The 115,343-nt window shown below is 60.0% G+C and carries 99 protein-coding genes and 7 pseudogenes (2 of these 106 only partly in view); 54 read left to right on the forward strand and 52 right to left on the reverse strand.

Annotated elements, in window-relative coordinates; genetic code table 11:
* Positions 1–1,180 carry the 5' portion of a phosphate/phosphite/phosphonate ABC transporter substrate-binding protein gene (phnD, locus tag E6N53_RS11630; RefSeq protein ID WP_142859451.1) on the reverse strand. 47 nt of this gene lie to the left of the window's left edge, so 1,180 of the gene's 1,227 nt are visible here — the first part of the coding sequence; it begins with the start codon at positions 1,178–1,180; its stop codon lies beyond the left edge, outside the window.
* Between the two features lie 107 nt (positions 1,181–1,287).
* Here phnD and E6N53_RS11635 point away from each other — a divergent pair, with 107 nt between their 5' ends.
* From E6N53_RS11635 to E6N53_RS11655, 5 genes are all read left to right on the forward strand, one after another.
* Positions 1,288–1,962, forward strand: a complete 675-nt coding sequence (locus E6N53_RS11635) for an HAD hydrolase family protein (RefSeq protein ID WP_142859454.1) — start codon at positions 1,288–1,290, stop codon at positions 1,960–1,962.
* 22 nt (positions 1,963–1,984) lie between these two features.
* Positions 1,985–2,785, forward strand: a complete 801-nt coding sequence (locus E6N53_RS11640; RefSeq protein WP_142859456.1) for a DUF8054 domain-containing protein — start codon at positions 1,985–1,987, stop codon at positions 2,783–2,785.
* 349 nt (positions 2,786–3,134) lie between these two features.
* The gene (locus tag E6N53_RS11645; RefSeq protein WP_142859458.1) at positions 3,135–3,908 is read left to right on the forward strand and encodes a ring-infected erythrocyte surface antigen domain-containing protein; all 774 of its coding nucleotides are present in this window, start codon (positions 3,135–3,137) and stop codon (positions 3,906–3,908) included.
* Positions 3,905–5,083 (forward strand): inorganic phosphate transporter, encoded by a 1,179-nt coding sequence (locus E6N53_RS11650; protein WP_142859460.1) that lies wholly within the window; start codon positions 3,905–3,907, stop codon positions 5,081–5,083. The genes E6N53_RS11645 and E6N53_RS11650 overlap by 4 nt, the downstream gene beginning before the upstream one ends.
* Positions 5,084–5,166: 83 nt before the next feature.
* Positions 5,167–5,724: a diadenylate cyclase gene (locus E6N53_RS11655; RefSeq protein WP_136592027.1), complete on the forward strand. Its 558-nt coding sequence runs from the start codon at positions 5,167–5,169 to the stop codon at positions 5,722–5,724.
* 79 nt (positions 5,725–5,803) lie between these two features.
* Here E6N53_RS11655 and E6N53_RS11660 read toward each other — a convergent pair whose 3' ends face one another.
* Both E6N53_RS11660 and E6N53_RS11665 read right to left on the reverse strand, forming a co-directional pair.
* On the reverse strand, positions 5,804–6,223 hold the full coding sequence (locus E6N53_RS11660) for a universal stress protein (protein WP_136601574.1): 420 nt from the start codon (positions 6,221–6,223) through the stop codon (positions 5,804–5,806).
* Positions 6,224–6,497: 274 nt separating this feature from the next.
* Complete coding sequence (locus tag E6N53_RS11665) at positions 6,498–10,046, reverse strand: PAS domain-containing protein (protein ID WP_142859463.1); 3,549 nt, start codon at positions 10,044–10,046, stop codon at positions 6,498–6,500.
* Positions 10,047–10,261: 215 nt separating this feature from the next.
* Between E6N53_RS11665 and E6N53_RS11670 the strand changes: the two are divergent.
* Positions 10,262–11,621: pseudogene (locus tag E6N53_RS11670) on the forward strand (RNA-guided endonuclease InsQ/TnpB family protein).
* A gap of 14 nt (positions 11,622–11,635) precedes the next feature.
* On the opposite strand, the gene E6N53_RS11675 reads toward E6N53_RS11670, so the two are convergent.
* Both E6N53_RS11675 and E6N53_RS11680 read right to left on the reverse strand, forming a co-directional pair.
* Positions 11,636–13,621 carry an ABC transporter ATP-binding protein gene (locus tag E6N53_RS11675; RefSeq protein ID WP_142859465.1) on the reverse strand — a complete coding sequence of 662 codons (1,986 nt, stop codon included), beginning with the start codon at positions 13,619–13,621 and terminating at the stop codon, positions 11,636–11,638.
* Positions 13,622–13,770: 149 nt separating this feature from the next.
* On the reverse strand, positions 13,771–14,487 hold the full coding sequence (locus tag E6N53_RS11680; RefSeq protein WP_142859468.1) for a helix-turn-helix domain-containing protein: 717 nt from the start codon (positions 14,485–14,487) through the stop codon (positions 13,771–13,773).
* Between the two features lie 161 nt (positions 14,488–14,648).
* Here E6N53_RS11680 and E6N53_RS11685 point away from each other — a divergent pair, with 161 nt between their 5' ends.
* From E6N53_RS11685 to E6N53_RS11700, 4 genes are read left to right on the forward strand one after another with little or no spacing between them, the layout of a single operon-like run.
* Positions 14,649–16,052: a selenium-binding protein SBP56-related protein gene (locus E6N53_RS11685; RefSeq protein ID WP_136592022.1), complete on the forward strand. Its 1,404-nt coding sequence runs from the start codon at positions 14,649–14,651 to the stop codon at positions 16,050–16,052.
* A gap of 6 nt (positions 16,053–16,058) precedes the next feature.
* Positions 16,059–16,376: a 2Fe-2S iron-sulfur cluster-binding protein gene (locus E6N53_RS11690; protein ID WP_136592021.1), complete on the forward strand. Its 318-nt coding sequence runs from the start codon at positions 16,059–16,061 to the stop codon at positions 16,374–16,376.
* Between the two features lie 2 nt (positions 16,377–16,378).
* Entirely contained in the window at positions 16,379–17,098 is a 720-nt protein-coding gene (locus E6N53_RS11695; protein ID WP_142859471.1) for a hypothetical protein, read from the forward strand.
* Positions 17,099–17,157: 59 nt separating this feature from the next.
* Positions 17,158–17,550: an ACT domain-containing protein gene (locus E6N53_RS11700; protein ID WP_142859473.1), complete on the forward strand. Its 393-nt coding sequence runs from the start codon at positions 17,158–17,160 to the stop codon at positions 17,548–17,550.
* Positions 17,551–17,568: 18 nt separating this feature from the next.
* Here E6N53_RS11700 and E6N53_RS11705 read toward each other — a convergent pair whose 3' ends face one another.
* Positions 17,569–18,936, reverse strand: coding sequence for a hypothetical protein (locus E6N53_RS11705; RefSeq protein WP_142859475.1), 1,368 nt, complete (start codon positions 18,934–18,936; stop codon positions 17,569–17,571).
* A 507-nt stretch (positions 18,937–19,443) separates the two neighbouring features.
* On the opposite strand from E6N53_RS11705, the gene dpsA (E6N53_RS11710) reads away from it, so the two are divergent.
* Genes dpsA (E6N53_RS11710) through dpsA (E6N53_RS11720) form a run of 3 tightly spaced genes read left to right on the forward strand, consistent with a single transcriptional unit; the run spans position 19,444 to position 21,154 of the window.
* Positions 19,444–19,989: a DNA starvation/stationary phase protection protein DpsA gene (gene dpsA, locus E6N53_RS11710; RefSeq protein WP_142859477.1), complete on the forward strand. Its 546-nt coding sequence runs from the start codon at positions 19,444–19,446 to the stop codon at positions 19,987–19,989.
* Between the two features lie 13 nt (positions 19,990–20,002).
* Entirely contained in the window at positions 20,003–20,578 is a 576-nt protein-coding gene (locus E6N53_RS11715; RefSeq protein ID WP_142859479.1) for a ferritin-like domain-containing protein, read from the forward strand.
* Positions 20,579–20,584: 6 nt separating this feature from the next.
* Positions 20,585–21,154, forward strand: coding sequence for a DNA starvation/stationary phase protection protein DpsA (gene dpsA / locus E6N53_RS11720; protein WP_142859481.1), 570 nt, complete (start codon positions 20,585–20,587; stop codon positions 21,152–21,154).
* Positions 21,155–21,501: 347 nt separating this feature from the next.
* On the opposite strand, the gene E6N53_RS11725 is transcribed toward dpsA (E6N53_RS11720), so the two are convergent.
* A complete protein-coding gene (locus E6N53_RS11725; RefSeq protein WP_142859483.1) occupies positions 21,502–22,434 on the reverse strand; it encodes a hypothetical protein in 933 nt (310 codons plus the stop codon).
* 311 nt (positions 22,435–22,745) lie between these two features.
* On the opposite strand from E6N53_RS11725, the gene E6N53_RS11730 reads away from it, so the two are divergent.
* The 8 genes from E6N53_RS11730 (at position 22,746) to thsB (ending at position 32,431) form a co-directional block, all read left to right on the forward strand.
* Positions 22,746–23,648: a 5-oxoprolinase subunit B family protein gene (locus tag E6N53_RS11730; RefSeq protein ID WP_142859485.1), complete on the forward strand. Its 903-nt coding sequence runs from the start codon at positions 22,746–22,748 to the stop codon at positions 23,646–23,648.
* Positions 23,648–24,613 carry a 5-oxoprolinase subunit C family protein gene (locus E6N53_RS11735; RefSeq protein ID WP_142859487.1) on the forward strand — a complete coding sequence of 322 codons (966 nt, stop codon included), beginning with the start codon at positions 23,648–23,650 and terminating at the stop codon, positions 24,611–24,613. The genes E6N53_RS11730 and E6N53_RS11735 overlap by 1 nt, the downstream gene beginning before the upstream one ends.
* A 140-nt stretch (positions 24,614–24,753) precedes the next feature.
* Positions 24,754–25,869, forward strand: a complete 1,116-nt coding sequence (locus E6N53_RS11740; RefSeq protein WP_142859489.1) for an ABC transporter ATP-binding protein — start codon at positions 24,754–24,756, stop codon at positions 25,867–25,869.
* Positions 25,870–25,987: 118 nt separating this feature from the next.
* Positions 25,988–27,283, forward strand: coding sequence for an ABC transporter substrate-binding protein (locus E6N53_RS11745; protein WP_142859491.1), 1,296 nt, complete (start codon positions 25,988–25,990; stop codon positions 27,281–27,283).
* Positions 27,284–27,409: 126 nt separating this feature from the next.
* The gene (locus E6N53_RS11750; RefSeq protein WP_161596547.1) at positions 27,410–28,267 is read left to right on the forward strand and encodes an ABC transporter permease; all 858 of its coding nucleotides are present in this window, start codon (positions 27,410–27,412) and stop codon (positions 28,265–28,267) included.
* Between the two features lie 103 nt (positions 28,268–28,370).
* The gene (locus E6N53_RS11755; protein WP_161596548.1) at positions 28,371–29,141 is read left to right on the forward strand and encodes an ABC transporter permease; all 771 of its coding nucleotides are present in this window, start codon (positions 28,371–28,373) and stop codon (positions 29,139–29,141) included.
* Positions 29,142–29,156: 15 nt separating this feature from the next.
* Positions 29,157–30,812 (forward strand): TCP-1/cpn60 chaperonin family protein, encoded by a 1,656-nt coding sequence (locus E6N53_RS11760; RefSeq protein WP_142859498.1) that lies wholly within the window; start codon positions 29,157–29,159, stop codon positions 30,810–30,812.
* A gap of 38 nt (positions 30,813–30,850) precedes the next feature.
* Positions 30,851–32,431, forward strand: a complete 1,581-nt coding sequence (thsB, locus tag E6N53_RS11765) for a thermosome subunit beta (protein WP_142859500.1) — start codon at positions 30,851–30,853, stop codon at positions 32,429–32,431.
* A 36-nt stretch (positions 32,432–32,467) separates the two neighbouring features.
* On the opposite strand, the gene E6N53_RS11770 is transcribed toward thsB, so the two are convergent.
* Entirely contained in the window at positions 32,468–33,223 is a 756-nt protein-coding gene (locus E6N53_RS11770; RefSeq protein ID WP_142859502.1) for an SDR family NAD(P)-dependent oxidoreductase, read from the reverse strand.
* Between the two features lie 961 nt (positions 33,224–34,184).
* Between E6N53_RS11770 and E6N53_RS11775 the strand changes: the two genes are divergently transcribed.
* Positions 34,185–34,715: a DUF7537 family lipoprotein gene (locus tag E6N53_RS11775; RefSeq protein ID WP_142859504.1), complete on the forward strand. Its 531-nt coding sequence runs from the start codon at positions 34,185–34,187 to the stop codon at positions 34,713–34,715.
* A 92-nt stretch (positions 34,716–34,807) separates the two neighbouring features.
* Here E6N53_RS11775 and E6N53_RS11780 read toward each other — a convergent pair whose 3' ends face one another.
* Positions 34,808–36,481 (reverse strand): DUF7096 domain-containing protein, encoded by a 1,674-nt coding sequence (locus E6N53_RS11780; protein ID WP_142859506.1) that lies wholly within the window; start codon positions 36,479–36,481, stop codon positions 34,808–34,810.
* Between the two features lie 40 nt (positions 36,482–36,521).
* Between E6N53_RS11780 and E6N53_RS11785 the strand changes: the two genes are divergently transcribed.
* The 3 genes and pseudogenes from E6N53_RS11785 to E6N53_RS11795 form a co-directional block, all read left to right on the forward strand.
* Positions 36,522–37,268, forward strand: coding sequence for a hypothetical protein (locus E6N53_RS11785; protein WP_142859508.1), 747 nt, complete (start codon positions 36,522–36,524; stop codon positions 37,266–37,268).
* A 161-nt stretch (positions 37,269–37,429) separates the two neighbouring features.
* Complete coding sequence (locus E6N53_RS11790; RefSeq protein WP_142859510.1) at positions 37,430–38,545, forward strand: DUF7345 domain-containing protein; 1,116 nt, start codon at positions 37,430–37,432, stop codon at positions 38,543–38,545.
* Positions 38,546–39,376: 831 nt separating this feature from the next.
* Positions 39,377–40,330: pseudogene (locus E6N53_RS11795) on the forward strand (ATP-binding protein); the annotation flags it as partial.
* 825 nt (positions 40,331–41,155) lie between these two features.
* On the opposite strand, the gene E6N53_RS11800 reads toward E6N53_RS11795, so the two are convergent.
* The 3 genes from E6N53_RS11800 to E6N53_RS11810 form a co-directional block, all read right to left on the reverse strand.
* Positions 41,156–41,626 (reverse strand): PIN domain-containing protein, encoded by a 471-nt coding sequence (locus E6N53_RS11800; RefSeq protein ID WP_142859512.1) that lies wholly within the window; start codon positions 41,624–41,626, stop codon positions 41,156–41,158.
* Entirely contained in the window at positions 41,623–42,159 is a 537-nt protein-coding gene (locus E6N53_RS11805; RefSeq protein WP_142859515.1) for a DUF7437 domain-containing protein, read from the reverse strand. Before E6N53_RS11805 ends, E6N53_RS11800 begins: the two co-directional genes overlap by 4 nt.
* Positions 42,160–42,226: 67 nt before the next feature.
* Positions 42,227–43,495 carry an RNA-guided endonuclease InsQ/TnpB family protein gene (locus E6N53_RS11810; protein WP_142859664.1) on the reverse strand — a complete coding sequence of 423 codons (1,269 nt, stop codon included), beginning with the start codon at positions 43,493–43,495 and terminating at the stop codon, positions 42,227–42,229.
* A 706-nt stretch (positions 43,496–44,201) separates the two neighbouring features.
* Here E6N53_RS11810 and E6N53_RS11815 point away from each other — a divergent pair.
* The gene (locus tag E6N53_RS11815; RefSeq protein ID WP_201741129.1) at positions 44,202–45,449 is read left to right on the forward strand and encodes a hypothetical protein; all 1,248 of its coding nucleotides are present in this window, start codon (positions 44,202–44,204) and stop codon (positions 45,447–45,449) included.
* A 456-nt stretch (positions 45,450–45,905) separates the two neighbouring features.
* Positions 45,906–46,979, forward strand: a complete 1,074-nt coding sequence (locus E6N53_RS11820) for a hypothetical protein (protein WP_142859517.1) — start codon at positions 45,906–45,908, stop codon at positions 46,977–46,979.
* 262 nt (positions 46,980–47,241) lie between these two features.
* Here the strand turns inward: E6N53_RS11820 and E6N53_RS11825 are convergent, their stop codons facing one another.
* Positions 47,242–48,669 carry an ATP-binding protein gene (locus tag E6N53_RS11825; protein WP_142859519.1) on the reverse strand — a complete coding sequence of 476 codons (1,428 nt, stop codon included), beginning with the start codon at positions 48,667–48,669 and terminating at the stop codon, positions 47,242–47,244.
* A gap of 311 nt (positions 48,670–48,980) precedes the next feature.
* Between E6N53_RS11825 and E6N53_RS11830 the strand changes: the two are divergent.
* Positions 48,981–49,073: pseudogene (locus E6N53_RS11830) on the forward strand (cold-shock protein); the annotation flags it as partial.
* Between the two features lie 172 nt (positions 49,074–49,245).
* Here the strand turns inward: E6N53_RS11830 and E6N53_RS11835 are convergent.
* Together E6N53_RS11835 and E6N53_RS11840 are read right to left on the reverse strand one after the other, a co-directional pair.
* The gene (locus tag E6N53_RS11835) at positions 49,246–49,581 is read right to left on the reverse strand and encodes a hypothetical protein (protein WP_201741130.1); all 336 of its coding nucleotides are present in this window, start codon (positions 49,579–49,581) and stop codon (positions 49,246–49,248) included.
* A 117-nt stretch (positions 49,582–49,698) separates the two neighbouring features.
* Positions 49,699–50,355 (reverse strand): hypothetical protein, encoded by a 657-nt coding sequence (locus E6N53_RS11840; protein ID WP_142859521.1) that lies wholly within the window; start codon positions 50,353–50,355, stop codon positions 49,699–49,701.
* A 45-nt stretch (positions 50,356–50,400) separates the two neighbouring features.
* Between E6N53_RS11840 and E6N53_RS21555 the strand changes: the two are divergent.
* Positions 50,401–50,718 (forward strand): annotated as a pseudogene (locus E6N53_RS21555) (hypothetical protein); the annotation flags it as partial.
* Between the two features lie 127 nt (positions 50,719–50,845).
* Here E6N53_RS21555 and E6N53_RS21740 read toward each other — a convergent pair.
* The 3 genes and pseudogenes from E6N53_RS21740 to E6N53_RS21455 form a co-directional block, all read right to left on the reverse strand.
* A pseudogene (locus E6N53_RS21740) lies at positions 50,846–50,968 on the reverse strand (DUF7342 family protein); the annotation flags it as partial.
* A 64-nt stretch (positions 50,969–51,032) separates the two neighbouring features.
* Positions 51,033–52,277 carry an RNA-guided endonuclease InsQ/TnpB family protein gene (locus tag E6N53_RS11850; RefSeq protein ID WP_142859523.1) on the reverse strand — a complete coding sequence of 415 codons (1,245 nt, stop codon included), beginning with the start codon at positions 52,275–52,277 and terminating at the stop codon, positions 51,033–51,035.
* A gap of 3 nt (positions 52,278–52,280) precedes the next feature.
* On the reverse strand, positions 52,281–52,403 hold the full coding sequence (locus E6N53_RS21455; protein WP_269090097.1) for a hypothetical protein: 123 nt from the start codon (positions 52,401–52,403) through the stop codon (positions 52,281–52,283).
* 238 nt (positions 52,404–52,641) lie between these two features.
* Here E6N53_RS21455 and E6N53_RS11855 point away from each other — a divergent pair, with 238 nt between their 5' ends.
* From E6N53_RS11855 to E6N53_RS11870, 4 genes are all read left to right on the forward strand, one after another.
* Positions 52,642–53,331 carry a nucleotidyltransferase domain-containing protein gene (locus E6N53_RS11855; RefSeq protein ID WP_142859525.1) on the forward strand — a complete coding sequence of 230 codons (690 nt, stop codon included), beginning with the start codon at positions 52,642–52,644 and terminating at the stop codon, positions 53,329–53,331.
* Positions 53,324–53,809, forward strand: a complete 486-nt coding sequence (locus E6N53_RS11860) for a DUF8154 family protein (RefSeq protein ID WP_142859526.1) — start codon at positions 53,324–53,326, stop codon at positions 53,807–53,809. Before E6N53_RS11855 ends, E6N53_RS11860 begins: the two co-directional genes overlap by 8 nt.
* Before the next feature lie 804 nt (positions 53,810–54,613).
* Positions 54,614–55,903, forward strand: coding sequence for an RNA-guided endonuclease InsQ/TnpB family protein (locus tag E6N53_RS11865; protein WP_142859528.1), 1,290 nt, complete (start codon positions 54,614–54,616; stop codon positions 55,901–55,903).
* Between the two features lie 23 nt (positions 55,904–55,926).
* A complete protein-coding gene (locus E6N53_RS11870; RefSeq protein ID WP_142859530.1) occupies positions 55,927–56,292 on the forward strand; it encodes a hypothetical protein in 366 nt (121 codons plus the stop codon).
* Between the two features lie 229 nt (positions 56,293–56,521).
* Here E6N53_RS11870 and E6N53_RS11875 read toward each other — a convergent pair whose 3' ends face one another.
* The 5 genes and pseudogenes from E6N53_RS11875 to E6N53_RS11895 all read right to left on the reverse strand — a co-directional run bounded on the left by E6N53_RS11875 (position 56,522) and on the right by E6N53_RS11895 (position 59,328).
* Positions 56,522–56,890, reverse strand: coding sequence for a DUF5615 family PIN-like protein (locus tag E6N53_RS11875; RefSeq protein WP_136591962.1), 369 nt, complete (start codon positions 56,888–56,890; stop codon positions 56,522–56,524).
* On the reverse strand, positions 56,887–57,162 hold the full coding sequence (locus tag E6N53_RS11880; RefSeq protein ID WP_136591961.1) for a DUF433 domain-containing protein: 276 nt from the start codon (positions 57,160–57,162) through the stop codon (positions 56,887–56,889). The genes E6N53_RS11875 and E6N53_RS11880 overlap by 4 nt, the downstream gene beginning before the upstream one ends.
* Positions 57,163–57,219: 57 nt before the next feature.
* Complete coding sequence (locus E6N53_RS11885) at positions 57,220–58,398, reverse strand: RNA-guided endonuclease TnpB family protein (RefSeq protein ID WP_142859532.1); 1,179 nt, start codon at positions 58,396–58,398, stop codon at positions 57,220–57,222.
* A gap of 2 nt (positions 58,399–58,400) precedes the next feature.
* Positions 58,401–58,790 carry an IS200/IS605 family transposase gene (tnpA, locus tag E6N53_RS11890; protein ID WP_136601467.1) on the reverse strand — a complete coding sequence of 130 codons (390 nt, stop codon included), beginning with the start codon at positions 58,788–58,790 and terminating at the stop codon, positions 58,401–58,403.
* 268 nt (positions 58,791–59,058) lie between these two features.
* Positions 59,059–59,328, reverse strand: a pseudogene (locus E6N53_RS11895) (type II toxin-antitoxin system HicB family antitoxin).
* Positions 59,329–59,631: 303 nt separating this feature from the next.
* On the opposite strand from E6N53_RS11895, the gene E6N53_RS11900 reads away from it, so the two are divergent.
* Both E6N53_RS11900 and E6N53_RS11905 read left to right on the forward strand, forming a co-directional pair.
* The gene (locus E6N53_RS11900; protein WP_201741131.1) at positions 59,632–60,186 is read left to right on the forward strand and encodes a DUF7342 family protein; all 555 of its coding nucleotides are present in this window, start codon (positions 59,632–59,634) and stop codon (positions 60,184–60,186) included.
* A gap of 3 nt (positions 60,187–60,189) precedes the next feature.
* Positions 60,190–60,654 (forward strand): toxin-antitoxin system TumE family protein, encoded by a 465-nt coding sequence (locus E6N53_RS11905; protein WP_142859534.1) that lies wholly within the window; start codon positions 60,190–60,192, stop codon positions 60,652–60,654.
* A gap of 51 nt (positions 60,655–60,705) precedes the next feature.
* On the opposite strand, the gene E6N53_RS21630 is transcribed toward E6N53_RS11905, so the two are convergent.
* Both E6N53_RS21630 and E6N53_RS11915 read right to left on the reverse strand, forming a co-directional pair.
* Positions 60,706–60,864 carry a HepT-like ribonuclease domain-containing protein gene (locus E6N53_RS21630; RefSeq protein WP_201741132.1) on the reverse strand — a complete coding sequence of 53 codons (159 nt, stop codon included), beginning with the start codon at positions 60,862–60,864 and terminating at the stop codon, positions 60,706–60,708.
* A 273-nt stretch (positions 60,865–61,137) separates the two neighbouring features.
* Positions 61,138–61,893 (reverse strand): DUF8170 family protein, encoded by a 756-nt coding sequence (locus E6N53_RS11915; protein ID WP_161596551.1) that lies wholly within the window; start codon positions 61,891–61,893, stop codon positions 61,138–61,140.
* A 108-nt stretch (positions 61,894–62,001) separates the two neighbouring features.
* On the opposite strand from E6N53_RS11915, the gene E6N53_RS21050 reads away from it, so the two are divergent.
* The 3 genes from E6N53_RS21050 to E6N53_RS11925 all read left to right on the forward strand — a co-directional run bounded on the left by E6N53_RS21050 (position 62,002) and on the right by E6N53_RS11925 (position 64,080).
* On the forward strand, positions 62,002–62,163 hold the full coding sequence (locus E6N53_RS21050) for a hypothetical protein (protein WP_201741133.1): 162 nt from the start codon (positions 62,002–62,004) through the stop codon (positions 62,161–62,163).
* Positions 62,138–63,409 (forward strand): RNA-guided endonuclease TnpB family protein, encoded by a 1,272-nt coding sequence (locus E6N53_RS11920; protein WP_142859538.1) that lies wholly within the window; start codon positions 62,138–62,140, stop codon positions 63,407–63,409. Before E6N53_RS21050 ends, E6N53_RS11920 begins: the two co-directional genes overlap by 26 nt.
* Positions 63,410–63,576: 167 nt before the next feature.
* Positions 63,577–64,080 (forward strand): winged helix-turn-helix domain-containing protein, encoded by a 504-nt coding sequence (locus tag E6N53_RS11925; protein ID WP_142859541.1) that lies wholly within the window; start codon positions 63,577–63,579, stop codon positions 64,078–64,080.
* Positions 64,081–64,293: 213 nt separating this feature from the next.
* Here the strand turns inward: E6N53_RS11925 and E6N53_RS11930 are convergent.
* A pseudogene (locus E6N53_RS11930) lies at positions 64,294–64,644 on the reverse strand (RNA-guided endonuclease TnpB family protein); the annotation flags it as partial.
* A 763-nt stretch (positions 64,645–65,407) separates the two neighbouring features.
* On the opposite strand from E6N53_RS11930, the gene E6N53_RS11935 reads away from it, so the two are divergent.
* The 4 genes from E6N53_RS11935 to E6N53_RS11950 all read left to right on the forward strand — a co-directional run bounded on the left by E6N53_RS11935 (position 65,408) and on the right by E6N53_RS11950 (position 69,539).
* A complete protein-coding gene (locus E6N53_RS11935; RefSeq protein ID WP_142859544.1) occupies positions 65,408–66,634 on the forward strand; it encodes a Cdc6/Cdc18 family protein in 1,227 nt (408 codons plus the stop codon).
* Positions 66,635–66,840: 206 nt separating this feature from the next.
* Positions 66,841–66,972 (forward strand): hypothetical protein, encoded by a 132-nt coding sequence (locus tag E6N53_RS21460; protein ID WP_269090098.1) that lies wholly within the window; start codon positions 66,841–66,843, stop codon positions 66,970–66,972.
* Between the two features lie 220 nt (positions 66,973–67,192).
* Entirely contained in the window at positions 67,193–67,750 is a 558-nt protein-coding gene (locus E6N53_RS11945; protein ID WP_142859546.1) for a hypothetical protein, read from the forward strand.
* Between the two features lie 739 nt (positions 67,751–68,489).
* Complete coding sequence (locus E6N53_RS11950) at positions 68,490–69,539, forward strand: restriction endonuclease (RefSeq protein WP_142859548.1); 1,050 nt, start codon at positions 68,490–68,492, stop codon at positions 69,537–69,539.
* A 175-nt stretch (positions 69,540–69,714) separates the two neighbouring features.
* Here the strand turns inward: E6N53_RS11950 and E6N53_RS11955 are convergent, their stop codons facing one another.
* The 6 genes from E6N53_RS11955 to E6N53_RS11980 all read right to left on the reverse strand — a co-directional run bounded on the left by E6N53_RS11955 (position 69,715) and on the right by E6N53_RS11980 (position 75,434).
* Positions 69,715–69,999 carry a hypothetical protein gene (locus E6N53_RS11955; protein WP_142859551.1) on the reverse strand — a complete coding sequence of 95 codons (285 nt, stop codon included), beginning with the start codon at positions 69,997–69,999 and terminating at the stop codon, positions 69,715–69,717.
* Between the two features lie 65 nt (positions 70,000–70,064).
* On the reverse strand, positions 70,065–70,241 hold the full coding sequence (locus E6N53_RS21635) for a PAS domain-containing protein (protein WP_142859668.1): 177 nt from the start codon (positions 70,239–70,241) through the stop codon (positions 70,065–70,067).
* Positions 70,242–70,300: 59 nt separating this feature from the next.
* A complete protein-coding gene (locus E6N53_RS11965; RefSeq protein ID WP_142859553.1) occupies positions 70,301–71,488 on the reverse strand; it encodes a glycosyltransferase in 1,188 nt (395 codons plus the stop codon).
* A gap of 81 nt (positions 71,489–71,569) precedes the next feature.
* Positions 71,570–72,319: an acyltransferase gene (locus E6N53_RS21525; protein ID WP_303645105.1), complete on the reverse strand. Its 750-nt coding sequence runs from the start codon at positions 72,317–72,319 to the stop codon at positions 71,570–71,572.
* Positions 72,249–73,772, reverse strand: a complete 1,524-nt coding sequence (locus E6N53_RS11975; RefSeq protein ID WP_142859558.1) for a hypothetical protein — start codon at positions 73,770–73,772, stop codon at positions 72,249–72,251. Before E6N53_RS11975 ends, E6N53_RS21525 begins: the two co-directional genes overlap by 71 nt.
* A 192-nt stretch (positions 73,773–73,964) precedes the next feature.
* Positions 73,965–75,434, reverse strand: a complete 1,470-nt coding sequence (locus tag E6N53_RS11980) for a flippase (RefSeq protein ID WP_161596552.1) — start codon at positions 75,432–75,434, stop codon at positions 73,965–73,967.
* Positions 75,435–75,522: 88 nt separating this feature from the next.
* Between E6N53_RS11980 and E6N53_RS11985 the strand changes: the two genes are divergently transcribed.
* Positions 75,523–76,350 (forward strand): glycosyltransferase family 2 protein, encoded by an 828-nt coding sequence (locus E6N53_RS11985; RefSeq protein ID WP_161596553.1) that lies wholly within the window; start codon positions 75,523–75,525, stop codon positions 76,348–76,350.
* 15 nt (positions 76,351–76,365) lie between these two features.
* Here the strand turns inward: E6N53_RS11985 and E6N53_RS21580 are convergent, their stop codons facing one another.
* The 11 genes from E6N53_RS21580 to E6N53_RS12040 form a co-directional block, all read right to left on the reverse strand.
* Entirely contained in the window at positions 76,366–77,502 is a 1,137-nt protein-coding gene (locus tag E6N53_RS21580; protein ID WP_142859564.1) for a glycosyltransferase, read from the reverse strand.
* The gene (locus tag E6N53_RS11995) at positions 77,499–78,662 is read right to left on the reverse strand and encodes a glycosyltransferase (protein ID WP_142859566.1); all 1,164 of its coding nucleotides are present in this window, start codon (positions 78,660–78,662) and stop codon (positions 77,499–77,501) included. Before E6N53_RS11995 ends, E6N53_RS21580 begins: the two co-directional genes overlap by 4 nt.
* 120 nt (positions 78,663–78,782) lie before the next feature.
* Positions 78,783–80,804: a bi-domain-containing oxidoreductase gene (locus E6N53_RS12000; RefSeq protein ID WP_201741134.1), complete on the reverse strand. Its 2,022-nt coding sequence runs from the start codon at positions 80,802–80,804 to the stop codon at positions 78,783–78,785.
* A 231-nt stretch (positions 80,805–81,035) separates the two neighbouring features.
* On the reverse strand, positions 81,036–82,889 hold the full coding sequence (locus tag E6N53_RS12005; protein WP_142859571.1) for a heparinase II/III family protein: 1,854 nt from the start codon (positions 82,887–82,889) through the stop codon (positions 81,036–81,038).
* Positions 82,890–82,941: 52 nt separating this feature from the next.
* On the reverse strand, positions 82,942–84,156 hold the full coding sequence (locus E6N53_RS12010; protein ID WP_142859573.1) for a glycosyltransferase family 4 protein: 1,215 nt from the start codon (positions 84,154–84,156) through the stop codon (positions 82,942–82,944).
* 6 nt (positions 84,157–84,162) lie between these two features.
* On the reverse strand, positions 84,163–85,458 hold the full coding sequence (locus E6N53_RS12015; RefSeq protein ID WP_142859575.1) for a nucleotide sugar dehydrogenase: 1,296 nt from the start codon (positions 85,456–85,458) through the stop codon (positions 84,163–84,165).
* A complete protein-coding gene (gene wecB / locus E6N53_RS12020) occupies positions 85,455–86,573 on the reverse strand; it encodes a non-hydrolyzing UDP-N-acetylglucosamine 2-epimerase (protein ID WP_142859577.1) in 1,119 nt (372 codons plus the stop codon). Before wecB ends, E6N53_RS12015 begins: the two co-directional genes overlap by 4 nt.
* Positions 86,574–86,653: 80 nt before the next feature.
* A complete protein-coding gene (locus E6N53_RS12025) occupies positions 86,654–87,988 on the reverse strand; it encodes a glycosyltransferase family 2 protein (RefSeq protein WP_142859579.1) in 1,335 nt (444 codons plus the stop codon).
* Complete coding sequence (locus E6N53_RS12030; RefSeq protein WP_142859582.1) at positions 87,988–88,401, reverse strand: glycosyltransferase; 414 nt, start codon at positions 88,399–88,401, stop codon at positions 87,988–87,990. Before E6N53_RS12030 ends, E6N53_RS12025 begins: the two co-directional genes overlap by 1 nt.
* Positions 88,402–88,711: 310 nt before the next feature.
* Positions 88,712–91,828, reverse strand: coding sequence for an ABC transporter permease (locus E6N53_RS12035; protein ID WP_142859584.1), 3,117 nt, complete (start codon positions 91,826–91,828; stop codon positions 88,712–88,714).
* 82 nt (positions 91,829–91,910) lie between these two features.
* Positions 91,911–92,600, reverse strand: a complete 690-nt coding sequence (locus E6N53_RS12040) for an ABC transporter ATP-binding protein (protein WP_136592353.1) — start codon at positions 92,598–92,600, stop codon at positions 91,911–91,913.
* 387 nt (positions 92,601–92,987) lie between these two features.
* Here E6N53_RS12040 and E6N53_RS12045 point away from each other — a divergent pair, with 387 nt between their 5' ends.
* From E6N53_RS12045 to E6N53_RS12060, 3 genes are all read left to right on the forward strand, one after another.
* Positions 92,988–94,262 (forward strand): RNA-guided endonuclease InsQ/TnpB family protein, encoded by a 1,275-nt coding sequence (locus E6N53_RS12045; protein WP_142859587.1) that lies wholly within the window; start codon positions 92,988–92,990, stop codon positions 94,260–94,262.
* Positions 94,263–94,745: 483 nt separating this feature from the next.
* Positions 94,746–94,940, forward strand: coding sequence for a DUF1328 family protein (locus E6N53_RS12055; RefSeq protein ID WP_142859589.1), 195 nt, complete (start codon positions 94,746–94,748; stop codon positions 94,938–94,940).
* Positions 94,941–95,053: 113 nt separating this feature from the next.
* The gene (locus E6N53_RS12060; RefSeq protein WP_142859591.1) at positions 95,054–95,722 is read left to right on the forward strand and encodes a helix-turn-helix domain-containing protein; all 669 of its coding nucleotides are present in this window, start codon (positions 95,054–95,056) and stop codon (positions 95,720–95,722) included.
* Between the two features lie 106 nt (positions 95,723–95,828).
* On the opposite strand, the gene E6N53_RS12065 is transcribed toward E6N53_RS12060, so the two are convergent.
* Positions 95,829–96,473 (reverse strand): hypothetical protein, encoded by a 645-nt coding sequence (locus tag E6N53_RS12065; RefSeq protein ID WP_142859593.1) that lies wholly within the window; start codon positions 96,471–96,473, stop codon positions 95,829–95,831.
* Between the two features lie 206 nt (positions 96,474–96,679).
* Between E6N53_RS12065 and E6N53_RS12070 the strand changes: the two genes are divergently transcribed.
* Positions 96,680–96,997, forward strand: coding sequence for a MarR family transcriptional regulator (locus E6N53_RS12070; protein WP_142859594.1), 318 nt, complete (start codon positions 96,680–96,682; stop codon positions 96,995–96,997).
* On the forward strand, positions 96,994–97,329 hold the full coding sequence (locus E6N53_RS12075) for a hypothetical protein (protein WP_142859596.1): 336 nt from the start codon (positions 96,994–96,996) through the stop codon (positions 97,327–97,329). Before E6N53_RS12070 ends, E6N53_RS12075 begins: the two co-directional genes overlap by 4 nt.
* Positions 97,330–97,486: 157 nt before the next feature.
* Here the strand turns inward: E6N53_RS12075 and E6N53_RS12080 are convergent, their stop codons facing one another.
* The 5 genes from E6N53_RS12080 to E6N53_RS12100 all read right to left on the reverse strand — a co-directional run bounded on the left by E6N53_RS12080 (position 97,487) and on the right by E6N53_RS12100 (position 106,088).
* On the reverse strand, positions 97,487–99,271 hold the full coding sequence (locus E6N53_RS12080; protein ID WP_142859598.1) for a glycosyltransferase family protein: 1,785 nt from the start codon (positions 99,269–99,271) through the stop codon (positions 97,487–97,489).
* A complete protein-coding gene (locus E6N53_RS12085; RefSeq protein WP_142859600.1) occupies positions 99,264–102,281 on the reverse strand; it encodes an ABC transporter permease in 3,018 nt (1,005 codons plus the stop codon). Before E6N53_RS12085 ends, E6N53_RS12080 begins: the two co-directional genes overlap by 8 nt.
* 65 nt (positions 102,282–102,346) lie before the next feature.
* The gene (locus E6N53_RS12090) at positions 102,347–103,372 is read right to left on the reverse strand and encodes a DUF1616 domain-containing protein (protein ID WP_142859602.1); all 1,026 of its coding nucleotides are present in this window, start codon (positions 103,370–103,372) and stop codon (positions 102,347–102,349) included.
* An 88-nt stretch (positions 103,373–103,460) separates the two neighbouring features.
* Positions 103,461–105,680 carry a DUF4129 domain-containing protein gene (locus E6N53_RS12095; protein ID WP_142859604.1) on the reverse strand — a complete coding sequence of 740 codons (2,220 nt, stop codon included), beginning with the start codon at positions 105,678–105,680 and terminating at the stop codon, positions 103,461–103,463.
* Positions 105,681–105,746: 66 nt separating this feature from the next.
* Positions 105,747–106,088 carry a HalOD1 output domain-containing protein gene (locus tag E6N53_RS12100; protein WP_142859606.1) on the reverse strand — a complete coding sequence of 114 codons (342 nt, stop codon included), beginning with the start codon at positions 106,086–106,088 and terminating at the stop codon, positions 105,747–105,749.
* A gap of 126 nt (positions 106,089–106,214) precedes the next feature.
* Between E6N53_RS12100 and E6N53_RS12105 the strand changes: the two genes are divergently transcribed.
* From E6N53_RS12105 to E6N53_RS12125, 5 genes are all read left to right on the forward strand, one after another.
* Complete coding sequence (locus tag E6N53_RS12105) at positions 106,215–107,684, forward strand: DUF58 domain-containing protein (protein WP_161596554.1); 1,470 nt, start codon at positions 106,215–106,217, stop codon at positions 107,682–107,684.
* Positions 107,685–107,771: 87 nt separating this feature from the next.
* Positions 107,772–108,245 carry a DUF8163 family membrane protein gene (locus tag E6N53_RS12110; protein ID WP_142859610.1) on the forward strand — a complete coding sequence of 158 codons (474 nt, stop codon included), beginning with the start codon at positions 107,772–107,774 and terminating at the stop codon, positions 108,243–108,245.
* Positions 108,242–109,261, forward strand: a complete 1,020-nt coding sequence (locus E6N53_RS12115; protein ID WP_142859612.1) for a DUF7982 domain-containing protein — start codon at positions 108,242–108,244, stop codon at positions 109,259–109,261. Before E6N53_RS12110 ends, E6N53_RS12115 begins: the two co-directional genes overlap by 4 nt.
* A 175-nt stretch (positions 109,262–109,436) precedes the next feature.
* Positions 109,437–109,772, forward strand: coding sequence for a hypothetical protein (locus E6N53_RS12120; protein ID WP_142859614.1), 336 nt, complete (start codon positions 109,437–109,439; stop codon positions 109,770–109,772).
* Positions 109,757–109,987, forward strand: a complete 231-nt coding sequence (locus E6N53_RS12125) for a hypothetical protein (RefSeq protein ID WP_142859616.1) — start codon at positions 109,757–109,759, stop codon at positions 109,985–109,987. Before E6N53_RS12120 ends, E6N53_RS12125 begins: the two co-directional genes overlap by 16 nt.
* A 248-nt stretch (positions 109,988–110,235) precedes the next feature.
* Here E6N53_RS12125 and E6N53_RS12130 read toward each other — a convergent pair whose 3' ends face one another.
* The 3 genes from E6N53_RS12130 to E6N53_RS20745 all read right to left on the reverse strand — a co-directional run bounded on the left by E6N53_RS12130 (position 110,236) and on the right by E6N53_RS20745 (position 113,462).
* Complete coding sequence (locus E6N53_RS12130; RefSeq protein ID WP_142859618.1) at positions 110,236–111,303, reverse strand: DUF4350 domain-containing protein; 1,068 nt, start codon at positions 111,301–111,303, stop codon at positions 110,236–110,238.
* 3 nt (positions 111,304–111,306) lie between these two features.
* Positions 111,307–111,579, reverse strand: coding sequence for a DUF8044 family membrane protein (locus E6N53_RS12135; RefSeq protein ID WP_136592369.1), 273 nt, complete (start codon positions 111,577–111,579; stop codon positions 111,307–111,309).
* Between the two features lie 848 nt (positions 111,580–112,427).
* The gene (locus tag E6N53_RS20745; RefSeq protein ID WP_161596555.1) at positions 112,428–113,462 is read right to left on the reverse strand and encodes a hypothetical protein; all 1,035 of its coding nucleotides are present in this window, start codon (positions 113,460–113,462) and stop codon (positions 112,428–112,430) included.
* 216 nt (positions 113,463–113,678) lie between these two features.
* Between E6N53_RS20745 and E6N53_RS12150 the strand changes: the two genes are divergently transcribed.
* Positions 113,679–115,343, forward strand: partial view of a PGF-pre-PGF domain-containing protein gene (locus tag E6N53_RS12150; RefSeq protein ID WP_142859628.1) — the 5' portion only. The gene runs 354 nt beyond the window's last position; 1,665 of the gene's 2,019 nt are visible here — the first part of the coding sequence; the start codon lies at positions 113,679–113,681; its stop codon lies off the right edge, out of view.

The raw sequence follows: 115,343 nt of genomic DNA on the forward strand, positions 1-115,343 counted from the left end.
GGATCTGGAGGATGATGTCCCAGACCGTCGCGTAGTCGATCTCGACCCAGGTGCCGCGGCCCTCGAACTCCTCGGCGATCGAGGTGTCCTGGTAGTCGTAGTCGAGGAACGCCGCCCGGACGCCCTCCTGGATGTCGGGGTGGAGGGTGTTGACGTACGAGAACGCCGTCGTCGGGAACGGCTCGGAGGCGTACACGGCCTTGATCTGCGAGGGGTCGAGCTGGTCGTCGCGTGCGACCCGGGCGATACAGGTCGAACAGACCGGAGCGGCCTCGTAGTCGCCGTTGGCGACGCCGAGTGAGCTCTGCTGGTGGCCGCCGGAGTAGCTCACCTCGTAGTCCTCACCGGGGACGACGCCCTCGTTCGCGAACAGCGCGCGTGGCGCGAGGTTCCCGGAGTTCGACGAGGGGTCCGCGTGGGCGACGTTCTGCATCGGGTCGCCGGCGAGGTCTTCGAGCGAGCCGATGTCGGGGTTGTCGACCTGTGTGATCAAGAACAGACGGTATCCGAACGAGCCGTTCTCGCCGGAGCCGTCGATCTGCACCGAGAAGGGCACGGCGTTGCCGATGTTCACCGCGTACGGCACCGCCCCCGTCGAGAACCCGGCGAGGTGCAGCCGTTCGGACCGCATCGCCTCGACCTGTGCGGCGTACGAGTCCAAGCTGGCGTAGTTGACCTCCTTGCCGGTCTCTTCGGCGATGTTGTCGAGCAGCGGCCGGAGCGTGTCCTCGTAGACCGTCGGGTCCTCCGTCGGCGTCAGGGAGAACTCCAGTGTGTCGGGGTCGAGCCACTCGCTCTCGTCGTCCGGCGTCTCCGCGACCGGCTGGCCGTACCGCGGCTCGTCGCGGGGGTTCTCCTGGAGCCGTTCGAGGTCGCTCAGCGACCCGGTCTCGAAACCAGTCTCCAACAGCGTGCTCAGGAGCTGTGGGAACTCGGGGCTCGCCGGGTCGAACTCGGGATACGTCGAGGGGTCGGTGTGGGCGGGCATCTCCTCGCCCCCACTGCTGTCGCCCCCGCTACTGCCCCCACCGCTGCCACCGCCGCTGTCGCCGCCACTGCTCGTTCCCTCGCTCCCGCCGCCCCCACTACTGTCGCCGCCACCACCACTGCAACCGGCGATACTCGCGAGGGTCACCGCGCTCACGCCACTCACGAACTTGCGTCGGTCTATTTTGCGCATTATATATCGATTAATAGGGTATGACTTAGTATTTTTCGTACTGAGTCCTCCCACGTTATATCGATACGTATATACTAATACGCTGCCGGCGAGTGCGTGCACACCAGATGTTCTCGACGACGTCCCCGCTCGCGATCGACATCGATGGCACGATGACCAGGCCCGACGGCGGCGTCGAACCGCGGCTCTTCGAGCGCCTCCGTGAGTGGGACGCGCCGGTCGTCATCGCCACGGGGAAGTCCTTCGCCTACCCGGTGGCGCTGTGTACGTTCATCGGTATCCCCGCTCGCGTCATCGCGGAGAACGGTGGGGTCGTCTACGTCGACGACGACCTCACTATCGAGGGCGACGCGGCCGCGGCCCGGCGGGTCGCCGAGCGGCTCCGTGCGGACGGCCACCCCGGTGGGTGGCCCGACCCCGATATGCACAACCGATGGCGGGAGACGGAGCTGTCGGTGAGTCGGTCGGTTCCCGAGGCGTACCTCCGGACGGTGGCGGCCGAACACGGACAGACCGTGGTCGACTCGGGCTACTCGTACCACGTCAAATCCCCGGCGGTGAACAAGGCGACCGGGCTCCGACGCGCCGCCGACCTCCTGGACGTCGACCCCGCATCGTTCGTCGCCATCGGTGACTCCGCGAACGATGCAGAACTGTTCGACGCCGTGGGCCGGTCGTACGCCGTCGCGAACGCCGACGAGACCGCTCGCGCACGCGCGGACGTCGTGACCGAACGCGCCTTCTCCGACGGCCTCCTCGAAGCGCTCGACAGCCTCACGTGACCGTGGCTCGTTTCTCCGACCCGTGATCGAGTTCCCCCGACTTCGTCGCCCCGAGTACACCGGCGCGAATCGATGTCACGCCTGCACCGTCGTGAACGCCGCCTTCCTCCTCGTCGCCGTGGGTGTCGTGGGACGCTGGAGGCCGGTTCTCGCCATCGCCGTCGGCGTCGTGGGGACGGCAGCCATCGCCCTGCGTGGCTACGTCGTGCCGTTCACGCCGCGCTTCGCGCCCGCACTCGTCGCGCCACTCCCGGGCGAGTTCTTCGACCACACCGCGCCTGCGGTGTCCGAGGCCCTCTCCGACGTCGCAGACGACGTCACAGACCCGGAGGCCGTCCTCCGAACGCTGGCCGAGGCGGGCGTCGTGTCCGTCGACGGCGACCACCTGGGCCTTCGCCCGGGGTTCGAGGCGGCCTGGCGCGAACGGATGGACGCTCTCGCCGCGGCCCCCGATGACCGGCTCGCTGCGACGGCCCGTGACGCCATCCCGGCAATCGCGTCAGCACGGGTCGAACGGACCGGGGCGGAGCGGTTTCTGGTGGTGACCGGTGAGGCGGGGGGAGCCAGCTGGATTCGCCGCCCAGTCGCCCTCGCGGAGGTCGCCGCGGTCGAAGCACTCCGTGACACCGAGTTCCCGGCGACACACCTGGCGGCCGCCGCGAACGCGCTGTGTGCGTTTCTCGACACGTGTCCCGCCTGTGGCGACGAACTCGTCGAGGGGCGGCTCGACGACTGCTGTGGTCACGCGCTCGACGGCACCGAGCGCACGCGGCACGGCCTGGCCTGTGAGCCCTGTGGGGTCGTGTTCAGCCGCTTCGAGTGAGTGACCCACGACTGACGTCGTGGGCCTTCTCGGGGCGTCTCTGTGGGCCGGTCAGGAGACGAAGCTCTCGTCGTGCGTTCGGCTCGGGGGTGGTGGTGTCCGGTCTTCGGCTCGACTCGAGGCGAGCACACAGCACCCGCGAGAGCCGAGACGATACAGAATCGAACGCATCCGCGCGACTTCAGGCGCAGAAGGAGGTCGAGTGGCCGGTTCCGACACCCCTGTCTGGCAGCGCTCGCTTTGGCAAGCTACTTGGGCGAGCAGGGTTTATAACTGGTATGTGTTTTCCGACAACTATCGACACCCGGTTCGTTCTTCCCGGGCAGGTGTGCTTCAGTCCGGGTGAATCGTGAATCCGAGCCGTGTCGACTCCATCGTCGACCTAGCCTACGGGCTGTTGATTGCGGTCTCGGTCGGCCTCATCGTCGTTGCCGGGAACGCCGTCGGGCTCGCGTTCGGGTTCGGGGTACTGATCTCTTACGTCCTCCACGTCGTCTGGAAGATGGCGCGTTTCGACCCGAACTGGATGACGACGGCCGTCAAGGAAACCGTCGAGGAGACCGTCAACGAGACGGTGAGTGAGACGGTTGAGAAGACGGTCGACGAGACGGTCGACGAGAAGGTCGGCGAAACCGTCGAGAAGGCGGTCGGAGAGACGGTCGAGAAGACGGTCGGCGAAACCGTGGAAAAGACGGTCGGAGAGACGGTCGAGAAGACGGTCGACGAGAAAGTCGGGGAGACGGTCGAAAAGACGGTCGGAGAAACCGTCGAGAAGACGGTCGGGGAGACGGTTGAGAAGACGGTCGACGAGAAAGTCGGCGAGACGGTGGAGAAGACAGTCGGAGAAACCGTCGAGAAGACGGTCGGGGAGACGGTTGAGAAGACGGTCGACGAGAAAGTCGGCGAGACGGTGGAGAAGACAGTCGAAGAGACGGTCGAAAAGACAGTGGGGGAAACCGTCGAGAAGGCAGTCGACGAGAAGGTTGGCGAGACGGTGGAGAAGACGGTCGACGAAAAGGTCGGCGAAAGCGTCGAGAAGACTCTGGAGGAGCAGGCGGCGACTGAGGCGACAGACAGCGAGGCGGACGACGCCGCCGAGGACGACGAGCCAGAGGACCGATGAGCAGCGTACTCCTCGTCGCCGGTGTCCTCGTCTCGATGTTCGTCGCGTACAACATCGGTGGGTCGACCACGGGCCCGGCGTTCGGACCGGCCGTCGGTGCCGATGCCATCTCCAAGCCCGTCGCCGCGGGACTGATGGGCGTGTTCTTCTTCATCGGTGCGTGGACGCTCGGCCGAAACGTCGTGACGAAACTCGGCTCCGAACTGGTCGTCGACACGGGAGTCTTCACGCTCGAAGCCTCCATCGCGGTGCTGTTTTTCATCGGAATCGCCCTGCTCGTCGGCAACGTCTTCGGTGTGCCTGCCTCGACGTCTATGACTGCGGTGGGTGCCATCGCCGGCCTCGGGTTGGCCGGTGACGTGCTGGATCTGGCCGTGATGGGAGAGATCGTCATCTGGTGGGTCGTCTCCCCCATCATCGGCTTTTGGGTCTCGTTGATCATCGGCCGGTACTTCTACGCCCGACTGAACGAGAAAGTCGCGATAGAACGCAGTCCGGGACCGCTGTTCGACATCGACCGGTCCGGGTTCGTCCCCATCCCGCGAGTCCACCAGACGACCAACCGCCGAGAGCTCGTCGGGACGTTCACCGTGGTCGCGATCGGCTGTCTGATGGCCTTCTCCTCGGGGACCTCGAACATCGCTAACGCCGTTGCACCACTGGTCGGCAGTGGCGAACTGGCGATGAATCCGGCCATCATCTTCGGTGGAATCGCCGTCACTATCGGGGCGTTCACCATCGCCCGACGGACCCTGGAGACGATGGGCAGTGACATTACGGAGCTCCCCCTGACCGCGGCCATCGTCGTCGCGACAGTCTCCTCGGCGCTGGTCGTCTTCCTCTCGGCGATCGGTATCCCCGCAAGCTTCGTCATCATCGCTACGGTGTCTATCGTCGGGCTGGGATGGGGTCGGGCGACCCGGCCGATGACCGTCCCCGAAGTCGTCGCCGGCGACGAGGGACCCCCGGTCACGGTCGACGCCCTGGCGGCCGACGAGGAGGGCGAGACGCTCGCCCCCATCGGCGCGGAGGACGCCGAGGACATCCCCAGCCCGGGGGCACTGTTCAACCCCGTGACGACCGCCCGGGTCGTCATGATGCAGAACGTCGTGCCGGTCATCGCGACGGTCGGGGCCTATCTCACGTTCCGATTCGTCCCGATATTCGGGTTCTGAACGGCAGCGGCTGGCTCGCTCGCGGCATCTCGAGCCGAGACAGCGTTTAACCAACCGCACATCCTACCAGAACATGTGTCAGCATGGAAGAACTCGAACGCGTTTTGAGCAGGTACGCGACCAGCCAGGAGCTGATGGATCAGATCCGGTACACTGCCGAGTCGTTGAGCATGGAATTCGACCAGTGGGACAAACAGCACGTGAGTGGCCCGAGTCTGTACTTGCTGATCGTCGCCGAGATCAATTTCGATGCGTACACCGACCCGATGGGAGACAACAGGTGGCCAGTCGAGCGGTGTCGGGTCGTCACCGAGTCGCCCGACAAGTTCACCGAAGTCGCCCGAGACGTGACGCTACGCCGAGACGGCGCCGTCGTCGTGACCGGGGACGGAACGATACAAGAGCAGATGGTTCGGGTTCGCAGCCCCAGTCGGGAGTATCTCAACTCGGTCGGCAAACTCGAATACGCTGATTGGATGGGTGCCAAACACATGAGCGCGCTCGAAACGTCACTCCGTGAGGAAGTGCTGTGGGTCGTCACACTCAGCGAAGAGAACGGGCGCGTCACGACGTTTCTCGACGGGACGTACCAAGACTATCCCCGTGAGGCGATCGGTGGCCGGTGGCGGCCCGAAGAGTAGTCACCGGCCACGACGTGGCACGGATGACCAGTTCGGGTTCTCCGCGGTTCGCTGTCCTGCGGACGTCTTTTCACCGGTCCTATCGAACGACGATTACGGGCACGGGGGACCGGCGGAACACTTTCTGTGTGACGTTTCCGACGACCAGTCGGTCGACCAACGAGCCGCTGTGGCTCCCGATGACGACCGCGTCGAAGTCGTCGGCCCGGTCCAAGATTGCCCGCGACGGCTCCCCCAGTTGAACCTCGGTGGTGACCTCGATGCCGTGCTCGGCGGCGAGTTCGCGGGCGTCATCGAACACCTCCTTCGCGCGCTCGGTGGCGGCTTCGCCGATGTCGTCCTCGAGCGCGAGTCCCGTGGCGACTCCCCCCCACAGTGACGGTTCGCCGACGACGTTCAACACGGTAATCTCTGCGTCAGGATGGTTCTCGAGGGCGTACGCGAGCGCTCGCTGAGCCATCTCCGAGTCGTCCATCGGAACGAGAATTCGTGAAATCATGAGCTAGCTACGGACGCGGAGTGAGCGGCATCGTCCTGCGCCGGACGGCACAGGACTCTCGAATGTCGGGTCCACCGAGCGCCGTTCGGATGGCGTCTCGTTTAGCAGGGAGAGTACCTCCGAAGGCCGTTCGGCATCACTCCGTTCCGGTCTGACCCTACACCGTGGTACGATATGTCAATACTTGAAGCTACGGAATGGGGACGCCGCCCCGCCAACCAGACCGTGGCGTGTGTCGTGGCTCTCTCGTCGGAGAGGCCGAGCGGCGACGAGTTCAGCCAGCGAACGCGAACTCGAACCGGACACCGTCGGACGCGCTCTCCGTGAGGTCGACGGCCCAGCCGTGTGCGTCGGCGAGGTCCGCCACGATGGACAAGCCGAACCCCGTCCCGTCGGTGCGCGACGTGTAGCCGTACTCGAAGACCTCCTCGCGTTGCTCCGGCGGGATGCCGGGGCCGTCGTCTGCCACGTAAAAGCCCGCGCGGTCCGTCAGGGGCCCCAGCGTCACGGTCACGTCGTCACCACCGTGCTCGACCGCGTTGCGGAAGAGGTTCTCGAACAGTTCGGTGAGGAGGCTCTCGTCACCGTCGACCGTCGGCAACTCCGCGTCGACGTGCAACACCGCGCGCGCGGTCTCGACGTACTGCCACGCGTCGTGAGCGACGTCACACAGCCTGCACGCCGACGTGTCCTCGAGTTCGGTGCCGGCCTTCGACAGCGTCAGCAGGTCGTCGACGAGTACCTCCATCCGGTCGAGCGCCGATGCCGTCTTCTCGAAGTACGCCGGACTGTTCGTCTCTTCGGCGAGTTCCAAGTAGCCGCTCGCCACGCCGAGTGGGTTCCGCAGGTCGTGCGAGACGATGCTCGCGAACTTCTCGAGGCGCTCGTTCTGTGCTTCGAGCGCCCGCTCCCGGTCGCGCAGCAGCGCCGTCCGCTCCGCACGGGCCAGCGCGCCGGCGAGCGCTTCGGCGAGGAGTTCCAAGACGGTCGTGTCGATGTCGTCGAACTCGGCCGCGTCGAGTTCGGAGACGCCGAGCACGCCGTGATTCCCGAGTGGGATCATCAGCGGCGTCTCTCGCGTCGACGGCTCGACCGCCCCACCGTCCGGGGACGTCCGTTCTGGGGCTGGCCCGACGGTGGGCGCGTTGCGAGCGAACGTCGAGAGCGGCTCGGCGTCGGCGGCTCGTTCGTACGTCGTCACGTCACCCGCTGTATCGGCGGATTCGCCTCGAGAGCCGTCCGTGGGTCGTCGAGCGGAGCCCTGTCGCTGGAGGCGACAGTACTCCACCCCCACGACGTCGATCGCCGCGTCGACGCCCATTCGGGCGGCTTCGGCGGCGTCAGCCACGTCGATCAGTTGGCTCGTGTACTCCTGGAGCTGTTCGAGCTTGCGCCGGTGTTTCTCGAACGAGGTGACGTCGGCGGTGATGCCGGCGACCTGGGCGACCGCGCCGGTGTCGTCTCGAATCGGGGAGAGACGCGAGCGGAGCCACCGCGTCCCCCGCTCGGGGTGTCGGAGACGGAACTGCTGGATCTGCGGCCAGGTTGCCTCGCCCGTCGCCTGTGCCTCGACGTCCGCTTCGAGTGCCTCGACGTCGTCCGGGTGGACCCTGTTGAGCCACGCATCGGGATTCCGACGCAGTTCGTGTTCGGAGACGCCGTAGAGGTCCTCGGCAGCCGAGTTCACGAACAGCACCGCCGAGTAGTCCGGCGGGACGAGAAAGAGCCCCTGGTCGACGTTCTCGGTGAACGTCTCGAACTGCTGTCGCGCCCGTCGCAGTTCCCGTTCCTGCCGTTTCTGCGCGGTGATGTCTTGGAACACGCCGCGCAGAACGCGGGCCCCGTCGCCGTCACCCACCGGCTTGCCCCACGCGCGAACGTCTCTGCGGTCGCCGTCGGCGCGGACGATTCTGAGGTCGTGTTCGTACGACTCGCCCGTGTCGAGCGCTCGCTCGACAGCAGCGGTGATCTGCTCTCTGTCGTCGGGGTGATAGAACTCGATGCCGTCGGCCAGCGTCGGCTCGTAGCCTGGGTCGACCCCGTGGATCCGTCGGACGCCGTCGGACCAGTAGAGCTCTTCGGCCCCCGGGTCGTACTCCCAGATGCCAATCTCCGCGATGTCCTGCACGCGCTCGAAGAGGAAACTCTGCCGCTCGAGTTCGGTCCGCCGCCGCCCGCGGGCGAGTTCCGTGCTGATCAGTTCGGCGACGAGTTCCACGAGCGTGCGGCCGAACCCGTCGAACGGTTCGTCTCGGGCGCGTGGACTGGAGAAGTTGAGTGTGCCGAACCGGTCGCCCTCGACGGTGAGGGGAACGCCGATGTACGCCTCCAGTTCGAACTGCTGGTACGCCGGATGCGACTCCTTGCCGGCGTCGAACGCGTCGACGAACGAGCAGACGGCGTTCTGGTCGAGCACCTCGTGACAGTACGTCGCGGATAGGTCGAACCGGTCGCCGGGTTCGATCGGGGCCGCCGGCGCGTACGCGTGCTCGACCCGGTACGTGTCGTCGTCGACCCCCGCGACCAGGCCGATGTCGAGGTTCAGCGCCTCACACCCGATCTCGAGGAGCGACTCGATGCGCTCGTCACTCGAGCGGGACTCGTCGGCGACGACCGTCTGCACCTCTCGGAGTCGGTCGCGCTCGTGTTCGAGCTGCTGTTGGACTGCGTGTTGGTCGGTGACGTCTCGCGCGACGACCACCACCTCCTGGGCGTCGCCGCTTGCGAGCGGCGTCAACCGGACGTCGAACCACTGGCGGTCGAACGGTGTGTCGAGGCCGAGCCGGAGGTCGAAGTCGGACACGCCGGTCACGTCGCTGTCACTCTCCATCTCGCTGAACGTCTCTTCGACCGCGTGGGTGAACGCCTCGGCGTCGGCCGTGGAGACCATCCCCTCGACGAGGCCGGCCAGCGACTCGCCTTCGATGCGCCCTGCCCTGCGTCGACCGAGGGCCTGTGCGGCGGCGGCGTTCGCGAACTGCACGGTGAGCGCGTCGTCGACGACGAACACCGCGTCGTGGACGCTCTGGAGCACGGTCTCGTGTCGCTCGAGTTCACGCTGGTGCTCGCGTTCGTCGGTGACCTCCCGGGAGAAGACGGTGAGGCCGTCCGTGTCGGGAAAGACGCGGACGTGAACCCAGTAGTCGAACGGCTCGCCGACTCGTTGTTCGAACGAGACGGGGAGGCCGGTCTCCATCGCCGTCCGGTACTTCGCTTCGAGGTCCGACCCGACGACCGACGGGAACTCCTCCCAGAGCGTGTTCCCGACCACGGCGTCGGGGTCGCGACCGACACGGTCTGCCATGGTGTCGTTCATGTACTCGATTCGCCACGCCGTGTCGACCGCGTACACCGCGTCGGTCGTCCGGTCGACCGTCTGGTGAAACCGCGTCTCGAGTCGCGCGGCACGCGTTCGTGCCTGTACCGTCTCGAGATGTGTGTGGACGCGGTCGGCGAGAAGCGCGAGCCCGTCGTCGGCCGTCTCGTACGGGAGGTAGTCGGTGACACCCGCCTGGAGCGCGGCTCGTGCGACCGCGTCACACCCGCTGTCGGTGAACAGAACGACGGGGAGTGTCTCGTCCCGTTCTCTGACCGCGGTGACGAAGTCGACGCCTCGCTGAGCCGGCGGGTCCTGCGCGGTGACGACACAGTCGATGCGCCCGGCCGAGACCCGTTCCAGCGCGTCGTCGCCGCACGCAACCGAACGGACATCGACGCCGGCGTCCAGCCCGAACTGTGCTCGCAACGCCCCCGCGAGTGACGCGTCGGTCCCGACGCACAGAACCCGCGCCGGTGCGTCTCGTCTGTCCGCCGGTTCACTCATGATACTTGTAGTGAAGAGAAATCCGAATATAACGGTTTCCGGAAGGATTCAGAAGTGATACCGACCACGCGAGCAGGTCACAGAGAAGCAAGGCGGAAGCCCACGAGTGAACTCGTGGGAGGAAGCCGACGAGTACTCAGTCGGTCGATGGACCGCGTTGGCCGACTCCTCCATGTCGAGGTTTAAATACTATGCCGGCGAAAATCGACGTACGGATGGAAGACGTGATTCGCACCGTCAAAGTCAAACTTGATGTCCCCACAGCCCGGTGCGACGATCTCCACCAGACCAAAGATCGCTTTCTCCACTGCGCGAACACCACCGCAAGGTGGGCGTGGAGATACCCGAACGACTACTGTGTGACCTCGAAGAAACAAGCCGAGAGCGCTCTGTACGACCAACTCCGTGAAGAGACGGATTACATGCACGCTAACCTCGTGCAAAAAGGAATTCGGCGTGCAATCGAGGCCATCAAAAGCGGGGTCGCCAGACTCAAGAAAGGCGAGAAGACGAGTCAACCCTACTTCGATGCGTGGAGCGTCGTCTACGACAAACGAAGTGCAACGTTCCACCGCGACCATGTGTCCGTTTCGACGCCGAATGGGCGTCTTGAGTGTGACTACGTGCTTCCCGCCGACCCCGAGGGAACACCCATTGGCGAGTACTTGCTGAACGAGGACTACGAGTTCCGCATGTCCACGTTACAGTACGACCGCCAAACAGCGTCGTTCTATCTCCACGCACGGATGCGTCGAACGACAGACGAAACTGAGCAGTCCACGATTGATTCTTCCAATGCCAAGCACAGAACAGTCCTTGGGGTTGATTTGAACGTGGACGGCTCGCTCGCCGTGACCTCGACGGGTGCGTTCATCGGGAACGCCGACGAGATGAATCATCGACGTCACCAGAAGCCTCTGGCTTCTGGTTGGCTCACGAGAGCTCCGCTCTCGTGAACGCCGAGAGTACGAGAAAACGCGCGGGTCGATGCAGCGGACGGGAACGCGGTCGGCGCACCTGTCGATTCGGTCGATGAACGACCGCGAGCACTGCTGGATGCAGGACGAACTGCACCGTGCCTCGAACCGGATTCTCGACGAAGCCCGCGACCACGAGTGTACGCACATCGCGTTCGAGAATCTGACCGATATTCGCAATCGGATGGCCGGAGCAAAGCGATTCCACGCATGGACGTTTCGACGCTTGTTCGAGTACGTCGAATACAAAGCCGAGATGTATGGTATTGAGGTCGAGCAGGTGAGCCCGGCGTACACGAGTCAGCGGTGTTCGAAGTGTGGGTCTCTCCACGAGTCGAGTCGGCGGTCGAAGCATCGGTTCAAGTGTCAGAAGTGCGAATACGAGTTGAACGCGGACTACAACGCGAGCAAGAATATCGCTCGGAAGCTTCTGAAGAAACTCCACTCGGGGCAGACGTCTTCGAGTGGAGGCGCACCCTGTCAGTGTGCGCTAACGTCAGGGACGTTGAACCTGAATGGCGATTTCCACGCCTCCGTCGGTTCGACGGCAGAGGGGGAGTCCACTGACAAGCCCACGAGTTCAGTCGTGGGTTACTGACTGGTCGACCCACCTCAGTCGTCGGCCGGGCGCGGGTCGGCGTCGGCCTGGCCGTTCCAGAGGTCGGCGTACGTCCCGTCCATCGAGACCAACTCCGCGTGCTCGCCCTGTTCGACGATGCGCCCGTCGTCGAGGACCACGATTTCGTCGGCGTGCTGGATGGTGGAGAGCCGGTGGGCGATGACGAACGCCGTGCGCGCTTCGACCAGCCGCTCGAGGCTCTCCTGGATGAGGTCCTCGGTCTCGGTGTCGACGTCGGACGTCGCCTCGTCGAAGATGATGATGGCGGGGTCGTTCACCAGCGCGCGGGCGATGGCGAGCCGCTGGCGCTGGCCGCCCGAGAGCTTCACGCCGCGTTCGCCCACCTGCGTGTCGTAGCCTGCGGGGAGGTCCCGGATGAACTCGTCGGCGGCTGCGGCGGTCGCGGCCTCGACCACGCGCTCGCGGGCCGTCTGGTCGCCGTCGCCCACGTCGTCACCGTCGCCGGCCCACTCGGCCTCGAGTGTCGCCTCGTCCCCGTAGGCGATGTTCTCGGCGACCGTCCCCGAGAAGAGGTAGGGGTTCTGCTCGACGATGGCGATCTCGTCGCGGAGCGCCTGGAGTTCGTAGTCGCGGACGTCGACGCCGTCGACGCGGACGGCCCCCCCGTCGACAGCAGCGGACTCGCGCCTCGATTCTGGCTGGCCGACAGAGGCAGGGCGTCCGTCGACGTCGTGGAAGCGGGCGACGAGTTTCACGAGCGTCGACTTGCCCGCCCCGGTCGCGCCCGCCAGCCCAACGGTCGTCCCCGCGGGCACGTCGAGCGAGACGTCGTGGAGGACGGGGTCGCGGTCACCGTACGAGAACGTCACCGAGTCGAACGCGACGTGGCCGTCGACGCCGTCGGGGTGATACGGGTCGGGCGGGCTCGTGATGGTCGGCTCGCGGCCCAGGAGGCCGAAGACGCGTTCGGCGCTGGACTTCGCGAGCTGGTACTTGTTGGCCGACTTCCCGACGCGACGCATCGGCGAGTACAGTCGTCGGAGGAGGAGGAAGAAGAGGGCGAACCCACCGAGAGTGAGCGCGCCGTCCGTCCCGGGCACGCCCGTGATGATGTCCGTTCCCCCGAGATAGAGCACGAGGACGAACACGACGCCCGTGAGGAGGCGGAGGGTGGCGAAGAAGCCGCGGCGGATGCGCAGGGCGTGGACCTTCTCGTTGTGGTAGGCCTCGCTCTGGGCGGCGACGCGGTCGCGCTCGAAGTCGTAGCGGTCGAACGTCTTGATGACGGCCGCGCCGCCGAGGTTGTTCTCCAGCCGCGTGTTCAGCCGGGCGACGGTCTCGCGGATGGACTTGTATCGCGGTTCGATCCACGTGAGGAACTGCCCGCTCGCGAGGCCGATGAGCGGGACGGGCGCGAGCGCGACGAGCGCGAGTTTGGGCGAGTAGGTCCAGAGGATGACCGCGATGCCGCCGACGGTGGCGACCACGCGGATGAGCTGTCTGAACTCGGTGTTGAGGAACTGCTCGAGTCGGTTGATGTCGCTGTTGAGGATGGACATCATCCCCCCGGTCTGGTGGTCGACGAAGAAGTCCATCGAGAGGTGCTGGAGGTGGTCGTACGTGTCGTTGCGGAGGTCGCGCTGGACCTTCTGTGCCGCCGACTGGAGGAGGTATCGAGAGGCGAAGCGGGCGACAGAGCGGAGGAGGTACGCAAGCACCGCGATAGCGACGAGTCGTTCGAGGAGTGCGAGGCGGGCGGCCTGTCCGGTGACCTGTGCCGCGGGGAGGAGGCCGACGTCGGTGAGGAGGCCGGTCTCACCCGACTGTCGGATGGCGCGGTCGATGGCGGCCGCGACGACGATGGGCGGCACGAGACGGGCAAAGCGGGTGAGGAACGCCGCGAGCACGCCCAGCGAGAGCCGCATCCAGTACGTGCTCGCGTACCCGAGGAGGTTCACCATCGGGTGGCCGTCGACGTTCTCGCGGACGTGCTCGAAGCCCCCGTGGTCGTCTGGCATTACTGCTGGTATCGGATTCGGAGTAAAATATCCCCGGACTCGGCGTGCGGGTCGGTCCTCGTGGGTCGTCCCGAAAAGGCGATGCGAGAGACACCCGTTATGATTCCGACTGCCGTCGGGAAACCTCCGTCTTCAGACGGATGAGGATGTCAAACCCCGTTCAGGTACTCCGTGACGAGCTGTTCTTCGGCGCGTCGCAGTCGGTACGAGAGCGTCGACCGTGGCACGTCCAGTTTCGACGCCAGTTCGTCGAGCGTGATCTCACTCGGTGCCCGGTAGTAGCCGTGGCGGGCGGCCGCGCGTAACGCAGCCCGTTGGTCGGGGTCGAGCGAGACTGTGCCGAGCGAGTCGTGTCCCCACCGGTCGGCGTCCCGGAGGTGACCCATGTGGAACGAGAGTTCGGACCGCAGGTTCGCGCTGAGAGCGTCGTAGAGCAAGCCGACCTTCTCGTCCGACCGCATCAGGATGCGCCACTCGCATCGCCCCTGCGACCGGCGAGAACAGAGGAGCGACCCCCGCGGGAGATACCGACCGGCGAGCGTCTGGACGGATTTGCCGCCGCTGATTCGCTCGACGTACGTGTAGAACACCCGCTCCCCGTCGGACCGCTCCAAAATATCGTGGTGTTCCGTGGCGAGGTAGTCCGTCTCGGTCACTGACTCCGTTCGGACGTCCTCGTCGAGGTGGAGCCGTTCGACCGCGTCGAGCGCCGTCGTCGGCCCGCTGAAACGCTCGATGCGCCAGAAGCCATCGTCGCTGACACAGCCGTGTAACCCCCGTGCGACGAGCGACGGGTGATCGATGAACACGTCCATCATCGGGTCGGTGCCGGCCGTGTAGTCGATGCTGAACGTGAACTCGCGCATCACGCACCCTCCGGTCCGTCGCCGGGACTTGGCAACACACCGTCGAACTACGCCGGCGAGTGCAAAAACGTTCCCACCCCGGTTGTCGCTCGACAACTCTGAATTGTCATCCGACAACTAAACTATTATTTATGATTGATACAGCTATGGTAGTGGCTACCATGAGCACCGACGAACCCAGTCAGTCGACCGACAGACACGGCCACGAGCATCACGAGGTAGAGGGGCCGGGGTATCCGACGCCGGCGGCGATGCGCACCGAATCGGAACGCGAGAAGACGGCCTTCGTTATGGGGCTCCGGGTCGGGATGGACGTGGACGAACCCGACTTCGTCGGCGTCGTCGACGTCGACCCCGACTCCGACACCTACGCGGAGTTGATCGACACCGTCGAGATGCCGAACAAGGGCGACGAGCTCCACCACTTCGGCTGGAACACCTGTTCGTCGTCGTGTCACGCCGAAGGGCTGATGCGGGACCACCTCATCGTCCCCGGGCAACGCTCCTCGCGGATCCACATCCTCGACGCCTCCGACCCGCGGAACCCCGCAATCGAGAAGGTGATCGAACCCGAGGAGGTGTTCGAGCACGACCTCTCGGCCCCGCATACGGTTCACTGCGTGCCCGAGGGAAAAATCGTCATCAGCATGCTCGGCAACGCGGATGGCGAACTACCCGGTGGCTTCCTCCAGCTCGACCAGGAGGACTTCTCCATCGACGGCCACTGGGAGGCGGACCTGGGGGAGATGGAGATGAACTACGACTACTGGTACCAGCCCCGTCACGGCGTGATGCTGTCGACGGAGTGGGCGGCACCGGAGACGTACTACCCGGGGTTCGACCTGGACGACGTCGAGGCGGGCAAGTACGGCGACAGCATCCACGTCTGGGACTGGGAGACGAAAGAACACCAGCAGACGCTGACGTTCGGCGAGGAGGGGCTCATCCCGCTCGAGATCCGGATGCCTCACAACCCCGAAGAGACCGAGGGCTACGTCGGCGCGGCGCTCTCTTCGAACATCCTCCGGTTTTGGGAGGCGGAGGACGGCCACTGGGAGTGGGAGAAGGTCATCGACGTCGAGGACCGCGAGCATCCCGACTGGGACATGCCCGTGCCGGGACTGGTGACGGACATCCTCCTCTCGCTCGACGACCAGTACATGTTCTTCTCGAACTGGCTCCACGGCGACGTCCGGATGTACGACATCAGCGACACGGGGAACCCGCGGTTGGTCGACCAGTGCTGGGTCGGGGGCAACTTCGCCGAGCGCCAGTCCGTCGGCGGCCACGACGTCCGCGGCGCGCCGCAGATGCTCCAACTCTCCCGTGACGGCCGACGGCTCTACTGGACCACCTCGCTGTTCTCCTCGTGGGACAACCAGTTCTACCCCGAAATCGGCGAACAGGGGTCGCTGATGATGAAAGCGGACGTCTACCCCGACGAGGGTCGGATGGAACTGGACGAGGAGTTCGTCGTCGACTTCGGCGACGCCCCCGGCGGCCCGGCCCGCGCGCACGAGATTCGCTGGCCCGGCGGCGACTGCACCAGCGACGTCTGGCAGTAGCCGCCGATGCCCCACGCAGTCACGCTGGAGTGGCGCGACGGCCGGGAGGCGACCGTCGAGGTCCGGGAGGCCGAGACGGTCATCGACGCGACCGAGCGTGCCGGCCTCGGCGTCCCGTACGGCTGTCTGTACGGTGCGTGTGCCACCTGCACCGGACGCCTGCTGGAGGGTGACCTCGTCCACGTCGAACGCCCGCGGGGGTTGAAACCCCGACATCGACAGGACGGGTACGTCCTGCTCTGTGTGGCCGAGCCGCGCTCCGACTGCCGGGTCGAGGTGGGTGCGGAGGTACAGGCCGACCTCGTGCCGAACCCGTGGAAATGAAGATGAGTTCGATTACCCGACGCGCGGTCGCCGCCGCCGCACTCGGTGTCGCTTTCCTGTCGACGCCGACGTCCGCCCACGGCGTGAGCGCCGCGGCGACGGGTCTCGCCTTCCCGGTCGTCGTCGCCGGCGTCGTCCTCGTCAGCCTGCTCGGCGGCGGGGTCGTCCTGAGTGCGTACGGCCGACTTTCGTGGTCGCCGGGACGGGCGGCGCTTCCCGTACTCGTGGTCGCGCTCGGCGTCGCGGCGCTGGCGCTCGCCGTCACGCAGGCGGCGGCCGCGACCCTCGTCGGCCTCGCGGCCGGGGTCAGCGTCGTCTACGTCGCCCGCGACGCGGCGGTCACGGACTGCGGGACCTGTGCGGACGCGGCGCTGGGGGCCGTGACGCTCCACCGCGGCCTCGAAGGTGTCGTCCTCGCCACCATCTACGCCGCCGATGCGGCGCTCGGCCTGGTGGGCGCCCTCGTCGTCGCCGGGCACGCCGCCGCCGAGACGGCCGCCGTCGGGTCGCTGTACGCTCCCGCCGGCCGTCGGTACGCCCTCGCCGCGGTTCTCGTCGTCCAGACGGGGTTCGTCGGCGGGGTCGCGGCGGGATGGGGAATCGTCGGCGGCGTCTCGCCGACTGCCGAAGCCGGTCTGCTGGCGCTCGTCGGGGGTGTCCTCCTCGCCGTCGGCACCCGGGAGACACGGCGTCGGCACGTAGTTGGCGCTGTACCAGCGTGAGTCACAGCGATGCACGAAGGAACCCCACGGCTTTAGCCCACAGCGGAGTGAGCGCAGGTATGGACCCCGAAGCCGTTCTCGAAGAGTGCGTCGTCGAGGTCGCCGCAGCGTCGTATGCAGTGGTCACGACCGACGAGGACCACGACGTGGCCGAGACGTTCGCGACGGTCGACGACGGCCGGGAACTGACCCACGTCGTGGCGGAGACACGGCTGGCCGACCTCGAGACGGAGGCTGTCGAAGACGGGTGGCGGGTGCTCACCTTCGACGTCGTCCTCCCCTTCGAGTTGGTCGGGTTCCTCGCCGTGGTGGCGACGGCGCTCGCCGAGCGTGACGTCTCGATATTCGCGCTCTCGGCGTACTCGACGGACCACGTCCTCGTCCAGGGCGAGGACCTCGACCGGGCGCTCGCGGCACTGACTGACCTCGGGTGTGAGATTCGACGGCTGTGAGCGGGTGTGGTCGCGGCGTCACCGATGTGCGTCGAGGGCCGAAGCGTGACCCGTCGTCTCGTTCCGTGCCGGCAGCCAGTCCGGTCGGTCGACGGTCGTCTCGCCGACGTTCACGTGCCGCAGCGAGACCGTCGCGACCCGCTCACTGGCCGGGAGCCGGTAGGTCGCGTCGACCCGGACGACCAGTCCCCGTTCGGAGATGAGACTGGTGGCCCGGTAGGCTTCGAATCGACGGTCGGTGGTCCCCTCGACGGTGACGCGGTAGGCGGTCTCGTTCCGGTGCTGAACCTGGTCGACACGCGTGGAGCGCTCCCCCGACAGGTACCAGGTGACGAGCGCCTGTGAGCGGTCGACGACCTGTCCCGTCCCGGGGTCGTCGGCGTCGCCGACCCTGAGTGCCTCGTCGCCCTGTCGGAGGTACCGACTCTCCCCGTCCGCGTAGAGGTCCCGGGCGATGACCGGAACCAGGTCGGATTCGAGGTCGCCCGAACGGGTGCCACGTGAGCGATAGACCGTCCCGTTCTCGACAGTGACGACCTCCCGGGCCGTCCCGACGGTCTCGCCGTCGACGCGCTCGGTGTACCGAACGTGCATCGTGAACGAGCGGCCCTCGAGCACTGCCGCGTGACCCTGCGTGAGGACGGCCGTATCGTTGATTCCTGCCGCGGTCAGGCCGGGGAGTATCGCCTGGGACGCCGCGGTCGACACCGCCGTGTCCGTCGACGCGGTCGTCAGCGAGGCCGTGTCGTCCGCAGTGTCGGCCCCCAGCGCCGCATCGGTCCGCGCTGTGTCGGTCCAGGCCTGCGCGGCGAGCGCACCGCCGACGAGGCTCACGCCGAGGATCAAGAAGACGACGAGTATCCAGCGAGGGGTGTGGTCCGTCGAAGACTCGGTGAGGGCTGCTGTGGACCGGTTCGTGGCCCCGTCTCGTCGGTCGTCGTCAGCGGCGAGCACACCGGAACGTGGGCTCTCGGACCCGACATCCCCGGGCGTGGCTGGCCGGCCGATGGCCTCGCTCGTGACGCCGAAGTACTCGCCGAACAGGCGGTCGGTCGACGACCGGTCGAGTCCGTACCGCGCCATGTCGTAGACCGCGCTGGCGTCCCAGACGCTCACGTTGCGGTCCCGGGCCAGTTGTGTGGCCCGCTTCGCGTCGATGCTCACCACGGCGTCGACTGGCTCTCGTGGCAGGCCGCGACCGAGACGCGGAGAAAGGCCTTCGGAGGCGACAGCGACGACCTGCCGCTCGTCCCCTCGCGTCGCCCGAATCACCGGTGGGTCGACCTCGACGGTCCACCCGCGGGCGCTCAAGAGCGCGCCGACGAACGCGGTCCGCTCTCGTCTCGAGAGCCGAGTCAGGTGGTCGTCGAAGGGGTCCCGAGCCATCGTCTACACGAGGGGAGCGAGGCATAAATCGTCTCGCCTCGCCTTGTGGGCGACGTCCAGAGTCGCTCGGGGTCCTGGCAGTCATCGACGAGAGAAGACGGGGTGCTCGCGCGACACGGTCTGTCGCTCTCATGTCAGTAACCCACGAGTGAACTCGTGGGGTTCCGCCTTGCTTCTCTGTGAACTACCTCGGGGGCAAGTGGTTCGAGATGCCACAGGCGTCTCGTCATCACGAGAGAGCGTCGCTCTCTCGAACGACCCCGAGGCCCTCGTCTCGAGTTATCTGTAGTCTTCCGAGGTACGACGGTCGATAGCGTTCACGACTCGCGCGAGACGCAGATACCCTGGCCTTCCCGACCGTTGAGCAGCCGACACCGTCGGGACAGAGCGGACTATACGAACGAATACATAATACTTTCAGAGATATTCTTCTGAATCGAGTAAAAATACCGCTTTTCTTACTAATTCGAGAAGACCTATTACCGAACCGCGCCATCTAAGACGGCGATGAGTTCTCAGCAGACCATCCGTCAGGAGTTCGGAACCGTCAGAGAGAATCCCGTCCGCCTCGACGAGGAGAAGGCCAAACAGAGCATCGACGCGCTGAACTCGGATCTGGCAGCGACGTACGTCCTCTACCACCAGCTTCGCAAGCACCACTGGAACGTCGACGGGGCGGAGTATGGGCAACTCCACGATTGGTTCGGCGATGCCGCCGAGGACGCCGAGGAGGCTGCCGACGAGATGGCCGAGCGGGTGGGCGCACTCGGCGGCGTTCCCATCAGCGGTCCGGCCGCGCTCGAGGAGCACTCACCGGTCGACTTCGAGGGAGCAGACGTCTACGACGTCCGAACGTCGATGGAGAACGACCTCGAACTGTACGGCGACGTCATCGAGTACTTCCGAGAGCACGTGATGCTCGTGGAGAACCTGGGCGACTACGCGACGAGCGAGCTCTTCCGGGACCGTCTCGAAGAACTCGAGGAGGACGCGGACGACCTCCAGAGCTTCCTCGCCGACGACACGCTCGTCCTCGAGAGCGCGACTCACTGAACGGGTGCGTCGAATGGAACACAAACACGGACGGCTCGTTCGAGAGCCAGAGACGGGCGAACGCCGGCAAGAGTGGGGGACTCTCGCGGAGAACGCACTCCGTATCGATCCCACGGACGCCGAGGTGCTCGTCGACGCCCTGAGCATCGACCACGCGGGGTCGTTCAACCTGTTCTACCTGCTCCGCAAGCACTACTGGACCGCTGCGGGTGCCGAACACGAGGAGGTCGCCGACGTCCTCCTAGACGCGTACCGGCGTGTGCGTGCGGTGAACGACGACCTCGCGATTCGAATCGTCGAACTCGGTGGCATCCCCCCCAACACGCCGCCGACGATTCAAGAACGCGCCGAAGTCCACCTCGAAGCCGAGGACCTCTACGACCTGCGCGCCTCGCTGGAGGGCGACCTCGAGGGGTTCGCCACGCTAATCGAGACCATGCGTGAGCACGTCGGCCTCGCAGAGGAACGGGGTGATCCAGGGACGGCAGAACTCCTCCGGAACCGTCTCGCAGGGCTCGAAGCGGACGCCGACGATATCGAGAGCGCCCTCGCAGACGAGACGCTCGTTCGAGCAGCGGTGTGGAGGTAACGTACCATGTCGAGTACACCACACCTGCGGAGCCTCGATCCCTCACACGTCCGCCAAGAGTGGGACACGGTCGCTGACAACGCGGTCCGGCTCGACCGGGAGGCGGCCGAACAGCTGGTGACGGCCCTGAACAGCGAAGTGTCGGGGCTGTACATCCTGTTCAACCAGGTCCGCAAGCATTACTGGCTCGTCGACGGGGCCGAGTCGGACGCAGTCGGCGAGTTCCTCGAGGCCGCGGCTGACCGACTCACCGAGATGACCGACGACATCGCCATCCGCATCCACACGCTCGGGGGCGTCCCGGCCTGTGGACCGATGGGGATCCGTCAGCACGCCCCGATCTACATCGAGGCGGCCCACCGGTACGACGTCCGCTCGTCGCTCGAGCGTGACCGCGACGGGTACGCGACGCTGGCCGAGCAGTGGCGCGAACACGTCGAACTGGCAGAACGGCTCGGTGACGTGACGACGGGCAAACTCCTGCGCCGACACCTCAAGACGCTCGAGCGGGACGCGTACGTCCTCGACCGGTATCTCGGTGACGAGACGCTCGTCCTACACGACGCGACCGGGTGAGTCGCTCACGACGAGCGAGGAGCGTTCCCCGCGGCAGCCACTCCCCGGGTCCGTTCGCTGGTCTCGCTGTCGCGAGAACACGGCCGGCCCGGTGCTGTCGGCGTGAGCCCCAGACTCGCCGGATACTGGGCTCGCGGAGGGCGCGACCCTGTCCAGAACAGTCGTATATCTCCAACTCACCGGTCGTGGTCAAGCCCGGATTTCTCGTGCTCGACTCGCGCGCTGTATGCAGCACGACCTCACCGAACGACAGGGACCCTGTCAGTATCGACGTGACCGATACCGCGGAGACAATCAGCAACCGATTCTCGACTGTTTCGGCTTCGGTCCGCTGCATACGGCGACAATTACGCCGGGTGGCTCGTGCCGATAATCGTCACGAACCGGCCGTCACGAGAGACCGCCGTCTCATCCCACGTGCGCATCACATCCGACTGCGGGTCAGCGGCGAACGCCTCCGCGTCGTCTCGCGTCTCGAATGCGAGCACTCGTGTGGCATTCTCGGTTTCGGCGCTCGTGCGGGCAGTGCCGCTCGCGGCCGGGTCGCCATCAGAAGCGTCGCCCCCGACGGGCGGTGACCCGGCACGGACAGTCATCCCGGTGCCGAGCCGACGGACGACACCCGCCAGAGTCTCGTCAGTATCAGTGTACCGCCCCTCGCCGTCTCGGGCGTCGATAATCGCCTCGACGGCCGCTCGCTTGTCACCCAATGGATCCGGCGCCATGCTGGCGAACGCCTCGATGACGACCCCAGCCTTGATACCGACGACCCAGTCAGTGTCGGGGGCACCGAACAGTCGATATCCTTCGTACTCGCCGAGACCGTCGAACGGCTCTTTGATCGGCTCGCTCGATTCTGGGGTTTGGAACGCCTCGATGATGGTGTCATCGAGGAGGTCAGTCTCCAGTACAGACAGCCCCCGCCCGCCGGCACGGAGCTCCATACCTGCTTGGCTCGGCTCGATGTCGAGCACCGGGTGTGCGTTGCCGTCTCGATATCGTTCCTCCGACTCGAATGCTCTTCCCCGGTCGTGGAGATACGCTGCCAACTCGTCGAAGCGCCGGGCGCGGAACGGGTACCACCGTTGTGCAGGGTCGGTGTCCGAAGCGAAGACGCGGCCGGGCGCTGGGAGCCACGTCGCAGGGTACGGAACGTCAGGGCTCCCGTCGATGATCGACCCGACTCCCGAACAGCCAGCCAGGCTCGCAAGCGTCGCTGTCGTGGCGGCCGTTGTGCCGCGACGGAGTAAGGCCCGACGCGTGCAGGAGGGCTGTTGCATACGGACGGCGATACCTGATGTCCGAACAAATAGCTACTGGGGAGTACTGCCAGCATATCCTCTTGAATTCGCGCTGTGTATCTTGCACACGCGTCTTGCCGAGACCCGGTGTGAGGGGGCGATGGATGCGTCAGCGGGTTCAGCCGCGCATCATGGCGACCACGCGGCGTACCGAAGGGGTGAGCGAAGTGTCGGGACGACACTCCACAACCGCCCCAATTAACGTAGACAAAACAGCAATCATCTCAACATTTAACCAATAAATACCCGGAAAACCTATGCTATAGAGCCTGATTTCCCAATATACGCTGATGACAGAGAGTAGAATTCGACGGGTCGACCTCCCGGAGCCGCAGTACGGGTTCGGTGGGGACGACCACGTCTTCGTCGAACTGGACCGTCAGATGTCGTTCGACGCCAATTTTCAGGCGATGGCGGTTACACAACAGATTCGAGAGCGTGACCTCGATGGCGTCATCGAGGTGTGTCCCGCGAACGCCTCGTATCTCGTGCGGTTCGATCCGGATGTGATTCCGCCCGCAACGATGATCGAGACGCTGCGGGAGATCGCCGAGAGTACAGATATCGAAGAGTACCAGTGGGAGGCACGAATCATCGACTTTCCCGTGTTGTATCAGGACCCCTGGACACACGAGACACAGATGCAGTTTCGAGATCGTCACCAAGACCCCGATTCGACCGATCTCGAATACTGCGCTAAGATCAACGGGTACGACACGGTCGAAGCACTCATCGACGCACATGCGGGCGAACCCCACATGGTGACGATGATCGGGTTCGTTCCAGGGTTGGCGTGGTGTCATCAGATGGTCCCACGCGCTGCACAACTCGAAGCTCCGAAGTACGAACAGCCACGGACTGACACGCCAGCTCGTGCCATGGGATTCGGCGGGGCGTTCACGACTCCATACCCAGTCCAGGGTGCGGGAGGGTACCAGCTGTTCGGACGAACGCCCCTCGAGGTCCTCGATATCGAACAAGCGTTGCCGGACTTCGCGGAGTCGATGGTCCTTCCAAACCCCGGAGACATCTTCGACTTCCGTCAGATCGACCGCGACGAGTATGACCAGATCAGAGACGAAATCGAGGCCGGCGTGTACGAGTACACCATCGAAACGGTGGAGTTCTCGCCCGAGGCGTTCTTTGCGTCGCCGTACGAGTACAATCGGTCGCTCACGGAGGCGTTAGACTGATGCTGGATATCATCGACGGAGGCGTCTCGACCACGGTTCAGGACCTCGGCCGGTTCGGTCAGTACCACATCGGGATGCCCCCGTCGGGCGCGATGGACAGCTACGCTCACAAACTAGCCAACTATCTCGTCGGCAACGCCGAGGATGCCGCCACGCTCGAGATGACCTACCAGGGTGTCGACGTCCGCTTCACCACCGATACCGTCGTCGCGCTGACTGGTGCCTCGATGCCTGCCACACTCGACGACGAGCCAGTGCCGATGTACGAGTCGTTCTCGGTGACGGCCGGACAGACGCTCGAAACCGAGTTCGCGACCGAAGGCGTACGAACCTACCTCGCCGTGTCCGGCGGCATCGACGTCGACCCCGTCATGGGGAGCCGGTCGACGTACACGCTCGTCGGAATCGGCGGTCACGAGGGCCGACCACTGGAGGCCGGTGACGAGCTTCGAATCGGAAGCGACTCCGACCGACCGCCAGTTGGGGTGCAGGTCCCCGATCGATATGTCCGTGACTACGGAACACGGGAGACGGTTCGGGTCCTGGTCGGGCTCTGTGAGTATCGCCTGACCGACGAGAGTCGCGAAGCACTCTGTGAAGCCGAGTGGAAGGTGACACCCGAGGCCGACCGGGTTGGGTACCGGCTGGAGGGCCCGGAACTGGACTTCGTCAAGCGTGAGCAGCCGTTCGGTGCAGGAAACGACCCCTCGAACGTCGTCGACCTGGGCTACCCGATCGGGTCGATCCAGATGCCCAAAAAGCCGATCGTGTTGCTGCAGGATGCCGTGACCGGGGGCGGATACGCAACGGTAGGAACGGTGATCAGCGTCGACCGCTCTATCCTGGCTCAGCGCCGGACTCACCAGGCAGTGTACTTCGAGCCAGTCACCGTCGACGAAGCGGCCGCGGCCCGAGACGAGGTGCATGACGACCTACACGGAGCGTATGAATCGATCGGTCACTGAAATCGTGACGGAACCCGCTTGAGCGACGATAGCAGTTCGCGCCGCTGTGTCTTGAAATAGTCGAGACCAAAGACGAGACCGGATGACACTTCCTATTCCGAAAAGTTATTCCCGTATTCAAAATCATATGACCACACTCAATGAGTGAAAGTGAAAAATCAACTGCCAGTGGTGATTCCTCTCAGTCCACTCCACAGAGCGTCATCGAGATCGACAACGTGCGGAAAGAATACCCCGGCGTCGTCGCGAACGACGACATCACGATCGACATCTACGAAGGCGAGTTCTTCACGCTGCTCGGTCCGTCGGGAAGCGGAAAGTCAACCCTGTTACAAATCATCACAGGGACCAACACACCGACGAGTGGTGATGTGTACATCAGCGGCCAGCGAGTCAACGACGTGAAACCGTACAACCGGAGCACGAGCCTGATCTTTCAGGAATACGCGTTGTTCCCGCACATGACCGCTCGGGAGAACGTCGAATTCGGTCTGATGATTCAGGGGGTGGACAAGGCGGAACGCCAGCGGCGGTCGGATTCGATGTTCGAGTTGATGGACCTCACGGGGAAAGAAGATCGGAAGATCTCAGCGCTCTCGGGAGGGGAACGCCAGCGGGTGGCCATGGCCCGGAGCCTCATCATCGAACCCGACGTGCTCTTGCTCGATGAGGTGTTGAGCGCGCTGGACGTCAACCTCGCGAAAGAGATGCAAGTCGAGCTCAAACGCCTGCAAGAACAGATCGAGAAGACGTTCGTCTTCGTCACGCACAGTCAAGAAGAGGCGTTCACCATGTCCGACCGAATCGCGATCATGAACAAGGGGAAGGTGGTGCAAGTCGGGGCCCCACTAGAGGTGTATCAGAACCCCGATTCGGAGTTCGTCGCAGCGTTCCTCGGCGTGAGCAACATCTTCAGTGGGACCGTCACGTCGGTCCACGGAGAGACGGTCACCATCGATACCGGTGACTATACGTTCACCGTCACGGACACAGCGCAGTCTAGAGACCCCGGAGATGATATCGGCTTCATCATCGCAAACGAGCGGCTGAACATCGGTGACGAGGGTGCGAACACGGTGGAAGGGACGATCCGGGACACCATCTTCAAGGGCCCATCGACGGAGTACACCGTTCGACTGGACAAGTCAGGAGAAGAGGTCACGGTTCACGAGTCCACTGGTGAGGTCCTCCACGAGGAAAAGACATCGGTAACCGTGAGCTTCGAACCGACGGCAGCGAAGTTACTAAAGAGATAATGTCTCCCCGCTAAAGAGTTATACACTCATAGAATATTGGCTGATATCAAGTGTTCGTTTTCATATATGGCGTTCATCGCCATATTTTTAAACTACTCTTTCCCTTGGATGCGTGTTCATGAAATCGAACGAGAAATCTAGGCGGGATGTTCTCAGAATCACGGGCGCGACGGCTGGTGCAGGCGTGATCGGGGGGCTCGCTGGCTGTACGGGCTCTGGTGGCGCTGGTGGCTCGAGTGATGAGAGTTCGGGCGACGAGAGTTCCGGCGGCGAGAGTGCCGAGAGCGGGTCGTCACAGACCGAATCGAGCTCCGAGAGTGTCGGCGAACTCAACTACTGGGGCATTTCGACGACGTTCCCGTCAGAGTGGACGCCGTTCACCGACGAGAGCGGAATCAGCATCAACGGTCAGACCGCTCCCTGGCGGCAGGGACAGGTCATCAATAACATGGTTCGTGGCTCGGCGGCGTCCGACTACGACGTCGTCAACATGGACGTGACGATCACTCGTCCGGTCGCTGAACAGGGTGCGATTGTGAACATGGATGTCGAGAGCCTCCCACTGTGGGAGGAAACGTACGAAGAGGTCAAGACCAACGGGCCCACCGCGACGGACTACAACGGCGACAGAGAGTGGGACGTCGATGCGGAGACGGGCGACCAGTGGGCAATGACCGCCGTCCAAAACGGTGACTCCGTCGGGTACCTCCCCGAATACATCGGCGACCCATCGACTGTCAGTTCGTACGGAATCCTCTTCGATGACGAGTTCAATGGCAAGACGTCGATGGAAGCGGGGTGGGCAACGGCGTTCACCAAGGTCGCGAACTATCTGAAATACAACAACCTCGCGGACATCTCCACGCTCGATATCCAGATTCCGACCGAAGAATCAATCGACACCGTCATGGAGTTCATGTTGGAGCAGAAAGACGATGGACAGTTCCGCACGTTCTGGAGTGGCTGGGAGTCCGCCGTGAACTTGCTTGCATCGGGTGAGGTCTGGGCGATGGGAACGTGGGAGCCGGTGGTGTTCGCGCTCCGTAACGACCAGAACATCGACGCACAGTACCTCACCCCCGACGAGGGATGGTCGCTGTGGGGAGAGGCTCCATGGATGACCACCGGTGCAGTCGAGCAAGGGAAACGAGACGCTGTCCGCAACCTGGTCAACTGGATGATCGATGGGTACTATGGCGCAGAGATGATCGAACTCCGCGGCTATCTCCCGGCCTCCGCGCGTGGTATCCAGTACGCAGAGGAGAACGACGGCTACGACGCCGAGTTCCATGCGAACCGGCACGAACTCGTTCGTGCGAAGTTGCAGGACGAACGGAGCGTCTACGGATACAACTTCCCGGACCCCGAGACGTTCCAGTACGTCAATAGTCAGTGGAGTCGGCTGTCCGGATAACGGCACGCGAACACCTACCTACTCTCTCGAGTCATGGCAACAGAAGACAAAACCACGACAGACGAATTTGAAACTCAAACCCGGTCGCCCCCATCAGCGAAGCGGACATCTGGCCTCATCAGGCTCGTGTTGGAGCACGACCGTCTCCGGTTCTACCTGCAGTTGCTTCCCGCGGCGCTCATGCTCGGCGTCTTCATGTTCGTCCCGATCTTGGCCATCATCGTTCTCAGCTTCGCGCAGCCGTCACCGTTCGGGATTGAGTTGGGCTTCGAGATTCAGAACTATCTCGACTTCTTCACCACGTATCGGTTCACTCGGTTCATCGATACGGTCCTGGCCGGGGTGCTTCAGGTCGGCATCGCCTTCGTGGTCGGGTTCCCCCTCGCGTACTATACGGGGATCCGGATGCGGGGCTCGAAGTACACGTTCCCGATCTTGTTGCTGTTTACGATTCCGTTCCTCACGAACTACATCATGCGGACGCTGTCGTGGATCGCGTTCCTCGGCCGTGAGGGCGTGTTCAACACCGTGTTGGTGTCACTCGGCATCGTCAGTGCTCCCCTCGAGTGGATGCTCTACTCCGACTTCGCTGTTCACGTGAGTCTCATCGCGAGTTACGTCCCGTATCTGCTGTTCCCGACGTGGTTAGCCATGAGCCGAATCGACGACGACGTCCTCCGCGCGAGCGGTGACCTCGGCGCGAGTCCACTACAGACGTTCCGCTACATCGTCATGCCGCTGGCGATGCCCGGCGCAGTGATCGGCGCGATCTTCGTGTTCGTCGGGGTGCTTGGAGAGGGAACCGTCCCGACCCTCCTCGGCGGACCGAACGTCACCTACATCGTCACGAGCATCAACAACGCGGTCTCGGGGCTCAACCTCCCGCTCGCCAGCGCCATCAGTACGACGCTGATGATCGTTGCAGGCGTTATTCTCCTCGTGTGGGAACGGGTCTTCGGGTTGCAGAGTATTGGTGAGATCTAACATGGCAACTGATACGAACTCCGTCAAGAACCGGCGAAAGCGAATCTGGGGTGTCTTCCCAACGGACCCAGTCGAGTGGGTGCATGCATCAACGAGAAGTCGGATGTGGAAGCTCTTCGTGGCGTTTTGGGTGCTGTACATCCTCGCGCCACCGGTGATGCTCGTGTTCATCTCCTTCGACACGGCCTCGTACATCCGCATCCCACAACAGATCAGTCTGGAACGGTACCAGCTGATGATTCAGAACCCGAACGTCATCGATGCGATTACCGAGTCGTTGAAATACGCGGTCATCACAACGGTGTTCGCGCCGTTGCTCGCGCTCCTCACCGTTCTCGCGTACCGGAAGGTGCGTCGGAAGGCCCTGTTCGTCGCACTGATCATCTTACCCCTGTTCATCCCGGGTGTCGTCCACGGCATCGGGCTACTCATCTTCTTCCAACAGCTCGGTATCCAAGAGCAGCTCGTTCGAGTGAGTGTCGCTCACATCCTGTGGGCGTTCCCCTTCGCGTTCCTCGTGTTGCTGACCAGTATGTCGTCTGTCTCAGAGGAACTGCTCCGCGCGGGTGCCGACCTCGGGGCAAACGAGTTCCAGACGTTCCGGTACATCGTCTTCCCGCTAATCAAGCCGGGAATCATCAGCGCGACGATCTTCAGCTTCGTCCTCTCGTTCAACGAGTTCTCGAGGACCTTCTATCTGCTCGGGAACACGAACACAGTCCCGACGTTCGTGTGGGCAAGTCTCCAAGTGGAGTTCTCGCGCGAGCTCTACGCAGTCGCGGGGTCTGCGGTGATGCTCTCGCTAGGACTCATCGGCATCGGAATCTTCTACCTCTATCTCGAGTCGAGTCGAGCCCAAGAAGACCACCAGTAACTCACCAGCACGCAAATGCAAACACACCACTCGGCCACGCCGTCCGCTCCTGAAGAACACTCACGCGGTGCAGAGCGAACAGCTCTGGACGCGGCGATCAGTCTCGCAGCACTCTTCAAGACGTGCTTGGGTCCGGATGGACGGAACAAACTGATCGCGACGGGAGAGGAGACCATCGTCACAAACGATATCCATCGGATATTCGACGCAGTGGACATCCCGGACCCAGTCGGTCGATTCGTCGTCCAGCATGTCGTCGCTCAGAAAGAAGACGTCGGCGATGGCTCCTTGACGACGCTCCTGCTCGCCGGTGCACTCTGTCGGAACGCAGACCGGCTCCTCGACGACGGCTACCGAAGAGCCACGATCGAAGACGGCTACGACCAAGCGCGGGCAGAAGCGCTGGCGGAACTACAGCGGAGCGAGCGAGCGATCGGTGAACGCTCGACCGACAGAGCGAGCGCAGTACGGGGAGTCGCTCGTGGGGCACTCAACAGCTTCCGAGCCGAGCTCGTCGATATCGTTGTCGACGCCGCGACGCAAATCCACACCGAACGCCGGAAACGCAATCGTGGGCTCGACCTCTCGGACATCCGCATCCGGCTCGACGACAAAGTGGACGACGCACCCGTCGAACTCATTCAGGGGCTCGTTCTCGACCGTGACGTCGTTCACGAATCCATGGCTCGGCGAGTCGAGCAGCCACGTATCGCGATCATCGGTGGGGGGAAGAAAGCCGGAAGCGGTATCGAGGAGCGCTCGCTGTTTCGCGCCGGTGGTTCTGACGGAGAAGGACGGACAGAGGTAACCTTCTCCGCGAGCGACGCGGATGATATCACCGCACTTCGTGAAGCCGAAGCGGCGCAAGTGCGTGCTCAGGTCGCTCGACTCGAGGACACACACGTCGATGCCGTGTTCTGTACGATGGGAATCAGCGACGTCGCCAAGCGACTGTTACACGACGCCGACATCACCGCGTTTCGCACACTGACCGAAACGGACGCGGCCCTGCTCGCTCGCGCGACCGGCGGGACTGTAGTCTTGGATATCGCCGATTTGACCGAGGAAGCCATCGGAACCGCTGGACGCCTCGTGGTCGATTCGACTGACGACCCGACCGTCACCATCGCAGGCTGTCCTGCGGGAACGGTTGCGACGCTGCGTGTCTCCGGAGCACTCGGGGAGTATCGGACAGAGCGAGAGCGCGATTTTCGAGCCGCGATGGCGGTGGTGCTGGATGTCTTGAGCGAAGAGACCGTCGTCCCTGCCGGCGGTGGAATCGAGATACGACTGGCCACGGCCGTGCGAGAGCGTGCACGGACCGTCGGCGACCGACGTGCAGTGGCGATGGACGCGTATGCGGATGCACTCGAGGAGATTCCGCGAACCCTGGCAACCAACGGCGGTGTGGCTGCCATCGACATCGTTACCGAACTCCGTCGGTGCGAGGACAGCGGGTTCGACACAGCGAGTGGTGACGTTCGCGAGGCGTTCCCTGCGGGCCCGCTCGTGAGCCCGCGAGTCGTCTCCGCGTCTCTCGACACGGCGACACACATCGCGACGCGACTGGTTCGAATCGACGACGTACTCACAGGCGGTGAGGACGAGGAGTGGATTTCGGCTGACGAAATCGACCCACGCCCGGTACCGTCGCGCGACTTCGACTACTGAACGCCCCAACAGAAGCGACGAGAATCCACCGACTACACATGCGCGACATCCCCGAAAGCGAAAGTGAGATTGCAGGAATCGTCAGCCCGGAGACAACCCGTTCCGGGCCGAAATCGGCCCGTGAGATCAATCTCTCGGCGGTTCAATCCGTCGTCGAGACGGTCAGGTCGACGCTTGGCCCTCGCGGGAAAGACAAGTTGATCGAGAAGCCGGATGGCGAAGTGCTGATCACGAACGACTCCGAGACGATCCTGTCTGAGACGGCAGTATCAAATCCAGTTGCATCCCTGACGATCAGCGTGGCGAAGGCGGTCGGACAGGAGTACCACGACGGATCGACGACAGCGGTGATACTGACCGGCGCGCTGCTTGACGCTGCGGAGTCTCTCATCGAACAGGGCGTCGCGCCGAACGTGGTTGCGCGTGGATTCGAACGCGCACGACAGTGTGCCGATCGCTCGCTCGATGACGTGATGATACCGGGTGGCTGGAACGTCGAGGTACTGACGCATGTCGCAGAGACCGCGACGACCGGAACCGGACTCGGCATGGCGGGGTCCGACGTGGCGACGCTGGTCGTCGAGGCGGCAGAGCTGGTTCGGGACGCTGACTCGTTCGACCCAGACCGGATACGAATCGTGACACAGACCGGGCAGTCTCCAGCGACCTCGACTGTGAGCCGTACGGTTGCATTGGCCAAGGACCCAGTGCGGCAAGCGATGCCGGACGAGGTTATCGATGGCCGTGTCCTCTTCATCCGTGGTTCTCTCGAGCTTTCGGATACCAACCAAAAGACGTCTATCGTCATCGAGGATGTCGACTCGTTCACGCGCTTCCACGAGCGAGAGGCCACCGAGATTCGCGACCTCGCTGGACGCGTCGTCGACCTCGGTGCTGACGCCGTCCTCTGTTCGAGGAGCATCGCCGACGAGGCACAGTCCGTCCTGAGCCGCGAAAACGTCCTGGCGATCCGCCAAGTGGATGAGGACGCACTCAATACGATCGCAGCCTCACTCGGCGGAACGGTCGTCTCGAGCGTCACGGAAGCGACCACCGACGACCTCGGCTCCGGTGACTTCCGACGCGACCCGGACGACGAGTTGTTCTGTATCGAAGGCAACGGGGAGCCACGACCGACGATCATCATCCGCGGCCCGACACAGGGGATGGTCGACGAACTCAGCCAGCACGTAGAGACAGGACTCGAAATCGTCGCCGGGGCGAGTGACGGCGGCGTCGTCGGCGGAGCAGGAGCGCTCGAGGTGGAACTCAGCCACAGGCTCCGCCGGGCCGCACGGGGGATCGACGGCCGAGAGCAACTCGCGTTCGAGGCGTTTGCAGATGCCTTAGAGCAGATTCCACAGACGCTCGGAGAAAACGCCGGTCTTGACCCGGTCGATGCACTCGTCTCACTCCGGACAGCACACGCGAGCGGTGATCGCTGGGCTGGCATCGGGGAAAACGGAGACATCATCAACGCCGTCGACACGAACGTGTACGAGCCCGTCGAGATGAAACGACAGGTGTTGAAGAGTGCGACCGAGGCAGCGACACTGGTCTTACGTATCGACGATGTCCTGACAGTCGATGCGTTATCCGAGTCGCTCAGCTCGGACTGAACGCCACGCGTCGCCGTTGAGCACCCTGTGCGATCATCAATGCATTGCGTCGCCACCGTCCGGGCTCAGGACCTGCCCGGTGTAGTAGTCACTCTCGTCGGACGCAAGGAACACGGCGGTCGGAGCAACGTCTTCGACAGTCCCAAATCGTTTCATCGGGAGTTCCGCAGCTTTGGCGGTCTTCCACTCCGCTGTGATGTCGTCCATCAACGGGGTCTCGATCGGCCCGGGTGCGATGGCGTTCACGTTCACTGTTGGTGAGACCTCACGGGCGAGAGCACGAGTCATCCCGATGACACCCGCTTTCGCTGCGGAGTAGTGAACTAACTCCTCACCCCCTTTGATCCCGAGTTGTGATGCGACATTGATGATCTTCCCCGACCCCCGGTCCAACATCCCTGGCAAGACGAACCGAGTGACGAGAAAGACCCCACGGAGGTCGACGTGCATCGTTTCGTCCCACATCTCGACCGACATCTCAGCGAGTGGAGACTGCGTGAGTATGCCGGCGTTGTTCACGAGGACGTCCGGTGTTCCGTACGCCTCTTCTACCTCCTGCACCATCGAACGAACGCTGTCTTCACTGCTCACGTCCGCTTCCAGTAACACGCCGTTGCCCCCGTTCTCCTCGATAGACCTGAGAACGTCCTCTGCGCGCTCTCGTTCGCCCTCGAACGGGGGATAGTTGATACCGACTGTCGCGCCGGCGGCTGCGAGTGCAGTGACGATTCCTCTTCCGATTCCGCTCGTCGAACCAGTGACGAGTGCGACTGTCTCATCCAATCTCGACATACATCGAGGATATCTGTGTGTTAGCAACCAAAAAGGTTCTATACGGGCAATTAGCTTGAATGAACGTATGAGATGGGTGGCTTTCCCAAACTTGCGTGGGATTCTTGGAGACCATCTTCGGTGACGGCCGTCGACAGCAGCATCGGGCGCGGTCATCTCGACCCCCGCAACACAGGGCTTGACCGAGTCGTGCTGACCAATGCCAATCATTGAATCGCGGGAGTTGAGACGACACATCCGCACCCTCGACAGTCAGGAGTTCACCCGATTCGTCGCCGATCTGTGGCGCTGTCGAGGCTACGACGTCACTGTCCACGACGGAGTCATCCACGCCAGTAATCCGGTGCGGGGGACGAACGAGCGTATCGTCGTTGCCCAGCGGTCGCTCATCGGGTGGACGGTCCCGTCTGATGAGGCTGAGATCGTCGTTGCACGACGAACAACACGTGCGACCCGGCGAGTAGCTCGGTCATGTTCGGCCACGTTCGTCGGCCTCGACACCCTCCGCGAGATGGTCAATTTCGCCGTGACTCGGGCGGATAGACACCGGCTGTTCGAGACGCACTTCGGCCGTTCACCGGACGAGGGACGGTCGAACGATGAGACACGATCCACGGCCTCTCGTCGCGGCCTCGTCGTCGTCGTCGTACTGGTACTCGCCGGTGTCGGTGTCATCGGGACGGTCGTGTCGCTGAACGAACCGCCTGCGGACCAGACCCAGCAGCGAGCGACACCACGAGACGCGGGCCAGGTTGTGACGCAGCTACCCGACCCACCGAGTCGTGGGGGTGACCTGTACCCACCGGGGATAGATGAGAACGGCGTATACGATGCCGCTCGTCTCAGTCGTAGTCATGCGCAACAACTGGAGAAGACGTCGTATCACTTCTTGCGAACCACGCGGATTGCGTCCGCTGGCCCACGAGCGGGAGACCAACGGGAGGGATATCGTCGAATCGTGGTGAACGACACGCTCCGATTCCGGACCGAGAGTGACGGAAATCTCCCACTGTCTGAGGGTGGGTTTGGGTCAGTACACGCGGAGGTGTTTGCTGACGGGACGAATGTGTATCGGCGTGTCCACGGAGAGGACGGGTCAGTGTATCTGACCGGACCGAGGCTGCGCGCAGACCGGTTTCAGAATCAAGGCGCGTGGTTCGTCTCCGTGTACCTCGCGACAGCGGAGAGTGCGGTCTCACAGTCGAGTCGAAGCGCGCAACGGACGTATCTCGTCACTGGACGCGGAACGCCCGAGCAGTTAGACGGGAACATCTCGAACTATACCGCAACCGCCGTCGTCGACTCCGATGGGTTGGTACGCTCGCTGAACGTGTCGTATGACCGCACCACGAATGGGACAACACAGCTCGTTAGCCTCGCGTTCGAATACCGTGATGTCGGAAACACCACTGTGACGGCTCCGTCGTGGTATCCGGAGGCTCGTACTGTGACGGGAGCGGCCAACGAGTCACCTGCGCTCTTGATATATTGAGCCACAGGGAGCGAATCGTACGGTTCTCGGGGAGGCTGTTTCCGTAGCGATAGAACCCATTGTGGAGGTGCGTGTTCGAGAGAAAAGACAGCTCAACTCTCGGACTCGATCTCGTCTTCCTCTTCGTCTGTTTCTTCTTCCTCTTCTTCTTCGTCTGTCTCTTCTTCCTCTTCCTCTTCCTCTTCCTCTTCCTCTTCCTCTTCCTCTTCCTCTTCATCGGTCGGCGTCTCGGGTTCCTCGTCGTCACCCTCGGACGTCGACGCGGGTTCGGATTCCGTCTCCTGTTCGTCCTCCTCGACGTCTTCGAACTCGAATTCGAGTTCGGCCTCGGCGTCGTCGGTTTCCGCCGTGAGTTCAGCCTCGTTAGTGGCGGGGAGCGTCACCGTCACACGGCCATCACTGTCGGTCGTTCCCACTGGCCGGCCGTTCAAGTAGACAGCCACGTTCTCGGCTGGTTCACCGTTCGCGAGGACCTGAACGGTGATCCTCTCGTTCGGGCCCGGCGTGCCCTCGGCGACGACCATCGTCAGCTCCCGGTCGCTGTCGTCCCGCTCGTCGTCGGCCTCCTCGCGGGGTTCGATCTCCTCTTCGAGTGAGAAGATGTCACCCGACGATCCATCCACGGCGACCTCGGCTTCGCCAGTCAGGTTCGCGGCGTTCCGGAGCACGAACGCGAACTCGTAGACACCACCGTCTTTGTCGACCTCCGAGCTGCTAAGAACCCACTGTCCGCCCACTGATGAGAGTGCGCCGCGTGCCGTCTCGAGGGCGGCTGACTGGCTCACGGTGACGGTGTCGGTATCGTCGCGTGGCCGCTCGAATTCGCGGGACCGCTCGCCGTCCTCGCTCTCCACCTCGATCGAAAGGCCGTTTTCCGTCTCGAGTTCGATCTCACCCGCCGATTCGCCAGTGAACTGTTTGAGGAGCGCGTTGGTGCCCGTACCGGTGACGCTACTCAAGTTCTCGACGGACCGGTCGAGCGCTGACTGGGTGACGCCGGCGGCCCTGAGCTCGGTCGCGGAGACGTCCGCGGCCCGCTGTCGGAGCTGCTCGTAGCTGTTGAGTAGATTGGTCGCGCGGGCGTTCAGAACCGCGAGACGCCGGGCGTACTCGGACCTGGTGAGGTCGCCTTCCTCGTACGCTTCGGTGGCCTCGTCGAGATCGTCGCGGATGGATTCTGCACGGTCACGGAGTGCATCGGCTCGTTCCGCTATCACGTCGGCCTTGGCTTCCTCGCTGGCGCCCTCGACAGAGAGCTCGAAGGCAGTGTTATCGACATCTGTCCGCACCTCGTCGCTCGAGACGTCGATGACCGTCGAGAGCTGCGGCCCGGCCCTGGCGTTCACGCGGGCGTCGGTCTGCGCGGCCTGGGTACCCGAATCAGTCTGGGCGGTCACCCTGGTCGACGTCCCTGTGAGGGCACTCGTCGATGGCTCGCCGGTGTTCGTCGAGAGTGCCATCGCCGGGACAGCCACCCCGATGACGACGAGCGTCGCGAACAGGACGGAGCCGAGAGCCGTCCGATCCATTATTGAGGGGAAGTACAGCCCACAGCGGTATAAACCGACGAGATACTCGGGGTGAGTTGCGGACGTTTGCAGCCGCTTTCGTCGTTCCCACTCGTTTGCAGGCTGCAACTCACCGCGAACGTCTTCTCGACTTATTGTCACAACGATCGAAGACACATCTGCAATGGATTTCACAAAGATCCTCGCAGCCGGTCTCGTGGTGCTACTCGCAGCTGGCGCCGTCACGGCCGCTGGCACGGGGAGCAGTGGTCAAGCCGCAACGAGCAACGCAGGCAGTGTGACGAACGCCGACGTAGACGCGACGTACGTGAACGGAACGGTGACCGTGACGCTCGTCGACGAAGCCAACGGCGAGAGCGAGGGTGAGGGTGTCGCGAACGCGACCGTCGACGTGAAGCGTGAGTATCAGGGCGACCACGACGCACGAGAGGACGACGACGGCGCGTACGAGCGCATCGGGATGACCGATGTGAACGGGACGATTGCGTTCGACCTCACGCCCGAAAACGAGTCGCGGAGCGTCACCGCCTTCGAGGTCCACCTCACGGACGGTGTGTTCAGTGCCGAACTCGAGTACCGCATCGAGGACGACTCGCTCGTGCTGATCGAAGAGGAGTACGAGTACGAGCGAGCGGAGGACCGCGAGGACCACGACGACACGACGCAGTACAGTGACGACGCGCGACTGAGCGTCAGCATGGCCGATGCGCGTGCCACTGCGGACGCTGCCCTCGAGGAACTACCACAGGGCAACTGGCGGCTCGTCGAAGCGGACGCACACGAGGAGGACAACTACTACGAATTCGAGTACGTCCTCGTCGACGCTGACCGCCCCGGTGAGGCCGAGATTCGCGTTCACGGCAGCAGTGGAGATGTGATCGAATACGAGCAGGACATCGACCGAGACGACAGAGACGACCGAGACGACAGAGACGACCGAGACGACAGAGACGACCGAGACGACAGAGACGACCGAGACGACAGAGACGACCGAGACGACAGAGACGACCGAGACGACGACTGATGCAGTCGCGCTTCCGATGGCCTGACCGACCGGATGCGTCGTCAGTCGCCGTGGGAGGCGCCCGTCCAGATCGCCGTGCCCGTCGGTCGAGTTACGGGCTGAGCCGGCGAACGATGTATTGAAAAAGTCATATGGATCCCGTCGGAATGTACCGTATCTGAATGGCCGTGTCATCAACCGTTGGGCTACGGACGGTCATCTCCGTTGCCGTCGTCAGCCTCTTACTCGGTTCGGCGCTGGCGCCAGTCGCAGCCGACACGGCCGTTGCCCAGCAGACACAGCCCGACGCTGACAACACAGTCACGCGAATCGAGCTATTCGAGAACGGGTCGGCACGCTGGACGATTCAGATCCGGACGCGACTCGACACCGACCAGCGTGTCACCGAGTACACCGCGTTCCAGTCTCGATTCAGAAACGACACGGCGCAGTATCTCGACCCGTTCCGCAGTCGAATGCACGGCGTGGTCGCGAACGCAGCGAATGCGACTGGCCGACAGATGCGGGCGACGAACGTTACTGCCTCGACCAGTATCCAGGAGGTTCCTCGACGATGGGGAATCGTCACCTACGATTTCATGTGGACGAACTTCGCGGCCCAGGAGAACGGCCACGTGATCGTTGGCGACATCTTCCAGGGAGGCTTTTTCATCGCGGCGAACGACACGCTTCAGATTGTTGGCCCCGACGGATACGAGATGACTCGCGTTGAGCCGACCCCGGACAGCCGAGAGACGAGCAGGGCGACGTGGAACGGTCGGGAGGACTTCGCGGATGCCCATCCACGCGTCGTATTCGTTCCGACGACTGGACAGACGGATGAAAACGACGCAGGCACGGCTTCAGACGTGTCGTCTACCGAAGGGGAATCCTCCCTGAAGGGGATGGGAGGACTGGCTATCATTGGATTCGTCGCGGTGGTCCTTCTCGGACTCGGCGGAGCAGTGGTGTACAGTCGGCGAAACAGTGACACCGACGAACCTGACGGACCGAGAGAACGAACCAGTGGCCGAACCGGAGAGCCCCTGTCGACTGGCAGAGCGGTCGATTCCGATGGGCACGGAACACAGGAGGCAGTCCTGACGGACGACGAGCGGGTCCTCGAACTCCTGGATGCGAACGGAGGCCGAATGCGACAAGCGGTGATTGCCGAGGAATTCGACTGGTCGGCCTCGAAAACATCACGTGTGGTCGGGCGACTGTCGGACGAGGGGTCGGTTGAGAAACTCCAGCTCGGTCGGGAGAACCTGGTCACGCTGCCCGATGAGAGCAGTTGAACGCCTTCTCGATACGACGGCTCTCGTCGGCTGACTGTACTCTCATAAAAAATCCCGCATCGCCATATCCCGATTCTCTATGACATCCCTCTCACGATGCCAGTGGTTCCTCCGAGCAACCACAGATACGCACCACTCGACGTTGGAGTAGGTCAAGAGGTGGTTAGATCAGACATACGTACTATGTATTTGCACAGAGGTGCACTCGCGGGTTCGTATCGACTCTGGTGGGCGAATCCAGAGACGGATTCCAAACACGGATCAAGGACGTAAGAACTCGTTATTGGCCCCCTCGTCGGCATTCAGGCCGTTACATCGCATCCAAAGGGAGTGCTTCTATCCGCAAAAAGACAGAGACTCGGAGCGAAACCGGTGGATCAGGGACAGGAGAACACATCGGCGACGGGGGTGCCCTCGAGACGAATATGCGCGAGAAAGGCCGTCAGACGAGGGGATTCAGGGTTTCACGAGGAAGAGAACGGCCGAACGACGAGCGCATAGAGAGGGGGTACAATCATCCAAACACGGTTGCAGTCATGCGGTTTTGCTGTCGGCACCGAGGCCGGAACCAGGCCGAATCCTCCCGCGCGGCTTGGTGGTCCTATGCACCGGTTACCTCGGTTGAGTCCTGCGATTTCGGGGGCAAGGGACCCCGATCTTGGATTTGACACGCGACCGCAAAAATATCATCCATCGAATACAACTACCCAAACCCATCTTCGATTCCTCTCTCAGGGGCCTTCTTGCGGCCGAAAACACCGTGTTTGGATTCGGAACGAAGCCACAACACACGGCCGTGTCCGTTCTCGGCTCCACTGCGACGCTCACACCGAGTTTGGAGACCCGAGTTATGAGAGCCCGCTGTACGGGCGTCGGACGGGACAGTGGCGGCTCGAACCGATGGTCCTCGGAGAGGTAGCTGGATTCTTCCCGGCAGCAGACGCGACCGAGTTGATCCGGCTGGATAGCGTCATCGGTGGCGTCCCTGCGTATCTCGAACAGTTCGACCCCGATATCGACGTGGCGACGAACATCGAGCGCCACATCCTCTCGAAAGGGTCGTTTCTCTACGAGGAGCCAGAGTTCCTCCTCAGACAAGAACTCCGAGAGCCAGCGACGTACATGGCGATTTTGGAGGCGATTGCAGGCGGTGCGACACGTGTGTCTGAAATCGCCAGTGAGATCGATCGGCCCGCAAGCAGTCTCTCTCGCTACTTGCAGAACCTCACCCGACTCGCACTCGTCGAACGGGAAACCCCGGTGACCGACCCCGACGCTCGAGGGGTCTATCGGCTGACCAATCAGTATCTTCGCTTCTGGTTTCGATACGTCCTGCCGAATCGGAGTTCCCTCGAACAGGGGCATACGACTCCCGTTCGAGATGCAATCGTCGACTCACTTCCCACACACGTCAGCTGGACGTTCGAAGACGTGTGCCGACAAGCGGTCAGAACCCCTGCATTTCCAGTTCCCTGTTCGCGGGTGGGTCGCTGGTGGGACGGTGAGGACGAGATCGACGTGGTTGGGGTCGATGCGGGAACGGAGACGCTCCTTCTCGGCGAGTGCAAGTGGACGGCAGCTCCCGTCTTTTCGGGGGTATTGTCGTCGCTCGAAGCGCTCGAATCGACGGTTCGGTGGCGGGGCGACGACCGAACCGTCGTGTACGCGCTGTTCGCGAAGCGTGGATTCGATGCCGACGTCGAGGAGGCCGCAGCCACTCGAGACGACGTGTGCTTGTTCACACCGCGTGACCTCATCGAGTTGTGGTCATCAACCCACGAGTGAACTCGTGAGGTTCCTCTTAGCATCTTTGTGACATCCGCCCTGTGCTGAACGACGGGGTGGCTGTCCTGCGCGTGTGGGCACGCAGGGCGACGGGCGCTCTCGAACGTGTCAGTCATACAGCGAGCTAGTTTAATTCGGGGATTCGCGCACTGGTCTCATGCCTCAGGAGGCATGCATCTACAACGTGTTCATCCCGACCGGGGTGTCCGCACAGGCGCAACCCCCACACGAAGCCCTGGGGAGAGTACGACATTACTGGAGGCAGTTGGCGAGGAGACGCCCTGGCCGACAGCGAGTGCGGCACAGACAAGCATCAACACGGGTGTAGCGGTGGTTCTCTGTCTCGGCAATTCTGAGCGGACTCCACTCATCTGGGCCACACCGGTATACACGAATATCAGCGCCGTCGAGCATCACAATTCGGGCTCGGACGAGCGGTTCGACTTCGCGGCGCTCTTTGCTGTGGTCGACGCACAGCCAGACCCGATCGAGACGCGCCGATGACGTGGCGGCGTGCTGGTCGCTGCTGCGAACACACAGACGTACACAGACACGCCGGACGCATTCAGGACCGATCTGGAAGCCGCCTGTGACTGGGCCACCTCACTGGCATCAATCCCCGAGAACGACGCCCGCGGTCTGCAGGTTCGTGCCGCGCTCAGCCGGCAGACGAAACTGGGGCAGCTCAATCTCGAGTATGAATTCCGCCCGCAGAACAAGCATGATGTATCATCCCCGCGTGTGTCCCTGCCGATCTGAAAAGGTGCCTCAGCGAAACTCGTCGGAGGTGAGCGTTTCGAGATACTCGACGCTGACGTATCGAAATTACAGACGTTCGCCGAAGCCGTACTGAGGAAGGAGCGTCTCGGCTGCCCGCCCCGCAGGTTTGTCGGTGGTCAAGAGAACGACTCGATTTGCCTCCCCATCATCAAGCACTTGGACCGCAAGGCCAACGAGCGCTGTATCCGCTTTCTCGATGATGTCTTCATCGCGATTCGTCTCGTTGGCGATGAAGCGGCGGGCGTCGTCCATCACCGACGAAACGAGCGGATGTGTATAGTTGAACTCATCGGCGACGGCGATCCAGCCTTCTTCGAACCCATCCGGATACGGAATGTCTCCCGAGGGGTACGCATCCGCTGCTGGGTCGCCCCCAAGTTCCTCGTAGACACGCTGTGGGATACGGAGTGAGACACCAGCTTTTCGAACGGCCCGGCAAAGTCGTTGGAATTTTTCATTGTTTGGACCGCCACATCGAACGAAGACACCAGTATCTGCGAGGTAGGCTGTCGTCATACAGCCGCGTGGGCGTACTCCGTGGCGACAGGTTCCAGTGCCTGGAGGATGATTTCAGCCTCGAGCGGCGAGAGGTCGAGTTCCCGTGCCGCAATCCGGTGATTGACCGTCCCGTCGACGAACTCTGCCGCGTACTCAAGAACGACAGCAAGACCGTCAAGACCATGTCGCTCGATGTAGATGTCGATGTCTTCGTCCTCATCCCGACGGGCGACGGCTGCGATGAGGGCCGGCGTAATCGTTCGGGTCTCCCCATCCGTCGAGAGCGTGAGTGCAATCGCCTCTGCGTCATATTCACATGGGCGTTTCTCACGGGTCTTCTCCACGAAACCGGTGGTCTCGAGTTTCTGGATGTAGTCGTAGGTGGTTCCCTGTGGAATGTCGAGCGCGTCGATAACCGCTGACACAGTGACCGGGCCGTGTTGCAGTATATGTGCATACAGCCGAGCGAGCGTTGGTGTGTCGAGGAGGTCTGCGACCGCCTGCAACTGCTGAATAGGTGGTCGGCCTGACTGCGGGGGCGAGTGAGCCATCTTAATTATGAGTTATACTTGACATCCTCCCCGCCCTAAAGGGCGAGGATTCCCGAGCGTTGGGATATTAAGGTTCGCAACCCACCTGTTCGCTCGGTGCGAAACGCCCCGAGGTTTGATTGAACAGGTAAGCTACTGGCCGTGCCAAACGACCGTTACTCATATCCTCCGTCGGAGGATTCTGAGTTATCTTTCTGCGAATATTCACCGCACCATTCACGTCCGCGTTCATCGCCGCACCGCACGACTCACAGACGTACAAACCACGCTCCACACGATTCGCATCACGCTTTCGACCACAACACGAACACGTCTTCGACGTGTCGCGCTCGCTCTTTCGGTCAACGAGGATACCATGTTCCTCGGCCTTGTATTCGAGCAACCGAGTGAAGCGGTCGAACTCCCAACCGTGGAGCTTCTTGTTCCCACGCTTCCCCCAATTCCGCGAGTCACCGTCCTCATCCTCACGAATCTTACTCAAGTCACCGATGGCGATGCGACCAACCTCGTGGTCGATGCACTGCTCAACGATGTGCTTGGCGAGGGCGTGCAGGAAGTGGTCTTTCCGACGCGAGAGTTTCTGTCGAGCGCGGAGCGCACGGCGCGACGGGCCGTTCTCGCCCTCCGTGTCGTACTCGTCGCGGGTGAAGTAGTGCTTGTCCTGTTTCAGCACGTTCCCCGGATACAACTCAGCGTCACCGTCGTCGTAGGCGATGGCGAGGTAGTTCTTGATGCCGAGGTCGATTCCAGCCGTCTTGTCACCGGGCGCGTCCTCGACAGGTATCTCGACCTTGCAGACGATGTGAAGCTCCCAACGGTCGCCGTTCCACACGGCTCGCACTTGCTGGATGTTCTCCACAGTCACGTCCGGTCGGGTTTCGTACTCACAGAGGATGAAGTCCGAGCGGTGGTTCTTCAGGTTGAAGCCTTTGCTCAGACGGAGTTGGTTGTGCTTGGAATCGTGCTTGATGCCGTTCTGCTTCCACGTCACGGTGGAGCGTGGATGGTTGTCGCCTCGCTTTCGGTAGCTGGGTGGATTCGCGTCTGTGTCACCGTTCTTGCGCTTTTTGAACCAACCGTTGAACGACTCAGCAAGCTCTTCAAGAACTCGCTGACTTGACTGAGAATGCAGGTCACTGTATCGTTCGTGGTCTTTTAATTCGCGCTTGAGGTCGGCTTCGGACGGAATCTCGCCAGTTTCATCCCATTCTTGTTGGGCGTGGTATCGGGCGACGTTCCACAGTTTCGAGGCTGAGTGTCCGCAGTCATCGAGGTCGTCACTCACCTGTGAGTGGTTGACGATTTTCGCTCGATAGGTGCGGGTTGTTTCCAGCATCGGACTGTGCTCATAAGTACTTATGAGAATTATTATATTAAAAGTAACGACCAAGGCGTGGAATATCCGGCCTGCAATCGAACGTGGTTAGTGGAGGAATTGTCGGCTGTATCCCCGCCCTGAAGGGCGGGGTTTTAGCCTTGCAACTTCCATATAAGGGCTCCGGCGACTCAAGATGTGGAGGTCAATTGCTCACAACCGAAGTCGTGGGGTGATCACACTGTTGACACTCGAGCTGGGCGTCAACCGCCGATTCGATTCGGTTCGGTTCGGTTCGTGACCCGCTGGGTATGGACCCACAGTGGATGTGTCTCTCGAACTGCGACGCGTGGGAACGCTTCGCCTCGGCGTCGCGGACACGGCGTGTCCACTGGTCGTGTGGGTACTCAGTACGACGGACGCTTCCAAACGCGTCACTCATGCAGTGAGGAGTGAGCGGACTCGACGAGCGCCGAGCCGAACCGGCGTTCGCCCTCAACGCCGAGGACGTGACGGGTGCGGTGTGGATATCGACAAAGACCGATTCTGTCACTTCTCGAGTTCATATACGATGCCGAGCTAACCTGGAATACCCACATGAAGACTGACACACCGAGTCAACCGTGTTCTCGGACGAACCGGTTGCTCCACGAGAGTACACCGCCCCCTTGCGGCGAGAAGTATTTGATCAGGGCTGTTGCACACTCGCACAATACGGAGTCCTCGAATGCCTGAGTTACAATCGCCGGATACGATCGCCCATCTCCTCGCGACGAGCGTCGGGTCGCCAGCTCGATTCTTCCTCGTCGACGAAACTGCGGCAATCCCGATCACGCCGTATCGCGACCGAACTGGTGTCAAGACGACCACGGTCCCTCTCTCGTCGTTCGACGCCGTGATCGAGCGGGCCGACGTCGACGATGGCGGACTCTCTCTCACCAGCTTCGGCGGGATTCACCTCCCTGAATCAGAGTGGCGCCGGATTGGTCTGAAAAAACACTGGCATGCTGACGACGTTGACCTCGAAGCGCCATTCACCGACCCCCGGCGACGGCTCGAACTCTGGGCGAGCCGCGAAGACAACCTGTGGGACGTGGATGACCCCGAGGAGCCGTCATATGACCACCTCGAAGACATCCCCGACGATTCCCCGCTTATCACCGAGTGGGAAGCACACTCGCCCAACGACGAACCACCACGGCCCTACGTCCCATTCGATAGGCCGACGCTCAGCGTGTACGCACTTCACGCTGAGGGGGCAGGCGATCCTCGCGGATTCGACCGAATCGAAGTCGGCGAGATCGCTCGCGTCGATATACTCGACGAGGGCGACCTCGATGAGTGGCCCGAAGACCCTGACATCGAGACACGAGAACTCGACGGTGAGCTCACCCCACCGCCGCGGTATCCCGACATCAACTACGACGACCTCGACGCACTCCCACAGACGAACGACGTTCTTCAGTCCATCTATACGATTAATCGCCATGCCAAGCAGTTCGGTGAGCAAGCGGCCAGCGCGTACCACGCCGATCAGGGCGCAGAGGCACGCGCCTACTCGCTCCGGAAGCGGGCACTCTACCGGACGAAAACGGTCGCGATTCACCGACTCGTCAAAGCCGACCCCACCGCCGTCCGAATCGTCCGACACGAACTCAACGGGGATACCGAAACCTACTGCCTGTCTCTCGCTCCGATTAATCGGGACGAAGACCGAGAGTATTCGTTTCACCAGCCGCTTGCCGCCGTCGCACCCGAACTGTTACACGACGTGACTGGGAGCGACGACCGCTCGACACTCCCGCTCGAAACAATCTCCTTCGATCCCACCAGCGAGACCGACTCCCTCGAACGCTCGCTGTCGGAGGCCATCAGCACGCTTCGACAGCACGATCTCGACCCGGACGACTACCTCGATGCGACCGTTGTCGAAGACTACGAATGGAGCTACGAAATTTCCACCACGTTCTCCTGATGAGCTTCCAACGCACAACCCGAATGTCAACGGCTACTTCTCGGACTCACTCGCATAGACGACATCAGTCTTCCAGCGGCGAGTGGTTCTGAGGTTCTTCGCGGAGCAGTCAGTTACCCACGACTGACGTCGGGGGCTTCCTCCGTGCATCTGTGTGACTACTGTGGTACTGACTGCGCCCTCGCTTCGCTCACTCTGACACGGGTCCGTCCCGGATACACACCACCGTCGCGAGTGTATAGGTCACAGAGGACAGTCGATGACGACCGCGCATCAAGCAGGCACCACCTCCAAAAATCGAGGACGAAGTCGAGAGTGATCGACGATTGCAGTGCTCCTGTGGGGTAGACTGTCCAGACGTACGCCGACGAGTTGACGCCCCGAATCTGTGTCCGACCCGTTCGCCGAAAGGCTCTCGATGACGGGATGTGTGCGTCACTGTACACCAAAGACTCGATGAAAGTCTATCCGAAAATCCCACGCTATGACCATCCCGTGGTGCCGTCGTCGTTCTTCGAACGAGACGACCTGACGCTTCTCGAAAAGTTCGACGGCAGTGCCTTCCGATTCACTCTCTACGACGAACGCGACACAGGAGCGTATCCGGAGCCGGTCGTCGACGCTGCGGACGGAGACGGCAGTCTCGTCTTCGGGACACGACAAACGATTCGAGGGTCGCACCGCGACTCGCTTGCGACGGTCGATGGTGCGTTGCATCGGGCTGTGCGCTGTCTGCGTGCGGGAATCGATCGGGACGCCCTTCGGGCTGCACACGACGAGTTCAATGGACCGCTCATCGTCTACGCAGAGAACCTCGTGTACTCGACGCTCGATTACGGCTACGGCGACACGCCGCTGCCTGTGCTTGTCGGATTCGACGTCCTCCCGTATGCTGAGATCGAGACGATGACGCCACCGGGGAATCCGTACGAGGAAACCTTCGAGGGGTTCCTCGGCAGAGAGGCTGCGTGGGACCTCTTCGAGCGGATTGCTCTCTCAGCCCCACCCGAGTTGTCGTTCGTCCCGGCGACGGTTCTCGAACACCCGTCCCGTGGGTTCGACCCCGACACGTACACGGTTCCACACTCCTCGCTCGCCGATGCCGTCCGCGCGGAGGGTGTCGTCATCCGGAGCGACGAGGCTGGCCGCCGGGTCAAGTGTGTCCGGGAGCGGTTCGAGGAGCTGAACCGTGAGCAGTTCGGAACACCCCCCTCGGCGGCGGAGTCAGGAGCGGAGTACGTTGTCGCGACGTACTGTACGGCCGCACGAATCCGGAAACAGGTTCGATCGATGGTCGTCGAAGAGGGCCGAGAATTCGGACTGCACCTCAACGATGACCTGTACCCACGCGTCGTCGAGGACATCTGGGCCGAGCACTGGCCGGAGCTGATGCAACTGGACGTCTCCTTCACACCTGCGGACGTGTATCCGCTGGTTGCAAAGCGCTGTATCACCGAACTCCGGACAATGCAGACGAACGCCGAACTCAACGACGCCGACCCCACAACCCTCTGGCGACATCTCGAGTAGATTATGTTCCTGAGTTTAACCAACAAACGGGACGTCTGTTGGTTAAGACGGCCAGAACCTATCTCGAACGCGCCGGGCGCTCGACTCGGGGGGCTTGCTGTGCGCTTCAGCTCGCTCGCCTCCAGTGCTTAGGTCGCCCGCCTTCATCGAACGACTCGCTCCGCTCGCCGTTCGAGCCATCCGCTCGCTTCGCTCGCGGAGACGCCGAACGCCCGGCCCCGTTCAGTCCCTCGCACGAATACGAGGTGGAACCCCCACGACGTCACTCGTGGGCCACTGACTGGTCGGCTCGTTCGAGAACAGCAACGACGTCGGACAACTCAACGAGGCGGAGGTCGTCACGTTCGTCTGCAGCCTCCTCGACCGAGCGTTTGAACCCAGAGCGGCTGAACAGAGCGAACTCATACGTCGGCTCACCACCTCCAGTGGGTGTCCAGTCGATATATTTCACGTCGTCTTCGAGACTCGAAAGCACGTCATAGCCGAGGGGTTCACTGGTGAATTTCGCTTCACCAGCAATCAGCGTTGACTCGGCAGTTGGTGCGACAGCATCTATCTCCCGACCCCTGTACCACCACTGGCTCGGTACCTGTGTGAGCTGGTAGTCTGCGTACAGTGCCGGCATTGCCTGGTGACAGAGCGATTCGAACGTTTCGCTGACGAAGTCCGGGAGCTCCGGTTCAATGAGATTCGCGTAGGCGTTCTCACCGTAGAGCTCGTACTGTCCCTCGCGGCCGTAGAGATACCGGAAGTAAAACCGGAATACGGGGTCCCGAATCCGGTACCGAGTCCGCTTGCTGCGCGCCGGGTCGGCGAGTGCTGGATGGTGCTTCTCGATGATTTGGAGCGTTTCCAGCCGGTCGAAGTAGTACGACGTGTTGGTGCTCTCAATGCCAGCTCCCTGGGCAATCTCGTTTCGACTGCGGTTCCCGCTGGCCATCGACTCGAGAACCGAGAAATACGTGTTCACCTCGGTGAGCTCCATCTGTAGGACGATTTCTGGTTCGTCGTGCAGTGGGCCATCCGGGTCGCACAGCAGGCGCGTGATGTTCTCTCCAAGGGTCCGTGATACGTCGAGGGGGCTAAGATATCGGGGCGTGCCGCCGAAGACGCCATAGACGAACACCCGTTCTTCGGGATCGTACGTCGGCACGAACTCTTGGATGGAGCGAAACGGCAGCGGGGTGAGTTCGAGACGGCCATTCGGTGTCTGAGACACGCGGCCGTAGAGTGGCGCACCGCCATCAAGAACGTGAGTGTGAATCATGCCGATTGCAGAGCCTGTGAGTACGAGCGTTGCCTGACTCTCGTCGACGGCTGTATCCCACAGGTGCTGAATGACCGACGGAAGCCCCTCGTTCGACTCGATGAGGTACGGAAATTCGTCGATAACGATGACAGCGTCTCTGTCGGTGAGGTACGTCAAGAGCGGCTCCCACTCTTCTTTGACGGCCGTGATATCTGGATAGGTTGTCGCTGCTGCCTCGACGAATCGCCTGCGCTGTGTCGTCGCTGTGCCTTGGACTGCCTGATAGTACACGGCACCGTCGCGATCAGCAATCGATTGGCGAACGAGTTCGCTCTTGCCGATCTGCCGACGGCCATAAATAATCGCGAGTTCGGCAGCGTCACTCTCATACAGAGTCTGCAACCGCTCGAGTTCATCGAGGCGGTTGACGAACTGGTCCATACGGCCAGTTGGTGTGAGACGCACATATGAGCTCCGAAATTATGAATTGGACTATAATAGTTTGAACTATAATACTTCGGCCAATAACGAGTCGGGTGAAATATTCGAACAGTCACCGGACATACTCGTCGATGGGCGCTTCCAGCCAGCCACGTTCGTGCTCCCAGAAGGACCAGGCGGAAGCCGACGGGTACTCGGTCGGCCGATGGACCTCGGTTACCGACTGCCCGCTGTCGATACGTCAGTGACTCACGAGTGAACTCGTGGGCTTCCGCCTTGCTTCTCTGTGACCAGAGTCAATGGGAGTGTCCGGCGGTCCCGACCTCGAAGAAGGATAGGACATCGACTTCGACATCCAGCAGGCTCCCAAGGGTCCCCGCGCGACGAACGTCATCTGCAACTAGCTCCGAGTTTCGACCGTCGTCTTCCGATGACGACCTGTCGACTCCGTTCTTTCGCACTGCGCACTGATACACCTGAGAGCCGGAGGTGTGAGTCACGAGGGGCGTCAAGCAGGGCGCTCACCGGGACTAACCACGGCGTCTCCGAACCATGGTCGAGGGCGGGAGCCGACGACTATGCGTCGGTCTCGCCGACCTCGCCACTCGCGGACTGGTCGGACAGCGCCGTCTCGAGCGTCCGCTCGACGACGTCGACTGCGCGCTCGATGCTCTCGTAGGAGTTCGTGCCGGCGCTCCGACACCCCTTGACGAAGTCGACGCGGACGGCCGCGTCGCCGAGAACGTCGGGCCGGACCTGTACCTTCCCTGCAGTACAGACGCCCTCCTCGCTCGGGAGTCGGTACTCGACGAGGCCGCTGGTCTCGACCGTCCGCGTCCACGCCGCCGGCGGGTCGGCCGGCAGGGCGGCGGCGAGTCGCTCCGGGTCGGCTGCGGAATCGTTCAACGACACTGCCGTTGTCTACGGCGACGACAGACAAGCGTCTTGTGACGGGTGCGAGAGCACTTCCGAGTGGGCCTGACCGCGAGTCCGACGACAGCCGTCGCGGGTCGTGGTTGTCGACGGCTCTCAGATTCCGTACGGATTGTATTCGGGGCGGCTGTCGGTCCCCAGTTCGCAGTCGTAGCGTCCCCTGAGTCGCTCAGCAGTCGACGTCCCCGCGTCGGTGAAGAGGTAGACGACACCGTACGGCACCGAGTGCGACGACGCCTCGGGCGGGTCGGGGTCGACGAACACGGCCTCGACGGCGGGCCTCCCGAGTTCCGGAACGGACGCGAACTCCGACTCGAGCGGCACCAGTCCGCTCAGGACGCTCGGGACGAACGCCTCACTCGGAAGCGGCGACCGTGGCTGGACGACACAGACACCGACCGGCGTTCCGTCCTCCTCGAGGACCGTGTAGCTCGGTTCCGTCTGGCCGGGCGTCCACGAGTCGCGGGCAGTCGCGGGCGGTTCCGCGTCCACGGCGAAGGACGTCCGCACCCGGCCGACTCGCTCGACCGCCTCGAACCGCCACGGGTCCGTCTCGTCGCCCGCGTCGCCGACGAGCGTCGCCTCCACGAGATCGCCCGTTCGGAGGTCGTCGACAGTGGCTTCGAGCGCGTCGTCGGCGTACCCAGACTGGTAGACCGAGTAGAGGACGGGTGACTCGGTGGACTGCACGTTGATGTGTGGGACCGACTCGATGACGCGGTAGACGCGGAACTGCCCCGACCGTTCGTCCATGTCTTCGAGTGGTGTCACGACGCCGTATAGCTGCTGGCAGGCGGCTATGAGCGCGACGGCACACCCGATTCACGATCGACGTTCGGTCTTGACGACGGCGAAACCGATGGCATCGTTCTCGCGAACGCGCTTGACGTCGACGGGTTTCTGACCGATGAGTTCGGCGGGACGAATTTTGCGCTCATTCATGCAGTCCTACAGGGCCCGCGGATCATCCCGACACCACGGCTCATCGTCGAGTACGCTCGGAACAGGCATATGAGCCACGAGGAAGCTGGAACGCTGACCACGACGATCAGTCCGCGTCGGAGCTGGGAGAACAGCCCCTACGTCACACAATTGTTCCAACGCCTTGACGCGTAACCGGTCTCCAAGTGAGGACTCCGAACACCCAGCCTGCCTCGTCAATCGGTCGTGAACGTCGCGGAGGAGGGTGCGCTGTGTATAGCGGTCGCGACCGGCAAAAAAATCATACTGTGAGAGCGGAGGATTAGCTCGTGGCGCGGTCAGCCACGTCGGTCATCTGTTCGCGGGTGGCTTCCACATCCGAGTAGAGTTCCAGTGCGTGCTTGATGAGTCGGCGATCCGCCTCGTTCTCACGCCAGAACGCGATTTTATGACACACAACCGACTCAATCGAGATGGAAACAGTCCGACCCAAGGTGAACTACCCTCCTCTACTCGCTCACGGCTGACGCCGTTCGCTCCTTGAGGGTAGGGCTTCCTGCTTCCACGACGCGCTTTGCAGACACAGGTGTATCCACAGGGAGCGCAGTCTCCACAGGCGTTGATTCGGAGTATCCCACTCCTACGTCTTCGAGGCCCCGAGAAAGAATGTTCCACGCCGCGTTCGCGTCCCTGTCCGCCTCAAACCCGCAGGCGGGACAGGCATGTTCACGGACCCACAACGGCTTGTCGGTCGAGACACCGCACGACGCGCACTCCTTGGTCGTCCCTCTCGGGTTGACCGCCACGAAGTGCGTCCCCTCTCGCTCGCACTTGTATTCGAGCAACGAGAGGAACGTCCGCCACGCGGCAGACGCCGTGTTGCGGCTGTTCGACGGCGACTCTATCATCCCCTTCACGTTCAAGTCTTCGACAGCCACGAGGTCGTACTCCCGAGCGTAGTAGTTCGAGAGCTTGTGCAAGAAGTCGCGGCGCTTCCGTCGGAGGTCCGCATGACACTCCGCGACTCGACGCCGTTGATTCTCGTAGTTGTTCGACCCGTGTTGCTTCCGCGAGAGTTTCCGTTGCTCGCGCTCCAAGCGTTCGCGCTCGTCGCAGAGGTCGAGCGACCCGACCGCCGTGCCGTCGGTGTCGTGGGCGTACTTGAGAATTCCTACGTCGATACCGACGCACTTCTCGGGGTTCTCAGGCGGTGCAGGCGGTTCACGGTCCATTTCGACGCCGAACGTGGCGAACCACTCGCCCGTTGGTTCCTTCTTGACCGTGACCTGCTTGAGTGTCGCGTCGTCAGGGATGGGTCGGTGGAGCCGTATTGGTATCTCCGCGAGTTTCGAGAGTGACAAGATAGTCTGACCGCCCTTCTTGTCGAGCTTGAAGCCAGACTGACTGTACGTGAAACTGCGGAACTCCCGTGGCGGCTTCCAGTTGAGTTGACCGACGCCGTAGCCGTTCTGCTTGAGTCCTCCGAGTGATTTGACGTTCTGCTCGATTCTCATGACCGCTGTTTGCAGAACCGTCGAGTACACGTCTGAGAGGCCATCCCACCAGTCTTTCAGGGACGGTATTTCGTCTCGGATGGACCGAACGCGCTGATTGAGCGTGCCTGTATCCTCGGGGATTTGGTTGAAGCGGTAGAGCGCGTGATTGTACAGTTGCCTACAAATGTCTCGGTGACGGTCCAACTCCTCGCGGTGAGAGTCGGACGGCTTGAGACGGTACTTGTAGGCGTAATACATTCGTTACTCTCGTTCCTCGATTAGTTCATCCAGTTTCTCTTGGACGAACGACGAGAGGTCGAGGTAGTTGTCCTCGACCCACTCGGCTTGGTCGTCACGGATAGAGATGTTCTTGCGCGTTGCCATACCACACAATACACAAATACAGTTACGATTGCGTGGGCCTGTGGGCCTGCCACCGAATCGTGTATGAAAACTGTGCGGCGTTGACGAGACGCGGAGCGTCTCGTTCGCACACGAGAGCGAAGCTCTCGTGAACGCTGTATCCGCTCCCTACTCACTCCCTTCGGTCGTTCGTTGAGGAAGGGGGCTTAGCGCCTACTTTCAGCTAACACTTTTATAACTCGTAGCATACAATGAGATAGTGTCCGACGAAACGAAACAACATATAAATATTTGCCTCCCCGTCACTCCTGGCGACGACGCGAAGATATTCAGACTCCACGCGGCCGACGACGTGCTTCGACTGCTCGTCGACGCCCACCAGTCGGAGTTCACGCTGAAAGAACTGTCTGAGATGACCGACCGTAGCAGGTCGACAGTCTGGCGAGCCGTCGAGTTCCTCGACGAACTCGGCGTCATACAGGTGCGAAAGACGACACAGCGAAAGTACGTCTCTATCGACCCTGCACGATTACAGAAAGACGACCCGATACTCGGTCTCGAACAGACCGAGTACCACGCCCCGGTTCGTGCGTTCGTAGAGAGCGTCGAGACCGCGGTCGAGAAGTCGGAGACAGTCGATCAGTTACTCGGGGTTCTCGTATTCGGGAGCGTCGCTCGCGGCGAGGCTGACCGGAAGAGCGACATCGATGTGTTCGTCCTCGTCGACGGCAACCGAACGACTGCTCGCCGACTCATCTCGAACGTGGCCAGTGAACTCGGGGACAAACGATTCGACGGAGATCGGTACACGTTCGAGCCGTTCGTCGAGACAGAAGCAAGTGCTCTGCGAGCGAGCGAAACGCTCCGTGGAATCGTCCAGGAAGGGGTCACCGTCTACGGCACCGACGAGTTCCAGCGACTCCGAACGGAGGTGATAAGCGATGAGTAGTACTCGAATCGAGACGTTAGTCGACGAGGTACAGGCTGCCTTCGACAATCGTCCCGACGAGGTCGAAGCTGGTCTGGAGACGAACGAAGCGGACATCCTTCAACTCCGAAAATCCTGTCGACTACTCGCAGGCGCAGAGACGCTGTTGACGCAGGGATTCTACACGTTGGTCATCGAGGCGTCGTTTGTCGCCATCGAGCGTGTCGTCGAGTTCAAACTCCTCGAAGGCGGTGTCGAACCGCGGGAGCTTCCTGGAACACACCCTGGCGTATATACAGAAGCGACGAGACGTGGAATCCTCTCGGAACACGTCGCCGACAACCTCCAAGATCTGTGGCGGAACTACCGCGCCAAGACGTATTATCAGGACGGACTCGCCGCGGGAGAGCGTGCAGAGAGGATGTACGACCTGGCGGCGGAGACCCACGAGTACGTCCTTAATCAGTCGACGAAAAAGCACGAGTGCATCTGCAACTGATGTCTTCCACGAGTGCAAATGACGCTGCTGAGCGAATCAGCAGTTTGCTCGAGTTCGCCCGGGACGTTTCAGTTTCTCGCGAGTCAACTCCTCACGAGTCATAACGACTGCAAGGCGGAAACCCGCGACTTTAGGTTCGGGAGGAAGCCGACAACCCGTTACGTGAACGAGCCGATATCATGAGGTTATTAACCAACGCTGGTCGAATTCTGTTGGTTAATACTGTTCCGACGGGTACTCCACCGCATCCGGCGTGACTCCGTGCGGTCCGTGGTGCACTCGGTCGTCTTTGGGGTGTGGACGCGCTGGGCGTCGACACAGTTCGTGAGTGAACGCGAGTTCAGTGTGGGCGTCGCTGAGTGTCGACACCGTTCGCCCAGTTGGTGGTGCGACGTCTCGGTGAGGGTTTATATGCGAAGACGAAGCCAGCGTGTCCCAGCAGATGATGACTGCACAGACGAATTCGGTCACATTAGGGCTCGAGACACGCAGCGGGCGTTCCACCCAGCTGTCGAACACGCTCACGGCGGTTCGGCGTAGATGGATGACGCGCCTCAACATTCAGGGGGAGACGCGGCGGCCGCAGCGACGATGGGTCGAGCAGATACTCAATCGACACTCCCACGGCCAGATGTTCGTGAGTCGCGGTCAGTCTCACTTAGCTGAAAGAGAGGGCGCTAAGCCCCCTTCCTCAAGGAGCGACCGCAGGGAGCGAGTAGGGAAGGGATACAGCGCCCGCACGAGGAACAAACACGATAATCAGTACCCTTAACATATCTCAGACTGCACGAGTTGACACGTCGCATGAACTACAGCCCACGCTTCCGGTTGTTCCCGACGACGGAGCAACGCAGAGCGATGGACTGGCAACGAAACACCGTGCGACAACTCTACAACCACGCACTCAAGGAATTCAATCAAATACCCGAAGACGAAGGTACGCTCCGCCAGCGCGTCTGGATGGTCCGAGACACGCTTCCAGCGATGAAAGATTGGTGGCCAGACCTCACACAGGTCTACTCAACCATCCTCCAGAAAGCCGTCGAACGCATCCGAGATAACATCCAGAACCTCGGGAAACTCAAAGCCAAGGGCTACGACGTTGGGTCGTTGAACTGGAAGCCTCCACGAGATTTCAGGAGTTTCACGTATCGACAATCGGGCTTCGAACTCGACAAAAAGAGTGGCCCGAACGGTCGAGGACTCCTCATACTCAAGAAACTCAAGGGAGAAACTCGGGAGATTCCAATCCGTCTCCATCGAGACCTTCCCGACCACGACTCCATCAAAGAAGTCACGCTCAAGAAAGACCCTACTGGTGCGTGGCACGTCTCGTTCTGCATCGAGACTGGGACGCCGGAGAAACCTGCCGTCGAAAGCATCGACACAGATGATACTGTGGGGATTGACCTTGGTGTTCTCAACTTCATCCACGACTCAGACGGGCGTTCCGTTGGGAGAGTTGACTTGGATGACGACCGGAAACGACTCGAACGCGAGCAACGCTCGCTCTCCCACAAAGAATACGAGTCGAACAACTGGGAAGAACAGCGACGACGAGTCGCGAAGGTTCACGCGCGAATGTCGAACAAGAAGCACGACTACAAGCACAAACTTGCGCACTTCTACACCGCGGAGTATGACGCCGTGTTCGTTGAGAACCTCAACGTCAAGGGAATGCTCGAATCTGGGGATACTGCGCGGAACAAGGTGGATGTCGGTTGGCGAGGGTTCATCACGATTCTCGAACACCACGGTGAGAAGAACGGCTGTCACGTCGTGCAGGTTGACCCGCGTGGAACGACCAAGGAATGCGCGTCGTGTGGGGTCTCAACAGATAAGCCGTTGTGGGTTCGTGAACACTCATGCCCGACGTGTGGGTTTGAAATAGACAGGGATTGGAATGCGGCGTTGAACGTCCTCAATAAGGGACTCTCGAAACTAGGAGTGGTTCACTCCGAAGCAACGCCTGTGGAGACTGCGACCGCTGTGTCCACTGACGGGGGCGATTATTCGTCCATCGTCGTGGATGCAAGTCGCGTCACAGAAGCAGGAAGCCCCGCCCTCAAGGAAGCCGCGTCAGCGGCTGAGTAGGGCGGGGTAGTTCACTGAGTGAGGTGCCTCCAACCCAGGCGTGGGCGGTCGACGCGGTCGTCGAGGTGCTGGGCGAGCGTGAAGGACTGTCGCTCGAGGTGTGTCTCGAACTCAGGCGGGTCGGCGAGTTCCTTCTGGAAATAGCGGACGAGGCGTGTATCGGACCGGGAACGACGCGGGTGACGGTCGCGGCTGCGGCGGTGTACGCGGCTGACCGGCTGACGGAGGGAAAGGTGGTGACCCAACAGGCGGTGACGGACGCGGCGAGGACGATTGTGCCGATGTCGAAACCCGTGGTCGCGGGGTACTCTCGTGAAGTGTACGATGCCTACGAGCGGAGATACGGGACGCGTGCGGTCGAGACGGTGCTGACGGGTCGGCTGGCCTGAGCAGGCCGGCTGGCTCTCTTTTTCTGCCCACCACCCACAACCCGCCCACGCCCCCCTCCCCACCCACCGCTCCGTGCTCGCGCCAAGGGCGCTGCGCGCGCAGCCACGACCGTTCTAACAGGTCAACCCATGGGCCATGTGTCAGCTATCTTTTTCAAGCCGAGAATCCCGCCGTTTACGGTGAGGAGGATGTCACATTGAGGGCGTATTCGGCAGAATCGGTCGACGTTCACTCGTGGAGCCAGTCGTACCATTCTCCGAGGTCGACGAGTTGGTTTTCGATGCTGTCCGTCCCATACTGTGTGAACACTTCGTCGACGGTGCGGGCAAGGCCCTCGGGGTCGGCATCTGGAAGTTTCTGGTCGTAGTAGAGCAGAATCCCCGCGTGGTCGTGTTCGTGGTGTAGTGGCTCGAAATCTTTCGCGTTGTTCGTCACCAAGACCGTCCCGGACTCACCACACCACCTGAGGAGTTCGGCGTCGCTCGTGTGCTCGCCGAACCGGTCCTTTGCCTGTTCGACCGTGTGGCCGCGTTCTCGGAGAAGTCGCTCGAAGACTCGGCCGACGTGCTCGTCGAGCAGAATCTGGACGCTCGTCACTGCACGGTCTCTTTGGGCTTCAGCGAGGACTCACGAACTCGCTCGAACGCCGCTTCGTTCGCGCCTTCGAGTTCACGCATCTCGTCGATGTGACCATAGTAGTACGAGAGCGCTTCGTACACGTCTGCAAGGGCCACATCAAGTTGATCTGCGACGTGAGCTGGGGATTGGCCGCTGTCGATCACCCGCGCAGCAACGTGGCGGACCCCGATGCGCGTGCCATCGATTCGTGGCTCGCCACCGAGCACGTCTTCGTCACGGGTGAGACTCATGCGGTGTGATAGACGCTCCCTTCGGTTATACCTTTTCGCGGGTGACTTCTCCCACGACTAAAGTCGTGGGCTTCCCTCACTGAGGGTTAGCCCCACACTGTCTGGGGAGTTCGCAGGTTCCATCTCAATCTCACCGTTGGGTCCTTTGAGTACGACCTGCGTTTCGGGCTGAGCCACAACAGCCCCCACCGTCGATAGCGGACTCTGAATGTTCTTACCGACGGCTCGTTTGCCGATGTTCGTCGCGCCATTCTTGTCGCCGTTGTCGTCCAGTCCACAGTCGTGGCACTCGACACGCCCTTGCACTCCCCGCGATGTGTTCTGCGACCCACACCGCCAGCACGTCACAGACGTGTCATACTCCTCGACCGGAAGACACTCTCGACCGTCAAGATGGGCTTTATACGTGAGGATGTTCGCCATCTTCGCGTACGGCATCTTGTGGGTCTTGTCGTTCACGTACCGACCCTTGTCGTTATCGAAGCGCAATCCAGTCATATCACCGAACACGAGGACGGCGTTGCGCTCCCGAGCGCGAGCGACGAGTTCGTTCGCCACCTGATGTAGTTCGTGTTCGACCGTTCTGGATTCCTTGTTCCCGAGGCGTTCGATGACCTGCGCTCCCGAGCGAACCTTCGCCTTTCCGATGGACTTGCGGAGTTGCTTGTAGTGTTCGCGGACACGGCGGACTTCCGCCCCGTGGAACTGTGTGTGCCGGTCTGAGAGGAACGTGCTGACGGCTATCCACTTCGCACCCATATCGACGGCGAGTACGTCGTCGTATTCGTCTGCGACGGCCACAGACCGCTTGCAGACGAGGTGGACGTACCATTCGCCGTCTCGGTGGACGAGTTCCGAGTCGCGGATGTACTCGTCGGTGAGCAGGTGCGCGTCCTTCTCGGGGACGCGGACGGGCACCCAGATGCTATCTCCGCGCTCTTTCTCAGGGTTGTAGACGGGGAGTTTGAACCACCACGACGAGAGAACCGTATCCTCGTCGTGTTCGATGGTGATGCAGTCGTTGCGGAGGACGACGGGTTGCTCGGTGTCCGCTCGCGGGTTCTTGTTCGAGCGGACTTTGCCCGCCTGTTGTTTGGTGGCGGAGTAGAGGTTCGCGTCGTCGTCACCGTGAACGGCGTCTTGGAACGCGGAGTATTCGCGTTCGATGAGTCGGGCTTTCCGCTGAGTGAGCGAGTGGAGTTTGACCCGTACCGTGGTGGTGACTTCTCGATGCATCGTTATTGTCCGGTCTGTGCTTCGATGTACTCCTCGATTATCTGACTCGACACCTCGCCTGCCGAAGAGACGAAGTACGAGCGCGTCCACAGTGATGGAAGACCGAAGTCGAACTCGTCGCGGAGGTTCCGCGAGGTGTAGCCCTTGACCTGTTGGATGATCTTGTTCGGAGCGAGTTTCGGATCGCCCGTGATGAACAGATGTACGTGGTCGGGTTGGATTGCCAGTCGGAGGATGTCGAGGTCGAGTTCGTCGGCTTTCTCTTCGATGAGCTGTTCGAGGCGGTCGGCAACCTCATCTGTCAGCACCGGCTTGCGGTACTTCGGGCACCACACGAAGTGGTAGTGGAGGTTGTGAACCGACGTTCGCTCTCGACTGTACCCCCGTGGCATACGATTAGATAAACGTCAATCTATATTAGGTGTTACGACTCCATCAACCCTCTGTCGGCTATCGAGGATGGCTTGTGTCGTGTGTGGTCGGATTCATCCCACGACTGAAGTCGTGGGCTTTCTCCTCGATTTTGTGTAAAGTTGAAGATGAAGCGGGCACTCGTCGGTATCCTACGTCGACGAGTGCTCGCTTCGTCTCTCTGTGGACATCGTGCGTACAAAACCCCGTCGTCACTCCGCGGTGGTCGGTCCATGGGCTACACCTGCTTCACTCGAGCACATCTGGCGGTTCTTGGTCGCCAGTGGTGTTGTTCGCGGGGTCGATTCCCAGCGCCCGAAGTTCTTCGTCCGTCGGTTCACGTCCACGCGTCCCGGTGTGGACTGCAACAGCATCGTCGAGGTTGCCTAGTGCTTCCTCTCTGGACGCTCCCTGTGTGGTCACGCCCGTATCGACCTCTTTCGCAATCCACCAGCCGTCCTCTTGCTAGAGACGAATCTCGCCTTCGTTGGTATCGCCGTGACGAGTCGAACTGGCCATCTTACCCCTCGTTGCCGGATGAACTGTTTACGGGCCCTGTTGGATGAGTCGACGGAACACCTCCGACCGGTCGGCACTCATCTCCTCTTCACGTTCGGCGAATGCCTCCTCGTCTTCGTCCGAAATGCGCGTATCGACTGTTTTCGTCGGTACAAAAGGGTGCGTTACGATACGCACTGGCTGTGACGACGGTCAGAACCCATGTCGAATCGGAACTGACGCCTGAACGTGACGGCTTTACCCGGTGCTAGATATCAGTATATTTGTGCCAAAGCTAATATGCTTACTCGAGAGAGGTAACGTATGACCAACGACCTCGCCGACGTGAACGAGCGTGTCGCCGAGGAGTGGACGTCCGAGACCACTCCCGGCGAACGCGTTCGCACCGTGATGAAGCGGACGTACGACCCGCAGTCGGTTGCCACCATCGCCGAGCGCGCGCTGACCTCAGAGACGACCGCACGCAAGCATCTCGGCGTCCTCGCCGAAGACGGGGTCGTCGAGGCAGTCTCTCTCCCCGATACGCGCGGAACGTGGTACAAACGCTCTTCGCGCTCGGTCGTCCTCGAACGTGCGGGGCAGATACTCGACTCGGTCGATGTCGAGACCCTGTCGGAACGCGTCACGGAGCTTCGCGAGACCGTTCGTGAATTCGAGGAACAGACCGGTGCAGAATCTCCACGCGCCGCGGCCATCGCTGGAGCGGATCTGGACTCGGCGGCAATGACGGAATGGCAGACGACACGTCGGAATCTGAAGCTTGCACGGGCCGCACTCGCGCTCGCGGACGCGACTGATGCTGTCGAGGGTGACACGGGAACCACCGAGCACGGCGACCCAGCCGGTGTCATCGGCTGACGTATGCGATATGCTGAATCTCACTCGCTACGTGGCGCCATCGATGCTGGCGCGCTCCATGACTTTCGCTCCGAGTTCGAACGCCTCGACCCACTCGCAAGCGGGTCGCTGGACGACCCACTGAGTCCAACTGAATTGCGTCTCCATCTGGATGACGGGATTGGCGAGGCGACGAGTGCGACCATCACCGTCCGGTGGTCAGTGCGGGACGACTACAACGTTCACTACAGCGACGATACGGATCGAAATCTCCGATGGGACGTACATCCGCACGACTACACCGACCCCAACGGTGACGGTCACTACCACCCACCGCCGAACGCGGCGAGCGACGACGCCGACGTCGAAGCGTCCTGTATCACGGTCACGGAACTCGTCCTCGTCGCCCGTGCCGTCCATCAGTTGTGGCGGGCTGGGTACGACAGCGGGATTGTCGACCCGCTCAATGACGCGAACAACTCACCATAGCGGTAGTCGTGGGAACGGTCAGAGCTGGTCTCGCACTCACTGAGCGATCTGTTAGCTGTACGTGTCATACACCGAGCGTCCGGTTTGGAGTGTTTCGTACACGTTAACTGCATCAATATGGCCATATTCGTGTGCGAGAACGTTTCTGAACCCGATCGCGGAGACAATCGTGGTCATCGTCTGTTCGTTGATGACACCCTCTTCGTGCAAAACACGAACAGCCCCCGTGGCAGTCTAGCCCTCGAAGTCGAACGCGCGTGTTGCGATGTGTTGGGCGAGGGCAGAACACGCCTGTATCGCGTTCTCGAACATCCGTTCGACCGCACGCTGTTCGGTCGTACTCTCGACTTGGAGTGCGGCCTTCGCAATGTGGAAGACCCAATCGCGTACGTTGAGCAGTCGCCAAACGACACGGAGCAGGTACTCCACCCGTCTTGACAGCACCGTTCTGCGGAGATCGATCCTGGTCTCACCCACCCTGACTCAGCCGTGCGTGGGCCCTGGGATGGTCTCGACGACGAGGGCAGGGAGAGCAGCCGGGTCCATCCACGAGTGAAACCGACTGTGGAGTTCGAACTTTCTGAATTTGTTTTTGTGTGGCCAACTGTACGACGCAGGTGGTTCATCCGCTTCGACTCGTCTGTCCACGATGTCTTGAATCGTGTCTCGACTGAGCATCGATTCGCTCTCGGTGAGCCGTCTCGCCAGTCGCTGTTCGCGTTCGTCGGCATCGAGTTCTGAATCGAAGTAGTCGGAGAGCGTTTGCACGACGAGGTCGAAGTCGTGAGTAGGGTTCGGGTCGTAGTCACGAGCGTAAACGTAGGCTTTCTCGAAGAACGGTGGGTCGTCTATCTCTCCGAGTTCAGGTGCTTCACCACCACTGTCTTTCTCGTAAATAGCCACGATGTAGCTGCTGAACGCAGCAATTAGAGTGAACATGATGTCTTCGTCGGGCAGTCGCCGCGTTCGGAGCTGTTTGACGTCCCCGAGAATGACGGTGTACGCGCCGTACTTGTTGAGCTCGTGAGCAGTGCTTCGGAGACGGTATCGGTACGGCGAGCGATAGCTCCCGAGAATGAAATACGACGTGACCGGAGAACGAAGTGGCGTAATCTCGTGTGCGTCGAACTCGAGAATCGCATGAAGTTCTTCTTGCTCAAGGTCGATGCCGTCCCCGATTGCGTGGGTGACGTACTCGAAGAGTTGCGTGGCGTGTGGTGGCGGTGTGGGATCTTCCATCTTCCTACAAGGAGGGAATCCGACAACTACTGAACTAACCACGCTCTGACACTCAGCACGAATGCCGACCGTTATTTTTAATTTACGCTATTACTTACGTTTTGTTGGATGAGAGCCGACTTCGATATGGAGCGAGGCGGGCCACTTCACGAAGCCGTGAAGGAGTACGCCCGCGACCACGGGATACGCCACTCACGAGCGTACCCCGAACTCCTCCGCAAAGCACTCGAATCCGAAGGCTACGATGTCAACGACTCAGACAGCGAATAAAACACTGGAAGCCACGCTCGCACCACCCACGCGGTGCAAGGAGCAACGCCTCCAGCAAACGCTGTCTGAATACCGAGACGCTCTCAACGACGCCTTCGAGCAACACTGTACCACGATGAGCGCCACGAACGACGTGGTGACGCCGTACAACCTGCCGTACCAAGCGAAAGACGCCCTCAAATCCTACGTCCCGAAACTCCACAAGACGTACAACGCCAACGAGTTGGACGACGAACACCCGCTCAGGTTCGTGAATCGAGCCGGGAAGTTCGACCACGACTCTTCGCGTGAATACGAAATCTGCTGGGAAGTCCCCCAACCCGGTCGCGGAACCAACTTCTGGATACCACTCCGACTAAATCCCGATCAAGAGGAACTGTGGGACGAGATGCTCGATGACGAGTCGAGTACCAAAGTGGGTGAACTTCGCTTACAGAAACATCGGAAGACGTGGACACTCCACGTCACCGTCGAATACGAGATCGGAGACACTTTCGAACTGCCCGAGAATCCGACTCGGGTTGGGTTCGATATTGGCGAGTCGATGTTGGTCACGGGCTGTGCCCTCCACCACGACACTCCCACGAACCCACTGTTAATCAACGGGAAGGAGGCCAAGCGAATCCGCAAAGAGATGTTCACGACGCTCAAGCGCCTCCAAAAGCGAGACGCTTCTGAGTGGCGCGTCGAAGAACGCTTCTCGTACTACCAGAACCGACTCACAGACATCATCGAGAAAGCATCTCGTGAGTCAGTCGAGTACGCTCGTCAGTTCGAGAACCCTGTCATCGTGATGGAGGACTTGGCGTCCATCCGTGAGTCGCTGGACTACGGGAAGTATATGAATCGACGCCTGCACTCGTGGGCGTTCGCTCGATTGCAAGGACGTATCGAGGACAAGGCGAAGGATGCGGGGATTCCGGTTCGGTACGTTCACCCGCAGTACACGAGCAAGACGTGCCACTCGTGCAAGCACGTTGGGTATCGGCCTCGGCAAGCCGAGTTCAAGTGCAAGAACTCCGAGTGCCACGTATCGACGTTTCAAGCGGATATTAACGCGAGTGCGAACATCGCACGTCGCGTGGACCCGAGGGGAGAGAGCCTGCCGTGGAAACAGGCAGGCGATGACTCGCCACAGGACGGGAGCGGTTGTGACACCGCCACGACTCAGTGTGAGCAGAGCGTACCAGCGCAGATGAAACTCACACCGTTTCAAGAGTTGAAACCCACTGCCAGTGACGAGTAACTGGCATTCCCACCGTGTGGGAAGCCCCGTCGTTTACCGCGGGGAGGATGTCACGGCAGGTGTCCGCTCCGGCTATCGTATCTCTTGATCAATCTATGTTAAATATTCTCTCGTTCTAACACTGGTGTAGGTGAATTATTATGAGTGCTGGTCACCTACATCCGATAATGTCCGAACCCGCTGGCTCCAGTGCGAACGAACACATGCCCGACCCGTTCGGAGAGCAGCAACGCGTGTTCAAACTCCTCTCTCAGGATACGCGTCACAAGATTATCCAGATGCTCCTCGGGCATCCTGACCATCTCGCATCACTCGACGAACTCGTCTACATGACCGGCAAGAGCAGCGGTGCGATTCGAAACCAGTTGGACGAGTTAGAAGCAGCGGACATCGTCGATGTGTACCCACACCTCGAAAACATGGACGAACGCGAGTATCCCGCGAAGTTCTACGGATTTACCCCCCACGGCGTGCGGCTCTTGGCGCAGTACAATTACCTCTCGGGGCTCCCCGTGATGCGTGCCCTCTACGACCGAACGAAGAAGGACGAAAAGGTCGAGACCCATGAAGAAGCTCCACGCCCGTCACTCCCCGAGGTGGTCGAGAACGCGCTCACGTTCGACGAGTCTGGAACGCGTGTGGAAGAAGAGACGCCGACGCATGGGTCATGACGACTCGAGTCGCTGCGTGCCCGACGTTGCGCTCGTTGGCAGTGGTGACCACGGCGACGGAGTTGGGTGAATCGATACCGGCTTCGTCGAGATCGTCCTCGACACCGAGACTGGTCAACCACGCAGGCCGTCCTCCGCAATCCGGTCAATCACGTCGCGTTGCTGGCGACGAATCGTGTCACGTTGTTCAGCAAATGTCGTTTCAAGCTCTTGCGTGACCGTACTTCGTGGTCGGGTGTCGCCGTGTTTACGGTAGCCGGGCGGATTCGCCGTGTCGTCTTTCTGTCGTAGGTCGAACCATGACTGGAAAGCGTCGGAAAGTTCTTCGATGACTTTCTGACTGGATTGTGCGTTCAAGTCTTTCCAGCACGACTGGTTCTTCATGTACGATTTCAGCGAGCCTTCGTCTGGGATTTTACCAATTTCGTCCCATACGCGGTCGGCTGTCCATCGTGCGACGTTCCAGATTTTGGAGGCGGAGTATCCGAGCGAATCGAGGCCATCGCAGACCTGTTGCTGGTTCTTGATGGAACCAACGTAGGTGCGCGTGACCTGAATCGCCATACATAGCCTATGTCGAATTAGTTACTTAATGATACGGGTTGGCGTGGAATATCCGGCCAGAGTGTTGTCGGTGGGTTATGTAGGAGTTGTCGGATTCACTCCCGTCCCCAGAACGCTTCGCGTTCTGGTGTGCAAACGAGACGCGAAGCGTCTCGTTAACGCCGTAAACGGCGGGATTCTCTCCTCGAAGAAAGATAGATGGACACCATCCCCCGCGAGCACATCAGGGCGGTAAGTGTGGGGAGTTGACAGACACACACCACACTCGCGAGTGTAACGGTCGAAAGAGGCTGAATACTCATAAACACACACCTCCCTCGCGAGTGTAACGGTTGAAAGAGGCTGAATACTCACAGACACACACCATCCTCGCGAGTACATAAGGGCGGTATGTGTGGGGAGTCGACAGACACACACCTCCCTCGCGAGTGTAACGGTCGAAAGAGACTCAATACGCACACACCACACTCGCGAGTGAATATTCAGGGCATGCGGAGTCGATGACTCTCGTTTGATGACGAATACTCAGTGGTCCCCCTCACCCCATCCAGTTACACCCGCGAGGGAGGTGTGTGGCCCCAGTGACGATTCGAGGGATGCGAGAGTGAACCTCCAGTTGTCGTCAGATACACGCGCGAAGTGACCGGGGACAACTCCATCGAGAGTTCTCGCCTCTCGAGCCCTCAAATCCGTCAATCTGCCGAACCTACACACGCGAGGGACGTCCGGAGGTTCATGTACCAACCCGAAGGGAACAGTTCCCATGAGCGAGGACGACACCGACCGAGACCCGCTGTTTCGCTACGAGCAGCCACTCTTTGCTGACGAGCAACTTCTCAAGATTTCTCACCTCCCTGGCCCAGCGCGTATCGTCGGCCGAGACAAGCACATGCAAGACGTAGCGAACGCGCTCAACCCGGCTGTCTTCGGTCAGGAGCCAACGCATCTATTCATCTTCGGGAAGACCGGGACCGGCAAGAGTCTGACCTCACGAAGTGTGTGCCAACGGGTCGTCTCAGAAGCTGCTCGGGAAGGTGTCACGGTCAACACAGCGTTCATCGACTGTGGAGAGCAAAATACCGAGGCGTCAGTCATCAAGACCATTGCTCGGACGATCAACAACCCGAACGAGACAGGGTTCTCAGTGCCCGAGCGTGGCCTGGCAACCGGTGACTACTATGCGAGACTGTGGACGGTCCTCGACACGTGCACCGACGTGGCGATACTCATCCTCGACGAAATCGATATGCTCTACGACGACGAGGTCCTGCGGAAACTCTCTCGGGCCGGTGAAAGCCGACGCCTCTCTTCGTCGAATATCGGAATCATCGGTCTCTCGAATAAGATCGACTTTCCCGAGTACCTGACCGAACGCGTCACGTCGAGTTTCCCCCACGACGAACTCGTCTTTCCACCGTACGACGCACACCAACTCCGCGAAATTCTCGAGCATCGGCGTGACGCCTTTCACGACGGCGTCTTGGCGGATGACGTTATTCCGCTCACTGCAGCGCTCGCGGCACGAGAACATGGAGATGCCCGCAAAGCGATTGATATCTTGCGCAACGCTGGCCGGCTCGCGACGAAAGCTGGTGACGACCAGGTCACCGCTGAACACGTCCACGCTGCGAAGGAGAAGACAGAAGCTGATCGATTTGCCGAACTCATCGATGGTGCGCCGATGCAGGCGAAGCTCATTCTGTACGCACTGACTCTCCTGACGGAGTCCCGCTCGAAAGACGAGTTCCCAACGAAGGAGATCTATCGGACGTATCAGTCGGTGGCCGCAGCCGTCGAGATGCAGACCTTGTCCGAACGGCGCGTCCAAGAGATTCTCAAAGAGCAGGACTTCCTCAACGTGATTCAATCGGAAAAACGAGGTCGCGGCCGTGGCCGTGGCATGTATGCAACGCATCGGTTGCTCGAAGATGCCGAGGTGATCAAACGCGTGTTGCAGCGGGATTCGAGACTAGCAGAGCTGAGTGCGTAATCGATGTCGAGAATTGTTTCAGAATTACGGTACGGAATTGCTCGACGACGAGCGACCGACTCAGTGTACGTACCTCCGAGTTTGTCAGGAGAGACCCACGGAAAATAATACGGAACTGTCTTAACCAACATTCCACCCGGATTAGGACAATGTTGGTTAACCACGCTGAAGCGTATTCAGACGCATCTCTCTGCGCTTACAATGCAATGCTCGGATTTCTGCTTCGGACTGAGCGGAACGAGGGGCTGAGCGGTGGCTACTACGACGAGTACGAACGCAACCTCGACGAGGCGGTTGTCCTCGAAACTCGGGAGCAAATCGAGTCTGAGGCCCGGTGAGTGTGTGCCCGAAAGCACACGAAATGAACTCTGTGTGTATGGTTGAGGTGTGCTTCACCCGTGAGCCACGGGGGGAGACTCTCGCCCGTTCGGAGTGGCTGTGCGTCGACACCACGAACAAATACTGCTGGCGTCGGTGGAACAGGACGCACAGCGCACGGTCTCAGTGGTGCGAACCAGACGGCTAGCGTTATGTCATCGCTCGTGTTCGACACAGCCGATGGATGCCGTTATCGAAGCAATCCAACGCGGAATCCACGGTGAACTCGTCGGGAGCGGGCCGAAGACCGTCCAGTGTGACCTCACCAGCGATCACGGCCCGAATCGACTCATCGACCCCGCAGAGCCTGTGCAGTACGAACTCATCCGCGTCGTCGACATCCCGATCATCGAGCGGACAGTCTTGCCCTCCAAGACGTGGGTTCCCGACCTGTTGCGCTGTCCCGCCTGTGAGCGATCCAGTCTGGGAGAGCCGACCAAAGGGTACGACGAAGCCCTGGTCGAGCTCAGACTCTCAGACTCGGGCGACGGATACACCATCGACGCGACGGACCTCCGGGTACTCGAGTACTCGCCGGCGACTGATGGCGTGCACCAACCACACGTCCCCGAATGGATACTCAGGATCGCACAGCAACAGGTCGACCCCGGGCTCTACCGCGTCTCTCGACTGCAAACCGCCACTGAGGACCTCCACCGGGTAGGAGAACACGACCGTGCCGCACAGATTTCCGAACTCCTCGAGATTGCACGCGGGCTTACCGACGCTCGTGAGTGAGCGCTCAACAGGTGCGTGGCGGACCTCAGTCGACTGCTGGCGGACGCGCCCTGGTCGGGACTGGCCTCGCTGTGAGACACACGATTCAGTACGCGAGCACTGTGTCGCCTCGTGCTCACGAGAAGGGGACCGTAGATTTCGCGTGTACTCTCGGTGCGAGCTGTCGATACATCCCAGAGCGAGTGAGAGACATCGTGTATCCTAGCATCACTCGTCATACGAATGGGTACAGAGAGGAGATTTCGTCTGCTTTCACCTGCCAGGCAGCGTGGCGGAGCATACTGATTCGAGGCGGAAGAACACGGTCTCGGTCGTCGGCGACTGACAGGGAGCGTGACGACGGGCGTCTCTCGCTCGGTGAGGGGACGACGAGAGTGTGTAACAGTGTTAACCAACTCTTTTCGACAGTGTTGGTTAATTCTGCCCCATGCTGGATCGACTGTATAGCCTCCCACCGAGTGTGATATCCTCGCCCCACGCGATGTCGTGCCTCTCAACAGAGAAGCGCGAGCTGGTGCGGTGGACGACGTCGGGGGCGAGATGGGCCGCATCGGCTGAACGAGACATGGATGTTGGTCTCACCCACCTTGTCGTGACTCGCTGGCACGCATCCATCGAGCGCTAGTCAGACAGCGTGTCGACGATCGCTTGGACACGTCACTGTCGCGAGTGTAACACTTCTCGAAACGGAGACACCGATGCTGTCCTCGTTTTCACCGCCAACGCGAGGGTCGACGCCGTGAGTGAACGCGTCGACGAGGAGTCGGTAGCGGATCGACTAACTACGCTCGAAGAGGCAGTCGAGAGGCTCGAAGCACGACTAGACGCGCTCGAGACTGTCAGTGCCGAGATGACGAGTAAGGAAGAGAAGTACGCTGTCGTCCTGGAACTCGCGTTCGCAAAGCACACTGACTCGGAGACGGTCTCGGTCGGCCCGCACGAGATCCGAGAGTGTACCGACGTGTCGAGACGCTACGCCTACGACATGATCGACGCGATGGGGACCTCGATAGTGGGTTGTGAGGTCCGCGACTCGGACGTGGTGGAAACGATTACTGGCACCCGACGTCGTTCGAAGGCATTACTCGTTGATTGTACTGTCGTCCGAAGTCCCGAGTCTGTCACTCAGGCTTCGAATCCGGCTGCGTCGAACATGGAAGGCGCTGAGCCAGCAGCGACGTCAGCCGACGACGGCGGTGTCCCAACGGTGGTCGAGTTGGACGTGTTGACCGGACTGACGCCCCGCGGCTTCGAGGAGTACGTTGCGGACCTCTGGGGGGCACAGGGGTACAGCTGCCGTCTCACGAAACAGACTCGAGACAGCGGTGTCGACGTCATTGCCGAGAACGAGCGTGATCACGTCCTCATTCAGGTGAAACGGTACACAGAGCGTGACGTCGGTATCGAGACCGTTCAACGGGTCGCTGGTCTCCTGGTCGACGACGAGTTCGAGGCATCGAGGGTTATCGTGGTGACGACGTCCGGGTTCACTGCGGATGCGAAACAGCGTGGCGAGCGAATCGGTGCTCTTGAGCTAGTCGACGGGTCCGAGGTCGTTGCGCGTGGAAGAGAGCGGGGGCTCTCGCTTCACGGCGAAGACCATGGTTACGAAACAGAGCTGACGGACGAGCAGGTACTCTCCGTGTTGGATTGTGGAGAGCCTGTAACGACGGTTGAGGTGGCGGATGCGCTCGGGACCAATTCACGGTCGGTGCTGGTCAATCTCGAGTCGCTCGTGGAGACGGGGGAGGTTCGAGTTAAGCGAGTCGGGGATGAGTACGGAGTGTAGTATCGGTAGCGGCTTTGGGGGAATTGAATCGGAGACGAGTTCGATTCAACGAAGAGTCACAGCCTAATCGGGGTGAACCATAGCGACGTCCGATTGTGTTATAGTTTGAAAATTAATCGACAAATCGCAGGGTTTAGATTCAGACGAACCGTTTGTTTTCGAATCTCCGGAATCATCACACATGAAGACCCTCCGGAACGCCGGGAGCGTCGTCCTCGACAGAGAAGCCGTTTGTGAGTGGTCCGACCCGGACGGTCACACCCGCGCCGCCGTGGTCTACACTGTTCTCCGACCAGTCGGGGCTCATGCGGTAGACGACGTCTGAGGTTGCCGTGACGAACGCTTCGAGTCGCGCCTCGCTCTCGCGTACCGCCTCTTCGCTCTCTCGGCGTTCGCTGATGTCGATAACGAATTTGACCTTGTCGGTGGCGTTCAGCCGCCGAGATTCGAACAGCCCCACAGCACAAGCCGTTGGCGTAGTAGTACTGTTTCCCGTAGGAGACGCCGCTCCCGTTCTCTTCGACCTCAATGAGGTGGCACTTTCCGGCTCGGTAGAACTCCTTCGGGCGAGAGGTCTCGCCGCGACGTGCCTAGCGCGTCATCGTAGTCAAGGCCCAGCATCTTGAGGAAAGCGTCGTTCGCGTCCGCGTTCGTACCGTCTCCGTCCCAGAAGATGACGCCGACTTTTTGAGTCGAACACAGGGTGCTATTGAAATTTGTATGTTAACAAAGCTAGAATGTGGATAAAAGTAGAAATCCAATCAATTCAAACAGTACTTCGCAGCAGCAATTATTCCTCGTGCTGTAGAATCAATTGACCAATCGTTAATGAGTTTTTTTGATTCAATTCCTGCAGACAATCTTAATTTGTCATCGGACACAAATGGTTCAATCTGGTTTTGTAGGCTACGAACACTTCCAGATTTAAATACGGCACCATTTTCTTTAATCAAGTCTTGAGACGCTCCGACAGTGTCTGACGCAACAATTGGCAATGAAAAATTCATCGCTTCATTTATTACTAAACCCCAAGGCTCATAATTGCTAGCTAGTACAAATATGTCTGAAATACCATACATTTTTGGCAGCTCAGATTGTTCCACAAATCCCGTAAAGTAGACACTATCAGACACTCCTAGCTCTGATGCCAGTCTCTCATAATTTTCTTTTTGAGGTCCATCACCAACTAAGAGTAGAGAAACGTTCTGTTTGTCTATTTTTTTAACCAATCTAATAAGTAAGTCCGCCCTCTTTCGATTGATGAGCTTACCAACCTGTAATATCACAATATCGGAAGGAGGTATGCCAATCTTCTCTCGAGTCTCAGCTTGTAAGACACGATCAGGATGGCGCTTTTGAAACCAAGAGTTATCCACGGTCAGAGGAGCATCAAATAATAAATTTTCTGATATTCCAAACGAATTATAAAACTCTCTGTTTGGGGTGCCCGTAACTGCAAATGCGTTTATATTCGAAAAAAGGGTTCGCAATACGAGTTCTCGAGTTTTCTTTAGCATTTGGGGGAGTCTCTGTGTGCTAGCTAAGGTTGAGTCTCCTCTGATGATTATGGGAGTCTTTGAAAAGCGAGCAACAGCGAATGAAAGCCAGTGAGTTATACCTTCCCAACCATGTACCCAAAGAACGTCTGTATTCTGCCGTACAATATGCCAAGCGATACTAGGGTTTACCATTCCTGCTACAGATGATTGATTGGGTTTTGGTGAAATGTTCGATAAGAATGTTGATTCATATCCTTTTAGAAGAGGGATGTCCCAACTAATCTCCCGGTTAAATTGTTTGTCAAAGCTATCATTCACCCCATGATCGTCACAGAAATATACGTGTAAATTAATGTCCGATTGGTCTGAAAGGTTCTGGAAGAGCGGTACCTGATACTGAATCGGATGTGACACAAGGCAAGCTACGTCTATTGGTTGTTTCTTATGCATTGTGATTGCGGAATATGAGTGTCACTATTACGTCCATCAGCGATACTGAATTTGTCGATAACACTTACATCCATGATTTGGCTAGTACCAACACACATCTGTTGCAACAACTGACGCAGGGTTCCCGGCAACCATTGTACCTGATTCTACAGTTCCGGTAACCACACTGTTAGCAGCCACGATGGCATTGTTTTCAATCGTAACACCAGGAAGGATCGTGGCGTTCGCTCCAATCCAAACGTCGTCTCCGATAACTACAGGTGCTTCATAATTTTGTAGTTCTCCCTCTATAACATGATGGTGCATGTTTGTATCCATAATATCAACACCCCACGCGATGGCAGAGTCTCTTCCGATTTTTAGTTCTTCCCTACAAGTTATATTTGATTTTCCGGAAATATAGCTTGAACCACCCATAGTGAAGTTACCTTCAATTCGAAGATGAGAGCCAGGTCCAATCCGAGCGACACCACCACCCATTGCAATGCGTACTACAGCAGTATCATCAATACGTAACCTTGACCCACCAGTAGAGTCATGTACAGCACTACTGTTGAGTCCAAAGTCGAATCGTCCACTACACTCGATACTTGCTTCCGGTTTTATTGATACAGAGACCTTTCGCCCAAATACCAGATTTATTCCAGGGGAGGTACGCAGGGAGTATCTAATAGAGGTCAATGCACCTCGGAGGCCAATATCCTTCGCCAGAGGTAGTATGCTCGATTTATTTAGTACCATGAGGTTAGCATTTAAATAATCAATTTGGAATCTTATAAATAATGTTTTCTCCATTAGAGAATATTCGGCGGACTTGATGATCTTGGTCATACTTCTCATAGAAATTTGGTTCCGTTGGAGGTGCATACGTTACGAAAATTTCCACGCCATTTTGCATATCTTTTGATAAAAGCAGATACGTGTCATCTGCTTCACTTTGAGATATAGTTTGTGCTTCGGATATATTTTTAATTGATGATATTCCATCAGAAGAAGTCCCATTATAATAGATAGAGTTCAGTCGTTTGGTAAAGTCCGGGTCGTTCGAGGGCCTTACTGCAATTATCGCTTGATGTGACTCATACAGAAGTGCTAACCCAAGTCGGGAATCTGAAAAAATATAGTCTTCACTATGTATATATTCGCCAGAAAACTTAACACTGTCTGACTGCTGAACAGATATTTCAGCAGTACCAAACGATTCTTGCGAAGCGACAGCTATCCCTACGGTAGAAACCACGAGAACTATCGCAACGACTGTACCCAGTTCAACCGAAGTTGAGCCCTCCACTAGTAGAATAGCTGCAGCTAGTACGACAAACCAAATGCCAACATAGATCGTTCGAGTGATTGCTGGTCCAAATCCTCCCCAAAGATACAGCATTACCGTCATGGGTATAAAAGCAGGGACAATTAAAAATGCCAATCGAATATGCCGAGTGCGCAAGAAATTGAGTCCTCTCTTAGTCATATTTTCAATTACAAGGAGCATGAACGAAGCGAGTATTATAAAAGCTATGACGATACTGATTGCCGTTGATATTCGAGTGATCGTAAATATATTTGTGACAGACTCATTGAACCGATTGATAAATACAGTATCAAACCCACCACCTTCGGGAGAAGTGAAAAAAAGTATTCTGGTCACAATTTCGAAGACACGGTTATTTGCAAATGTTCCAATTGAAGTGTAGATTACGCCGAAGGTCATAACTTCCAACCACGTAACTAGTCTTTTTGTGGAGCCTGTAAGCTTAACATAGATTTGGTCGAGAATAAACGTTCCAGAGAGTAGTAATACGAAAACAAGTGCAAATGTATGATATTGACTTGCGATTGCAGCAGAAAAAACAGACAATAATATAAACCTTCTATATATTCTCTGTATGCTTCCAACTATTATGAATGCTCCGACCAGTACACCCAACGCCACACCACCGGGATGGTAGCCGTTACTCGCGATGAATATCGCGGACTCTGCCGGAAATAGCGAAAATGTTAATATTAAAAAAAGATGTTTGAGGGACATTTCAGATCCGTTTTTTATTGATACGCGCGATAACCAACCTAAGCACAAAGCCGGGATTACTAGTGTCCCAGCGAATGGAACCAGCCTTACAAACGCGATACCACTCCTCGAACCACTTGTCCCAGTAATAATATTAATAATAGCATACATCATAGAACCAGAGTCATATGTTTGCGAATACATCCATGCCGACAGTTGTGTGACGGGTTCAAATTCACGCCTTGTGAGCCCGGTAGAAAACGCATATCTGGCCATATCTATATTCGCTCCAAAGCCTCCTGCGATAGGGGATCCAGTCCCCACCCCGTGTATCCGCATACGAAAGTACCATGAAAGAACACATACCCAAATGCAGATGAAAATCCAATTCCTGCGTTTCATGGCTCTCAGGTCCTGCTCAGAAAACCTAATACTTGTGATGTCGATTATTCATTATTGTTACTGTCTTCAGTAGAATTCCCTTATCTTTTTGACTTCTGAATCGGTAATCCCACCAAAAAGGTATAGACAAACACAGTAGACTGAAGAGAATACTAATATGTGGAATATTAATCGGACAGGGGATGAAATAAATGGAGAGAGCAGATAAGACGGTATTACTGCGGTACCGATCGCGGAGATACTTGGTATGAATCTTTTGTCAAACAGTTTTATTTCGATTATTCCAGTCATTTTCAAATAGTGTGCAATTTTAATCACAACTAACCCAGTAGCGGTACCAACGCTTGCTCCAACGATTCCAATTCGCGGCACAAGAATAATATTTAGACCTGTGTTAATAGCCGCACCACCAAGGTAGGTCCAGAACACAAACTTGGACATATCCGCAGACTTTAGTAGATTCGTTGAGGGGCCGAGAAAAATGTATAGGAATTGACCAAAAACTATAATAATCAAAGCAACTCTACCTTGAGAAAACTCTGCCCCAAATAAGTAACTCAGAGACTGGCCTGCAAATACTGTCAAGTATACTGTGGGAGCGATCGCCGTTAAAACGGCCCAACGTCTACCGCTTTGGTATCTTCGTGCAAGCTCAGAATAATTTTTATTTTCAAGTAATGCACTGTATTTTGCGTAAAGACTACTAGCAATGGCGGTGAGAAAGATGCTAAGATTGGTTCCTAACAAGAATGAGGCCTGGTAGACACCTACAGATGATTCATTGAGAAAAATTCCGACTATAGCAGTATCAGTCCAATTCAATAGGAAACCTACACTTGCAGTCAACATCAAAGGTGCTGAGAACGAGAGTAATTTAGACGGATTGTATTCAGCCAAGTCCAAGTTGCGAATTGGTAGTAACTTAATCGAAAAATAAGCACCAATAATACCTGCCATCCACATGGACAGCGAGTAAGCAACACCGATATCCAGTAATTGACCATCAAAGAAAATTACAATTGCTGCCAAAGCGATGAGAAAAAATCGGGGGAATATCTGTTTGATTAATGTGTTCAGCCCGCCTTTCTCGTATCCAAGTGCGATGGAACTACTGAGATACACCAATACATTTGCAGGTATAACAAAAGACATATACAACATCATTTGTTTTAATTCAGGAGAGCCGAATATTTCTGTAGAAATAGCGCTGGAAAATAATCTCAGAGTGAATAAGAATAATAGTGATAATCCGATGGTCAAGACAGTTCCTGTGATTACATCTCCCAATATTCGGTCTGGGTGTTCCGAAGCGCGGTACTTCCCAATAAAATTCACCAATCCATCAGGAACGCCAAACAGGCATACAGTCGTAATAACAGAAACAATCATCAACCCAAGAGAAAATGTTCCAAATCCTTCAGCTCCAAATTCTCTAGCTAATAATAGCCGAAATCCAAATGATGCTATATTGGCAACAACGGAGCCAACGAATATGTAACTCGCATTTTTCAAAATGAGCGAGCCATCATCCGACATTAGCATGTTAACTTTTCAGCACGTAAATATCCCTTTTCATTTGACGGTGTTCCAGAAATCTTTTTTAAACATCCGAAGAGTACTGTGTATGAACAACATTCTCGTCTCTGTCATTATACCCACATATAATAACGAAAGCTCGATCGGAGAATGTATCAAGTCCATACAAAGCCAATCTCTAAGTGATATTGAAATTGTTGTCGTAGATGGTGGTAGTACCGACGAGACAATGGAAATCTGTCGCAAGTTAGGTGTCGAACCCTACGCAACGGACTTAGGTAGAGCTAGCGCAAGGAAATTCGGCGCCGAAAGAGCTGAGGGAAAATATCTTCTTCATGTGGACTCTGATATGTTCCTCAGCGAGGACGTTGTCAAAGACTGTGTAAACAAGGCTGAAACTGGCTATGATGCCCTCATTATTCCCGAGAAAAACGTTGGTAGCACGTACTGGGCTCGTGCATCTGATATTGGAAAGCAGATCTCAATTGCGGGACGTGAAGGGAACTTAAGATTTATACAATCAAAATCATATAGAGAGATAGGTGGCCATCAGTCGGGGCAGGTTGCGAAGGAGGATGAGTATCTAAATGATAAGGCGATTATGAATAATCTACGAATTGGATTTTCCGATGGACTTATTTACCATAATGTTGGCTCGTTATCTCTTCGCGGTTTACTGAAAAAGCGTTATCACTATATTGCCACCATTGACAAATATGAGAGTTCAAAAGATTTTGAAAAAGAGGAAGTAATTAGTCACCATACTAACCAAGGAGCGTCGTTAATTACAAGTATAAAAATAGTCGCTTCTCAGCCGCTCTATGCGCCGGGATATGTTCTCATTGAGGGTCTTACAGGGATGCTATCTATTTATAATAAGTTTCTGGACCGCAGTGAAACTGAGCCAAGAGAATAAATTCGCGTATCTACATCAACTATCATTTTCTCGCAATTCATTATATATTTCTTGGAGTTTTTTTCCAGTATTATCCCAAGTGAACTGGTTATTAACGCGGTCTCGCCCTGAGGAACCAATTGATTGCGCATATCGTGTATTCAGAATCAGGGTCTCAACAGCTTCAGCGATCTCAGCACTACTTTTTGGCGAAACAAGGATTCCAGCGTCCCCAACTACCTCGGGTATCGCACTTGATGTAGTGCTAATTACTGGTAAGCCACTTGCCATTGCTTCAACAAGTACCATACCGAAGCCTTCGAGTAATGACGGGAATACGAATATATCCGCTGCCCTGTAGTATTCCGGAAGTAATTTTTCAGAGACAAATCCATCAAATCGAATGTGACTTTCTATACCTAAATTTTTAGCCAGATTCTGTAAGTGTCTTTTGTCGCCCCCGCCAACGATAATTAAACCAACTTCCGAATACTGTTCAAGAATATCGTCCATTGCTGTAAGAAGATATTTAATACCTTTTCGCTCCGAGAGTGGCCCAACGTACAAAAGGGTGTTTTCCCATTGATTAAGATCTACTTGTGATGGTCCTGGATGATAAGTATCCGGATCCACACCATTTGGGACTATACGGATTTTTTCTTCGTTAACACCCCTATGTGACAAATCTTGTGCAGAGTATTCAGAGACAGAGATGACCGTGTCAGCAATTGCATAGCATTTAAGCCAAAGCCAATGGCTGGATGGCAAATATAGGTATTCCATTAGTTCATTGGGGTCATCCCAGTGATGGTAATGGGCAATCAGAGGAGTAGAGAAGCATTTCCAAACAATCGGAGTGAAAGTATGTACCACGTCAGATGAATTTAGCAGGTCGCGGTACGATCTGAGTGAATAGTTGATTGAAAGGAAATCAAGTGAGAAAGCACTGCCGACCCTCCCTAAGAGCTGCCTGCTGTCCGGAATTCGATGAATAATGACTCCGTCATCATTCGACACTTTTTTTTCACCACCGTTTCGGTATGTGGTGATAACATGGACCTCATGTCCTCGTCGAGCGAGCGCTCTTGCTGATTCCTGTACAACTCGCTCAATTCCAGGATTATAGCCTCTTTCCGGGTACGGGTAGATATATGAAACTATACATATTTTCATATGATTTCACCATACACTTCAGATGTATCTTTAGCAACACTGCCCCACGAGAAGCTATCAAAGACGAATCGACGGAGTTCAGAACCGTTGATGTCTGACTCAGATATCCGGTTCAGTCCGTCGAGTATCCCCTCAACTGTTGGACTTACTTTCTTACACCCAGAATGGTCAACCCATTCAGAGACACCACAGACATCTGTAACGACGACAGGCGTTTTGCAAGACATTGATTCAAGAACGACATTTCCGAACGATTCGTATCTGTCTTTAGATGGTAGGACAAATACGTCCGCATCTCGGTATGCCTCAAACTTCTCTTCGTTATATAACGGACCAGTAAATGTGACGGCGTCCCTGATGCCAACCGTGTCAACAAGATCTTGTACGTTGTCTAAATACCCGGTGTCTGGTCCAGTAATGACTAAGTGGGCATTTGGCTTTTGATTCTTAAAACGGTCAAAGCTACGAATCAGGAGGTCAAGTCCCTTTCTCTCAGATATTCTGCTCAAAAATAGGACGATGAATTTACCTTCCAGTGAGTGTTGCCTTCGGAAGTGGCCAAAGTCGGGAACCTCTGAATACTCTTGAATATCAATCCCGTTGGGGACGTGAAACACTTGGGGTAAATTAGGTTGTGGGACAACACTGGAATATAAGCCTGATTCACTTTTTGAACTAGCTATAATTCCGGTAGATGATTGTAGCATTGATTCACCGATGAGCTTGTCAAATACTAACTTTTGATTCGATTTTGTGTACCGAGGTACGGAACCACGTGGCTGCATAACAACTGGAATTGAATTCTGCTTGGCAACAGTATATGCAAAAGCATTTTCCATAGACCTGTACTCATGAATGTGAACTAAGTCGAACTGTGAGATATTTTTTTGAAGTGCCCGGAGCATTCGGATAGGAGTGGAGACACGGTAGTTCCACACCAAATTATTAGACAAATTTTTAAAACGATATACTTTAACACCATCTATCCATTCTGGATTATCCACGTCAACTCTACTCTCAGAGTCGTTCGCATCAGTAGTGTATACCGTAACCTCATGTCCTAAATCCACAAGCTCTTTACATAATTTGCTCGCGGACTTCACAGGGCCACCGTAACCATATGCAGGAGGAAATGCCCTCGCAATGTGAAGAATCTTCATTTTGTATTTATTTGTAGAGTTTGTGATGTGTGCTCGGCACAATAACTGATTGAGTAGTCTTATTCATTTGAGTTCCTTGTTCGATTAGTCAGTAAGCTCAACTCCGTTTTTACCCAGAATTTAGTTGTTACTAAGTTCAATGGCTACGTTATCGCGCAATGACTTTTGAACCGAAAATGTTGCTTCAGTGACTTCAATTATCGATTCCAGTGGAATAGGTGACTCACTCTGACTGAGGATAGCTTCGACAAATTTCTCAAATTCCTGTTCGTGTCCCTTATCTTGAGACAATCCGAGCCTTCCACTTTTGAAATTGTTGATTCGTTGTGCAGATCCATTTCCAAACCCTTCGACCAATTCTTTTGGGAGTGAGTTATCCCCAAGTGTTGTGTATAGCACGGAAGCAGTACTCCCGTTCTCAAACTCGAGGGTCAAATCAACGTTCTGTACGGGGACTGTCTCGTCACCGGTTTTCGCGGATGTGGCTCGTACTTTACTTATTTTTGAGTCAGAAATAAATCGGGCAAAATCAACAAAGTGACAGACTTCACTGACGATACGACCACCACCTACCTCTGGGTCATGAATCCAGTGATTATCCGGAATCTCATTTGCGTTAACTCGATAATTTATCATCACTGGACCGGGTCCGTCAGTCACAGCCCTCTTAAATTCCTGAGTCGCTGGAGCGAAGCGTCGGTTGAAGCCGAGCATCAAACGACCATGCGAGTTCTTTGCAGCAATAGCGAGCTCCTTTAGTCCTTCTCGAGTGATGGCAGCCGGCTTCTCCAAATGGACTTCTTTGTCATTCTTTAGTGCTGCGACAGCAATCTCTGCATGCATATCGTGTCTCGTCGCTATCACAACGAGATCAATTCGATCGTCTTCGACAATTTCCGTGTAATCTGACGTGGAGTACGAGCAATTATGCTTTCCAGCGATTTCAGATGCAGAGACTCCAGTAGCAGAAGCAACAGCTCGGAGATCGAGCTGTTCAATATCATTTATTATCGGGATTAATTTCCCTTTCGCAAAATTTCCAGCGCCGATTAGACCAACAGACAGTGGGACACTCCTCTTTTGGGTTTGAAAATTTGAGTTTGTGTCGGCATTATCACTTGTCTGAATAACAGAGTGTTCTCGGTCCGGATCGTACTTCAATAGTATTCCAGTGAAGTCTTCGTTATTCGGGTTCTCTAAAATCAAGTCATAGGCATCAGTTGCGTCGTCGATTTTGTACTCGTGAGTCTGCAATGGCCCGAAATCGATTCGACCCTCTGCCAGGAGTCGAAGAGTCTCTCGCATATTCCGATTCTCAGTCCATCGAACGTGGCTAATCGGATAGTCAAGGCCTTTTTCTTCGTAGTTTCGATCGTAGCGGCCTGGCCCGTACGAGCGCGAGATAAGGAAGTCAAGTTCTTTCTCGTAATACAGTTCTCGCGGAACGTCCATTCCGACTTGACCGATGACAGACACTCGTCCGTTCGTTCTAGTAATGCTCCCGGCTAACTCCACAGGGTCGTTGCTCTTTGTTGAAGCAGCAATAAGCGTAGCATCAACGCCGTTCCCGTTGGAAAACTGCTCAGCAATCGCTTCAACGTCTGAACTGCCGATAACAGCTCCTTTCGATGCACCTGCGTCAAGGCCTTTCTGGACCTGGCTCTCGGAAATATCGAGCCCAAGAACAGGGAATCCGTATGCGTTCAATAGTTGCGTAACTGTCTGACCAATCAGACCCATACCGATAACAGCAACATGCTCACCAGGGCTTAGGTCTGCACGTCGGATTCCTTGCATTGCGATCGCCCCAATGGTGACGAATGACGCGTTCGCCGGGTCCACGCCCTCTGGGACAGGGGCACAAAGATTCTCCGGGACAGAAGCGACTTCGGCATGATTCGCATATCCGGCGCCTGCACAAGCAACTATATCTCCAACAGAAAATTCGTCTACATTGTCTCCGACTGCGATAATCTCACCACAACAACTGTATCCCAGTGGTGAGGCTTCTTCGAGTCGGGCCATCACCGATTGATACGTCGATACTAAACCGTCGTTTTTCGCCTTTTTGAGAACCTGTTTGGCGAGGTCTGGTCGTTCTCTAGCTTTCCCCAGATAGCTCTTCTTCCCCAGCTCAATCATTGACTTCTCAGTCCCGGCACTTACACAAGAATAGTGATTTTTCACCAGAACACTATTGTCGTCGACTTGAGGCCGTGGAACGTCGGCCAGTCGTACCTCTCCCGTCTTAAAATCCTGTATAACCTGTTTCATTTTTCAGAGTCCCACGTAAGCGAGATAGTTCGTACATCAATCCTTGTTTGCGGTTGAAATGAGTGTTACGAATAGGATGTCAGATAAGCGCTATTGCTCCTACAGAGAAGGTAAACTATAATGTGTGCTATCAATTTCAAGGCTACCCGAGTTCCGATCGTATGTCACACTTCCTCCCGTACCTGTAGAGAAGAAGAACCAACCAGTTGATTCCCCGTATGTTAATTCGACCGTCTGTCTAGGACAGGTAGTACCAAACTCCGGAAAGTACGAACTCGTATCCAATGTGGCGCGCAGGCAGCCATTTGTATCCAACGTGCCGAGTATTTCCCCATCTTGACCCTCGATAATGAATTGATTGTTAGTAGATTGATTGATTTTCACGTCGGGGTGTGCATGCAGTCGACTAATCACTGGCTTGCTATCTACTCCTACGATTGAATCAGTGATTAGCCACCAGTCCCCATTTGAATCGACGCGTCGCCGGTGAGTGTATGACTCCTCAAAAGAGCGTGAAACATCGTATTCACCTACTAGCGTGTTAATTAGGTCTGATTCGTGATGCCCTACAGTAGGGTTCGTCCGTCGCCCCATGAGATACTGTCCCCCCACATCAATTGGCCCAGATGTTCCCACCTGGACCGAATTGTGCGCTTGGACGCTTCTAGCGTACCGGCGGTTTTCATCTGGGAGGTACTGATACACACCCGTATCTGTCAAGACCCGTTGACCGTGAAGCCACAACATAATACTTAATAAATCAATATGAGAGTGACCTGGGAGATGAGGCGGTCCAACACCTCCTCCATCAAACAGGAGTCGACTCTCCCCCTCACCCAGCCAGTAGTAGCCCGTGTCTGAAAGGGTAGAGCTTGGGCTACCAAACGAAATACCGACTGAGTCTGCGTAGTTCAACACTTCAGATATCGAGAAGAACTCATTGAATACAGCGTCATTTAGCAACGGTATACGACCATCGGGAGGAGTGAGTGTTCTAATAAATTGTGTCGCAGACCGTGATACTTGCAGAAGAGCATCTGGGACGTGACGGCCATAGCTATCGAGTAGGCCGACAGCTGAGAGAAATCGAGTGAGGACCATGATGTGGTACATAGGGCTTCGTTCAAAATGACCACCGTCATCCAAGAACTGATTCTGACCAGCGTTTTCGAAGAGTGAGAGACCAGTTTCCAGCCAGTCGGTTTTAGACTGGAATACCAGTCCGCTCATCGTAAGGGCTAACGCGTTCTCAATGAGGTGGTTTCCCCCCACGTCGGTCTCAATGTGGTTCCTGAGAAATAATGTATTTTTATAGAGATATCGTAAGATGAATTCTCGAGAGGATAGCATGTCATTTGCATCAAGCCATGCACAATACCGACAAAGCCGCATAATTCGTAGTGAGACTGCGTGGGGAATCCAATCTCGCCGTAGATACTCTTCTGATCCGATGACCGTCCGAGATACCATCTCACGAATCCAAGGATCAAGTACTTCTTTGACGAACTCAATTGGATTTTCGAGTCTTCTTTCAGCGGAAAAAAACCAGTCTAGTTGCTCAAATGAGGAATATTTTAGCCACCACAATAAGGGAACCTCATTTAATTGTTCATTTCCCCATTCGATTGTCCGATGTTCTCGGAGTTCAATCGTTATATTCAGAAACTCGAGCTGAAAATCGGAGAAGCTATTGATCTTTTGAACGTGCCGCTCTACAGTGGCAGAGCTAAGGCACTTTTGAAGGGTTGTGAGGTTCTGAAAAGTAGGACCTAACGTTGGATCTAATTCTGTCGGAATCTGTCGCTCATATCGTGCGTCAAAATCCACAGGAATCTTAGGAACAAATGTGTGTCGCAGCTTCCGGTCGACGATTCCAAGGAGTTGTTCGCGTTGGAGTCTTGAAACGGTCCACAGACCAAGCCGCAATTTTTCAATGCTCTCAGGTTGGTTCATGAGTAGGATGGGAGACTTCTAGGGCTACACTCGGTTTGCTTGACGGTCAGCGCTATCCATCAATATCCTCGTGCAGTCGGATTATTCGCTGCGAGAGTTTCTGAGCAATTGCCTTCCGCTCGTACTTCTCCAGTATAAATTCCCGGCCTACTGTGCCCATCTCGTCTAAACGTGAAGCGTCTGCAAGCAGTGAGTCAATCTCTGAAGCGACTACGGTCGGGGTTCCATCTGGAACGATTCCCGCTTCAGACTCGACTACGATTTCTTCAATAGCTCCGGTTCCGAGAGCCAGAACTGGAAGTTCACATGCCCAGTACTCGTAAAGTTTTGTCGGCACGGCATATGAAAGGGAATCACGTCTCTTGAGTGGTGCCAAGCCGATCCGGGCACTGCTCAGATACCCCGGGATTTCCTCTCGATTGACCAATCCTGTGAATTCAACCCTATGAGACACGCCGAGTTCCTCTGCTAGCTGAGATAGTTCTGACCGGAGGTCACCATCACCAACGAGACGGAGGGTGACTTCTCCGTCTGTGTATTGGAGTGCTTTAATGCAGGTTTCCAAGTCCTGTCCATAGCCGATATTTCCGGTATAAATAAGATCAACCTCGGTAGCAGAATCATCGGGCTGAAACATGGTCACATCGACACCGTTCGGAATGAGTTCCACTTCCGTATCGAAATCGTATCGTGAACGTAGCTGCGTAGTGGTCCCGTCAGTCGTGACGGTGATTAGTTGAGCTGTGTTGAGTTCAAATTCTTGGTACGCATGACTAAGCCTCGTGACGATTGCGTTCTCTGAAATAAAGCCGAGGTCCGTGGAGACATCAATCCATAAATCACGAATGTCAACAACCCAATCTACGTATCCTAAAAGTTGGAACGGCGCTGCTACCATCCCTGTAAAAATGGGTGGAGAAGAAGTCACAACAACGTCGAATTCTTTTCGTCGCCAGAATAACCAGAGAAGCGCATGGGCAACGAACGTGAAATAGTACAGCATTCGCTCGATGAAAGAAGGATCAACGCTCCGAAGTTGCCACGACCAAAGCCTGTGCAACCGATGTCCGTTTCGTCTTTCAGCAGTTTCCCACACCCATGACCAGTCGAAATCTGTCGCAGGATAACACTGTGGAGGCGCAATGACAGTCAAGTCAACGTCAGAGGCCATGTGCTTCGTCAAATCGCCCAGCCGAGATGCGTTTCCGCCTTTTTCTGGTGGGAACTTCTGACTGACAACTAAAACGTTGGGCTGTGGATCGCTCATCCAGGGTTAAATTCGGGTTAGATTGAAACCAGCATTGATCCAGCGCATCTTGTCGAGAACTGCTTTTGAGTCGATAATGGTATTGCCAGACATCTGTTGCTGGACACGGTCTAAATCCATGTCGGTATACTCCTTGTGGTCTGTAGCGATAACCAACGCATCCGCATCGGTGATGGCGTCGTCAAGCGGATGTAGATTTAGCGTCTGGTCGTCAACGTGTGGGTCATTAAGATTCACGTTCACCCCAGGAGACGCACCACCATCAGCTGAAATCGATGATTCTTTTCGTTCAATACTTGACTGGATTCTCCGAGCTATTTCTAATCCAGGACTGTTTCGAATATCATCTACGTTACCTTTGTACGCGATGCCCAGTATCGCGATTGTTTTTCCATCCAAAGATCCAATTTCAGACTGAAGAACTTCAACGACATAATCGGCCATTCCATCGTTGATCTGTCTTGCCAGAGAAATGAGGTTCAACTCGTCTGAATTTTGACCGAGGAACCACGGATCGATAGGCAGGCAGTGACCACCGACTCCCGGTCCTGGTTGGTGAAGCTCCACACGGGGGTGTTCGTTTGCGAGCTGAGTCGCCTCACGGGAGTCAATATCGTAATCGTTCGCGAGCTTAGCAAGCTCATTCGCCAGCGCGATATTAGTATCACGGTAGGTATTCTGAATCAGCTTCACGAACTCTGCCGTCGTTGCGTCAGTAGTCGTATGGATATCACCCTCCACAAACGAATCATACAGTCGGACAGCAGCTTCTGTAGAGACACCGTTTACTCCCCCGATGATACGGTCGTTTTCGCGGAGTTCGGTGATAATATTGCCGGGTAACACTGTCTCCGGACAATGAATTAGGGCGATGTCTTCTCCAGCGTGGTGTCCGGACTGCTCCAATATTGGCTGTAAGACAGTTTCTGTGGTGCCAGGGGGTACCGTTGATTCCAGAATAACTGAGTCACCCGAACGGAGGTGGGGGTAAATCGCCTTCCCAGCTTCTTCGATGTAGTCGAGTTTAGCGACTTTCTCTTTGTCATCGAAGGGAGTAGGCACAGCAATGATGTGGTACTTCGAGGGGCCGACTTCCTCAGAAACTTCGAGATTACCAGAGTCAAGTGCTTCAGTGACGAATGCCCGGAGTCCCGGCTCTTCTACTGTCACAGTGCCATTCTGTAATTCGGCAACGAGTTCGGTGTCGACATCAACTCCTACAACCGAATGCCCGTAGTTGGCCAACATTGCAGCCGTCGGGAGGCCAATGTATCCCAAACCGTGAACGTGAATCGAACTCATTCAGCTGATTTCCTCGTTTTCCCGCATGATATATTAAGTATCTGTTCGGACGCGGTCCCATCACCAAACGGATTATCCCAGTTATGTTCTGAGTCAATCATCTCTCTTGCACAGGTTAAGATTTCATTCGGATCGACACCAGCAAGAAGATTCGAGCCGACATCAAGTGTTTCGGGTCGTTCTGTATTATCTCGGAGCGTGACACACGGGGTCTGAAGAATACAAGCTTCTTCTTGAACACCCCCCGAGTCTGTCAATATGATAGACGCAGACTGTTCTAATAATAAAAAGTCCAAGTAGTCGAGAGGTTCGACGAGTTCAATGACGTCTGGAATCTCGATATCGAACTCATCGAGTCGGCTCCGTGCCCTCGGATGGATTGGGTATAATACCGATAGGTTGAATTCCTCGGCGACGGATTCAATTCCACTTAGTAACTGCTGAAATCGGTGTTGGTTATCGACATTTTCGGCTCGATGTGCAGTCACAAGTGCGAACGGATTCTCAGCCAGTTCGAACTCGGTTAGGACGTCACTCCGGTGGAGTGCGAGTTGACTATGCTCTTCTACCGCATCAACAACGGTGTTGCCTGTCACATAGATACAATCATCTGGTAGTCCCTCATTTCTGAGTAGCTGTGCTGAATCTTCCGTGGGCGCAAATAGGTAATCCGCAGCGTGATCAGTCAACACCCTGTTGACCTCTTCAGGCATCTCATCGTCAAAACTCCGCAGTCCAGCTTCAATGTGCCCGAGTTCTATCGGGAGCTTACTTGATGCAATGGCACCCGCCAAGACCGAATTTGTATCACCTTGCACGAGAACGACATCCGGAGTCGACTCAAGTAGAATCCGTTCGATGCCCTGAATCATTCTGCCGGTCTGTTCCCCATGTGAATCCGAGCCAATTTCCAGATTATAATCAGGCTCGGGCAGGTCTAGTTGCTCAAAGAAGACCGAATCAAGTGATTCAGAATAGTGTTGTCCGGTATGGATGAGTATAAAATTCAAATCGCGATTCTCGCACTCCCGTATCAGGGGAGCGAGTTTGATGATTTCGGGTCTAGTTCCGAGGATGATCGCGACGTCTGTGGGCTGCTTATCTCTCACTGTCATTGGATTTTGGACTCGCTAGTTTCGTATTTCATGAATCGCACCTCGGCTCAGCAGTTGACCGGCTTCAAGCTCTGAAATCATCAGTCTGTACGTTCATAGTGCGTTTCGAGTGAGTGCAGGATAATAGCGGTGAAACTCGCAAATGCACCGAAAAGCCCGAAGAGGCCCGAAACAACCGCGAGACCGACCGGGAATGTACCCGTGGAGAGATAGTTGCTGAACGTCCAGTAGACAAAGACGATGGCGATTGCAATCGAGAGGAATCCTGGAATTCCGAGGGCAGAAAGAGGGTGCTTTCGTTCAATCGTGCGGATGAGATTCCCCACAAGTTGTATTCCATGTCTTAGTGGATGGTGTGAACTCTCATGATCAACGTCATACGAGATTGTAGTGCCGATCTCCTCAACGGGGTATCCCATCTTGTGGGCATGATGGAGGATGTCAGTACTGGCACTCATGTCATTACCGATTGTGTCAGTTGCAAGACTATCAATCGCTGTTCTACTGTAAAGGCGGAAGCCACTCTGCGTGTCTGATACACGTGAATCGCTGCGCACGACCCCCATGCTCAGATTCGTTAGGAGGTTAACCACACCGAACCCAAACCGACGATATAGTGGCATATCTGTTTGCGCCCCTTCGACAGATCGACTTCCGACAACAATTTCGGCATTACTCCGCTTGAGCGCATTGACGAGCTTTGGGATATCATCCGGGTCGTGTTGTCCATCGCCATCAAGTACCACGAGGTGCTCTGCGCGGCATCGTTTCGCTTCGGTGAACGCCGTCTTGAGCGCCCCGCCGTATCCCTTGTTCACCTCGTGTTGGATGACGGTTGCACCGGCCTCCTCGGCTAAACGGACAGTGTCGTCAGTGCTCCCGTCGTCGATAACCACGACCTCGTGGGCGTAGTTCAGAGACTCCCGGACGACGTCGGCAATCGAACGTTCCTCGTTGTATGCGGGAATCGCCACCAGTACTTCCGATTCCGAATCGACTCGGGGGGCCGGGACAGCCTCGGTGAGGTACGCGTCGTCCTCACGCAATCGTTGCGTGCTTGTTTCGAAGTCGACAGGGCGTCCAGGGCACTCGTGCAGCAAGACGCCCGGATACCCAATTTCCCGTGCTTCACGTGCGATACCACTAGCGAACGGGCCGCCCTCCTGATGGAGGTCGACTTCGATGGTGGGCATGCCCAACTGTTCGGCAAACGAGACCGCTTCGAGTGTCTCGTCGCCCGCATGACAGACAATCGTCTCGTACCCTTCTGTTTGTCCTCGGAGAATCGTGCTCGCGACGTCCTCCGCGTTATCAGGGGTAGCCACCACAGCGACTACCGGACGATCCGCCTGGCGTCCGATCTCCGGTGCTGATGTGGCTCCGTTTGTGTGTGTAGTCGAGTTGTGTTGCTCCATCAGGCGATGTCCCTCCCTTCTCGAGAAGTCGCCCGTGGAGAGTACGGGGTGGTAGCACCTCTCGCGAGCCCCTTTGATCCCCGGAGCCGAGGTACGCTACTTGACTCACAGACCCGATTGCGCTCCCCCTGCACTCGGTTGGTACTCACATTGGTTTCGTCCGAGTCGTTGGTTGCCTTGTTCGTCTCGTGTTCGATGACCGTCGCCCCGGCAGATGCTGCGACCTCGACGGTCCGGTCGGAGCTGCCGTCGTCGACGACGACCACCTCGTCGGCGAACGCCTGCGCAGAAAGAATCACACTCCCGATTCCGACTGCCTCGTTGTATGCGGGCAGCCCCACAAGGACACCGAGCTCTGCGTCTCTCGTCTGGGCCGTTTGTGCCGATCCGTTTGTTAGATTCTGTTGATTCATCAGTCCCCACTACTGAACACACAGCGACTGCCGGACACGGTCGCGACAGCCCCCGAAGATATCCAGCACCCGTTTTCAGTTCGGACTCGCATTCCTGTCAACCCCGTAATCCCCACGCGTGGATAGACACGCGTACAGCGTCTTATGATATTTGACAGCCATATATCGAGATGGCCAGTTGATAATACTACTGGAAAATCTTCTTCACTAGTGAATAGTAATGAACATTAACATAATAATATCCGCTCGAAAACGAATCCTCAGTTACGAGACACCAGCGAGCGGACTGGGCGGCAAGCCAACCCAATTCTCACTCCCGTAACCGCAACAGCCGCGTCGGCGGGGCCCGCAAGAACCCCAGCGCTCCCACGACGACACTCGTCACCGACAACACCAACCCACCACCGACGACCATCGCGATGAGCCACGGGACGGCCGGGATCGAGAGGCGAATCCCGAAGACGACCAGCAACCCGGAGAACTCCAGGAGGCGCAACGCGACGTATGCGACCACCACCCCCACGATCGTCGAGGGGAGGGCGATCACCACCGCATCACGGACCAACAGTCGGAGCACCTGTCGGTCGGTCGCTCCCGTCGCGCGGTGGACGCCGATGGTCCGCCCCCGGGCGTGGACGGCCTGCGCGAAGGCCGCGGTCGTGCCGCCGATGGTCGCGAGGCCGGCGAGTAACACGATGGCTCCGAACAGCACCTGCACGTTCCCGAAGACGTTCTCGATGGCCTGGCCGACGGGCGTCCCCGGCGAGTAACTCGCCCCCTGGGCGGCGATGGATAACACCCGGCTGTCGCCCTGGACGCGATACGTCGTTGAGGCGAGCGTCACCGTCTCGTCGGCGTCCGCCCCGACCGAGTCGACGCGGATCTCGTACTCGCCCGGGGGGAACCGCTCGTCCAAGCCCGCATCCGTCGTCGGCACGTCGACGCGCGCGGTCTCACCGGCGGCCAACTCCACCGTCCGCGTCGTGCGCCCCTCGGGCGAGACGAGCGCGAGCGTCCGGTTCAGTCGCGTCCCCCAGGGGTTCGCGACCTGGATATCGACACGGGGTCGCGTGAGCGCGTTACCCACGGTGGGCGTGACGCTGAGTCGGACCGAGAGCTGTCGCGTCGCACCCTCCGCGAGTCGAATCTCACGCGACGTCGCAGTGTAGCCGTCTTTCTGGGCGCGGAGTTCGGCCGTCCCTGTCCGGTCGGGAAGCGTGACGACGGCGACACCCTGCCCCCCCGTCTCGTAGGTGTTCGAACCGACGGTGACCGTCGCCCCCGAGACGAACGAGCCGTTCGGAGCCTCGACGGGGACGATGAGTGTCGCCCCGGGTGGCGCTCGCGCGGGGAGTTCGGCCGGGATCGAGAGCGCGTTCGGGTCGAACACCTGGACCGACGTCGTGTACCCCTCGACGCCGAGCGTCGTCGCCCCGGTCGTCGAGAGCGTCACGGGAATCTGCACCTCGCCCTCCGCGTCGGGAGCGAGCGTGACCGACTGCTGCCCCAGGGTCTCGTTCCCCGCGCCCTGGAGGGTGAGCGTCGTCCGTGTCTCGGTCGCGTCGAGGTTTCGCACCGAGACGGTGACGGCGAAGGACTCACCCAGCGCGACCTGAGCGGGTGCGTCGACACCCGTGACGACGACGCCACGGTCCTGTCCGGGGGCGACGAGCGCCTGCTGTGCCGCCGAGAGGTCCTCAGTCCGGATGATGTGCGCGCGCGTCTCACTGGTCGCCAGCCCCTGTGCCGTCTCGAGGGGGATCACCAGCATATCGTTGAGCGTCCCCTCGGCTTCGAACACGCCGACGACCGTTACCCGCCGAACGCCGGGCGTGACGCTCCCCCCGAGGACGATGCTCTCGCCGACCGCGACATCGAGTGTCGACGCTAGATTCCGCCCGATGACGGCCTCGTCGCGCGACTGCGGTGCCCGCCCTCGGAGTAGTCGCGACTCGGAGACCGACGCGAAGGCGTCGTAGTCGGCCCCCCGGACCATGTACGGTTGCCCATCGCGCACGGCCGCGTAGATGACCTCGGCGCTCGCGTTGATGCCCTGTGAGCGGAGGAGGTCGGCCGTCCCCGCATCGACACGACTGTTCAGGGGGTGGGCCGCCCCGGCTTCGACGATGGTCCCGCTCTGTGTCCCCGCGAGCGGGACGAACGCCCCCCACAGCGACCCCACGAGGAGCACGACGAAGACGAACACCGTCAGCGTCGCCGTCGTCGGGATGGCTGCACGCGGGTCCAACAGCGTCGGGCGCAGCGCCTGCCGGAGGCGGTGGACACCCCCACTCGGTCGCCCCCCGTCCGTCCGCTCCGCTCGAATCGACGAGAAGAGTCCCCCACGGGCGGAACTCGACCCCCGCGACTGCAACCGGAGCTGTGCAGGTGGGGTTCGGACCGTCGGCCACGCCGCGAGCGCCCCGGCGACGAGCCCCGAGAGGACCAACACGCCCGCGAGCGTGAGCAAGAGTCGCGCCACCGCGGGCGTCACGGTCCCCGCGAGACTCACGGGCAACCCCGCAACGACCGCGAGGTTCGTCACGGCGTTCGTCAGGATGACCCCGAGGGCGTACCCGAGTGCGACGCCACTCAGCACCAGCCCACCCGCACGCGCACAGAGGACGGCGAAGAGCCGTCGCGGTGAGCCGCCCGTCGACCGGATGACGCGAATGTCGTCGTGGCGGTCACGGATCGACATCCGGGTGACGCTGTACACGACGACCAGGACGAGGATGCCCCCACCGAGCGCCGCGATGGAGAGGATGGTCAGGAGTTCGCGCACGCCCGCGAGGAGGAACGGCAAGGCAGCGAGGAGCGGCGTCCCCGGTGGGGCGGGCCGCCCGGTCGGCACCGCGCCCGCGATTCCCCCCTCGCTGTCGAAGACGAGGACGGTCGACACGCCGAGGGAGTCCACCTCCGACGCCGACGCGGCGTACCACCACGGCGGGAGGATGGTCCGGGCGTCGTTCCCCTCCGTGACGGTCTCGTAGGGACGAACCGTCGTCTCGACCTGTCCTTGGGTTCCGACGAACCGTATCGACTGCGCCTGGGCAACGGGCCCGGCCGCCCCCTGTCGGATATCGGGGAAGCGTGCCTGTCGCCAGTCGACGGACGCCCCCGAGAGGACCGCGGGTGCATCGGCTGGAATCCCCGCGACGGTCACCGACTCGCCGTTCACCGTCGCACGCGCCAGCGGGATGACGACGTCACCCTCTTCGGCGGCGGCCTGTGCCGCCTCGAGCGAGTCGTACTCGGCGACGGTCGCCGTCGACGAGAGGTCGTCTTCGAGCGTCTCGGTGTACGCGCCCGCACTCGCCAGGAGGAGGGCCGTCCCGAGGAGGAACGCCGTCGTGATGGCGACGACGAGGACCGTCAGCCACTCGCGTCGCGACCACCCACGGAGGAAGACGCGTGCGTAGCTCATCGGACGCGAGTGAGGACAGGGTGGGACGCTGTCGCGACCGCGGCAGGGACGAGATGGGTGACGAGCGAGGCCATCGCGCGAGTCACACGTGTTCTGGTCCGTGTTCTGCGGGTCGACGTTCGAACAGGTCGCCTCCCTGCAGGGTGAGCGACTGGGGGAACCGCTCTGTCAGTTGGCGGTCGTGGCTGATGACGACGAGCGCCGTCCCGGCTTCGGCCTTCGTCTCGAACAGCAGGTCCAGCACCGACTCGGCGGTGTCGGGGTCTAACTGCCCCGTGGGTTCGTCCGCGAGGACGACCGCTGGCCGGTTCGCCAGCGCCCGCGCGATCGCCACTCGCTGTTTCTCCCCACCCGAGAGCGTGGGTGGGTACTGCTGGGTCAGGTCGGCGATACCGAGCGCCTCGAACAACTGGTCCAGCCAGTCGTCGTCGCGGTCGCCCGCGTGTTCTTGGGGGAGGGCGGCGTTCTCTCGCACCGTCAGGTCGGGGATGAGCTGGAAATCCTGGAAGACGAAGCCGATGAGGTCTCGGCGCAAGACGGCTCGCTGTCGTTCCGAGAGGGAACTCGCGTCCTGGCCGTCGATGACGAGCGACCCGCTCGTCGGGACGTCCAACAAGCCCAAAATGTTGAACAGCGTCGTCTTGCCCGCGCCACTCGGCCCCTGGATGAGCATCGTCGCGTCGGCGGGAACCGAGATGGAGACGCCGTCGAGAATCCGCTCGCCCGCTCGTTCGACGACGAGGTCTGTCCCCTGGAGGACCGGGTTAGCCATTGCTGGGTGTGAGTCTCTGCTCACGGTACGTAATGCTGTCGTCAGATCGGAACGGGTCCGAATGCCACGCTCGGTTCGGTCTTGGGAGCGCGTGTGTTCGTGTCGGTATCGTCGTCGCCAGCTGGCGGAATCGTCCGGCGCAGGCAGCTTCCGTCTCGAGTCGCGCCCCGAGTGCAGTCACGTAAGCGTGGCAGATGGCTTCGAGAGCCAGAATAATTAACCAACAAAAGCCGCTTATCGAAGTCTCAAGGCTAAAACCCCGCCCTTCAGGGCGGGGATACAGCCGACAACTCCTACACAATCCACCGTCGATGGCACGGCTGGATATTCCACGCTAACCGACACTATTAGCAAAACGGTCTTCATAACCAGTTATGAAGCCAGAAAATGAGTCGGACCATCCGAACATTCGAGGCGACGATTACGAACCAGCAACAGGTTCGTGACGACCTTGACCAACTCGGATGGGCCGCCTCAAAACTCTGGAACGTCGGTCGCTACTACGCACAACAACAGTGGGACGAAACGGGCGAGATTCCCGATGACAGGGAACTCAAAGCCGAACTCAAAAGCCACGATCGCTACACGGACTTGCATTCTCAATCCAGTCAGCGCGTTCTCGAAGAACTCGCTGAAGCGTTCAACGGCTGGTTCGGCAAGCGTCGAAACGGCGACGACCGTGCCCGACCGCCCGGTTACCGCAAACACGGTGACTCTCACCCGCGTTCAACTGTGTCCTTCAAAGCGGCTGGCTTCAAGCACGACGCACAGTTCACCCGCGTCCGCCTCTCGAAAGGTCGGAACCTGAAAGAACATCGTTCAGATTTCATCCTCTGTGAGTATCAGACTCGCCCGGATGTTGACCTGACCGAGTGGGACATTCAACAGGTTCGTGCTGTCTACAAGCGCGATGAGTGGCGGCTTCAATTCGTCTGTCGCACCACCGCCGACCCGGAACCGCCGGGCGACGAAGTGGCTGGTGTTGACCTCGGGATATGCAACTTCGCCGCCGTATCATTCGGTGGAGAGTCGGTGTTGTATCCCGGTGGCACACTCAAAGAGGACGAATACTACTTCACGAAGAAGAAAGCCAAGTGCGACGATTCCTCTTCGCGAGAGGCAACTCGTCTCGACCGGAAGCGGACTGATCGCCGGACGCACTTCTTGCACGCACTCTCGAAAGAAATCGTGGAGGAGTGTGTCGAACGAGGTGTCGGTAGACTTGTTGTTGGCGACCTCGGCGGCATCCGAGAAGACGACGAGAACGGTGAACCTCGGAATTGGGGCGACCACGGTAACCTCGACTTGCACAGGTGGGCGTTCGACCGCTTCACAACGCTTCTTGACTACAAGGCCGAAGCCGAAGGAATCGGAGTGGAGTTGGTGTCGGAAGGCGGCACATCGAAGTCGTGTTCGGCGTGCGGCCACACCGACGAAAACCAGCGTGTCGAACGTGGACTGTACGTGTGTGAGAAGTGCGATACAGTTGCGAACGGGGATGTGAATGGGGCAGAGAACATTCGGCAAAAGGTACTCCCAAGTCTCGCCGCGGATGGCGGTGATAGGGATAACGGCTGGTTGGCACAGCCAGCGGTTCACCTGTTCGACCGTAGTGTGGGTGTTTTCGCCCCACGAGAACAGGTTGTTAACCGCGAACCGTAATATCCCAACGGCGGTCGGGAATCCTCGTCCTTCAGGGCGGGGAGGATGTCAATCGTTGGGCACTCCGGGACGCCGTCAAGCATCCCTCATTCTCGCGCAAGGGCTGGAAGGATATCGCCGCCAGCGAACACCAGCTGGCGACCGGCCAGGGGCGAACTGACAGTAGCGACGAGATTCGAGCGCGTCTGACTGAGGACACGGATAGGAGCGAGTCGGATTCCTCTCACGGCTGAGCCCGTGGGCTTCCTCCGTACAGTTCTGTGACCCGTCCACACGCAGGCGCACATGCAAGCAACAGTCCCTCGTGGGGTCCCGCCCGAACACACAGGTGACGATGACCAAGTCCAACCCGATCGACGAGTGGGCCGTCTCGGCCGACCGCCGACGCGACACGACCCACACTGACGCACCGACAGCCGGGCCGTTGCCGACAGCCGAACGGACAGCACACATGACGAGCGACCGTTCCCTGAGGGGCCTGCGATGCTAGCACTCGCCCTCTTGCCCGTGTTACAGCTCTCCGGCGGGGGGTTCCTCACCTACGCGATCGGCTTCTTCGTCCTCGCCATCGGCGCGGCGGTCGTCGGCTTCCGAGGTGTCGCCGGCATCTCGATGCGGATCGCCAAGTTCCTCGTCTTGGTGTTCCTCGTCCTGGCGGTCGTGTCGCTCCTGCTCTAGGCGACGCTCGTCCATCCCACAGCGCGTGAAACGTCTGCGAACGGCAGACTGTCCGGTCTTCTTGTCACGCCCCGAACATTCACACCGGGGTGCGCGCAATACCAGCGTGAATCATGAGTACCATGGTCGAAGCGACCCTGCCGGTCGACCAGTTCGCCCTCAGTGAGACACTCGCGGAGTATCCGTCTGTGGAGTTCGATATCCTGCGGCTGGTCGCCAACGGGACCGACCGGGCGATGCCGTTCCTCTGGGCGTCGGGTGAGGCGCTCGATGACCTCCCCGCAGTCCTCGAAGCGGACCCGAGCACCGAGAACGTCGAGGTGGTCGCCGAACTCGAAGAAGAGTACCTCCTCCGGATGGACTGGCGCGCCAACATCCGGGTCATCCTCTACATCATCCTCGAGGAGAACGCGACCATCATCGACGCGACGGGGTCGTCCGATAGCTGGCTGTTCAGAATCCTCTTTCCGGAACACGACGCCGTCTCGGCCACGCACGAGTTCTGCACCGAGTACGAGGTCGACCTCGAGTTCGAGCGGATCTACCAGCTCTCCGATTCTATCCGGCGCGGCCAGTACGGACTCAGCGAGGACCAGTACGAGACCATCGTCCGGGCGTACCGGGACGGCTACTACGAGGTCCCGCGCGAGACGGGGCTCAAGCAGTTGGCGGAGCACACCGACGTCACCCACCAGTCGCTGTCGGAGCGGCTGCGACGCGGACACGAGACGCTGATCGCGAACACGTTGAGCCCGGAGTTCGTGTCGGTTCCGGACTCCTGAGTGGTCGCTGCAGTCCGCGGACGCTGAAAGATACCGCAAGCGACTCTCGGAGGGTCCGCACGCCGTCTCGCGTCAAAATCAGGTACCCTGTCGTCGGGCGGGCCGCTCAGTTCGTCGTCGCGTCGGTGCCGGGCGGAGTCACGCGCTCTGTATCGCAAAGCGCCCCATCTCCGGCCGGGTCAGGAGCCGTGTCGGGCCCATTGTCACGCTCGCGCTCGGACGTCGCAGTGTGTGCGTCGTCGCCCACGGGCTGTTCGGCTGTCTCCCCCTCAGCGGCATCGGCTGTCTGCTCGTCGTCTGTCAGCTGTTCGTCGTCTGTCGGCTGTTCGTCGTCCGTTAGCTGCTCGTCGTCCGTTGGCTGCTTGTCGTCCGTCAGCTGTTCGTCATCGCTCTGTTGGGCCGTCCGACGACGCACGAGAGCGTAGCCGACGCCGACGAGACTCCCTGCGAGGAGGGCGAGCGACAGTCCCCGCGAACGACTCGACGTCGTGGCTTCGCCGTCGACGCCATCGTGGTCGGGAGCCGAGTCAGCGTCGGCAGCCGCTTCAGTCGCGTCAGACGGCTCGTCCGCTTCTGTCGTCGCGGACTCGTCACCCGTTCCTGACACCGCTGTCGTCGCGGCGGTGTCCGTCCGAGCCACCTCCTGTTCGACGAGCGCCTCGCGGACCGCGTCTCTGACCGGTTGCTTGATGACCTGCTCGACGAGGTCTGTCGACCACGTGGACTGCGTGTCTGCGTTTCGGTCGTTCATCCATCTGAGTCGAGCGGGGCGCGAGCCACTGGCAGTTCTGCCTGCACGTGCAAGCAGGCGAGAACGGGGGCCCACGGAGGTGGGAAGAGAACAACTCGCGCTTCAGCGCACGGATTACCACGACACCTCTCACCTGATTGCTGGCCTCGGTCGCGAACAGCCCTGTCAGCGACGTGTTTATTGCAGTCTATAACAGTATATTACACATGCCGATCAACATCGACCGGTTCGACGAAGAACCGACCGAGGTCCTCGATATCCAAGAGGATACACAGCCCTACCGGATCCTCCAGTTCCTTGCTGAGCATGACGACAAAGCGTTCACCCAGACAGAGATCCACGAGGCGACGGAAATCAAGCGCGGAAGCGTCGGGGCTGTCCTGTCACGTCTCGAAGACCGAGGACTTGTCCGCCACCGGGGACGGTACTGGGCGATTGGAGAGGACGACCGCCTCGCGTCGTATGCAGCACAGGTGAAGGCCAGTTCAGTCTCGTCGACTGACGACTACTACGGCGAGGAGTGACTGGGTTGTACACCCGTGGTGCAGTGGTGAAAGGCCCTGACCTGTTCGCCGACCACGAGTATCGTCCATATGTCTGCCTCAGTGATGACACACACCCGTTCAGTGACGAAGAGGCGCTGTACGCCGCAGTCACGACGACGCGTCGTGCAGCCGCAATCCCACTGACCGACGACGATTTCAGGGCTGGCGGGTTGCCACGCGAATCCTACGTGAACCCGTGGACCATCGCGACGATCCGGCACGCCGACATGCAGCACGAAGAGGGGCGTCTCACCGACACAGCGGCTGAGACGATTGCGAAGGAAGCAGCAGGATATCTCGGAATTCGGTAACCCACTGCGATGAACCGCCGCGGACCCAAGCGACTTGAGACGCCGGAGGCGTCTCGACAGCACCGAGACCGAAGTCTTCCGAATGACCCCAACGGACTCTCCGTGCTGAGTACCCTCTCGCGGGGGGTTTCACGTCTTCAACAACGAGAGGATTCACTCAACAGCCCTGGCCAGCCGCTGTAACGGGAAGCGAGACCGTCGCCGGGTCGCGACCCGTGTTCGCGTAGACGACGTGACGGCTCCCGAGCCACGACTCGTAGCGCTCTTCGGACACCGTCTCGGGAGCGAACGGGAACAGGTGTGCGCCGCTCGTCGTCCACGACTCCTGCGAGAGGACGCGACACGTCGGGCTCGTCCCACCCGAGAGCCAACTCGCCGTCGGAGAGACGGTCGGGTCGCTCCGATAGTAGTGGACACCGACTCGAGAGAGCGAGTGGTCGGTCGCCCACTCGTCTCCCGCGTCAGAGGCGAAGCCGACGGCTTCGAACTCCGAGTCGAGCGTCGTACTCGGGTACGTGCCGGTGTCGAGGTTCAGGTAGGCGAACGGCACGCTGACGACCACCATGAGCAGGACGAGCGCGACGGCGGCCGTCCGAAGCACGGAGCGCCCACCGTCGGCGGAGCCGGAGCCGGACCACCCGGACGCGAAGTCAGTCTCGAGACCGGTGCGCGTCGCCAGCAACCGCGCGATGACGAGCCCCGCGAGAATCGCGAGCGGGAGGTGGCCGAACGTCTGGGCCCTGATCGCCGTGTTGACGTACTCGGGGGTCAGCGACGCGGTCAACGAGAAGCCGATGACGGTGAGTGGCCCCGCGAGCAGCGCGACGACGATGGCACCGACAGAGCGGTGCGGTGTCAGGAGACCCATGCCCACACCACCGACCAGCAACGGCAGGGCGAGCGCCACGACCGGGACGAGCACGAGCGTGGGTGTCTGCGGCGTCCCCGGATAGACCGAGACGAGCGTGTTGACGGCGGTCACGAGGTAGAAGACACCCAGCGGGACGACGACGGCGAGCGAGCGGGCTCGCGACGAGGTCGTCCACACCCACGCGACGCCAACGACCAGGATGATGCCCCACGCGAGGAACAGCCCGGGGAAGGCGACGACGCGGTCGACGTAGGCGATCTGCATCACCGTCGCTGCGAGCTGGTAGTACCCCCCGAAGTAGAGCCAGAAGCCGGCGGCGATGGCCCCTCCACCGAGGAGCGTCCGACGGTCCGGGTGCTGGACGGCGTGAGCGACCACGAGACCGACGATAGCTAGTCCTGCAATCAGCGTCGAGAAGATGTGGGCGAGCGGAAGCGTCACGAGCAAGATGCCGAGCGGGACCGCCCAGCGCCTGGTGTGCGACCCGTCGTCGAGCCAGACGTGCAGCGCGAGGATCGTGAGCGGCAACAGGACATAAAACAGCACCTCCTCGTCGGCGTCCATGGTTCGACGGAGGAAGATCCCGTTGAGCGCGAGGATCGCGCCCGTCGCGACGACGGCAGCAGAGACACGGCGGCGTGCCCAGTCGAACCCCCGCGCGACACGGTGCGCGACAGCGACGCCCGTGAAGACACCGAAGACGCCGATGAGCGACGACAGCGGCTGCGTGACGCGAAGGGCGTCCACGCCGACGACGGCCGAGACGCTCGTGATGAGGCCGGTGAAGACGATGCTGTCGACGCGGAACGCCGAGATGGGAAGCGCGCCGGTCCGGAGCGTCTCGCTCGCGAACCACGCGTACTGGAAGCCGTCGAGGGTCGCCGGATGCGGACTCCAGTACAGCGGGAGGAACCGAACCACGGCGGCGAGTGCGAGGAGCGAGACGATGGCGAGGCCACGGCGGCCCCGCGTCCCGAGGCCGTGCCCCTGTGAGAGCGACTGCCGTGAGGCAGTGGCGGTCGACGCCGACTCCGACCGCGTCGTCGTCCCCCCGTGTTCGATCTCAGTCATCGCTACTCACCTCCGAACCACCTGTCGACGAACGCGTTCCCTGTCGCTTCGGCGCGCGCCGCGTCACCGGGGCGAGCAGTGTCGCGGGCGAGGCGGCGACGAGCGACGTCGCCGCGACGACCGCACTGAGGAGTGCGAGGCCGAGCGCACTGGCGCCTGCCGCGACGAGGAGCGCCGGCGAGAACGTCGGCCGGAGGACGATGCCGAAGAGTCGGAGTTCGCCCAGCGACAACAAGAGCCAGACGAGCACGCTGGCGACGAGCACGGATAGGACGGCACTCGCGCCGCCGACACGGAGCACGTCGCCGAGGACGAGTCGGTAGATGCGACCCGGCGAGGCACCGACGGCGCGGCGGACCCCCACCTCGTCGCGGGCGGCGTGGATGCTCCGGGCGAACGAGGCCGTCGTCGCGCCGATGGTCATGACGCCGACGAGTGCGACCATCGCGGCGACGAGCACCTGGATGTTGCCGAAGACGATCTCGATCGCCTGGGCGATGCCCCCACCGCTGGACTGGCGGCCACTGCTGGCGAGCGCCGCAGCCAGCCGTTCGTCACCCTGGACCTCGAACTGCGTGGCAGTGGCGTTCTGGCCGTCCTGCAGGAGGGTCACCGAGTAGGTCCCCGCAGGGCGGTACGGGAGTCGGAGGCGATGCTCGGCAGTTCCACCGGGTTGGAGGGTCAGTTCGCGTTCGGCGGCACTGTCGCCCTGGACGAGCGTCACGGTCTGAGTCACTGGTTGCCCCCAGGGGTTATTGAGCGTGGCGACAGCCGTGGGCCGCGTCGCGATCGAGGGCGTCTGTGGCCGGACGCTGATGTCCGCGCCGAAGCGACGGTCGAACGACTCGTCGACGACGACCGTGGTTCGCGCCGTCTCGGAGCCGACCGTCGTCTCGAGGGTGTACTCGCCCGGCTCGGGGAACCGGATGCGGACGGCACCGTTCTCGTCTGTCGTCCACGTCTCCTCGCGACCGGTCACCGTGATGGTCGCGTCAGTGACACGCTGCCCACCGCGGGTCACCCTGACAATCGGCTCGGCTCCCGTCGGCACCTCGGTCGGCAGCTCGATCGAGAGGGCGTTCCCTCCACCCCCGCTCCCCACCTGCACCGACTGGGAGAGCCCGGCCACGCGAAGCTCGTACGTCCCGTCAACACGGGGCGGGAACGTGAGCGAGACCCGTCGCTGTTGGCCCGGTCGGAGTTCGACCGGCACCTCGCGGGTGTCCCCGCCGAGGCTGACGGCCAGCGCGTCGTCGACGGGTGCCAGCCCGTAGTTCTGGACGGTGAGTCGGAGCGTCGTCCGCGTCTCGTTCGACCGCGCGGTCGCGTCGAGGACCGAGACCGTCGGCTCGGTGCTGTCGCCGGACTCGATCGGTTCGGTGCGGATGAAGTTGACCACGCCGTCTCGGGTCGTCGAGAGGCGCGTCCCCGTCTCCAGCGAGACGAGCAGTTGGTCGTCTTCGACGCCGCGGGCGGTGAACACGCCGACGATATCGACGCGGGTGAACGCCGGGCGCGTACTCCCGCCGAGCGTGAGCGAGTCGCCGACGTCGACGGCCAGCGTCCGAGCCAGGTCAGCCCCGATGACTGCCTCGTCGGCCGTCGCCGGGGCGCGCCCCCGGACGAGTGTCGGGTTCGAGACGGACGCGTACGCCTCGTACTGCACCCCCCTGACGAGGAACGGCTCTCCCTTCGCGGCCTCGAAGAGGAGTATCTCGGGGCTCGCCGCGATGCCCTGTTGCTGGAGCGTCTCCGCGTAGGCGGTGGGTACCTGACTATTGATGGGATGGGAGGCATCGGCCTCGGTGATGGTCTGTTGGTCGTCCGGCGTCAGCGACGCGAGGGCGCCCCCCGACGCCGAGATGAGGAGGACGAACACCACGAACACCGAGAGCGTCGCCGTCGACGGGACGAGTGCACCCCAGTCGAGGAGCGTCGGACGCAGCCGCCGCCGGAGGGCCGCGAACGACGCATCGGGCGTCGGCAGCGCCGACGACGGCCGCGCAATCGTCGCCGGTGGCGGGCGAACGGCCGGGCGAGCCGCGATGACGCCGGCGACCCCGCCGAGGAAGACGATGAAGGCGCTCGTCGGGGCGAGCAGGCGGACGGCTTCCGGTGAGACGGCAATCGAGAGCGAGGTGGGTGCCCCCGCGAAGACGGCGGTGTTGATGACCACCCGGACGAGGACGAGTCCGAGCGCGTAGCCGAACGCGACGCCGATACCCGTGAGCAAGAGAGCGCGGACGCCGAAGATGGCGTACACCGACTGTGGCGAGGCGCCGGTCGACCGCACGACGGCGATGGTGTCGCGGCGGTCTTCGACGATGACACGCGTCACGCTGAACGTCGTCACCGCGACGAGGACGCCCCCGGCGAGACTCGCGAGAAGCAATACGTCGACGAGTTGGCGCGTGCCGAGCAGGAAGAACACGAGCACCGAGAGGAGCGGGACGGACCCGTCGGTGGGAACGAGCCCCGGACTCGTCGGCGAGAGGACGAACGCCCCCGTCGGGCCGATGGTCTCGACAGTCGACGCGCTGGTCACGTACCATCCGTCGGGGACGAGCTCGCCCGCCGGTCGCGGCGCGAGCGTGACCTGCTGTGACCCACTCGTCGTGTCGACCCGCTCGTCGAGTGTCCGCACCTGCGTGGTCGACGCGAGGACACCATCCTGGCCGCTCGGGACGACGAACGTCTGTCCGCGTGACGTCACCTCCGGTGGCGGGTTCGGAATCCCGATGACCGTCCGCTGGTGTCCGTCGACCGAGATGGTCGTGACGGGGAGGACGTACTCGCCGCTGTCGGCCGCTTGGCGGGCGGCGTCGACGGAGTCGAACGACTCGACCGTGCCCGGTGAGTCGAACTCGGCGGCGATGGCCGTCGTCTGCCCGGCCATCGCCAACCCGAGGAGCGTCACCCCCGTCAGGAAGGCGATGGTGACGGCGACGACGAGGACGGCGAGTCGGTCACGGCGTGACCACCGGAGGACGAGGGCCTGTCGGTACCCCATTCACCCGGGAGTCGAGACCGCGGCGGGACGCGAGCGGTGCGGGGTCGTTCCATCGAGAGGCATGGTCACGCTTGCTCCTGGCCCTGCCCCGGTGCGGTGACGTTGACCCAGAGGTGGAGCTCGCGGTACGCGTTCTCCGTCGTCGGTGTCGCGGGCGGGGCTCCCTGGTACAACATATACGTCAGCCGAAGCCGTTCGCCCGTCAGCTCGGGCGTCACCGAGTGCTGGCGCTGCCAGGTCTCGTTGTGTGCGGTCTCCACCTCGAACGTCCGTAACCGCTCCCGGTCGAGTATCCGCGTCGAGTTGTTCTCCACCTCGACGTCGTGGAGTTCGGCGACGACCGTGTACGACTGCTGGCGGTGTTCTTGATTGCCCACGCCGACGACGAGCGGCGTCGACTCACCGGCGACGAGGTCTGTCGGGTAGCCGTCGGCGACCAGTTCGCCGTCTTCGCCCTCGGTCAGGAGGTAGAACTCGGTGAACGCTTCACCCTGTTTCGGGACGGCCACCGCGTAGCCGACGCTACTGACGGCCAACACGAGCGAGATCACGAGGATGACGTTCAGTGCGCCGTCAGTGCGCGTCTCCGGTTCGAGTAGCTCCGTCTTCCCCGCCTGGAGCCACGCACGCCACGGGACGGCGAACCGCTCCTCTGTGGGGAGTTCGAGTCGCCGGCGCGTGGCGACAGCCGTGAGCACGAGGACGAGCGCCGTGAGCGACACCACGATCGGCACGAGACGGATTCCGAACGGCGTGAAGTTGAGGACGAGCCCGACGAGCGGGACGACGGCGATCGACACGCCGAACGAGAGTGCGACGCGTTCGAGGCCGGTGATTCCGGAGCTGTCGAGTTCGTCGTCCGCGGTCGAGTCCGACCCTGCCTCGGGGAACAGCGCTGCGACGAGCGCGTACCCCGGGACGAACAGGACGAACGGCAGGCCGAGCACGACCCGAAGCGGCGTGTCTCGGACCACGGGGAGGAACACCGCGCCGGCGGTCAAGAGCGTGAGTCCGACGAGTGCGGCGAGGTCTGCGGGAACGCGGCGAAGCCACGGCGGTGCCAGGAGGCTCCACCGGACGTCGTCATCCATACCCCCACCGAATTGGTCACGGAACAAAAGTGAGTCGGTCGCTCTACCACACCCGATACTCGGGTGTAGACCGGCCGATGTGAGCCCCTCAGTCGTCGCCGGGTGCGGCCGACGTGGCCTGGCCGTCGGTCTCGACGAGCGACCGCGCGGCCGCAATCGCGCGCTCGGCGACAGCCGTCGAGGGGTCGTCGGAGCCGTATCGCGCCGCCTCGTACGCCTCGGTGAGGGTGCGCAACAGGTCGGCGTCGGTCCCCGCAGCGAGACACGCGTCGAAGAACTGCCAGTGTGTCCGACCACGCTTGTCCACGAGTCGTGCGGTGAGCGCGCGGCGAGCCGCGGCGTACGCGTCGATGACGGCATCGTCGGTCGTGCCAGCTTCGAGGGCGACCATCGCCGAGGCGAGGAGGTCGCGAGGTGCCGGACCCGACACGGTCTGTTCGGTCGAGCCAGTACCTGTGGTGCGTACTGTCGTGTCAACAGCGCCGACAGGGGTGACAGTCGTGGTGTCGCGGCGACGACGGAGCACGCCAACCGCTCCCAAGCCGACGACGCCGAGCACGAGGCTGCTCACGATTAGCCCGACCGGCGTGGTGAGCGCCGCGAGCGGGTCAGACCGAAGCAGCGCGACGAACTCCTCGACGGCGGCACCGAAACCCTCGAGGACGCCGGAGGTCGATGCATTGGACTCGTCGGGCGTTGTCGCCTCGGCGTCCGAGTCGCTCGGGAGGTCCACCGACGCCTCCGCGGACGCGAGGTTCGTTCCCTCGCCGTCGAACGTCACCTGTGCGAGACCGCTCTCGCCGTCGACGCGAACGACGTACGCCCCCTGCGCGTCGGTTCGTGCCGTTCCGACCCGGTCACCGGCGACGGTGACGACGATTCGCTGGTCGGCGACGGGTCGTCCCGCGGCAGTCAGCGTCCCCGAGAGTGCCGTCACGTTCTCCTGGGTCGTTTCGTCGACCGTCGCCGACAGGGCCGTCGGCGTCTCGGTGACCTGAACTGGTGACTGCGCCACGGCGACGTCGACCGCACGGCCACTCGCAGCCGGGCCCACACTGAGCGACTGTGTCCCCGACCGCGAGTTGGCGGGCAACGAACCCTCGAAGACGAACGAGCCGTTCTCGGTCGTCCGGGCCGTCCCCACGCGCACCCCGTCGACACTGACCGCGAGCGGCAGGCCGGCGACGGGTTCGCCGTCGACCGCGAGCGACCCACGGGCTGTGACAGGCTCACCGAACGACGTCTCGGTGCTCACCGTCTCGAGTTCGACGTCGGCAGTCACCGGTTCGATTCGGACCGGAACGGTCGCACGCGAGTCGTTGTAGACGCTCGTGTTCTGTGGGACGTACCGGACCGTGAGGTTCGACGCGTTCGCAGGTACCACCGTCGGGCGGTAGGTGAGCGAGAACTCACCGTTCGCACTCGTGGTGACCCTCGTCGTCTGCCCCTCCACTTCGAGGCTGATTTCGCGGGGCCCGAGCGGCCCGTCCTCGCTCGCGATAGATCCGGTGAGTTCGAACGGCTCGGTGAACGAGCCTTCCTCGTCCGCGACACGGACGGTGAGCGTCGTCGCCACGAACTCCGCGTTCGAGATCTCTGTCCGGTCCTCGTCGATATCAGTCTGGACGGTCTGGATTCGCTCCCGTGCGTCCCCGAGGTCTGCGCCGGACACCTGTTCGAGTTGTCCGTAACTCCCGTTCAGGCGCTCGGACTGCCGTGCCGCCTCACGACCGAGGTCGACGGCCTCGCGCGCTAGTTGCCGCGCACGCGCCTCGTCTCCGTTCTCCCTCGCCTCCTGGTACGCGTCGACGGTCTCACGGAACTCCTCGACGGTCTGACTGTACTCGCGCTGGGTCTCGCGAGTCTCGGTGAACGTCTCCGTTGCCGAGGTCGCGTTGTCGTCGCCGCGCTCACCAGCGACGTCGCCGTACTTCCCGAGCTGGTCGAGGTACTCGTCGCCCAGCACCGACCGCGCCTGGTCGTACTGTTCCTGACTGAGCTGGACCGAACTCTCCGAGAGCCGTTCGGAGAGACGGCTCCCGAGGACGCGCTGGAGGTCGTCGAGACGGTTCTGGGAGTCGACAGCTTCGGGGTTGCGATGACGAACTGAGCTGTTGTTGTACGAAATCGGTGTCGTCTGCTGTGCGTATTCGGACTCCCCGAGCGACACACGGTGGTCGACGGTCGCAGTCGGGCCCTCGTGTCCGGGAGACACATCCGCAGCACTCGCGATGGGACTCGCGACGAGCGCGAGGGTCACGACAAGGACGAGGAGACCCGTCCGAACCGAGAGCGAGGGCTGCAACACTGTCTCACGTTCACCGCGTGGCGTACATGTAAGTTGTCGTTCAGTCAGCCATCGACGAGGGGTGGGTCAAGAGTCGCAGTGAGAGAGCGAATCGCCCTCGTCACTCGGACTGATGTCCAGATGCGCCAGCGTCTCGTCTGTCGCGGGGTCCGCGCTGATTGTGGTCTGCTCGCCGCTGTCGATGTGGACGACGGAGTCGGAGTACTCGAAAGAGACCACGAGCGATCGAGCCGCGACCGGACCGCCCCCGGACGTCTCTGGCGCGCAGAACGACTCGAGTGCGTCCACGTCGACCGAATCCGACAGGGGTGGGAGCGCCAGCGGCTCACACGATTCGACGTCCGAGACCACGTCCGTAATCGCGACGACGAGTGATTCAACAGAGAGCTGATCGACCGTCTCACTCATTCTACATTACTGTGTGAAGACATAACTCAAATAACATACGGTACACGTGCTTCCACATACCAGATAGAGACCGCCAGCCGTGAGAGACCGCATCATCTAATGCCCCACGGGGGTGAACGGAGTGTAATGCGGCCGACACGGCGGTGGTGGTCGATCGCGGCAGTCGGAGCCGTGTTGCTCGCGATTTCGCTCGTCGGGAATCGGTTCGTCCCACTCGTCGGCGCCAGCGTCCTCGGTGCGTACTGTCTCGTCACGGCCGCGCGCGCGGTGTCGACCATCACGACGGCCGACGACAGTCTCGCGGTCGACGTCGACGCGACTCCCGGCCGTGTCCCAGCAGGGAGTGAGACGACAGTCACAGTCACGGCCACCCTCGACGCCCCGGTCGACCATCCCGTGACGGTCGACTACACGTTCCCGGCCAGTGTCGACGCTGCGCCGCAGTCGCTGACGATCACGCCCGGCGAGCGCCGCGCCCACGCGACCTGTGCACCGTCGTTTCCCGTTGCCGGTCGGTTCTCGTTTCCCGACCTGACCGTGACGTACGAGAGCCCAGACGGACTGTTCACACAGCGCGTCCCGCGCGATGAACAGGTCTCGGTGACCGCCGAGGCGCAGGGCACGGGTGATATCCACGTCGGAGCCGGTGGTGACACTCTCAGAGGGATGTTCGGAAGCCATCAAGAGGAGAGTCAGGGTACGCGTGGTGACGACTTCGCCGACCTCCGGGAGTACCAGCCCACCGACTCGGTGCGGCGAATCGACTGGAAGACGACGGCGAGACTCGACACCCCTCACGTCCGTGAGTACGAGGCCGAACGCGAGCAGCTCACGCGGCTGGTCCTCGACGCGCGCTCGACACTTACAGCGGGAGATTCGGCACGGACGAAACTCGACTACCTCCGGGAGGTCGCACTCAGCATCCTCCGCAATACGGAGCGATCTGACGACCCCGTCGCGCTCACGATTGTCGACGACAACGGAATCAGAACGATAACCGACGCAGCGAGCACCGTCGACCACTACCGACGGCTTCGTGAGACACTCCTCGCACTCGGTAGCGAGCAACAGACGCGACACCGGCGTACAGTCACTGCTGAGACGGGCCCCGCCGATGCACAGGCGGCATCCACCCAGCTCACTGCGCGGACCGGTCCGCTCACGACGTTCGAGCTGACGCTGATGCCTTACTTTTCACGGACAGGTAGTTACGTCGCGCAGGTGTCTGCGGACCCACTCTTCACCGCCGTCCAGCAGCACGTCGGCGAGGTATCGAGCGGGACCTGGACGGTCCTCCTCACCGACGACACCGAACGCGGACGGGTCGTCGAGACGATGAAACTCGCTACCCGCGGGAGCCACCGAGCGACTGCGTTCGTTACACCCAGCGTCCTCTTCGAGCCCCGCGGTGTGTCCGACGTCGAGTCGGCGTACGAGCGCCTCGTCGATTTCGAGGAGTTCCGGAAGCGAATCCACAGGATTCCGCGCGCGAACGCCTATGAAGTCGCTCCTGACGGTCGCCTCCGAGCCGTCCTCGCGCAGGGTAGCGAACGGGGTCGGCAACAGACCCGTAGACGACGGTCAGCAGACGACTGACCACGCCGTGGGTTGAGCGCGAATCGACTGGGTCATCGGGTGCTGAACCGGGACGCATTTACTATCGGATGTGTATCCGGAAGACGAATGTCGTCTCGCACATCGACGGTCACCCAGCGCGGTCGACTCGCCCTCCTTGCGGTCGCCCTCGGCGTGAGTGGCGGGGCCCTCTTTCTCGAAGCCGGCCGACTCGGTGCCCTCGTCGCCGTCGTCAGCGTCGCCATCGCTGTCGGTACGACGGGTATCGTCGGGGTCGCCGTCCTCCACTTGGCACTCGTTGCGTTGCCGACTCCTCTGAGTATTGTCGGGCTCGTCCTCGTCGAGGCGGCTGCGTGCTTCCTGCTCGTCGCCGAGACACCGGTATCGCACCGACTCGTGACGGGCGCGCTCTTCGTGCCGATCTCGGTCTGGCTCGCCGTCGCGGTGGTCACCCTCGCCGAACGAACCAGCCTCGCGACGGGGGCCACTGTCCTCATCGGGACCGTCGCCGTCGGGACCTATCTGGTCCATCGATACGCGCGCGTCCGACTCGGCCTCGCCGCAGGTGAACTCGACGCATGAGTGAGAACAATCGACAGGAGCCTCGCTCGACCAACGGTGTCGGCGAGGCCGACGCACCAGCATCGACAACGGAGCGCGACGGAGTGACCGATGACACGGCCATCCTCCGGGCCCGTCTCAAGCGGCTCGAAGAGGAGAACGACCGCCTCCGCGAGCGGTACGCCGGCGTCCGAGAGACGCGTTACAGACGCACCGCGCTCGGCCTCGCCGCCGTCGGTGTCGTGTTCGGTCTCACGGGGGTCGTCGTCACCGCCGTGCAGGACGTGCTGTTCGCCATCGCCGCGGCGGGTCTCTTCGGGGCCGTGCTCACACGGTTTCTCACCCCCGAGCAGTTCATCCCGCTCGACATCGGGGAGGGAACCTACGCCGCGCTGGCCGACAACGAATCCGCACTGGCGGACCAACTCGGGCTCTCGTCGAAGCGGGTCTACCTCTCGACACCACAGGGACCCCGTCTGTTCGTCCCCGAACTGGCGGAGTACGACCGTACCCTCCTCGAGGAGGACGCGTTCGACAGACCGCTCGTCGTGAACGACACGGCCTCGCGGTCCGGTGCGGCGTTCCGACCGACGGCCGAACCGCTCCTGCGCGCGTTCGAAGAACAGTACCGCAGCGACCTCCCGTCCACCCCTGCGGAGGCCGCCGCCACCATCCGAGAGGGGGTGACTGACGCGCTCGAACTCGCGGGTGCCGTGGAGGTCGACCTCGATGCCGCGGACGGCCGCGTCACCTTCGCGGTCGACGACCCGCTGTACGGCGACCTGACCGGGTTCGACCACCCCATCAGTTCGTTCCTCGGGGCCGGTCTCGGCCGAGCACTCGGTGTGCCCATCGAGGTAGACGTCGTCGTGACCGAACGCGACCAGCAGGCCACCGCGCTCGTGACGTGTCGGTGGGACCCCGAGGCACTCGCGAGCGACGCTGACGCCGATGGCGACGCCGACGCCGACGAATCAGAGTCGGAATCGAAGACGGACCCACAGACTGACGACGTCGCCGCTGTCGACACCGAATAGGCGAGAGGGGTCCCCGACTGACGCGGCCGATTGCGGACGGCAACTGTCGCTTCGACGAGCCCCGCGGGAATTGTTTTCCTGACTGCAATTGAACACGTGTGTCGAAACAGCGGTGCAGTCGACGACGGGGCGAACGCGCGGGAAACCGAGTCGCGAGGAGACGGCGGGCCAGCGGATGCAGCGCGTGTCGCCTCGCGAGGACTCTCCGCTCCGAACGCTCCGGCGGCAGCCGGGGAACGGGGCGATTCGACGGCTCGTGAAACGTGGCGTGGGTCCGACGCTGAATATCGACGACCCGGGCGACCGATACGAGCACGAGGCCGACCGTGTGGCCACGCAGGTGATGCATGGGCGTGAACGCGCTACCAAGACAGAGGCGTGGGTGCTGACGGCGACGGCCTTGCTGTACTTCCACGGCCACCAGTACAGAGCGCCAGACGTGTTCGCAAACGGCACGCAGACGAAGTTCATTGACCTGCGCTTGCGAGCGAGGGCGTGTTCGACCGCGTGAAGCTCATCGTGAGCACGTCGTGTGCGACCTGCTGCGAGGAGGTGATCGAAACGTTCACACCGATCTTCCCCAGCGCCGTCGTCCTCAGTTACCGGAAGTCGACTCCGCTCCGAGGGGAGGTCGTGCGAGGCGATTTCGACAGGCGAATCCGCGTGCTGAATCGCCCGCCCCTGCTGGACGAATCAGTCGACGTCGACGCGATCATCGACGTGTGAAAGTCGGTTGTCAAGCACCACCACCTCAACGAGAGTCGTCGGCTCCCTGGCTACTACCAGAACGGGACCGTCCACTACCTGGAGTCGGGGACGTGGAAGTCGATCCCGGCCACCGACCCGGCGAACACCTGTCGGAAGAAGGGCTCACAGATCCAAGCGGCCTCCCACTGAGATGATCGCGGCTGATCTCTCGCTCGACGAGGAGTGAAGCTCGTCGTTTACCGAACAGGGACAAATCCCCCCGCGGTTTATCGGACGGACGAGTCCTCGTCCTCGTGGCTCGTCTCGTCAGAGACGAGACTCCAGATTATACTCTGTGCGCGTGTCTCGTCCCACTCGGGGTGTTCCTGACGAACGTACGCGAACAGTGAGTCCTCATCAACGGACTGCTGCTCGTCGTTACCGTACCACGAACGGGTTGGAAGTCCCGTGCGCGCGAGATATGTGACGAGGACGACCCCGATTATGCCGAGGCCTGAGAGGGCGAGAGGCGTGCGCTGGAGCCACAGGAGTGCCGCCCGAACCGGTGGTTGACTCCCCGCATGTGAGTAATCGAGGAGGATGCGGTCAGCGTCTCCGATCACGTTCGTAAAGAACGCAGCGTTCGATGCCCGCGACTGCATTGCGTTGATGAACACGCTCGGGTCGCTCACCGCGATAACGGTCCCCTCACTGACGGGCTCGGCGCCAACAACCGGAAACGTCTGAAGCGTCTCGTTGTCGTCGACTTCTCCGTCGTCGTCGCCGTCGAGATACGCGAACTCAGAGGTCCGGACCGCGACTGTCGCGCTCGTCGTATTCGTGAGAACGGTGCCACGGTTCAGCATGATTGCGTCGACATCACGTGTGTAAGGTGAGTCAGAGACGTTCGTCGCGAGCGGCATGTCGACTGTCGGACCATGGTGGCGTTGATCGGCGACGATGCGGCCATCGAAGCGCATGTCAGCTCCGAGGGCAGAGAGCAATCGGTTTCCACCGTCACCGACGTCCTCCGCAATGATAACAGTGCCACCACGTTCTACGAACGTACGGATACGGACGAGCTCGGCACGTGAGTACGATTCAGTTGGCGCAAGAACGAGAGCGACAGTCTCCGAACCGGCACTATCGTAGGCCGTCGTTTCGGTAGCCACCTCGACGGGTGCCCCCGTCTCAGCAGCGGCCGTCCGAACCCCAGAGGAGCCGTCCCATGCGGCGTTGAACGTACCGAACGCCTGGGAAGAAGTACTACCCGCGAACGCGAGCGCAAGCAGGCCGACGACGACAAGCCCAATCAGGAACACTTGCGGTATCGAGAGATCATCAAGGGGTCTCATACGTCAGAACACCCCCGGCGGAAGTATTTCGAGAATGCGTTGTATCACGACGTACGCAAAGCCAACAAGACCCACGAGGATCACCCAGCGAAGACGTCGTTGCCAGGTCGGCGTGACGCGAAACGGCATCGTCAGCGCAGTCACGACGAGGAGCCCGATAAGTGAGATGACGAAGAACAGCTCGTACGAGAACGAGTCGAGGAGCACGAGCACAAAGAGCGCAGCCACTATCCACGCGAACTGGCCGACGAGGAACCGGTCACGGCGGGGATACATCAGACTGTCCCAATGGTGGGACCGCGACTCACATAAATTCAAGCAGATAGTCTCACCTGTCGATTCCGCATGGAGAGAGGTCACACTCCCGATACGTCCCACTTCAGGGCCGGTGCACGTCCTCGAACCGAAGTCGGCTTTGTGTCGTGCGCGAGGTTCTCAGTGGATGCTTCCTTGGGCACATGCGGCGTTCGGCTACCTCATCTATCATTGGTACACGGCACGGGCAGACACTCACACCCACCCGACCGGGCTCTCGGCACTATTACTCGTCTTCGGGACGCAGGTTCCCGATATCGTCGATAAACTGCTCGCGTGGACGTTCGATGTTCTTCCATTGGGGCGCAGCTTGGGTCATTCGGTGTTTACACTGCTACTTATCTGTGGACTCCTGTACGCACTCTTTGACGGGGCGCGCGAGACGGAACTGTTTGCTTTCGCGACCGGATACACATCTCCTCGGTGACGGTGTGACTCCGACAGTCACAGGAGAGTTCACCCAGCTCGGCTATCTCTTTTGGCCCCTCACCTCGGCCCCACTTGACGATTACCAGATGACTTTCATCGAATTTTTCATGACCCTCGAACCATCTGGTTGGTTCCTGTTCGGACTCGGTCTTACCGGAGTCGGCCTCGTTGTCTGGGCACGTGACGGCTGCCCAGGCGCGACCAACGTCTTGGTACCGTTCGTCGTCGCGCGTGGGTCGAAGCGGAACCGGTGAGGAGACCCCTGAGAATAGAACGCCACCACGACATTAAACTAGTATATCTGATATTAAATGAGTACCAGGTACTGCAGGGTTGGAGATGACAATCGAAAACCGAGGCGACGCGGTGTCAGGTCCTATTCAGCGACGCAGCCGCCTGATGAGTCCCGCCACGAGGAGGAGCGCCAAGAGGAGCGGGACCGCACCGAGCGGCGCGGACGTCTCCGTTGTCGGTTCCTCCGTCGGTTCGGCCGTCGCTTCAGCAGTCGAGGCTGCCGAATCGCCCGATGAGTCGTCAGAGGTCGGCGTGGGCGTCTCGGTCGAGGTCGGCGTCTCGGTTGGCGTCTCGGTCGGGGTCGGCGTCGCGGTTGGCGTTGCCGTCGGCGTCTCCGTCGACTCGTCGCTGCTGTCGGCCCCACCAGCACCACCGACTCCGCCACTGCCACCATTGGTCTCGTCGCTGGGGTCGACCTCGAGCGAGGTGGAGTCGGACAGTCCCAAGAATACCCGCTCGCCGTCGAGTTCGTCCGCCCCGCGGACGAAGATGTAGGTGTTGTACTCACCCTCGTCAGGGACCGAGATGGTCCCGGAGTACTCGTTCGACCCGTCAGCGGAGAGTTCCTCGAGAACGACGATATCCTCGGACGACGTCTCGGCAACGGCCACCTCGACGGCGTCCACGGACGGTCCGCTCGTCTCTTGCGTCAACTGCGCGGACACGTCGAACGACGCGCCGGCTTCGGCCGTCGACGGAATCGTCGATGACACGTCGTACTTCTTGACGACGACGGGCAGCAGCGCCTGGACGTTGCCGTCGGCGAAGACGACGGCGAAGTACGTTCCGGGCGTGAGCGACGACGTCGAGAACGTCACGCGGTCGTTTCCAGTCGCTTCGGCGTCGTCGACGAACTCACGGTCACTGTTGCGGAGTTCGACGGCGTAGGACACACCGGACGGGCCAGTCGTGTCCAGTTCGAGGGTCTGCCCTTGTGAGACACGCGCCGACTCACTCACCTCGAAGTCGCCGCCTCCGACGCTCACGGTGCGGTCGGGCGTGTCCACCGCGCTCGGTGAACTCAGTTCGTACGTCGCCGCCCCGACGGTGAGTGGCACCACGCCGGCGGCGAGCACCGAGACGATTACGAGACAGACGGCTACACGCGAACGAGAGAACATTTCGGTTCCACGTGCGCTGACAACTTTCAAGAAACTTTCGAGGGAGGACGAACGTGTACTCTCTTTATTAAATTTCACTCGTTTGTGGTAGTCCTCCCGAGACGAACGTCCGACTGGTTCTCGAGACCGGCAGATACACGACTCCTCGTCAGTCAACTCGACAGATTCGCCGCCTAGAGCATAACACATATGTGACGGCACGAAAGACTGTTCGGCATGGTAGATGAGTCATCGCGACAACTATTCGTGATTGCTGTGTCCGTCCTGGTCGTCACCGGGATGATTCCAGCCGTCACGGCAGGGGCGTTCGCCCCGGAACAGACAGACCCTCGAGCGGCGATCTCGGGGCCAGACTTCGTCGACGCATCGGACGACATCGAAGTGTGGAACCGAGCGCCGTTCCCACTCCGGACGAACCCGGAGCGGAACGCTGATACGGTGATCAAGAACGTCGACCCGTTCGTCGAGGTCACGGAGTACGACGCCGGACGAGTCAGGCTCAACAAGGACAAGGTCGCCGTCTACGACGACGAGGCGGAGATCCAGCTCCAGTTCCAGAGTGGGCTCGGCTACCAGACGAGTTCGTTCCAGGGACAGGACGTCCAGCTCGTCGCCGCACACATCGAAGAGGACACTGAAGCGGCTCGGGACCTCTTCGCGTCGCGGTCGACCCTCACGACCGACAGCGCGCTCGACCTCCTCACGAGAGACAACGTCAACGACAACGTCCACTTCGACCTCGTCGAGGACTACGGCACGCTCGACAGTAACGGCGAGATCGTCGAGACGTACGACCTCGGCGACGAGGACCGCGGCGCGGGCTTCTACGTGTTCTTCCTCGTCCAGGACTACCAGGGAAGCAACAGCTGGGGTGTCACCGACCGTGGCTTCGAGGAGTCCAGCGGTGACCTGAACATCGAGAACAAGAGTCGTGTCCTCGGTGTCGACACGGCGACCGTACACCAGCAGCCCGCCGAAGCCAGCCCCGGCAGTAACACGTACGCGGCAGGTGAGGACATCACCTTCGACGTCGACGCGCGACAGGACGACGGTGACGTCACTCACGCGATCGTCGTCTACAACCGGCGGAACTTCGAGAACAAAGACGTCACCCTCACCGTCGACGGCGACCTGAACAGCCTGTCGGCGGACGACGTGACCATCGAGCGTGAGATCGCAGACGTCAACGGCGTCGCGACGATCTCGGGGTCGCCCAACGTCTTCGGTCTTGGGGACATCCAGGACGGCCGGAGCTCGGGACTCATCTCGGGCGGACAACTCATCGACTTCGTCGCCGAGCAGGCGAACTCGGACGCACCACTCGACGAGACGACTGACGACGCCGTGACGCTCGACGCCTCCGTCACGGTCGTCGAGGGAGGAGACACCGGGCAAGTGACGGTCGAGACCCTCGAGAACTGGTCGACCGGCCGCTACGGCTACCTCTACGTGGCCACGGGCGAGAACTCCCGGGAGATCACGACGACTCGCGGTGAGCTGACGATTACGCCCGAGCAGAGTCAGGGCGGGAACATGGACAACGGCCGCTTCGCGCTCTCGCGGGTCTCCGACGACGTCTCGGACTTCAGCATCGACTTCGGTCCGGGCGCGAGTGGGGAGGTCCGCGTCAGCCAGCAGTCCTCGCCCGGGCAGGACGTCCCGGCGGTGAACGGCCCGGACCCCATCTACCTCGACATCGAGGTGTCGCAGGAACTCCAGAACCGCGAGTCGACCATCGAGGCGACGGTCACGAAGTCCCGCCTCGGCGACCTCGACCCTGACGAGGTGTCGCTGTGGCACTTCACGGACGGCGAGTGGGCCGAACTCGAGACGGAAATCGCCTCCGAGAACGCGACGCACGTGACTTACACGGCCACGACC

Source organism: Salinigranum halophilum (genome assembly GCF_007004735.1).
Classification (GTDB): domain Archaea; phylum Halobacteriota; class Halobacteria; order Halobacteriales; family Haloferacaceae; genus Salinigranum; species Salinigranum halophilum.

Excerpts from the sequence above, each read along its gene's own strand:
- E6N53_RS11635 (WP_142859454.1), top strand. The coding sequence starts at position 1,288 with ATGTTCTCGACGACGTCCCCGCTCGCGATCGACATCGATGGCACGATG.
- E6N53_RS11650 (WP_142859460.1), top strand. The coding sequence starts at position 3,905 with ATGAGCAGCGTACTCCTCGTCGCCGGTGTCCTCGTCTCGATGTTCGTC.
- E6N53_RS11655 (WP_136592027.1), top strand. The coding sequence starts at position 5,167 with ATGGAAGAACTCGAACGCGTTTTGAGCAGGTACGCGACCAGCCAGGAG.
- E6N53_RS11660 (WP_136601574.1), bottom strand. The coding sequence starts at position 6,223 with ATGATTTCACGAATTCTCGTTCCGATGGACGACTCGGAGATGGCTCAG.
- E6N53_RS11665 (WP_142859463.1), bottom strand. The coding sequence starts at position 10,046 with ATGAGTGAACCGGCGGACAGACGAGACGCACCGGCGCGGGTTCTGTGC.
- E6N53_RS11675 (WP_142859465.1), bottom strand. The coding sequence starts at position 13,621 with ATGCCAGACGACCACGGGGGCTTCGAGCACGTCCGCGAGAACGTCGAC.
- E6N53_RS11680 (WP_142859468.1), bottom strand. The coding sequence starts at position 14,487 with ATGCGCGAGTTCACGTTCAGCATCGACTACACGGCCGGCACCGACCCG.
- E6N53_RS11685 (WP_136592022.1), top strand. The coding sequence starts at position 14,649 with ATGAGCACCGACGAACCCAGTCAGTCGACCGACAGACACGGCCACGAG.
- E6N53_RS11690 (WP_136592021.1), top strand. The coding sequence starts at position 16,059 with ATGCCCCACGCAGTCACGCTGGAGTGGCGCGACGGCCGGGAGGCGACC.
- E6N53_RS11695 (WP_142859471.1), top strand. The coding sequence starts at position 16,379 with ATGAGTTCGATTACCCGACGCGCGGTCGCCGCCGCCGCACTCGGTGTC.
- E6N53_RS11700 (WP_142859473.1), top strand. The coding sequence starts at position 17,158 with ATGGACCCCGAAGCCGTTCTCGAAGAGTGCGTCGTCGAGGTCGCCGCA.
- E6N53_RS11705 (WP_142859475.1), bottom strand. The coding sequence starts at position 18,936 with ATGGCTCGGGACCCCTTCGACGACCACCTGACTCGGCTCTCGAGACGA.
- dpsA (WP_142859477.1), top strand. The coding sequence starts at position 19,444 with ATGAGTTCTCAGCAGACCATCCGTCAGGAGTTCGGAACCGTCAGAGAG.
- E6N53_RS11715 (WP_142859479.1), top strand. The coding sequence starts at position 20,003 with ATGGAACACAAACACGGACGGCTCGTTCGAGAGCCAGAGACGGGCGAA.
- dpsA (WP_142859481.1), top strand. The coding sequence starts at position 20,585 with ATGTCGAGTACACCACACCTGCGGAGCCTCGATCCCTCACACGTCCGC.
- E6N53_RS11725 (WP_142859483.1), bottom strand. The coding sequence starts at position 22,434 with ATGCAACAGCCCTCCTGCACGCGTCGGGCCTTACTCCGTCGCGGCACA.
- E6N53_RS11730 (WP_142859485.1), top strand. The coding sequence starts at position 22,746 with ATGACAGAGAGTAGAATTCGACGGGTCGACCTCCCGGAGCCGCAGTAC.
- E6N53_RS11735 (WP_142859487.1), top strand. The coding sequence starts at position 23,648 with ATGCTGGATATCATCGACGGAGGCGTCTCGACCACGGTTCAGGACCTC.
- E6N53_RS11740 (WP_142859489.1), top strand. The coding sequence starts at position 24,754 with ATGAGTGAAAGTGAAAAATCAACTGCCAGTGGTGATTCCTCTCAGTCC.
- E6N53_RS11745 (WP_142859491.1), top strand. The coding sequence starts at position 25,988 with ATGAAATCGAACGAGAAATCTAGGCGGGATGTTCTCAGAATCACGGGC.
- E6N53_RS11755 (WP_161596548.1), top strand. The coding sequence starts at position 28,371 with ATGTGGAAGCTCTTCGTGGCGTTTTGGGTGCTGTACATCCTCGCGCCA.
- E6N53_RS11760 (WP_142859498.1), top strand. The coding sequence starts at position 29,157 with ATGCAAACACACCACTCGGCCACGCCGTCCGCTCCTGAAGAACACTCA.
- thsB (WP_142859500.1), top strand. The coding sequence starts at position 30,851 with ATGCGCGACATCCCCGAAAGCGAAAGTGAGATTGCAGGAATCGTCAGC.
- E6N53_RS11770 (WP_142859502.1), bottom strand. The coding sequence starts at position 33,223 with ATGTCGAGATTGGATGAGACAGTCGCACTCGTCACTGGTTCGACGAGC.
- E6N53_RS11790 (WP_142859510.1), top strand. The coding sequence starts at position 37,430 with ATGGCCGTGTCATCAACCGTTGGGCTACGGACGGTCATCTCCGTTGCC.
- E6N53_RS11800 (WP_142859512.1), bottom strand. The coding sequence starts at position 41,626 with ATGACGACAGCCTACCTCGCAGATACTGGTGTCTTCGTTCGATGTGGC.
- E6N53_RS11805 (WP_142859515.1), bottom strand. The coding sequence starts at position 42,159 with ATGGCTCACTCGCCCCCGCAGTCAGGCCGACCACCTATTCAGCAGTTG.
- E6N53_RS11810 (WP_142859664.1), bottom strand. The coding sequence starts at position 43,495 with ATGCTGGAAACAACCCGCACCTATCGAGCGAAAATCGTCAACCACTCA.
- E6N53_RS11815 (WP_201741129.1), top strand. The coding sequence starts at position 44,202 with ATGCCTGAGTTACAATCGCCGGATACGATCGCCCATCTCCTCGCGACG.
- E6N53_RS11820 (WP_142859517.1), top strand. The coding sequence starts at position 45,906 with ATGAAAGTCTATCCGAAAATCCCACGCTATGACCATCCCGTGGTGCCG.
- E6N53_RS11825 (WP_142859519.1), bottom strand. The coding sequence starts at position 48,669 with ATGGACCAGTTCGTCAACCGCCTCGATGAACTCGAGCGGTTGCAGACT.
- E6N53_RS11840 (WP_142859521.1), bottom strand. The coding sequence starts at position 50,355 with ATGGACGAACGGTCGGGGCAGTTCCGCGTCTACCGCGTCATCGAGTCG.
- E6N53_RS11850 (WP_142859523.1), bottom strand. The coding sequence starts at position 52,277 with ATGTATTACGCCTACAAGTACCGTCTCAAGCCGTCCGACTCTCACCGC.
- E6N53_RS21455 (WP_269090097.1), bottom strand. The coding sequence starts at position 52,403 with ATGGCAACGCGCAAGAACATCTCTATCCGTGACGACCAAGCCGAGTGG.
- E6N53_RS11860 (WP_142859526.1), top strand. The coding sequence starts at position 53,324 with ATGAGTAGTACTCGAATCGAGACGTTAGTCGACGAGGTACAGGCTGCC.
- E6N53_RS11865 (WP_142859528.1), top strand. The coding sequence starts at position 54,614 with ATGAACTACAGCCCACGCTTCCGGTTGTTCCCGACGACGGAGCAACGC.
- E6N53_RS11880 (WP_136591961.1), bottom strand. The coding sequence starts at position 57,162 with ATGAGTCTCACCCGTGACGAAGACGTGCTCGGTGGCGAGCCACGAATC.
- E6N53_RS11885 (WP_142859532.1), bottom strand. The coding sequence starts at position 58,398 with ATGCATCGAGAAGTCACCACCACGGTACGGGTCAAACTCCACTCGCTC.
- tnpA (WP_136601467.1), bottom strand. The coding sequence starts at position 58,790 with ATGCCACGGGGGTACAGTCGAGAGCGAACGTCGGTTCACAACCTCCAC.
- E6N53_RS11900 (WP_201741131.1), top strand. The coding sequence starts at position 59,632 with ATGACCAACGACCTCGCCGACGTGAACGAGCGTGTCGCCGAGGAGTGG.
- E6N53_RS11905 (WP_142859534.1), top strand. The coding sequence starts at position 60,190 with ATGCGATATGCTGAATCTCACTCGCTACGTGGCGCCATCGATGCTGGC.
- E6N53_RS11915 (WP_161596551.1), bottom strand. The coding sequence starts at position 61,893 with ATGGAAGATCCCACACCGCCACCACACGCCACGCAACTCTTCGAGTAC.
- E6N53_RS21050 (WP_201741133.1), top strand. The coding sequence starts at position 62,002 with ATGAGAGCCGACTTCGATATGGAGCGAGGCGGGCCACTTCACGAAGCC.
- E6N53_RS11920 (WP_142859538.1), top strand. The coding sequence starts at position 62,138 with ATGTCAACGACTCAGACAGCGAATAAAACACTGGAAGCCACGCTCGCA.
- E6N53_RS11925 (WP_142859541.1), top strand. The coding sequence starts at position 63,577 with ATGTCCGAACCCGCTGGCTCCAGTGCGAACGAACACATGCCCGACCCG.
- E6N53_RS11935 (WP_142859544.1), top strand. The coding sequence starts at position 65,408 with ATGAGCGAGGACGACACCGACCGAGACCCGCTGTTTCGCTACGAGCAG.
- E6N53_RS21460 (WP_269090098.1), top strand. The coding sequence starts at position 66,841 with ATGCTCGGATTTCTGCTTCGGACTGAGCGGAACGAGGGGCTGAGCGGT.
- E6N53_RS11945 (WP_142859546.1), top strand. The coding sequence starts at position 67,193 with ATGGATGCCGTTATCGAAGCAATCCAACGCGGAATCCACGGTGAACTC.
- E6N53_RS11965 (WP_142859553.1), bottom strand. The coding sequence starts at position 71,488 with ATGCATAAGAAACAACCAATAGACGTAGCTTGCCTTGTGTCACATCCG.
- E6N53_RS21525 (WP_303645105.1), bottom strand. The coding sequence starts at position 72,319 with ATGACCAAGATCATCAAGTCCGCCGAATATTCTCTAATGGAGAAAACA.
- E6N53_RS11975 (WP_142859558.1), bottom strand. The coding sequence starts at position 73,772 with ATGGCCAGATATGCGTTTTCTACCGGGCTCACAAGGCGTGAATTTGAA.
- E6N53_RS11980 (WP_161596552.1), bottom strand. The coding sequence starts at position 75,434 with ATGTCGGATGATGGCTCGCTCATTTTGAAAAATGCGAGTTACATATTC.
- E6N53_RS11985 (WP_161596553.1), top strand. The coding sequence starts at position 75,523 with ATGAACAACATTCTCGTCTCTGTCATTATACCCACATATAATAACGAA.
- E6N53_RS21580 (WP_142859564.1), bottom strand. The coding sequence starts at position 77,502 with ATGAAAATATGTATAGTTTCATATATCTACCCGTACCCGGAAAGAGGC.
- E6N53_RS11995 (WP_142859566.1), bottom strand. The coding sequence starts at position 78,662 with ATGAAGATTCTTCACATTGCGAGGGCATTTCCTCCTGCATATGGTTAC.
- E6N53_RS12000 (WP_201741134.1), bottom strand. The coding sequence starts at position 80,804 with ATGATTGAGCTGGGGAAGAAGAGCTATCTGGGGAAAGCTAGAGAACGA.
- E6N53_RS12005 (WP_142859571.1), bottom strand. The coding sequence starts at position 82,889 with ATGAACCAACCTGAGAGCATTGAAAAATTGCGGCTTGGTCTGTGGACC.
- E6N53_RS12010 (WP_142859573.1), bottom strand. The coding sequence starts at position 84,156 with ATGAGCGATCCACAGCCCAACGTTTTAGTTGTCAGTCAGAAGTTCCCA.
- E6N53_RS12015 (WP_142859575.1), bottom strand. The coding sequence starts at position 85,458 with ATGAGTTCGATTCACGTTCACGGTTTGGGATACATTGGCCTCCCGACG.
- wecB (WP_142859577.1), bottom strand. The coding sequence starts at position 86,573 with ATGACAGTGAGAGATAAGCAGCCCACAGACGTCGCGATCATCCTCGGA.
- E6N53_RS12025 (WP_142859579.1), bottom strand. The coding sequence starts at position 87,988 with ATGGAGCAACACAACTCGACTACACACACAAACGGAGCCACATCAGCA.
- E6N53_RS12030 (WP_142859582.1), bottom strand. The coding sequence starts at position 88,401 with ATGAATCAACAGAATCTAACAAACGGATCGGCACAAACGGCCCAGACG.
- E6N53_RS12035 (WP_142859584.1), bottom strand. The coding sequence starts at position 91,828 with ATGAGCTACGCACGCGTCTTCCTCCGTGGGTGGTCGCGACGCGAGTGG.
- E6N53_RS12040 (WP_136592353.1), bottom strand. The coding sequence starts at position 92,600 with ATGGCTAACCCGGTCCTCCAGGGGACAGACCTCGTCGTCGAACGAGCG.
- E6N53_RS12045 (WP_142859587.1), top strand. The coding sequence starts at position 92,988 with ATGAGTCGGACCATCCGAACATTCGAGGCGACGATTACGAACCAGCAA.
- E6N53_RS12055 (WP_142859589.1), top strand. The coding sequence starts at position 94,746 with ATGCTAGCACTCGCCCTCTTGCCCGTGTTACAGCTCTCCGGCGGGGGG.
- E6N53_RS12060 (WP_142859591.1), top strand. The coding sequence starts at position 95,054 with ATGAGTACCATGGTCGAAGCGACCCTGCCGGTCGACCAGTTCGCCCTC.
- E6N53_RS12065 (WP_142859593.1), bottom strand. The coding sequence starts at position 96,473 with ATGAACGACCGAAACGCAGACACGCAGTCCACGTGGTCGACAGACCTC.
- E6N53_RS12070 (WP_142859594.1), top strand. The coding sequence starts at position 96,680 with ATGCCGATCAACATCGACCGGTTCGACGAAGAACCGACCGAGGTCCTC.
- E6N53_RS12080 (WP_142859598.1), bottom strand. The coding sequence starts at position 99,271 with ATGACTGAGATCGAACACGGGGGGACGACGACGCGGTCGGAGTCGGCG.
- E6N53_RS12085 (WP_142859600.1), bottom strand. The coding sequence starts at position 102,281 with ATGGGGTACCGACAGGCCCTCGTCCTCCGGTGGTCACGCCGTGACCGA.
- E6N53_RS12090 (WP_142859602.1), bottom strand. The coding sequence starts at position 103,372 with ATGGATGACGACGTCCGGTGGAGCCTCCTGGCACCGCCGTGGCTTCGC.
- E6N53_RS12100 (WP_142859606.1), bottom strand. The coding sequence starts at position 106,088 with ATGAGTGAGACGGTCGATCAGCTCTCTGTTGAATCACTCGTCGTCGCG.
- E6N53_RS12105 (WP_161596554.1), top strand. The coding sequence starts at position 106,215 with ATGCGGCCGACACGGCGGTGGTGGTCGATCGCGGCAGTCGGAGCCGTG.
- E6N53_RS12110 (WP_142859610.1), top strand. The coding sequence starts at position 107,772 with ATGTCGTCTCGCACATCGACGGTCACCCAGCGCGGTCGACTCGCCCTC.
- E6N53_RS12115 (WP_142859612.1), top strand. The coding sequence starts at position 108,242 with ATGAGTGAGAACAATCGACAGGAGCCTCGCTCGACCAACGGTGTCGGC.
- E6N53_RS12120 (WP_142859614.1), top strand. The coding sequence starts at position 109,437 with ATGCAGCGCGTGTCGCCTCGCGAGGACTCTCCGCTCCGAACGCTCCGG.
- E6N53_RS12130 (WP_142859618.1), bottom strand. The coding sequence starts at position 111,303 with ATGAGACCCCTTGATGATCTCTCGATACCGCAAGTGTTCCTGATTGGG.
- E6N53_RS12135 (WP_136592369.1), bottom strand. The coding sequence starts at position 111,579 with ATGTATCCCCGCCGTGACCGGTTCCTCGTCGGCCAGTTCGCGTGGATA.
- E6N53_RS20745 (WP_161596555.1), bottom strand. The coding sequence starts at position 113,462 with ATGTTCTCTCGTTCGCGTGTAGCCGTCTGTCTCGTAATCGTCTCGGTG.